Annotated in this window: 104 protein-coding genes, 1 tRNA gene and 1 riboswitch (2 of these 106 running past the window's edge); of the genes, 55 read left to right on the top strand and 50 right to left on the bottom strand. The window is 44.3% G+C overall.

Features of this window, described 5'->3' with window-relative positions:
* Together LEP1GSC050_RS07765 and LEP1GSC050_RS07760 are read left to right on the top strand one after the other, a co-directional pair.
* A protein-coding gene (locus LEP1GSC050_RS07765) for an LIC_13076 family protein (protein WP_010570671.1) crosses the window boundary here: on the top strand, positions 1–510 show its 3' portion. It extends 264 nt beyond the left edge of the window; only the last 510 of its 774 coding nucleotides appear in the window; its start codon lies beyond the left edge, outside the window; its stop codon occupies positions 508–510.
* Positions 511–778: 268 nt separating this feature from the next.
* Positions 779–1,942 carry an acyl-CoA dehydrogenase family protein gene (locus LEP1GSC050_RS07760; RefSeq protein ID WP_010414100.1) on the top strand — a complete coding sequence of 388 codons (1,164 nt, stop codon included), beginning with the start codon at positions 779–781 and terminating at the stop codon, positions 1,940–1,942.
* 63 nt (positions 1,943–2,005) lie between these two features.
* On the opposite strand, the gene LEP1GSC050_RS07755 is transcribed toward LEP1GSC050_RS07760, so the two are convergent.
* The 4 genes from LEP1GSC050_RS07755 to LEP1GSC050_RS07740 all read right to left on the bottom strand — a co-directional run bounded on the left by LEP1GSC050_RS07755 (position 2,006) and on the right by LEP1GSC050_RS07740 (position 5,924).
* The gene (locus LEP1GSC050_RS07755; protein WP_010570670.1) at positions 2,006–2,626 is read right to left on the bottom strand and encodes a Crp/Fnr family transcriptional regulator; all 621 of its coding nucleotides are present in this window, start codon (positions 2,624–2,626) and stop codon (positions 2,006–2,008) included.
* A gap of 65 nt (positions 2,627–2,691) precedes the next feature.
* Positions 2,692–3,612, bottom strand: a complete 921-nt coding sequence (locus LEP1GSC050_RS07750; protein ID WP_010570669.1) for an alpha/beta fold hydrolase — start codon at positions 3,610–3,612, stop codon at positions 2,692–2,694.
* A 134-nt stretch (positions 3,613–3,746) separates the two neighbouring features.
* A complete protein-coding gene (locus tag LEP1GSC050_RS07745; RefSeq protein ID WP_010570668.1) occupies positions 3,747–4,736 on the bottom strand; it encodes a sigma-70 family RNA polymerase sigma factor in 990 nt (329 codons plus the stop codon).
* Positions 4,737–5,924 (bottom strand): NAD(P)/FAD-dependent oxidoreductase, encoded by a 1,188-nt coding sequence (locus tag LEP1GSC050_RS07740; RefSeq protein ID WP_010570667.1) that lies wholly within the window; start codon positions 5,922–5,924, stop codon positions 4,737–4,739.
* 159 nt (positions 5,925–6,083) lie between these two features.
* Between LEP1GSC050_RS07740 and LEP1GSC050_RS07735 the strand changes: the two genes are divergently transcribed.
* Complete coding sequence (locus tag LEP1GSC050_RS07735; protein ID WP_010570666.1) at positions 6,084–7,025, top strand: cytochrome-c peroxidase; 942 nt, start codon at positions 6,084–6,086, stop codon at positions 7,023–7,025.
* Between the two features lie 56 nt (positions 7,026–7,081).
* Here the strand turns inward: LEP1GSC050_RS07735 and LEP1GSC050_RS07730 are convergent, their stop codons facing one another.
* On the bottom strand, positions 7,082–8,707 hold the full coding sequence (locus LEP1GSC050_RS07730) for a TolC family protein (RefSeq protein ID WP_040911524.1): 1,626 nt from the start codon (positions 8,705–8,707) through the stop codon (positions 7,082–7,084).
* A gap of 95 nt (positions 8,708–8,802) precedes the next feature.
* Between LEP1GSC050_RS07730 and LEP1GSC050_RS07725 the strand changes: the two genes are divergently transcribed.
* Entirely contained in the window at positions 8,803–10,881 is a 2,079-nt protein-coding gene (locus tag LEP1GSC050_RS07725; RefSeq protein ID WP_020987258.1) for a thioredoxin domain-containing protein, read from the top strand.
* 41 nt (positions 10,882–10,922) lie between these two features.
* Here LEP1GSC050_RS07725 and rsfS read toward each other — a convergent pair whose 3' ends face one another.
* The 11 genes from rsfS to LEP1GSC050_RS07670 all read right to left on the bottom strand — a co-directional run bounded on the left by rsfS (position 10,923) and on the right by LEP1GSC050_RS07670 (position 20,622).
* Positions 10,923–11,300, bottom strand: coding sequence for a ribosome silencing factor (gene rsfS, locus LEP1GSC050_RS07720; protein WP_010414085.1), 378 nt, complete (start codon positions 11,298–11,300; stop codon positions 10,923–10,925).
* Between the two features lie 3 nt (positions 11,301–11,303).
* Complete coding sequence (locus LEP1GSC050_RS07715) at positions 11,304–12,452, bottom strand: LCP family protein (RefSeq protein ID WP_010570663.1); 1,149 nt, start codon at positions 12,450–12,452, stop codon at positions 11,304–11,306.
* Positions 12,453–12,494: 42 nt separating this feature from the next.
* On the bottom strand, positions 12,495–13,088 hold the full coding sequence (yqeK, locus tag LEP1GSC050_RS07710) for a bis(5'-nucleosyl)-tetraphosphatase (symmetrical) YqeK (RefSeq protein WP_010570662.1): 594 nt from the start codon (positions 13,086–13,088) through the stop codon (positions 12,495–12,497).
* On the bottom strand, positions 13,089–13,715 hold the full coding sequence (gene nadD / locus LEP1GSC050_RS07705; RefSeq protein WP_010570661.1) for a nicotinate (nicotinamide) nucleotide adenylyltransferase: 627 nt from the start codon (positions 13,713–13,715) through the stop codon (positions 13,089–13,091). It abuts the gene before it with no gap.
* A gap of 21 nt (positions 13,716–13,736) precedes the next feature.
* Positions 13,737–14,999 carry a glutamate-5-semialdehyde dehydrogenase gene (locus LEP1GSC050_RS07700; RefSeq protein ID WP_010570660.1) on the bottom strand — a complete coding sequence of 421 codons (1,263 nt, stop codon included), beginning with the start codon at positions 14,997–14,999 and terminating at the stop codon, positions 13,737–13,739.
* Positions 14,996–15,865 carry a glutamate 5-kinase gene (gene proB, locus LEP1GSC050_RS07695; RefSeq protein WP_408605399.1) on the bottom strand — a complete coding sequence of 290 codons (870 nt, stop codon included), beginning with the start codon at positions 15,863–15,865 and terminating at the stop codon, positions 14,996–14,998. Before proB ends, LEP1GSC050_RS07700 begins: the two co-directional genes overlap by 4 nt.
* Complete coding sequence (gene obgE / locus LEP1GSC050_RS07690; RefSeq protein WP_010570658.1) at positions 15,852–16,907, bottom strand: GTPase ObgE; 1,056 nt, start codon at positions 16,905–16,907, stop codon at positions 15,852–15,854. Before obgE ends, proB begins: the two co-directional genes overlap by 14 nt.
* 95 nt (positions 16,908–17,002) lie before the next feature.
* A complete protein-coding gene (rpmA, locus tag LEP1GSC050_RS07685) occupies positions 17,003–17,260 on the bottom strand; it encodes a 50S ribosomal protein L27 (RefSeq protein WP_010570657.1) in 258 nt (85 codons plus the stop codon).
* 3 nt (positions 17,261–17,263) lie between these two features.
* Complete coding sequence (locus LEP1GSC050_RS07680) at positions 17,264–17,584, bottom strand: ribosomal-processing cysteine protease Prp (RefSeq protein ID WP_010570656.1); 321 nt, start codon at positions 17,582–17,584, stop codon at positions 17,264–17,266.
* Entirely contained in the window at positions 17,581–17,892 is a 312-nt protein-coding gene (rplU, locus tag LEP1GSC050_RS07675; protein WP_010414064.1) for a 50S ribosomal protein L21, read from the bottom strand. The genes LEP1GSC050_RS07680 and rplU overlap by 4 nt, the downstream gene beginning before the upstream one ends.
* Before the next feature lie 324 nt (positions 17,893–18,216).
* The gene (locus tag LEP1GSC050_RS07670) at positions 18,217–20,622 is read right to left on the bottom strand and encodes a hybrid sensor histidine kinase/response regulator (protein WP_020987449.1); all 2,406 of its coding nucleotides are present in this window, start codon (positions 20,620–20,622) and stop codon (positions 18,217–18,219) included.
* Between the two features lie 140 nt (positions 20,623–20,762).
* On the opposite strand from LEP1GSC050_RS07670, the gene LEP1GSC050_RS07665 reads away from it, so the two are divergent.
* Positions 20,763–21,620, top strand: coding sequence for a pirin family protein (locus LEP1GSC050_RS07665; protein ID WP_010570654.1), 858 nt, complete (start codon positions 20,763–20,765; stop codon positions 21,618–21,620).
* Positions 21,621–21,726: 106 nt separating this feature from the next.
* Positions 21,727–23,541 (top strand): translational GTPase TypA, encoded by a 1,815-nt coding sequence (gene typA, locus LEP1GSC050_RS07660; protein WP_010570653.1) that lies wholly within the window; start codon positions 21,727–21,729, stop codon positions 23,539–23,541.
* A 363-nt stretch (positions 23,542–23,904) separates the two neighbouring features.
* Here the strand turns inward: typA and LEP1GSC050_RS07655 are convergent, their stop codons facing one another.
* The gene (locus LEP1GSC050_RS07655; RefSeq protein WP_010570652.1) at positions 23,905–24,207 is read right to left on the bottom strand and encodes a hypothetical protein; all 303 of its coding nucleotides are present in this window, start codon (positions 24,205–24,207) and stop codon (positions 23,905–23,907) included.
* A gap of 399 nt (positions 24,208–24,606) precedes the next feature.
* Here LEP1GSC050_RS07655 and LEP1GSC050_RS07650 point away from each other — a divergent pair, with 399 nt between their 5' ends.
* The 5 genes from LEP1GSC050_RS07650 (at position 24,607) to LEP1GSC050_RS07625 (ending at position 27,945) form a co-directional block, all read left to right on the top strand.
* Positions 24,607–25,077 carry a DUF2059 domain-containing protein gene (locus LEP1GSC050_RS07650; protein WP_010570651.1) on the top strand — a complete coding sequence of 157 codons (471 nt, stop codon included), beginning with the start codon at positions 24,607–24,609 and terminating at the stop codon, positions 25,075–25,077.
* A gap of 476 nt (positions 25,078–25,553) precedes the next feature.
* Entirely contained in the window at positions 25,554–26,474 is a 921-nt protein-coding gene (locus LEP1GSC050_RS07640; RefSeq protein WP_040911523.1) for an esterase/lipase family protein, read from the top strand.
* Positions 26,475–26,658: 184 nt separating this feature from the next.
* Positions 26,659–27,084, top strand: a complete 426-nt coding sequence (locus LEP1GSC050_RS07635; RefSeq protein ID WP_010570648.1) for an SRPBCC family protein — start codon at positions 26,659–26,661, stop codon at positions 27,082–27,084.
* Entirely contained in the window at positions 27,081–27,509 is a 429-nt protein-coding gene (locus tag LEP1GSC050_RS07630; RefSeq protein WP_010570647.1) for an EVE domain-containing protein, read from the top strand. Before LEP1GSC050_RS07635 ends, LEP1GSC050_RS07630 begins: the two co-directional genes overlap by 4 nt.
* Positions 27,496–27,945 (top strand): MarR family winged helix-turn-helix transcriptional regulator, encoded by a 450-nt coding sequence (locus LEP1GSC050_RS07625; RefSeq protein ID WP_010570646.1) that lies wholly within the window; start codon positions 27,496–27,498, stop codon positions 27,943–27,945. Before LEP1GSC050_RS07630 ends, LEP1GSC050_RS07625 begins: the two co-directional genes overlap by 14 nt.
* A gap of 4 nt (positions 27,946–27,949) precedes the next feature.
* On the opposite strand, the gene LEP1GSC050_RS07620 is transcribed toward LEP1GSC050_RS07625, so the two are convergent.
* Positions 27,950–28,921: an LIC12353 family lipoprotein gene (locus LEP1GSC050_RS07620; protein WP_010570645.1), complete on the bottom strand. Its 972-nt coding sequence runs from the start codon at positions 28,919–28,921 to the stop codon at positions 27,950–27,952.
* A gap of 216 nt (positions 28,922–29,137) precedes the next feature.
* Between LEP1GSC050_RS07620 and LEP1GSC050_RS07615 the strand changes: the two genes are divergently transcribed.
* Positions 29,138–31,246 (top strand): adenylate/guanylate cyclase domain-containing protein, encoded by a 2,109-nt coding sequence (locus LEP1GSC050_RS07615; protein ID WP_232225678.1) that lies wholly within the window; start codon positions 29,138–29,140, stop codon positions 31,244–31,246.
* A gap of 6 nt (positions 31,247–31,252) precedes the next feature.
* On the opposite strand, the gene rmuC is transcribed toward LEP1GSC050_RS07615, so the two are convergent.
* Together rmuC and LEP1GSC050_RS07605 are read right to left on the bottom strand one after the other, a co-directional pair.
* Positions 31,253–32,656 carry a DNA recombination protein RmuC gene (gene rmuC, locus LEP1GSC050_RS07610; RefSeq protein ID WP_010570643.1) on the bottom strand — a complete coding sequence of 468 codons (1,404 nt, stop codon included), beginning with the start codon at positions 32,654–32,656 and terminating at the stop codon, positions 31,253–31,255.
* Positions 32,657–32,793: 137 nt separating this feature from the next.
* Positions 32,794–33,555, bottom strand: coding sequence for a DNA alkylation repair protein (locus tag LEP1GSC050_RS07605; RefSeq protein ID WP_051184860.1), 762 nt, complete (start codon positions 33,553–33,555; stop codon positions 32,794–32,796).
* 107 nt (positions 33,556–33,662) lie between these two features.
* Between LEP1GSC050_RS07605 and trhO the strand changes: the two genes are divergently transcribed.
* Complete coding sequence (gene trhO, locus LEP1GSC050_RS07600) at positions 33,663–34,709, top strand: oxygen-dependent tRNA uridine(34) hydroxylase TrhO (RefSeq protein WP_010570641.1); 1,047 nt, start codon at positions 33,663–33,665, stop codon at positions 34,707–34,709.
* Between the two features lie 210 nt (positions 34,710–34,919).
* Complete coding sequence (gene ygiD, locus LEP1GSC050_RS07595) at positions 34,920–35,690, top strand: 4,5-DOPA-extradiol-dioxygenase (RefSeq protein WP_232225675.1); 771 nt, start codon at positions 34,920–34,922, stop codon at positions 35,688–35,690.
* Here ygiD and LEP1GSC050_RS07590 read toward each other — a convergent pair.
* Genes LEP1GSC050_RS07590 through LEP1GSC050_RS07580 form a run of 3 tightly spaced genes read right to left on the bottom strand, consistent with a single transcriptional unit; the run spans position 35,677 to position 38,343 of the window.
* The gene (locus tag LEP1GSC050_RS07590) at positions 35,677–36,279 is read right to left on the bottom strand and encodes a 2-hydroxychromene-2-carboxylate isomerase (RefSeq protein WP_010570639.1); all 603 of its coding nucleotides are present in this window, start codon (positions 36,277–36,279) and stop codon (positions 35,677–35,679) included. The genes ygiD and LEP1GSC050_RS07590 overlap by 14 nt on opposite strands.
* Positions 36,280–36,290: 11 nt before the next feature.
* Positions 36,291–37,202, bottom strand: coding sequence for a bile acid:sodium symporter family protein (locus tag LEP1GSC050_RS07585; protein WP_010570638.1), 912 nt, complete (start codon positions 37,200–37,202; stop codon positions 36,291–36,293).
* Positions 37,203–37,215: 13 nt separating this feature from the next.
* Entirely contained in the window at positions 37,216–38,343 is a 1,128-nt protein-coding gene (locus tag LEP1GSC050_RS07580; RefSeq protein ID WP_010570637.1) for a TauD/TfdA family dioxygenase, read from the bottom strand.
* Between the two features lie 213 nt (positions 38,344–38,556).
* Between LEP1GSC050_RS07580 and LEP1GSC050_RS07575 the strand changes: the two genes are divergently transcribed.
* Positions 38,557–39,468 carry an aldo/keto reductase gene (locus LEP1GSC050_RS07575; RefSeq protein ID WP_010570636.1) on the top strand — a complete coding sequence of 304 codons (912 nt, stop codon included), beginning with the start codon at positions 38,557–38,559 and terminating at the stop codon, positions 39,466–39,468.
* Between the two features lie 157 nt (positions 39,469–39,625).
* Here LEP1GSC050_RS07575 and LEP1GSC050_RS07570 read toward each other — a convergent pair whose 3' ends face one another.
* A complete protein-coding gene (locus LEP1GSC050_RS07570; protein WP_010570635.1) occupies positions 39,626–40,639 on the bottom strand; it encodes a zinc-dependent alcohol dehydrogenase family protein in 1,014 nt (337 codons plus the stop codon).
* Positions 40,640–40,789: 150 nt separating this feature from the next.
* Between LEP1GSC050_RS07570 and LEP1GSC050_RS07565 the strand changes: the two genes are divergently transcribed.
* The 3 genes from LEP1GSC050_RS07565 to LEP1GSC050_RS07555 all read left to right on the top strand — a co-directional run bounded on the left by LEP1GSC050_RS07565 (position 40,790) and on the right by LEP1GSC050_RS07555 (position 42,620).
* Positions 40,790–41,188, top strand: a complete 399-nt coding sequence (locus LEP1GSC050_RS07565) for a SufE family protein (RefSeq protein WP_020987480.1) — start codon at positions 40,790–40,792, stop codon at positions 41,186–41,188.
* Positions 41,189–41,236: 48 nt separating this feature from the next.
* Positions 41,237–41,581 carry an MmcQ/YjbR family DNA-binding protein gene (locus tag LEP1GSC050_RS07560; protein WP_010570634.1) on the top strand — a complete coding sequence of 115 codons (345 nt, stop codon included), beginning with the start codon at positions 41,237–41,239 and terminating at the stop codon, positions 41,579–41,581.
* Positions 41,582–41,741: 160 nt separating this feature from the next.
* Complete coding sequence (locus tag LEP1GSC050_RS07555; RefSeq protein WP_010570633.1) at positions 41,742–42,620, top strand: alpha/beta hydrolase; 879 nt, start codon at positions 41,742–41,744, stop codon at positions 42,618–42,620.
* Positions 42,621–42,690: 70 nt separating this feature from the next.
* Here LEP1GSC050_RS07555 and LEP1GSC050_RS07550 read toward each other — a convergent pair whose 3' ends face one another.
* The 4 genes from LEP1GSC050_RS07550 to LEP1GSC050_RS20950 all read right to left on the bottom strand — a co-directional run bounded on the left by LEP1GSC050_RS07550 (position 42,691) and on the right by LEP1GSC050_RS20950 (position 44,945).
* Positions 42,691–43,236, bottom strand: a complete 546-nt coding sequence (locus LEP1GSC050_RS07550; protein ID WP_010570632.1) for a TPM domain-containing protein — start codon at positions 43,234–43,236, stop codon at positions 42,691–42,693.
* 6 nt (positions 43,237–43,242) lie between these two features.
* Positions 43,243–44,121: a TPM domain-containing protein gene (locus LEP1GSC050_RS07545; protein ID WP_010570631.1), complete on the bottom strand. Its 879-nt coding sequence runs from the start codon at positions 44,119–44,121 to the stop codon at positions 43,243–43,245.
* Between the two features lie 12 nt (positions 44,122–44,133).
* Positions 44,134–44,700, bottom strand: coding sequence for a LemA family protein (locus LEP1GSC050_RS07540; protein ID WP_010570630.1), 567 nt, complete (start codon positions 44,698–44,700; stop codon positions 44,134–44,136).
* A gap of 107 nt (positions 44,701–44,807) precedes the next feature.
* Positions 44,808–44,945, bottom strand: coding sequence for a hypothetical protein (locus LEP1GSC050_RS20950; protein ID WP_020987452.1), 138 nt, complete (start codon positions 44,943–44,945; stop codon positions 44,808–44,810).
* Positions 44,946–44,962: 17 nt separating this feature from the next.
* Between LEP1GSC050_RS20950 and LEP1GSC050_RS07535 the strand changes: the two genes are divergently transcribed.
* Complete coding sequence (locus LEP1GSC050_RS07535) at positions 44,963–46,822, top strand: SpoIIE family protein phosphatase (protein ID WP_010570629.1); 1,860 nt, start codon at positions 44,963–44,965, stop codon at positions 46,820–46,822.
* Positions 46,823–46,977: 155 nt separating this feature from the next.
* Entirely contained in the window at positions 46,978–48,090 is a 1,113-nt protein-coding gene (locus tag LEP1GSC050_RS07530; RefSeq protein ID WP_010570628.1) for a sensor histidine kinase, read from the top strand.
* A gap of 33 nt (positions 48,091–48,123) precedes the next feature.
* On the opposite strand, the gene LEP1GSC050_RS07525 is transcribed toward LEP1GSC050_RS07530, so the two are convergent.
* On the bottom strand, positions 48,124–49,068 hold the full coding sequence (locus LEP1GSC050_RS07525; RefSeq protein ID WP_010570627.1) for a DMT family transporter: 945 nt from the start codon (positions 49,066–49,068) through the stop codon (positions 48,124–48,126).
* Between the two features lie 47 nt (positions 49,069–49,115).
* Positions 49,116–49,823, bottom strand: coding sequence for a hypothetical protein (locus LEP1GSC050_RS07520; protein WP_010570626.1), 708 nt, complete (start codon positions 49,821–49,823; stop codon positions 49,116–49,118).
* Positions 49,824–49,953: 130 nt separating this feature from the next.
* Here LEP1GSC050_RS07520 and LEP1GSC050_RS07515 point away from each other — a divergent pair, with 130 nt between their 5' ends.
* The 4 genes from LEP1GSC050_RS07515 to LEP1GSC050_RS07500 all read left to right on the top strand — a co-directional run bounded on the left by LEP1GSC050_RS07515 (position 49,954) and on the right by LEP1GSC050_RS07500 (position 52,093).
* Positions 49,954–50,370: a hypothetical protein gene (locus LEP1GSC050_RS07515; RefSeq protein ID WP_010570625.1), complete on the top strand. Its 417-nt coding sequence runs from the start codon at positions 49,954–49,956 to the stop codon at positions 50,368–50,370.
* Between the two features lie 50 nt (positions 50,371–50,420).
* The gene (locus LEP1GSC050_RS07510; RefSeq protein ID WP_010570624.1) at positions 50,421–50,810 is read left to right on the top strand and encodes a hypothetical protein; all 390 of its coding nucleotides are present in this window, start codon (positions 50,421–50,423) and stop codon (positions 50,808–50,810) included.
* An 82-nt stretch (positions 50,811–50,892) separates the two neighbouring features.
* A complete protein-coding gene (locus LEP1GSC050_RS07505) occupies positions 50,893–51,348 on the top strand; it encodes a hypothetical protein (protein WP_010570623.1) in 456 nt (151 codons plus the stop codon).
* A gap of 46 nt (positions 51,349–51,394) precedes the next feature.
* Entirely contained in the window at positions 51,395–52,093 is a 699-nt protein-coding gene (locus LEP1GSC050_RS07500) for an LIC_13076 family protein (protein WP_020987745.1), read from the top strand.
* Between the two features lie 135 nt (positions 52,094–52,228).
* Here LEP1GSC050_RS07500 and LEP1GSC050_RS07495 read toward each other — a convergent pair whose 3' ends face one another.
* On the bottom strand, positions 52,229–53,101 hold the full coding sequence (locus LEP1GSC050_RS07495) for a class I SAM-dependent methyltransferase (protein WP_040911219.1): 873 nt from the start codon (positions 53,099–53,101) through the stop codon (positions 52,229–52,231).
* A 183-nt stretch (positions 53,102–53,284) separates the two neighbouring features.
* Between LEP1GSC050_RS07495 and LEP1GSC050_RS07490 the strand changes: the two genes are divergently transcribed.
* On the top strand, positions 53,285–54,331 hold the full coding sequence (locus LEP1GSC050_RS07490; protein ID WP_020987422.1) for a CapA family protein: 1,047 nt from the start codon (positions 53,285–53,287) through the stop codon (positions 54,329–54,331).
* Positions 54,332–54,449: 118 nt separating this feature from the next.
* On the opposite strand, the gene lsa26 is transcribed toward LEP1GSC050_RS07490, so the two are convergent.
* Positions 54,450–55,187, bottom strand: a complete 738-nt coding sequence (gene lsa26, locus LEP1GSC050_RS07485; RefSeq protein WP_010570619.1) for a surface adhesion protein Lsa26 — start codon at positions 55,185–55,187, stop codon at positions 54,450–54,452.
* Positions 55,188–55,541: 354 nt separating this feature from the next.
* A riboswitch (cobalamin riboswitch) is annotated at positions 55,542–55,728 on the top strand.
* 171 nt (positions 55,729–55,899) lie between these two features.
* Between lsa26 and LEP1GSC050_RS07475 the strand changes: the two genes are divergently transcribed.
* The 3 genes from LEP1GSC050_RS07475 (at position 55,900) to LEP1GSC050_RS07465 (ending at position 59,878) form a co-directional block, all read left to right on the top strand.
* Entirely contained in the window at positions 55,900–57,960 is a 2,061-nt protein-coding gene (locus LEP1GSC050_RS07475; protein ID WP_020987501.1) for a TonB-dependent receptor plug domain-containing protein, read from the top strand.
* Positions 57,961–57,964: 4 nt separating this feature from the next.
* Positions 57,965–59,140 carry a YncE family protein gene (locus LEP1GSC050_RS07470; protein ID WP_010570616.1) on the top strand — a complete coding sequence of 392 codons (1,176 nt, stop codon included), beginning with the start codon at positions 57,965–57,967 and terminating at the stop codon, positions 59,138–59,140.
* Positions 59,141–59,224: 84 nt separating this feature from the next.
* Positions 59,225–59,878 carry an ankyrin repeat domain-containing protein gene (locus tag LEP1GSC050_RS07465; RefSeq protein ID WP_010570615.1) on the top strand — a complete coding sequence of 218 codons (654 nt, stop codon included), beginning with the start codon at positions 59,225–59,227 and terminating at the stop codon, positions 59,876–59,878.
* Positions 59,879–60,138: 260 nt separating this feature from the next.
* On the opposite strand, the gene LEP1GSC050_RS07455 is transcribed toward LEP1GSC050_RS07465, so the two are convergent.
* The 4 genes from LEP1GSC050_RS07455 to LEP1GSC050_RS07435 form a co-directional block, all read right to left on the bottom strand.
* Positions 60,139–61,077, bottom strand: a complete 939-nt coding sequence (locus LEP1GSC050_RS07455) for an Rpn family recombination-promoting nuclease/putative transposase (protein WP_010570613.1) — start codon at positions 61,075–61,077, stop codon at positions 60,139–60,141.
* Positions 61,078–61,575: 498 nt separating this feature from the next.
* Positions 61,576–61,878: a HigA family addiction module antitoxin gene (locus LEP1GSC050_RS07450; RefSeq protein ID WP_010570612.1), complete on the bottom strand. Its 303-nt coding sequence runs from the start codon at positions 61,876–61,878 to the stop codon at positions 61,576–61,578.
* An 8-nt stretch (positions 61,879–61,886) separates the two neighbouring features.
* A complete protein-coding gene (locus LEP1GSC050_RS07445; protein ID WP_010570611.1) occupies positions 61,887–62,168 on the bottom strand; it encodes a type II toxin-antitoxin system RelE/ParE family toxin in 282 nt (93 codons plus the stop codon).
* A 1,419-nt stretch (positions 62,169–63,587) separates the two neighbouring features.
* Positions 63,588–63,659 (bottom strand) — tRNA-Arg (locus LEP1GSC050_RS07435).
* 183 nt (positions 63,660–63,842) lie between these two features.
* On the opposite strand from LEP1GSC050_RS07435, the gene LEP1GSC050_RS07430 reads away from it, so the two are divergent.
* Positions 63,843–64,196, top strand: coding sequence for an LIC10421/LIC12816 family protein (locus LEP1GSC050_RS07430; RefSeq protein WP_010570609.1), 354 nt, complete (start codon positions 63,843–63,845; stop codon positions 64,194–64,196).
* On the opposite strand, the gene tmk is transcribed toward LEP1GSC050_RS07430, so the two are convergent.
* Entirely contained in the window at positions 64,173–64,784 is a 612-nt protein-coding gene (tmk, locus tag LEP1GSC050_RS07425; RefSeq protein WP_020987612.1) for a dTMP kinase, read from the bottom strand. The genes LEP1GSC050_RS07430 and tmk overlap by 24 nt on opposite strands.
* An 89-nt stretch (positions 64,785–64,873) precedes the next feature.
* On the opposite strand from tmk, the gene LEP1GSC050_RS07420 reads away from it, so the two are divergent.
* The 3 genes from LEP1GSC050_RS07420 to LEP1GSC050_RS07410 are packed head-to-tail and all read left to right on the top strand — an operon-like array spanning position 64,874 to position 67,963.
* Positions 64,874–66,007 (top strand): trypsin-like peptidase domain-containing protein, encoded by a 1,134-nt coding sequence (locus tag LEP1GSC050_RS07420; RefSeq protein ID WP_010570608.1) that lies wholly within the window; start codon positions 64,874–64,876, stop codon positions 66,005–66,007.
* Positions 66,008–66,018: 11 nt separating this feature from the next.
* Positions 66,019–67,050 (top strand): Holliday junction branch migration DNA helicase RuvB, encoded by a 1,032-nt coding sequence (gene ruvB, locus LEP1GSC050_RS07415; protein WP_010570607.1) that lies wholly within the window; start codon positions 66,019–66,021, stop codon positions 67,048–67,050.
* Positions 67,028–67,963 (top strand): TonB family protein, encoded by a 936-nt coding sequence (locus tag LEP1GSC050_RS07410; RefSeq protein WP_010570606.1) that lies wholly within the window; start codon positions 67,028–67,030, stop codon positions 67,961–67,963. Before ruvB ends, LEP1GSC050_RS07410 begins: the two co-directional genes overlap by 23 nt.
* Positions 67,964–67,978: 15 nt before the next feature.
* On the opposite strand, the gene LEP1GSC050_RS07405 is transcribed toward LEP1GSC050_RS07410, so the two are convergent.
* Complete coding sequence (locus tag LEP1GSC050_RS07405) at positions 67,979–68,350, bottom strand: LIC12806 family lipoprotein (protein ID WP_010570605.1); 372 nt, start codon at positions 68,348–68,350, stop codon at positions 67,979–67,981.
* 1 nt (position 68,351) lies between these two features.
* The gene (locus LEP1GSC050_RS07400; RefSeq protein WP_010570604.1) at positions 68,352–69,344 is read right to left on the bottom strand and encodes a hypothetical protein; all 993 of its coding nucleotides are present in this window, start codon (positions 69,342–69,344) and stop codon (positions 68,352–68,354) included.
* Between the two features lie 105 nt (positions 69,345–69,449).
* Between LEP1GSC050_RS07400 and LEP1GSC050_RS07395 the strand changes: the two genes are divergently transcribed.
* The 5 genes from LEP1GSC050_RS07395 to carB are packed head-to-tail and all read left to right on the top strand — an operon-like array spanning position 69,450 to position 76,416.
* Complete coding sequence (locus LEP1GSC050_RS07395; protein WP_010570603.1) at positions 69,450–69,641, top strand: hypothetical protein; 192 nt, start codon at positions 69,450–69,452, stop codon at positions 69,639–69,641.
* Between the two features lie 26 nt (positions 69,642–69,667).
* Complete coding sequence (locus LEP1GSC050_RS07390) at positions 69,668–70,216, top strand: hypothetical protein (RefSeq protein WP_040911514.1); 549 nt, start codon at positions 69,668–69,670, stop codon at positions 70,214–70,216.
* Entirely contained in the window at positions 70,213–70,797 is a 585-nt protein-coding gene (locus LEP1GSC050_RS07385) for an RsmD family RNA methyltransferase (RefSeq protein WP_010570601.1), read from the top strand. Before LEP1GSC050_RS07390 ends, LEP1GSC050_RS07385 begins: the two co-directional genes overlap by 4 nt.
* Positions 70,778–73,069, top strand: a complete 2,292-nt coding sequence (locus tag LEP1GSC050_RS07380) for a sulfatase family protein (protein ID WP_020987689.1) — start codon at positions 70,778–70,780, stop codon at positions 73,067–73,069. Before LEP1GSC050_RS07385 ends, LEP1GSC050_RS07380 begins: the two co-directional genes overlap by 20 nt.
* 41 nt (positions 73,070–73,110) lie before the next feature.
* The gene (gene carB / locus LEP1GSC050_RS07375) at positions 73,111–76,416 is read left to right on the top strand and encodes a carbamoyl-phosphate synthase large subunit (RefSeq protein WP_010570598.1); all 3,306 of its coding nucleotides are present in this window, start codon (positions 73,111–73,113) and stop codon (positions 76,414–76,416) included.
* A 56-nt stretch (positions 76,417–76,472) separates the two neighbouring features.
* Here the strand turns inward: carB and LEP1GSC050_RS07370 are convergent, their stop codons facing one another.
* Positions 76,473–76,925, bottom strand: a complete 453-nt coding sequence (locus LEP1GSC050_RS07370; protein WP_010570597.1) for a DUF1499 domain-containing protein — start codon at positions 76,923–76,925, stop codon at positions 76,473–76,475.
* Between the two features lie 199 nt (positions 76,926–77,124).
* Between LEP1GSC050_RS07370 and LEP1GSC050_RS07365 the strand changes: the two genes are divergently transcribed.
* From LEP1GSC050_RS07365 to LEP1GSC050_RS07350, 4 genes are all read left to right on the top strand, one after another.
* The gene (locus tag LEP1GSC050_RS07365) at positions 77,125–78,705 is read left to right on the top strand and encodes a flagellar hook-length control protein FliK (RefSeq protein WP_010570596.1); all 1,581 of its coding nucleotides are present in this window, start codon (positions 77,125–77,127) and stop codon (positions 78,703–78,705) included.
* Positions 78,706–78,715: 10 nt separating this feature from the next.
* Positions 78,716–79,396, top strand: a complete 681-nt coding sequence (locus tag LEP1GSC050_RS07360; protein WP_010570595.1) for a flagellar hook capping FlgD N-terminal domain-containing protein — start codon at positions 78,716–78,718, stop codon at positions 79,394–79,396.
* A gap of 27 nt (positions 79,397–79,423) precedes the next feature.
* Positions 79,424–80,818 carry a flagellar hook protein FlgE gene (gene flgE, locus LEP1GSC050_RS07355; RefSeq protein WP_010413935.1) on the top strand — a complete coding sequence of 465 codons (1,395 nt, stop codon included), beginning with the start codon at positions 79,424–79,426 and terminating at the stop codon, positions 80,816–80,818.
* 267 nt (positions 80,819–81,085) lie between these two features.
* Entirely contained in the window at positions 81,086–83,068 is a 1,983-nt protein-coding gene (locus LEP1GSC050_RS07350; protein WP_010570594.1) for an HD domain-containing phosphohydrolase, read from the top strand.
* A 36-nt stretch (positions 83,069–83,104) separates the two neighbouring features.
* Here the strand turns inward: LEP1GSC050_RS07350 and murD are convergent, their stop codons facing one another.
* Positions 83,105–84,454 carry a UDP-N-acetylmuramoyl-L-alanine--D-glutamate ligase gene (murD, locus tag LEP1GSC050_RS07345; protein ID WP_010570593.1) on the bottom strand — a complete coding sequence of 450 codons (1,350 nt, stop codon included), beginning with the start codon at positions 84,452–84,454 and terminating at the stop codon, positions 83,105–83,107.
* A 74-nt stretch (positions 84,455–84,528) separates the two neighbouring features.
* Here murD and LEP1GSC050_RS07340 point away from each other — a divergent pair, with 74 nt between their 5' ends.
* The 5 genes from LEP1GSC050_RS07340 (at position 84,529) to LEP1GSC050_RS07320 (ending at position 94,222) form a co-directional block, all read left to right on the top strand.
* Entirely contained in the window at positions 84,529–84,867 is a 339-nt protein-coding gene (locus tag LEP1GSC050_RS07340) for an STAS domain-containing protein (protein ID WP_010570592.1), read from the top strand.
* 4 nt (positions 84,868–84,871) lie between these two features.
* Positions 84,872–85,621, top strand: a complete 750-nt coding sequence (locus tag LEP1GSC050_RS07335) for a beta/alpha barrel domain-containing protein (protein ID WP_020987542.1) — start codon at positions 84,872–84,874, stop codon at positions 85,619–85,621.
* Positions 85,622–85,757: 136 nt separating this feature from the next.
* Complete coding sequence (locus LEP1GSC050_RS07330) at positions 85,758–86,852, top strand: TMEM43 family protein (protein ID WP_010570590.1); 1,095 nt, start codon at positions 85,758–85,760, stop codon at positions 86,850–86,852.
* A 483-nt stretch (positions 86,853–87,335) separates the two neighbouring features.
* Positions 87,336–91,124 (top strand): hypothetical protein, encoded by a 3,789-nt coding sequence (locus tag LEP1GSC050_RS07325; protein WP_232225672.1) that lies wholly within the window; start codon positions 87,336–87,338, stop codon positions 91,122–91,124.
* A gap of 20 nt (positions 91,125–91,144) precedes the next feature.
* Positions 91,145–94,222 (top strand): Ig-like domain-containing protein, encoded by a 3,078-nt coding sequence (locus tag LEP1GSC050_RS07320; protein WP_010570589.1) that lies wholly within the window; start codon positions 91,145–91,147, stop codon positions 94,220–94,222.
* A 111-nt stretch (positions 94,223–94,333) separates the two neighbouring features.
* On the opposite strand, the gene LEP1GSC050_RS07315 is transcribed toward LEP1GSC050_RS07320, so the two are convergent.
* Together LEP1GSC050_RS07315 and LEP1GSC050_RS07310 are read right to left on the bottom strand one after the other, a co-directional pair.
* A complete protein-coding gene (locus LEP1GSC050_RS07315; RefSeq protein WP_010570588.1) occupies positions 94,334–95,065 on the bottom strand; it encodes a FecR family protein in 732 nt (243 codons plus the stop codon).
* Between the two features lie 16 nt (positions 95,066–95,081).
* The gene (locus tag LEP1GSC050_RS07310) at positions 95,082–96,521 is read right to left on the bottom strand and encodes a hypothetical protein (RefSeq protein WP_010570587.1); all 1,440 of its coding nucleotides are present in this window, start codon (positions 96,519–96,521) and stop codon (positions 95,082–95,084) included.
* 224 nt (positions 96,522–96,745) lie between these two features.
* On the opposite strand from LEP1GSC050_RS07310, the gene LEP1GSC050_RS07305 reads away from it, so the two are divergent.
* The gene (locus tag LEP1GSC050_RS07305; RefSeq protein WP_010570586.1) at positions 96,746–97,789 is read left to right on the top strand and encodes a sensor histidine kinase; all 1,044 of its coding nucleotides are present in this window, start codon (positions 96,746–96,748) and stop codon (positions 97,787–97,789) included.
* Positions 97,786–98,526 carry a LytR/AlgR family response regulator transcription factor gene (locus LEP1GSC050_RS07300; RefSeq protein WP_020987608.1) on the top strand — a complete coding sequence of 247 codons (741 nt, stop codon included), beginning with the start codon at positions 97,786–97,788 and terminating at the stop codon, positions 98,524–98,526. Before LEP1GSC050_RS07305 ends, LEP1GSC050_RS07300 begins: the two co-directional genes overlap by 4 nt.
* A 46-nt stretch (positions 98,527–98,572) precedes the next feature.
* On the opposite strand, the gene LEP1GSC050_RS07295 is transcribed toward LEP1GSC050_RS07300, so the two are convergent.
* Entirely contained in the window at positions 98,573–99,271 is a 699-nt protein-coding gene (locus LEP1GSC050_RS07295) for an SDR family oxidoreductase (RefSeq protein ID WP_010570584.1), read from the bottom strand.
* A gap of 473 nt (positions 99,272–99,744) precedes the next feature.
* Here LEP1GSC050_RS07295 and LEP1GSC050_RS20945 point away from each other — a divergent pair, with 473 nt between their 5' ends.
* The gene (locus LEP1GSC050_RS20945) at positions 99,745–99,912 is read left to right on the top strand and encodes a hypothetical protein (protein WP_020987294.1); all 168 of its coding nucleotides are present in this window, start codon (positions 99,745–99,747) and stop codon (positions 99,910–99,912) included.
* A gap of 380 nt (positions 99,913–100,292) precedes the next feature.
* Here the strand turns inward: LEP1GSC050_RS20945 and LEP1GSC050_RS07290 are convergent, their stop codons facing one another.
* The 5 genes from LEP1GSC050_RS07290 to LEP1GSC050_RS07270 all read right to left on the bottom strand — a co-directional run bounded on the left by LEP1GSC050_RS07290 (position 100,293) and on the right by LEP1GSC050_RS07270 (position 104,218).
* Positions 100,293–100,691, bottom strand: coding sequence for a type II toxin-antitoxin system VapC family toxin (locus tag LEP1GSC050_RS07290; RefSeq protein WP_010570583.1), 399 nt, complete (start codon positions 100,689–100,691; stop codon positions 100,293–100,295).
* Positions 100,688–100,927 carry a type II toxin-antitoxin system Phd/YefM family antitoxin gene (locus tag LEP1GSC050_RS07285; protein ID WP_010570582.1) on the bottom strand — a complete coding sequence of 80 codons (240 nt, stop codon included), beginning with the start codon at positions 100,925–100,927 and terminating at the stop codon, positions 100,688–100,690. The genes LEP1GSC050_RS07290 and LEP1GSC050_RS07285 overlap by 4 nt, the downstream gene beginning before the upstream one ends.
* 93 nt (positions 100,928–101,020) lie before the next feature.
* Positions 101,021–102,268 (bottom strand): serine hydroxymethyltransferase, encoded by a 1,248-nt coding sequence (glyA, locus tag LEP1GSC050_RS07280; RefSeq protein ID WP_010570581.1) that lies wholly within the window; start codon positions 102,266–102,268, stop codon positions 101,021–101,023.
* Positions 102,269–102,302: 34 nt separating this feature from the next.
* Positions 102,303–103,139 carry a lipoate--protein ligase family protein gene (locus LEP1GSC050_RS07275; protein WP_010570580.1) on the bottom strand — a complete coding sequence of 279 codons (837 nt, stop codon included), beginning with the start codon at positions 103,137–103,139 and terminating at the stop codon, positions 102,303–102,305.
* A 239-nt stretch (positions 103,140–103,378) separates the two neighbouring features.
* Positions 103,379–104,218: a rhomboid family intramembrane serine protease gene (locus LEP1GSC050_RS07270; RefSeq protein ID WP_010570579.1), complete on the bottom strand. Its 840-nt coding sequence runs from the start codon at positions 104,216–104,218 to the stop codon at positions 103,379–103,381.
* Positions 104,219–104,319: 101 nt separating this feature from the next.
* On the opposite strand from LEP1GSC050_RS07270, the gene LEP1GSC050_RS07265 reads away from it, so the two are divergent.
* The 6 genes from LEP1GSC050_RS07265 (at position 104,320) to LEP1GSC050_RS07240 (ending at position 114,028) form a co-directional block, all read left to right on the top strand.
* The gene (locus tag LEP1GSC050_RS07265) at positions 104,320–105,273 is read left to right on the top strand and encodes an MBL fold metallo-hydrolase (RefSeq protein ID WP_010570578.1); all 954 of its coding nucleotides are present in this window, start codon (positions 104,320–104,322) and stop codon (positions 105,271–105,273) included.
* A complete protein-coding gene (locus LEP1GSC050_RS07260) occupies positions 105,270–107,729 on the top strand; it encodes a penicillin-binding protein 1A (protein ID WP_010570577.1) in 2,460 nt (819 codons plus the stop codon). Before LEP1GSC050_RS07265 ends, LEP1GSC050_RS07260 begins: the two co-directional genes overlap by 4 nt.
* Positions 107,730–108,021: 292 nt before the next feature.
* Complete coding sequence (gene odhB, locus LEP1GSC050_RS07255) at positions 108,022–109,269, top strand: 2-oxoglutarate dehydrogenase complex dihydrolipoyllysine-residue succinyltransferase (protein ID WP_010570576.1); 1,248 nt, start codon at positions 108,022–108,024, stop codon at positions 109,267–109,269.
* Between the two features lie 13 nt (positions 109,270–109,282).
* Positions 109,283–110,686, top strand: a complete 1,404-nt coding sequence (lpdA, locus tag LEP1GSC050_RS07250) for a dihydrolipoyl dehydrogenase (protein WP_010570575.1) — start codon at positions 109,283–109,285, stop codon at positions 110,684–110,686.
* A gap of 12 nt (positions 110,687–110,698) precedes the next feature.
* Complete coding sequence (locus LEP1GSC050_RS07245; RefSeq protein WP_010570574.1) at positions 110,699–113,482, top strand: 2-oxoglutarate dehydrogenase E1 component; 2,784 nt, start codon at positions 110,699–110,701, stop codon at positions 113,480–113,482.
* Positions 113,483–113,611: 129 nt separating this feature from the next.
* A complete protein-coding gene (locus tag LEP1GSC050_RS07240) occupies positions 113,612–114,028 on the top strand; it encodes a DUF6941 family protein (RefSeq protein ID WP_010570573.1) in 417 nt (138 codons plus the stop codon).
* Positions 114,029–114,101: 73 nt separating this feature from the next.
* Here LEP1GSC050_RS07240 and LEP1GSC050_RS07235 read toward each other — a convergent pair whose 3' ends face one another.
* Positions 114,102–115,343, bottom strand: partial view of a Ppx/GppA phosphatase family protein gene (locus LEP1GSC050_RS07235; protein ID WP_010570572.1) — the 3' portion only. 312 nt of this gene lie beyond the right edge of the window; only the last 1,242 of its 1,554 coding nucleotides appear in the window; its start codon lies beyond the right edge, outside the window; the stop codon is at positions 114,102–114,104.

The raw sequence follows: 115,343 nt of genomic DNA, 5'->3' as shown, positions 1-115,343 counted from the left end.
CGGGTAACTGAAGCTGCACGTTGGCATGATTATACCGTAACGGTTCTGTTAGGCTGGTTGACCTCCCTTACGAAACGAACGATCATCGTGGAATTTTGCGAAGAGAATTTATTTGCGAACCATTGGAATGATCGAGAGGAAAGCATAGATCAAAAGATACACCGAATGGCTATGACCGGTAAGGTCACGATTCAGCCGAGAAATGGAGAGACATTTCTCGCAAAGGTGATCGGTTTTGACTCGGAAACTATTTTCTTGGAGATTTCCGCACCGGATCCTTCGGGAACCGTTATCGATAAGGCTCATTTTAAAGACGGTTCTATCGTGGAGGGTAGAGCGGTTACGCAGAACGATTTGGAAATAGTCATGGAGTTGAAAGATAATTCTCGTCAGAGCTATTCAAAATCTAGACTCAAAAAATTAGAGTTACGCGTTCCGGTTACCATACTGGAAAAAAAGGCCCTCCCCAAGTCGGATATTTTCAAGATCATGTTCGAGGAAGTCGAGTAAATCGAATATTACCGATACGTCGATGGGTCGGATCCAGCTTGAGTCTATACTTTCCCATCGATAGATTTGTAGAAGGTAAATGATGGAACAGAACGAACGTTCTGTATAAAATCATTGAATCCTAGGCCCCTATACGATAAAAATTTGCGTTTTAGTCGAATTCTGTCCCATTCTAGACGATTTGAGCGGTTGTTCACAAAGGTTTTAGTTGATCTAATCGCCTATCCTCAAAAATTAGGAATAGAAACTCTCTTAAGAAGGGAACCGAATGTACCAGGAACTGACTGAGCAACAGATCGAAATTAGAGATACGATCCGCAATTTCGTAAAAAAAGAGATTACCCACGAAGTAGCGATCCACTGGGACGAAGAGAATAAACACCCCGAAGAACTTATCAACAGAATGAGAACCGAGCTTGGTGTGAACGGTCTTACCATCCCCGAAGAATACGGCGGCTGGGGACTCGGATCCGTAGAACAATGCCTTGTAACCGAAGAACTTTCCCGGGGATGCCTCGGTATTAGCCTTTGTTTCGGTTATACCGGTTTGGGGATACTTCCGATTCTAAAAGGCGCAAGCCACGAACAAAAGAAAAAATGGCTTCAGCCTGTCATCGACGGAGAATACGGAGTATCTTTCTGTCTCTCGGAGCCGGGCGCAGGTTCGGATGTTCCGGGAATGAGCACAACTGCCGTTAAGAAAGGCGATAAATGGGTCATTAACGGAACTAAGCAATGGATTACCGGTGGCGGTAGTGCAGGCGCTTACACGGTATTCGCTTATACCGATAAAGGTCGCGGAACCCGCGGTGTTTCCTGTTTTTATGTGAAACGCGAAACTCCCGGTCTGATAGTAGGTAAGAAAGAAGATAAACTCGGAATTCGCGCATCGGATACCCGCCAAATTATCTTCGAAGATTGCGCTGTAGAAGAAGCTAATATGATCGGAAAAGAAAACCTAGGATTTATTTACGCTCTTCAAACATTGAACGCGTCACGTCCGTACGTCGCTGCAATGGGTGTAGGTGTTGCGCAGGCTGCTTTGGATCACGCATCCAAATATGCGCGCCAACGCGAACAATTTGGATCCAAGATTTCTAGTTTCCAGGCAGTTCAACACATGTTGGCCGATATGTCGATCGGAGTCGAAACCGCTCGCCAAATTTGCTACCTGTCGGCCCGTATGTCTGATGCGGAGGACCCTCGTCTTCCAAAATATTCGGCGATTGCAAAAGCATACTGCTCGGAAACTGCAATGAAGGCTGCAATTGATGCGGTCCAAATCTACGGCGGTTACGGATACACGAAAGAATATCCCGTTGAAAAGCTTATGCGCGACGCTAAAATTCTCTGCATCTTCGAAGGAACCACTCAGATCCAGAAGAACGAGATTGCAGCATATGTGATTCGCGAGGCTGCTTCCGCAAAATAATTCGTAGCAAAATAAAATCTACGAAACGAAGAACGCCGGAGGAAAAATCTTCCGGCGTTTTTTTTATTCGTTTCGTGATTTAGATAGTTTGGATCGGATTCGACTCAGGCTTACGGGGGTGATTCCCAAATACGAAGCGATATGATATTGAGGTACTAGCTCCTCGATTCCCGGATAAGCCTTTTTTAGAGATTCGTATCTTTCCTCGGCGGAAAGGGCCAATAGTTCGTATTCCCGCCTCGCTTTTTTTATAAAGAGTAATTCCGCGGTCCTTCTTCCTAATCTTTCCCAGGCTATGTTCTTTTCATAGAGTTCGGTGTAATCGGAAAATTTAGCCACACCCAACACGCAATCGGATATCGCTCGGATATTACAAGTGGACGGATGGCCGGACAGTAGATCGAAATAGGATCCGGTAAATTCTCCGGGAAAACAGAAACTCTTAATATACTCGTCGCCTTTGTCGGTTACGTAATACTCGCGAAGCTGTCCGGAAAATACGAAGGCAAATTCCGTCGGGATCTTTCCCTGTTTGATAAAAAAATCGCCGTATCCGATCTTTCTTAAAGTATAAAGCCGACCGGCCTCGTTCCAAATTGTCTTGGAAATTCCGGAAAGCCTATTGACCGCCTCGAAGATTCGATCCCATTCGGGAGTATCCTGATTAATTTTATCAGCTTCCATGATAGGATGACTCTTTGCTAAAGGTCATCCTATCTACTTATTTTGTAATCTCAAAAAGTTTCGGATTAATACTTGATGGAATCCAAGAACGGAATCGCCGCCCGTAAAAAAGCGTCCGGATCTTCCGCAAAGGGAACGTGCCCGGTTTTTAAGAAAACGGCTTGGGAATTTTTTATCTCACCGTGCAGGGTTTTGCCTAAGCTCGGTTCTAAAACAGGATCCTCGGCTCCCCAAACGATTAAAGTAGGCTGTTTTATTTCCCGGACTTTTTCCCGGAGGTCATGTCCCGGTGCAAGAAAGCTTCGCCAGATTGCAGCGTTTACTTCTTTTGCACCTTCTTGGGTTCCTTTTTCCCGAATTCTTTCCACGATTTGATTCGTGTATTCATTCCGAATTTTCAGATAATATTTCGGAAATGCGGTCCAGGAAAGTCCGGTAAACCAAAGAGTGCCTTTTAGATTAGTGAAGGTTCTCGTTTTAAAATCGGGAGCATTCATGCCTCCCGTATCCACCAAAATCAAACCCTTTACTAATTTCGGTTTTTCCAAGGCCATTTTTAGGGAGGCAAAACCTCCGACCGAGTTTCCTAGGAAGACTGCTCCGTCGGGGGCCAGCTGAACCGCAACTTCTTGTAGAACTTCGGCAATCGATAATGCGGATGCGGAAGAGGGAGGAGTCGGGTTGGAGGAGATCCCATGTCCCGGCCAATCCAAACAAATTACCCTATACTTCGAAGTAAGCGCGGGAACGATTGCATCGAAATCCCTATGGTCGTGACCGGCAGAATGCAAAAGAAAGACCGTCCTGCCTTTTCCCTTGATCCAATAGGCCACTTTACCGTATTTCGATTCGAAAAAGCCGCTCGGTTTGTCTTCCTTCGAATCTTGAGCATTAGAGTTGGCATTCATTACGGTTTCGTTCACTCCGCAAAAAACGCTAAATAGAGTAAATCCTGTCATAAAAATAATCATCAACCTTTGTTTCATTCATTTATTCTAAAGCAGTTTACCGCTGATAGTCCAACGTTTTCGATCTCCGGAGGTATAAACACGGTTATCCTATGTTAACGATAATTTGGAAGAAGTAAGAAATTAAATTCCGATCGGGTAAATAAGAAAAGTTAGGAAATAGCCCATCGAACTAATTTAGCGATAGGGGAAATCCATTTAGGAAGTAAAGATTTAGGCGAATTCGGAAACAATAAAAACGATTCGATCGGAATCAGAGAACCTTGCTTCAGTAGCTTTTCCTTATCCTTAAAGACGCCCAGTTTGTCAGGATTCAACACGCTATAGATCCGCCATATTCCGTCCGATTCAATGAGAAAGTTTTGTAGAAAGACCGGTTTGCCGTTGACATAGCCGACTATCGTCTCTGCCCCGTTTACGAAAGAGAAATAGAAGTGCAGATTTTTACGTAACCGATTGCTGCGAACTCGATTTAAGAAGGATGCGACCCGCGCCCGCCCTATGATCGGTATTCGAGCCGCATTGACTTTTCCACCTCCGTCCGACCACATTACGATTTCTTCCTTTAAGAATGGAATGAGTTGATTCGGGTCGTTTTTGGAAGAAGCTAATAGAAAATTCCTCAAATGCAGTCTTCTAGTTTCCTGATCGGTCGAGAAACGTTTGCGATCCGACTTTAGGGCTTCCTTAGCTCTCTTGAAAATCTGACGGCAATTTTCGGGGGTTTTGCCTACGGCCTCGGCGATAATCGAATAATCTAAATCGAACGATTCCCGCAATAAAAATGTTGCGCGCTCTATCGGATTCAGTTTTTCTAATATATGTAGAAACGCCAAATCCAACGTTTCCTCATCCATCTGAATTTCTTGATCCAACGGAGTAGGGGATAAAGGCTCCGGCAGCCACGGGCCTATGTATGTTTCTCTTTTTCGTTTGGACTTACGAAGGCTATCTAAAGATAGCCTAGTCGCGATGGTGGAAAGAAAAGCTTTCGGAGATTTTACGTTCGTTTTACTGGATTTTTCCCAACGAAGAAACGTTTCCTGGACTATGTCTTCGGCTTCGACAACGCTTCCCGTCATTCGATATGCGATGCCGAAGACCAGTTTTTTGTTTTCGAGAAATTGTCCCAGTCGATCCATTTAACTTTCCGTAGCCGTCTTCATTTTGCCGGTGTCTAGGGTTTCGATTTTCTTTGCCGTTGGCCAAGCATAAAAGTCGAAGTATTTCTCAGCTTTTAAGGATAGAATCGTGAATCTGCAAATCAATTCTTTGATTATTGCGCCGATTCTTCCCGTCCGAATTTTTTTGCTTGGGGAGTCGTCCCGATTTAAGGTCTGGATCAATCCTGCTCTTCTGCCTAGACTCACACAGCGGATCACATATCCCATTGAAAAGGGATTTTGACCGATCTCGCTCGGATTTCCAGTCAAATAGGAAATCCTTTCCGCTAAGTAGATTCCCATCGGCAAGGCGGTCGCACAAGACATTCTTAATGGAGAATATTCTTCTTCCATTATTTTGATACCGTCACCCGCTCCCAATATCGAAGGATAATTTCCGCATTGAAGCGTACTATCGACTATGACCTGATCGACGGAATTTACCTTGAGTCCCGAATTTTTGCCTAGGTCGGAAGCGATTAATCCCGCTGAAAGTAGGCAATAATCGTGGGGAATTTTATCCCCGTCTTCGGTCAAAATCGAATCCGCCGAAATATTTGAGGCTCGTTTGTTTTGCAAAACGGTCACTCCGAGCCGCTTTAAGACTTGGAGCATGTATTCGATCGCTTCCGAATTGAAATTTTTACCGATCGCTCCCGAATCCAATAGAGTAATTTTTGAATTCGGAAACCGTTCCGCCAGTTCGGTTGCGGTTTCGATTCCGGTTAATCCTCCTCCTAAGACCGTGATCTTTCGGCGGGAAGATTGCATAAGAGCAGAGTTAATTTTTAGACAATCGTTTGAGTTTGCGACCGATAAAATCGTCTCGGGCATCCCTTTGATTTGTGCAGGCTTCATTCCGACAGTGTATCCGAGAAAATCATAAGAGAGTTCCTCTTTATCTTGAAAACGGATTTGCTTTTCCGAGGGCAATATGCGATCTACGATACCGACTTTAAGTTCCACTTTTTTATGAAGAAGATTTCGAATCTGATAGGACTTGGATTTTGTTCCTGCAATTACTTGATGATTTCTTATTTTTTCTATAAAGAAATCATTTGCAGTAGCAAGAATGATTCGTAACGAAGAATTTTTTCTCGCTAAACGATTTGCCGCTATGATACCTGCATATCCACCGCCGACGATAACGACTGTTTTCTTTTCCATTATAAAGCTCCTTATAAGGAAGGACGACGTTTCATTCATTTTGTGACAAAGAGGAGTCGCTTAATAAGATTTTCCCTTTAAGTAATGATGTTAGAATTATTCTAAATAGGAGATTGACATTCGCCGAATTTTCCGAAAGCTGGATATAGGGGGCCCGACATGAATCGATTTTTAATAATTTTCTCCCTTTTACTTGCGACGCTTTTTATCGGGTCCTGCAAAGAGCGTAAGCCGATTTCCGAACTAGAAGCATTCGTGGTAAAAAACGTAATTCATCCCAGTAATAATCCTTATAATAAAGATAAGGTCGAGTTGGGCAAAATGCTTTATTTCGATAAGAGATTGTCTTTAAAGCAAGATTATAGTTGTGCAACATTTCGAAACTTCGAATTTCAAACAAGCGGTGCCCCGAGAAATAAGATTCATAATAATATCGGTAAAACTCTGACTAACGTAGCCTTATACAAGGACGTGTTCAAAGACCCGGAGACAAGGGATTTGGAAAACGTGGTCAAGGAAAGGGTTTACTTCGATATAATGTCGAAAAACGAAAAGACGATCCTACAAAGGCTTTCTGCCGTTCCAGAATATAAAGAGATGTTTAATAAGGCTTTTGGAAGTTCCGAGATTACGGTCGATAAGATCGTTTTTGCACTCTCCGCGTTTCAGCGGACTATCCTGAGTAGAAATTCAAATTTTGATCGATTTGTAATGGGGGAGGAAGCCGCATTGACTCCCGCACAAAAACGAGGATGGGACGTTTTTCAAAATAAAGCAAAATGCGTGCAGTGTCACCAAGGTCCGAACTTTTCGGATTCGGAAATGCATACGACGGGGTTGCCCGGTGTTAAGGATAAAGTTCGTACTCCCTCGTTGCGAGACGTGACTCGTAGAAAGACATTTATGCATAACGGTCAATTCGATTCTATCGAGGAAACCGTGAATCATTTTGCGGACGGTGGACACGCAAATGCTTTATTCGATCCACTCTTAAAACCCTCTCGTCTTTCGGAAGAAGAAAAAAGGGATCTCATAGAATTTCTAAGATCCTTGGAAGGGGAACCGATTCCTCTCGAGATTCCGAATATTCCTAAAGCTTAATATATAAAAACGTTTTGTAAGAAGATTTTCCGAAGGCAAGAGCGTTGTTTCGGATTTTACTTGGTTTTGTCGTTTTCTAGGTCGAGTTTGGAAAGTTCGTCGATTAACTTGGCTACATCCACGCCGAATTTTTCGAAAACGTAATTTTTGGCTAAATCGTAGCGAATGAGATCCACGTTGAAATTAATCTTTGCCTGGGCCACTAAAAGCTCGGATTGAATCAGGTTATCCAACGCTAATTTTACCACTACCGCAGTAAATCGTCCTTGGCTATAGCGTTGTTGAACGCCCTTATAATATTTTTCGGCTTCGTCTCTTCGCCGAGTCGCCGAGTCCAATAATTCCCGGCCGGCCATGATCGAAGCGTATCGATTATCCAGATCCTCTCGAATTTGCTTCTTTAATTCCTCTTCCTGTTTTACAAGTATCTCGATTTGGGCTTTCGCATCTCGAATATCCGTTTTAACCCCCACATCGAATAGAGGATAGGAAAGAGTGAATCCTGCGTTCATTTCAGGGTATTTAAAGGACATGATTCCGGTTTCAGGGTTTACGAAGTTCGTCTGCGGATTTAAAAAAGTTTGCCCTTTCGTGGAATAACTTCCGCTAATTTTCAAGGAAGGCATATCCTCCGCTTCTTTGATCCGAAGCTGAATGTCCGCAACTTCCTTCTGTCTTCTTAAATTCTTAAGATCGATCCGGTTTTTAAGTGCGTACTGATAATCTTTTTCCGGATCCATATTATCGGGAATTTGTTCATGCAAATCCGTAATTCCCGCAATTTTAGAAGAAGGGTCGGCATTGAGGACACGAACTAGGTTCCTTTCGGCATCGTTTCTCGCTAGTCTGGCACTCTCTAAGCTATTTTGGGTCTGGGATAGCGCAGAATTCCATTGGTTTAACTCAAATGATTCGGAAAGTCCCAAACCCGCTTTCCGGGCAGTAATATCGCGAATGGTTCTCGTATTTTTCTCTAGTCTCTCGAATGTAGACACTTGGGAATCGTAAACGCTTAAGCTCCAATAATCGACTAGAGTTTTAACCACAAGCTGAGCCAAAGTGTCAATGAGACTGTCTCGTTGGATGATGACATTTTGTTTTAAAACCTTTTGACGATCTTTCTCGGTTCTTCCGAAACTATATTTTAAAAGTTCCTGGCTGAGGGTTGCAGTCAGTGCGCTCGTATATTGGGGAGGCGCTGCGAGTAAAGGACCCAAGGCTCCTAACGGAGCCGCCGAAGCTGGAGATTCCAAGGCGTTAGTATCGAAGCGAGTATTGCTGACTTCGAGAGTAAAATATGTTTGGGTCTCGAATTGCTTTTGAATCCCGATCGCCATTCTATCGTTCGAGATTTTCGTTCCAGAAATAATGTTGTTTCGGTTGGAAGGCAATCCGGTTTTAGTTGTAGCGAAAGAACCTACAAGTGTCCAAGCAAACTGAGACTGATTTTTTAAGTCCGCGGAGTCCGCTTTAATATATTCCATTTTAGCGTTTTTAACGGTAATATTATTTGCAAGGACGTAATTGACCGCGTCTTTTAACGATAAATGGAATACGGGTTTATTCTCAACAAGTGATTCCGATTGTTGTGCAAAAATAGAACTAGGCAAAGTCAGTGCTCCAGCCAAAAATAGCCGGAGATAGATTTTCCTTAAAAAAGGAACGACTAAGGGCCTTTGCATAAGTTCGGTAATCTTCCTACGGAGCATGGTTTTAGGCTCGGAAGAATTTGCCAAATCGAAAACATTGAGAGAAAAGTCTAATACAGCGGAAATAAATGGACACAACTCCAAAGAAACAAAACCGACTCGCGTCCGAAAAGAGTCCGTATCTACTTCAGCATGCAATGAACCCGGTCGACTGGTTTCCTTGGGGGAAGGACGCTTTTCTTAAAGCAAAAGAGGAAGATAAAATGATTTTCCTCTCGATAGGATACGCAACGTGTCATTGGTGTCACGTAATGGAGAAGGAATCGTTTGAAGACGAGGCCACCGCGGCGGTCTTAAATCAATATTTCGTTTCCATTAAGGTCGATCGAGAAGAAAGACCGGACGTGGACCGCATTTACATGGATGCTTTGCATGCGATGAATCAGCAAGGCGGCTGGCCCTTGAATATGTTTTTGACTTCGGAAGGGAAGCCGATTACCGGAGGGACTTATTTCCCGCCGGTCGCTAAATACGGTCGCAAAAGCTTCGTGGAAGTTTTGAATATTTTAGCAAATCTTTGGAAAGAGAAAAAAGGAGAGCTAATAGATGCTTCAGAAGAGCTTACCCAATATCTAAAAGAATCCGAAGAATCTAAAGCGTTAAACGAACAAAGCGCCTTTCAGTTGCCTTCCAAAAAGGTTTTTGAAAACGCATTCGGAATGTATGATCGATTTTATGATCCCGAATTCGCAGGCTTCAAATCGAATGTTACGAATAAATTTCCTCCTAGCATGGGGCTATTTTTTCTATTACGATTTTATAAATCCACTGGAGAACCTAAGGCTTTAGAAATGGTGGAAGAAACTCTTGTCGCAATGAGGAAAGGCGGAATTTACGATCAAATCGGGGGCGGAATTAGTAGATATTCCACCGATCATAAATGGCTGGTTCCGCACTTCGAGAAAATGCTCTACGATAATTCCTTATTTTTGGAAGCGTTGGTCGAATGTTTTCAAACTACAGGCCACGTAAAATATAAGGAAGCGGCTTACGACGTACTGGAATATCTTTCCCGAGATATGAGATTGCAGGGCGGCGGAATTGCCAGCGCCGAAGATGCGGATTCGGAAGGCGAAGAGGGTTTGTTTTATCTCTGGAAAAGAAATGAATTTCACGAGGTATGCGGTTCCGATGCGATTCTCTTAGAGGAATTTTGGAACGTTACGGAGATCGGAAATTTCGAAGGAAGTAATATTTTACACGAGAGCTTTCGGACGAATTTTGCAAGATTGCACGGATTAGAACAGGAAGAACTGATCGAAATCGTAGATCGAAATCGGAAAAAATTGTTAGCACGCAGATCGGATCGAATTCGGCCGTTACGCGACGATAAGGTTTTACTTTCTTGGAATTGTTTATACGTAAAGGCTGCGACGAAAGCCGCAATGGCATTCGGCGACGGGGAATTATTACGGCTGGCCGAAGAGACGTTTCGATTTATTGAAAATAATTTAGTTCGGGAAGACGGACGATTATTGAGACGATTTAGGGACGGGGAGGCTAGGTTTCTCGCTTACAGCGGAGATTATGCCGAATTTATTTTAGCGTCTCTTTGGTTATTCCAGGCGGGAAAAGGAATTCGCTATTTGACTCTCGCTATTCGATATGCCGAAGACGCAGTGAGATTATTTCGCTCTCCTGCCGGAGTATTTTTCGATACCGGCTCGGACGCGGACGATCTGTTACGAAGAAATGTGGACGGTTACGACGGAGTGGAACCTTCGGCAAATAGTTCGTTTGCCTTCGCGTTTACGATTCTCTCTAGATTGGGAGTCGAATCGGATAAATACTCCGATTTTGCGGATGCTATATTCTCTTATTTTAAAGTGGAATTGGAAACGCATCCGATGAATTATCCCTATATGCTTTCCGCGTATTGGCTTAAAAATTCCGCCTCAAAAGAATTGGCGGTCGTGTACTCGACCCAGGAGGATTTATTTCCCGTATGGCAAGGAATCGGAGCTATGTTTTTACCCGAAACGGTATTCGCTTGGGCTACCGATAAGGAAGCGGAAGAAGTCGGAGAAAAAATCCTTTTATTAAGAAATCGTGTTTCCGGCGGAAGCGTAAAGGCGTACTACTGCCAAGGATTCCAATGCGATTTGCCTGTGTCGGACTGGATTTCTCTGCGGGAAAAATTGAATTAGATCTTGCGAGTCCGAAAAATCGGATCGGATCGAAGAAATTTCTATTCTAATTCGATCCGTTCGGCGTCTCGCCAGAGTCGATCCAAGTTATAGAATTCCCTTTTTTCCGGAGTCATAATATGGACGATAAATTCACCGTAGTCGATGAGCGTCCAGCCGGAGGAAGATGAGGCTCCGGTTTTGTCGGTTTCTTTGTGAGGAAGTTTAAAACTTTTTAATGCTTTTTTAATTTCTCTCGCTACTGCATTGGCTTGAACGGAGGAGTTTACCGTGCAAATCAAAAAATAACTTAAATACGAATTAACGGATTCTAAATTTAGTACCGCGATCTCTTCGCATTTTTTGTCTTTCATTATTTTATAAACGGTTTTGAGGATCTCTAAAGTTTCTTTTGGGGCGTTTTTTGAAGCGGGGGTCATATATTATTTCTTTGGCTCTATGTCGGAGCCTAACAGGACTGTGGCGTCAAGACCGAGATCTTTACGTAAAACGTGATATACTTTGGCTTTTTCAAGGACAGTCGAAATCTTGTCCGATACCGCAGTGTTTCCGGAGCGATCTAAGATGACGGTTTTTTCTACGTCCTTACTCCATGCGTTGTCCGCCGCAAGCACCTTGATTCTCTTATCCGCTAAGATTCCACGAACATCTTTCGCGAGTCCGGCGACGTCAGTTCCGTTCAGGACCTCAGTTCTGGCGAATTCTCCGTCGGTAAAAATTTCGGAAGAAACGTCTTTCTGAAATTTCCGGAACGCCGCCGTACATCTTCCTAGGTCGGCTTTCAAATACAGCCGTTTCGATTTCGGATCCAGAGACGGTTCTCCGGGAAGTTCCGTAACGCCGAAGGAAATTCTATGGGATATTAGAAATTTTAAAAGAGAATAGAAGTCGTCCTTGGAAAAGTCGGTATCCAGAAGCGAATACGCGTATTCCGACCAGCCTGCGTTTAGGAATTCCCGATTTTCATAAAGAGTTTCGTAAAGGGTAAGAACCGCACTCTCTTGACGACTAATCCTATCTAAATAATCCAGAGTCTCCTTTTTCTTCATAAAAGAAACGTAATCATACGAATCTTCCCCGGAATAAGTGTATACCCCGGGTGTTCTTATATAAGTGGGCGAACTTTCCGCCGTCCGATTATCGGTGTAAATCGACAATCCTCCGAGCATATCTACGAGACGAATGAATGCGGAAGCTTTTACGGTAATTTTATACTGAGGTTTGGATCCTAAAATTTCCTCTACGGCATTCGCCACGGCCGAAGGCGCTTTTGATTTTAATTGTTCCAAACTATCTTCCGGATCGTCGAAGGTAGTAATGGGGTGAATGAAAAAAAGAGCCGTTCTTTCTTGAGAGGGAAATAACGTCGCCAACACGCCGAATTCGTAAGTATCATCTTCGCCGACCGCATGGACTAAAATATGAATCGGTTTACCCGAACTTATTTTTTCATCCAGCCCGGTTCTGCGTATATTTTTGAATATAAAGAATAGAACGACGATAGAAAGAATACCGACACCAATCCAAATAGGAAGAAAAAAAAGCGGTTTCGACGATTTAGACGGACCCAAACACTCAGCCTCGGTTCCATTTCGATCTTAAAAACTCGGATGTCAATTGGTTAATTTTCTTAAAGCGGCGTGATACATGCCGATCGTTCGAGGATGAATCTCTCGCCTGTTTTCCAGCAGATCGGAAATCGTGTGAAAGGCTTTGTTTAAAACTCCTGTGTAAAGGTTCTTCCGGGCTTCTTCGCGCCAATCTGCATATTCTTTCTGGCGTTCCGCAAACTCGGATCCCAAAAAGTCGGCAGCGTAAAGGATGCATTCCAGAACGCTTAGAGCTTCCCCGCCTAATGTATGATGTTTTACGGCGCCTAAAACGGATTCGTTTAATAAGCCGTACTTTCTTTTCAGATAATGATAGGCGGAGCGGGAGTGCCATGCAGCCTCGGGTAAACCGGCCGATTCGAGATCGTTCGCTTCCTTAAAAATCGAAAGATGAAATTCCTTGGTTTTCTGCTTGGTGATATCATGCACGACTCCGGCTAAGAACGCCTGGGCAGTTTGATCGGGCGCATGATAGCTTGCCAGCTCTTTGGCAATCTCGGCCACGCGCAAGCTATGTTCCCAACGAGTAACGGTAATTTCTTCCGGAACGATTCTCGTGAAATATTTGATCTGCTCATTGGTCGTTTCCGGAATCATTCATCCCTCCGAATATGCTTTCAATTCTAGTATTTTATCCCACACTGCTTGACTGAGCGCAATCGGTTTCCGGTTTTTTGCAACTGCGGCCGGAAGTACATTTCGTAAATCGGTTGAGGCAGCCGGGATAATGGGATTATTTAGGAAAAGAATTTTCTCTTCGAAAGAATTCAGATGAGGATTTTTAGGGATATATTCGGATACTCTGCGAAATACCAAGAGGGAACGAATCAGGCCCAAAATATTCTCCCAATTTCTCCATTTTTGAAACTCGCAATAATTATCCTCGCCGACGAGTAGTAGAAAGTTTCGCTCCGGGTACAATTCTTTCAATTCAAGAAGAGTCTCGTAAGTATAGCTAGTGCCTTTTTTTCTCAATTCGATATCTAAGATTTTCGTTTTAGGTATTTTTGAAAATTGAGCATCTAGCATTTGTAATATATTTTCGCTAGATGCATGCTTTCCGTTTTTTAAAGGCGATACGCAGTTAGGGATAACCAGCAATTCTTCCGCTTGAGGAATCGTATTCCAGAAAGAGGTGACGATTCCCGAATGTCCGATATGGGGAGGATCGAAACTTCCTCCGAAAATTCCGGTGAGACGAGGTTCGGAGAGTCGGAAAGTCATATTCCAAGGCGAACGAGGGATCTACCCTCTCACCTGTCCTTCTCCTTCACCGTATGTAGTTGTGGTCGTGAGATGCACTAACCCCATCGGTCCTCTAACATGAAGTTTTCCGGTCGAGATTCCGACTTCCGCTCCGAGTCCGAATTCCCCCCCATCGTGAAAGCGAGTCGATATGTTCACGAACAGAGCCGCCGAATCCAGAGACTCTAAAAATAAATTAGAAGAGCTTAAATCTTCGGTTACGATCGCTTCAGTATGTCCTGAAGAAGTATTTTCGATAAAAGAAATCGCTTCCTCGATCGAGTTTACCGTTTTTACCGACAGTCGTAGATCTAAAAATTCTTCCCAATAGTCTTCCGGCTTTACGGGTGTTCCGTTCGGGAAAAGAGAAAGCGCGGGAGGATCCAAAAGTAGTTGTACGCCTTTCGCATTTAATTCGCTTAGCAATTCTTTAGAGTGAGGATATTCGGCATGTATCACTAAATTTTCAACCGCGTTGCAGACTCCCGGGCGCTGCACTTTCGAATTCAGTACGATCGGCAGAACTTTTTCCGGATCCGCCGACTTATCTATATAGATATTCACGACGCCCTTATCGTGCTTTACGACTGGGATGATGGAATTTTCCGAAACGAAGTTTATAAGTCCTTCTCCGCCCCGAGGTACTACCAAATCGATATATCCAGTCTGTTTAAGGAATGGAATCATAATCTCGCGCTCGGTTTTATCGACTAAAGTCACAGCGTTCGGAGAAAGTCCGGCCTGGGCAAGACAATCCCGGAAGATGTTCGAAAGTATATTATTGGAATGAAGCGCCTCACTCCCTCCTCGAAGGATGCAGGCGTTACCCGATTTAAAGGATAAAGCTCCCACATCGATCGTTACGTTAGGACGGGATTCATAGATGACCATTACGACGCCAAGAGGAACTCTTTTCGTTATCAGTCGGATGCCGTTAGGTAACGTTAGACCTCGCACGACTTCACCCACCGGATCGGGCAGAGACTTGATTTCAAGAACCGCCTTTGCTAAATTATGAATCCGTTTTTCATCCAGCGTTAAGCGATCCAGCATTGCCGTGGATAATCCCTTCTCTTTTCCCGCGGTCACATCTTTTTCGTTTTCCGCGATAATTTCGGATTTCCGGGTTACTATCGCTTCGGCTAATTTTTCAAGAACGGCATTCTTTTTAGAAGAGTTCAGTTTTCGTAATTCTCGAGAAGCTTTCTGAGCATTTTTGCACAAAATTTCCACGTATTCTAGTTCTGTAGGCCGTTGGATCATTGCGAATGTCCTCCGTTTCGTTTGGTTTGGAGGATCGCTTTAATTTCCTCCTCGGAATAGGATTTATGTTTTCCGTTTCCGGCAACTAGTGTCCCCAGCTTATTCTCTTCCAGAAAACGACGCACGCAGTTTTTCTCCGTTCCGTCAATGATACCGCTAGGAATTCCTGCCTCGTTTAAAATCCCGGCCGCTTTCAATTTGGTATACATACCGCCGGTTCCGGGCCCGCTCGGTCCTCCCGCAATAGAGAGTTCCCCCCCGCCGATATCCTTAAGATGGGATACTACCTTACCGTCCCTTAAAAAGCCGGCGACTCCCGTTAGAATAATTAACAAGTCTGCTTCCACGAGCAAACTGACGATCGCCGAAAGGATATCGTTATCGCCGAACTTCAATTCTTCCGTTGCTACGGAATCGTTTTCGTTAACGATGGGTAGGATTCCCCAATCTAATAATTGTTGAAAAGTGCTTCTAAGGTTTTTGAATCCTTCGCCGGTTTCCAAATCCAAGACGCCAAACAAGATCTGTGCGATCGGGAGATTCACTTTCGAAAAAAAACTATCGTATAAGTTGATAAGCCGATTCTGTCCCATCGCAGCTAAGGCTTGTTTTTCAGATAGCTTGTCCTCCGCATTCACGCTAAGGGGGAGGCTATCCAATAATTTGCGACCCCTAGCGATGGCTCCAGACGATACTACGATGACTTGCTTACCTTGATCGCGAAGATGTCTAATGTCGGAAACTAAACTGAAAAGAAAATCATTCACTTCCTCTTCGGAACCGGAGAGTCTAGCTGATCCGATTTTAACGACTATAGTTTTTGCCGTTTGGATTTTAGAGTCGAAGTCCGATCTATTCATCCGAATCTTCCCGTTGCTCCCGGTTTTTTTCGGCAAGTCGCAGCTTTTCCAATTCTTGCTGAAAGAAAGTTTCATCCATAATTTCAAGTAATTCTTCCAAGTTAGTCGATTCTTTGGCGGAGATAGGTATAACTCGACCCAATGACGATACGGATTCCAAAAGTTCTTTCGTAAAACTTTGGTCCTCCCAGACGTCTATCTTATTCAAAACGATTAGATGCGGCCGATTCAATAATTCTTTATTATATGTTTCTAATTCGGATCTAAGCATTTTGAAATCCGATTCTATATCCAATGCGCTTGCATCGAACACATAAAGGATTCCTTTTACTCTTTCTATATGTCTAAGAAAGGATAATCCGAGACCGATACCTTTACTGGCGCCTTCGACTATGCCAGGAATGTCGGCTAATGTATATCGATAGATATCCCCTTTCCGTTTAACTACTCCTAAGTTGGGAGAAAGGGTTGTGAACGCGTAACCGGCGATCTTGGGATGCGCTTCGGTAATCTGGGAAAGTAAGGTCGATTTCCCAGCATTCGGAAGACCTACGATTCCGACGTCGGCCAAAAGCTTTAAACTAAGTCGAAGATGTTTGTATTCTCCCGCTTCTCCCGGCTGCGAAAATTTGGGGGCTTGGTGAGTGGATGATTTAAAATGAGCGTTTCCTTTTCCGCCTCGTCCGCCTTTCGCGACGGAAAATTCCATTTCGTCCTCCACAAAATCATAAAGAAGTTCACCGCTATCTTCGTCATAGATTTGGGTGCCTAAGGGTACGAAAAGGACGAGGTCGTCGCCTTTTTTTCCGGAGCGATTGTTTCCTTCTCCCGGAAATCCCACCGAAGCTTTAAATTTCCTTTTTGTGAGATAGCGATCGAGCGTGACCATAGAAAGATTCGTACGGATGAGTACATCCCCGCCGACGCCTCCGTCTCCGCCGTCCGGACCGCCGAACTCGACGTATTTTTCGTGACGAAAATGCATGGAGCCGGCTCCGCCATGCCCTGCGGTAACCTCGATGACTACTTCGTCTACGAACTTTTCCATTTTAAATAATTGCCTTTAAACAGAAAAAGAAAGGCTCGAGGAAAATTTCCCCCGGAGGCCTTTCTTTTTCCCGACTTTGACTGTTTAGGATAAAATTATGATTCCGGATAAACCGAAACTTGCATTTTGGTCTTCGTGACCTGCTCGAACTTCACTCTTCCGTGTACGAGAGAGAAAAGTGTATGATCTTTTCCTAAACCTACATTCCGTCCTGCATGAAGTCTGGTCCCTCTTTGACGAACCAGAATATTTCCAGCCAAAACGAGTTCGCCTCCGAAACGTTTGACTCCGAGACGTTTAGAGTGGGAATCCCGTCCGTTCTTCGAAGAACCGCCACCTTTCTTATGTGCCATCGTCTATTCTCCTATGAGTTCAATTTCCGAGGGATATTGTTCCCTCAAATTTTCCAAACCGTTTCGAACCAACGCAAAGCTCGTTCGAACTACTGGATCATTTTCAAGACCGGTCAGAATCTTGAATTTCAAGAATCCATCCAGGACTTCTGCGGGGCCTGCTTTTCCTTCTTTCCTTAAATGGAGATAGAGGGACTGAATCAGAACTCCGACCGCCGCACAAAGGAGATTGGATCCTTTGGGGCCCTGTTCTGCGGAGGCGTGCCCCACGGATTCAAAGCCAAGAATCTGCTCTCCTTTACGGAGGATTTTTACTCGGATCAAACCGCCGAGAGGGAAACTACCTTGAGTTTCTGGAGTTGTTGTCTATGACCCCAGGTTCTTTGGGAGTTCTTACGTTTCTTATAAACGTAACCGCGAATCTTTTCACCCTTAACGTCGTCTACGACTTTCAGGGAGACTTTTGCCGACTTCAGATCGGGTGCGCCGATATGAACCTTATTGTTTTCCGCGAACAGTAAAACTTTCGCATCAAAGGTATCACCTGGTTTTTTGCCGGTCTTTTCCGTCAGGAATTCTGAATCCTGGGTTACTTTAAATTGTCGATTTCCGACAGATATGATCGCAAACATCGTATATAGGCCTAGTTGTCTCGATTTTTGACCAGTTTGGAGCGGTGCGCGAGGGTGTCAAGTGGCTTCGAAGCTAGGAAGTAGAATCGGCGTTATCCACCGGCCGATTTCGCTTCCTGCTCGGGAAGGGTAGCGGCTTTTTTTTGGGTATCCCCGCCCTTCCTGGGCGGGGGCCGGTGCGGTGGTACCCCCCGCAAGGAATTGCCTTATTTCATAGAATTGACAATTCTTCAATTCTTTTTCATTTCAGTGAGTTGTGGGAGCTCCTACCAGCTTCATTACTTCTGGACGAGATAGAATGGACTAGGAACCGGTTGCGGTTCTCTATGCGCGAGGGTTTTTTCCCGCCCAGTAGGAGATTTTCTCTCTTAGAATTGTCGGATCTATCGGCTTAGCTAAGAAATCGTTCATTCCTACGTCGTAACTCATTTGCTCGAATTCCTTCATCGCGTGAGCCGTAAGAGCGATTATGATCGGATTGGCTCGATCTCCATGCATCTTCCGAATCTGTCTCGTAGTTTCAAATCCGTCCAGCTCGGGCATTTCAATATCCATTAGGATCAGGTCAAAGGATCTTTCATTCAGTAAATGTAATGCTTCTCGTCCGCTTGAAGCGATAGTGGCGGAGTGTCCGAATTTTGAAAGTAATCGCTGAATCACGAATTGGTTGGACGCATTATCGTCAACGACTAGGATTTCCATTTTTCTGCCTTCCGATTTTGGAAGAACCGGTTGCGGTGGAGAGTCGACGGCATCGGCTTCCTGAGCTCTGATCGTAAAAGTAAATTCGGTCCAGCTTCCTTCTAGGCTTTGAACGGAAATATTTCCTTGAAGCAATTCGCAGAGTCGTTTCGAGATGATTAAGCCGAGACCTGTTCCTCCGTAGGTTCGAGTGATCGAACTATCGAGCTGCGTAAAGGGTTGGAAGAGGGAAGAAATTTTTTCCGGAGAAATTCCGATCCCGGTATCTCGAACGGAGAATTCCAAATCTATATCCTCTTGACGTTTATTTCTTACGCGAACGGACAATTGAATTTTCCCATGACCGGTGAATTTCGCCGAATTCCCGAGCAAGTTTAGAAGAATTTGCGTTAGTCGGGTTCTGTCGGTACGTATGAATTCAGGCACTTCGGGAGTTGAATCGAATTGCAGATCGATGCCCTTCGAATTCGTTTGTAATCGGATGATTCCGGTTATTTGGGCAAGGAGATCGGAGAGACGAAAACTCTCGTAAATTAAATCTAATTTACCCGATTCTATTTTAGATAAATCTAAAATATCGTTGATAATCACTAACAGATTATTTGCGCTGGCGGTTATGATTCCGATGGTTTCCTTTTTCTCTCCCGGCGGCTCGGAATCGAAAAGAAATTTAGACATCGCTAAAATTCCGTTCATGGGAGTCCTGATTTCGTGACTCATATGAGCGAGAAATTTCGACTTTTGTCGGTTGGCAGTCTCGGCTTGAATTTTCGCGATTTCCAAGTCTTTGGTTTTTGCGGCAATCCTCGCGGCTAAAGTTTCATTTTGAGCGAGAATAATTTTCTCCTTCTCCTCTTTCAGAGTGTTGATGCTATCCGCTAACCCGAAAGAGAGGAAGGTCACTTCCAAGGTCGCGCCCAGATGAATCGAATATTCACCGACTATGATAGAATCGTAAACTCCTAGTCTTTGTAGAGAAGTGACGAAAATCGCGATTTCCATTACTGCCCAGGCTAAAAGGAAGAAACGAGCAGGTTTAAAGTTTTGAAAAAGCCTGATCGATCCAATGCCTATCAAGACGATCGGATGGATCAATCCGTAGATTACCGTTAATATTGAAGAAAAACGTAATGGAGCAAATATGGAAACGATTGCTGCAAGTAAAGTCGCGACTGCAAAAGATTTTAAGAATAAATCGATCCAGCTTCCTTTCGAAATCCTGAGATACTGCAAACTAAAAATCGCGGAAATAAAAAATGCCGAAAGTGAAAGGACGTTCGTGCTTTTATTTCCCCAAGCCGGATATTCCCCCCATAAATATTGATTTGCTAGTCCGTTAAAGCTTACCTGAGTCACTATTAAAAAAAGAAGATAGATTACGTAATACAGATAATCGGCTTCTTTAAGAGAAGTATATAGAAAGAAATTATAAAGAATCATGACGAACATACAGCCGTAACACAGTCCGAGCAAAAGCGTTTCGGTAGTGGATTTCTCCAGATAGACTCTCGTCGGAGCCGCGATTAGCGGGATGTTCATCGGACCTTCGTTGGTAAATCGGAGAAAGTATTCTTTCGTTTCTCCGGCAGTTAAAAAAGTTTTAAAAACGAAATACCGATGTTTCAGGTCTCTTGTGTGAAAAGGAAAAGTGTCGCCGGTGCGCACGGAGCGGATTTCCTTTCCGTTTTTTGTTTCATAAAAATCGATTTCGTCGGTATAAGGGAATTCGGAAACGATTACATATTCCTCAGCCCGGTCGGAGACATTTTGCAACGAAAATCGCACCCAATAGGCGGAGTGAGTGTATCCCGGATGTAGGTTTTTTCTTTGGTTTTTCAGAAATTCGAAATCATGGTGTCCGGAAAGCAAATCGGATAGCCTTAGATTCCGATTACGATCTTCCAAATATTCCATTCTCTCCGAGACTCCCACGATTTTGAGCTCGTCCAGAGGTATGGAATTGGAAAAGAGAGAACTTGGAGATATCCAGAAAAGTAGAAGAGCGATAAGAAGAAAAAAATTCTGCATTATAAAGGAGCCATAGTAATTGACTCCTAAATTAAGCAATCTAGAACAGGGCGACGAATAAAGGAATATCGATCCGAGCCCCAAAAGAATCTTTTGCAGTCAACACGTCGACAGGGTTTGCATCGCGTCTAAATAACGGTATGAAATACATTTCGGGTAAACTTAGGGGCCTAGGTGACGGATTTACAGTTCGTCGGATTCTTCCGCATATTGACGTGAGGGCAGTAGGACCTTTCGTATTTTTAGATCATATGGGTCCCGTTTCATTGATAAATGGCGACGAGCTTGTCGTTCGATCCCACCCGCATATTGGCCTCGCCACAGTTACGTATTTGTATGACGGCGTTATTCTACATCGGGATACATTGGGAACCGAACAGATGATTCGCCCATATGAAGTGAACTGGATGACGGCAGGTTCCGGTATCGCACATAGCGAGAGGTCGCAGCCTGATCCCCAGTATTCTATAATAGAAGGGATTCAAACTTGGGTGGCTTTGCCGCAGCAATACGAAGAGACTCCACCGGAGTTCTTTCATTATGGAAGGGAGGAATTCCCCGAATTAAGCGGCGGGGGCTGGGAGTTGCGTTTAATTGCAGGATCTCTTTTGGGTGAAATTTCTCCCGTAAAAGTATATTCCCCATTGTTTTATGCGGACCTTGAGATCGAGCCCGGCGCCGAAATAGAACTTTCCATCCCTGCAAAACAAGAGGGGGCAGTCTATGTGGCTCGAGGTAGTTTGGATGCCGAGGGTCGGATCGTCGGTGTGGGAGAAATGGCGGTCTATCCGATGGGTGGAGCAATCAAGTTTCGTGCGGAACAAGCGACTCGAGCGATTCTCCTTGGTGGAGAGCCTTTGCCGGAACGTCGACACCTATGGTGGAACTTCGTATCCAGTTCTTTGGAGAGAATCGATCGAGCAAAAGGCGATTGGAAGAATGATCGATTCGGAAAAATTTCGGGAGAGACGGATAGAATTCCCTTACCTGAAACCTGAATTCTTTCGAATTCGATGCATTTGTCTCGAAAACGTAATTTAGAAAGCGTTGATGGCCTAAATCGACCTTGCCACCCTGTCCCCTCGGGAAATTTTGGTTTTTAGCATGGAAATCCGCAACATCGCCATTATCGCACACGTAGACCACGGGAAGACAACCCTATTGGATGGTATTCTCCGACAAACAGGAGCCGTCACCGCCAAGGAAGACGGGGATCGGATCATGGATAGCAATGATCTGGAAAAAGAGAAAGGAATTACGATCAAGGCCAAGAATACGGCTGTCGTTTATAAAGGGACAAGAATCAATGTAGTGGATACCCCAGGGCATGCGGACTTCGGCGGAGAAGTTGAGCGCGTCCTTTCCACCGCGGATTCATGTCTTCTGCTTGTGGATGCATTTGACGGTCCCATGCCGCAAACTAGATTCGTATTGGGAAAATCGCTACAGCTTGGCCATAAACCGATTTTGGTAATTAACAAAATCGATCGGGATGGAGCGAGACCGTCTGCAGTCGTCGATATGGTATTCGACCTATTCAGCGATTTAGGTGCGACCGACGAACAACTGGATTTTCCGATCATTTACGCTTCGGCTAAACAAGGATGGGCGGTCCGCAAATTGGAAGACGCTCCCGGAAAAAACTTGGATCCGTTATTAGATATGGTTCTTGAGCACGTTCCTCCTGTTAAAGCGAGCATTAATGCTCCTCTGCAATTTCAAGTCACTTCCTTGGACTATAATGATTACGTAGGAAGGATTGCGATCGGCAAGATCTACAACGGAAAATTGCAAAAAGGGATGAATGTGATTCAACTTTCTCCCAAAACGAACGGAAGAGACGAGACTCAAATATTAAAAGTTACGAAATTATATAACTTTGAAGGTTTAAAACGAAACGAGATCGAATTCGCGGAAGCGGGAGATATCGTTTCGATCGCAGGTTTACCCGATGTGTTCATCGGGGATACTGTCTGTGAACCGGGAAAACCAGCTCCGATGCCCGCAATCGAAGTGGAAGAACCGACCGTTTCCATGTATTTCATGGTTAATAATTCTCCCTTTGCGAGTAAGGAAGGGAAGTTCGTAACGACTCGAAATATCCGTGAAAGATTGGATCGAGAACTCGAAACTAACGTTGCGATGCGCTTGGAAGAAACGGAAGATAAGGATCGATTTAAAGTTTTAGGTCGGGGAGAACTTCACCTATCCATATTAATCGAGACCATGCGTCGGGAAGGATTTGAATTGCAGGTTTCCCGTCCCGAAGTTATCATTAAGAAGGGCGAAAACGGCGAGAAGCTCGAACCATATGAGTATCTTGTAATGGATCTTCCCGATCAATTTACCGGAAGCATCATCGCCGAGCTGAACCGTAGAAAAGGCGAACTTCAGCTAATGGACGCTCATACCTCCGGTATGACTCGCGTCGAATTCGTAATCCCGACTCGGGGAATTATCGGATTCCGGGGATATTTCGTTACGGAAACGAAGGGAGAGGGGGTTATGTCCAGCCGCTTCCTACGTTTTGATCTTTATAAAGGAGAGATTCCAGGACGTAAAAACGGAGCTTTGATTTCCATGGACTCGGGAGATACGACCGGTTACGCTCTTTGGAAGATTCAAGAAAGAGGGGAGTTATTAATCGATCCCCAAACTTCCGTTTATCCCGGGATGATCATCGGAATTCACTCTCGTGAAAACGACTTGGAAGTGAATCCGGTGCGCGAGAAGAAACTTACTAACGTTCGTTCCTCGGGCGCGGACGAAGCGATTCGTCTAGTGCCTCCTCGCCGTTTTAGCTTGGAGCAAAATATCGAATTTCTAGACGATGACGAGCTATTGGAAGTGACTCCGCTCAGCATGAGATTACGGAAAAAGATTTTAGATCCCAATATGCGTAAACGCGCCGGACGTTGAACTGAATCGAACGTCGAAAGTCCCCTAAAATTTTACTCGGCTTAAAATTCCATAAAAAAGATCCCCGCGAAGAACGCGGGGGAAAAATGGAAGTCCACCGATGAAGCAATCGAATCGGAGAAGGTTCATTCAAGGCGTACTTGACTGAACCTTTCTTTTTGGAAAAGCTCTTGGCTTGTCGTGTGTCAATGGGCTGAAATGAGAAGACATTGTCGAAAACGATTTCGTTTGTACGACTGCCGGAAACCATTCATTAGAGGTTTCTGAACTTCAGCCCCTTTACACCCTTCGAAAATATCTCCGAAGCATAGGAAAACCGAGCGCCATATTCTACCGGGCCACATGGGCATAAGAGGGTTGTTATTAAGATTGAGGAGGGGGAAGGTCTAAAAATTGAAACTGAATCGTAGGAAGTTCATAAGAAAGCGTATCGTTGCAGAACGCAGTAGATAAGAAGATTAATTGCGGTTTATCAGATAGAAAAACCTCGGAGCCGAATCCTACTTTCGGAAAAGCAGATAAATTAGACTCAAAACTTTTTTCCGGAATGGAGGCAACCGTCTGATTTTTTTCGTTTATCAGAACGTTCAGATTGCGATTGAATTTCGCATTCATTAAGAAAACGGGGATGTAAAGAGCGAAAAGTAAGATAAAGAACTTTTTCATCTGAACCCGGATACTCGTTAGCGCTCGGATTCTATCCGCACGATGTGATTTTGTAAATAAAAATTTCCATTTATTTAGTTTTATTGCCTAGAGAGTCGGAAGTAATTCATGAATAGAATTTTCATATTTCCTAATTTGTAACCTGTAAAAGGAGCGTATTAAAATTTCGCTTATCAATAAACTTGATTCGATTTTGAATTCTGCTTGTGTTCATAAACGGAGCGCAGTATCTTCCCGATCGCGCTCGGGCCTTACTGGAAGGAATTTCTTTTAATTTCCGCCATCGAAATCCGATAGTCGTAAACGAATGGAAGTGGGACGACTTGTGAAGTTTAAACCTACAAACCGCTTTACATTCTCTTTATTTGGGTCCAAAATGAATTTAAGCCTGGGGGACATATGAGTCGCTTATTATTCGCAATTTTTCTTTTCTTGTTCTCCTTTTTCCCTCTGCTTGCCGCCGATGAAAAGAAGGAAGAAATACGCCAACTTCTCATCTCTTCAGGTTCGGAAAAAATGGGAGTGCTTGTCGTAGGGCAAATGATTTCCAGATTTAAACAATTAATGCCTCAAATTCCGGAAGAGTTTTGGGAAGACTTTCGGAAAGAATTAAAGAGCGAAGATATGGTTGAATTGATTATACCGATCTACGATAAGTATTTTACTCTCGAGGAAATCAAAGGGATTACCGCGTTCTATAATTCACCCGTAGGTAAGAAGCTATTGGAAAAAAACCCGCAAATTACTCAAGAATCGATGCAAGTCGGAGAAATGTGGGGAAAGAAAATAGCGGAAAGGGTCTTAGAGCGCCTGAAAGCAAAGGGCTTACTCTCCCCCGATGCAAAACCTCCCACCCGCCAAGAAATTTGATAAGAGTTATCGCTTTTCGCTCATTGCTTTCGTTCTATTTCATTTTCAGCTCCAATATTATCGACTTGAATTAAGAAAGTCCGTCGAACATCGAATGAATTCGCTCCGGAGTTAGGAATATTAGAAAAATAAAATATTCTTTTCCGGCTTTGATTCTTTCTAACAAGCATACCAATCGTTATAGAAAAACTTTTTTCTTCAAAATAATCCCTTCTATATAACATTCTTTAGTTGACGATTTCCTAACTAACTATAAAGAACTACCTACTTAATAATAACCGAGCGGCTGTTTGTAAATATTCGGTTCTTATTAAGTATTAATAACGAACGTTTGGGATAATACTTTATATATTTCATAACGGTAGTTTGAAATTAAAAATAGAAACTAGGAAGATCTCGAATGCTTTTCTCCTATGCGGAAAGCCCAGAGGAATCTTCCGCAAATAGTGATGAATAGTAAAGAGAAGAGGTTAAAAATGTCTAGAGTATTGAGGATTTGGATTATAGGACTTACGCTTCTGGTGTCTGGAGCAATTCATGCATCAGGCGGAGGTTCTTCGAGTAAACCGCTGGCAGGATCGTATCCGATTGTATTAGCTCATGGATTGTTCGGTTGGGGGAAATCAACCGGTATTATCGACTATTGGGGCGGCAATGCAGCTTATCTTCAGTCTCAAGGTGCGACTGTATTGACTCCAACGGTAACGGCCACTAGCTCCTCCGCTGCGAGGGCGGCTCAGCTAAAAACGGCAATTCAAACTGCGATGGCTGCAAATAATTACACCGGTAAAGTTCACATTATCGGGCATTCACAGGGTGGATTAGATGCGAGATATCTAGTATCCAATCTCGGATTCGCTAGTAAAGTCGCGACTCTAACGACCTTAAACACTCCGCACTATGGAAGTCCGGTCGCGAACGTAGTTCTGACCGTAATCCCAAGTTGGGCGTTGCCATATGTCGCGACTGTTCTGAATACAGTGGTAGGCTTTGTTTACGGAGAATCGAACCAGAATGCAGTAGCGGCCTTAAAACTACTTACGACTGCAGGGGCGACGGCGTTCAACAGCTCGACTCCGAACGCTTCCGGCGTAAAGTATTTTTCGTTCGGATCGACGATCACGGTTCCGGATTTAATCGAGCATCCTGCAATGGGGCTTATTTATCCGATTTGCGCAATCGGCGCTCCTTTTTACGGACAAAGTATCAGCAATGACGGTGTGGTTCCAGCCTCGTCTCAGCAATGGGGAACGTGGAAAGGTGGACCGTCCTATCCGATTACGACGACCGGGATCGACCATTTAGAGGCAACCAACGCTCTCTATTTGGGTCAGACCTGGTATGATACAAACGGCTATTTTTTGAAAATGGCGTCTAATTCAAAAAGCAACCAATAGGTTAATTAAATCCACCGACAGTGGGCGTCCTCCCGTTTTGGGAGGGCGCCTTTTTTGTTCCCTCTGACTGAATTCCGAAATTATCGAAAATAATATGTGTGCATATTAAAAATAGCTTGATAATAAGTATACTTATTATCAGTGTTGTTTGTATATTGTAAGCACGCTTAGTAAGGAGAAACATATGTGGGAATATAAGTATAGAATGGAAGTTCAAGGAGTTAGCGCTAAAGAGCTTTGGGAGGCAAGGGCCGATATTTCGAATTGGCCTAAATGGGACTCGGGTCTTCTTTGGACAAAAATCGAAGGTTCCGCGGCAGTCGATAAGGAATTCGAATTAAAACCGAAAGGCGGTCCAAAAGTTAAGGTTAAAATCATAGAGGCGCAATCCCCTCGGAGCTTCGGTGACGAAACGTATTTACTCGGAGCCAGAATGAAATTTCTGCACTTCTTTGAGGATACTAAAAATGGCACGGAAGTTCGGGTCGAGCTTAGCATTCACGGTCCACTTTCGTTTCTCTGGAAAAAAATCATCGGAGAAGAGCAGGTAAAGAATATGCGCGAAGAAATAATTACGTTTGCGGATTTCGTGAGAGAGGCAAAAAAATGAATCGATTTTGGATCGTCGTAGCCTCGAAAGACCACGCGAACGCCGGAAAGGAAAACGGGATCATTCAGGCTTGTCACGGTAAAAAGGCCCCCCTGCGAAGGATGCGCGAGGGGGATTGGGTTCTGATCTATTCTTCAAAAGAAACGTTTGCGGAAAAAACGGCGTGCAGGAAGTTTACTGCCATCGGAAGGGTTTCGGACGAACAGATCTTTTCATTTCAGATGAGTCCGGATTTTATTCCGTTTCGAAGGAGAGTTTCTTTTTGTCAGGCTCGGGAGGTCGAGATTCTTCCGATGATTAACGAACTCGATTTTATTCCGAATAAAAAATCCTGGGGATTTCCTTTTCGTTTCGGGATTTTGGAAATAGGTGAAACTGATTTTCGGAAAATTGCGAACCGGATGGGTGTAGATGTCGAAGGATGAAGTTTTTGGATTCGAAAAAGCCGAGGAAAGTCCCGGCTTTTTGCTTTGGCAGGTTTCCAATCTTTGGCAAAGGGAAATTCGAAAAATACTCGAGCCTCTGGATCTTACGCACGCACAATTCGTATTGCTTGCGGTGACCTATTGGTTGCAATGTTCTAAGGAAGAAACGACTCAAATTCGAATTTCCGACCAAGCAAAAACGGACCCGATGACGACTTCGACCGTCTTACGCACGTTAGAAAGAAAAAAACTTGTTCGCAGATTTGCGCATGACTCAGATACGAGGGCGAAGCTCGTAGAAGTTACGAATGAAGGCCAAAAAATACTGCAAGATGCGGTGCATCAAGTCGAGGCCTTTGACGAACGATTCTTTTTCTCCCTTGGTAAAGGGAGAAAAGAGTTTCTCAAGAGGTTGCAAGGCCTCTGCGATGTTTAATCGCTTATTTTGCCTTGAGCCGTTCCAACTCCCGAATTAACTCTTCCTTAGAAACGGTCGGATCCTGCTTTAGTCGGCGTATCAGCTCTTCGGTCCCTTCTTTCTGGGAAATCGCTTTTTTATCCACGGTTCCCATCAGCAGAATCGGGCTCAATGCAGGTGGTACGGAAATTTCCTTAGAGCCGGGTTTGGGACGCAGCTCGATAATAGCTACGTATTCGAAGACTTCGGCGATCGATCCGGATACGTCTCCTACGAGAACAGGCATCTCATTTGATAGATTATCCGTGGAAGAAAAAAAAGCCGTAATATACTCTTTGCCGTCTTTACTCGGATAAGTACTTGGGGGCAAATGATAGTAAACGACGCCGGCAACATCGTTATCGATTACTTTCTTGTATTTCGGAGTCGAAATACTGATTCTTCCCAGAAGTGGCATTCCAATTCTATTATATACCTCCCCGTTGGAGAATCGGATCGAGTTCATATTTTCGGAGATTTCAGCGCTTCTTCCGGATCCTTCCGTTAATAGATGTCCGACTTCCTTGACTTTTATAAAGGGACCGAAAGATTTTACGTCCCAATTTTTGGGATCGCTCGTGTTCTTACCGGAGTAGAGTCTTTGAAGTTCCTTGTACATCGATTCAAAAAATAAAAGTTCATGTCCGCTTGTGATTATTTTCCCCGAACGAAGTTTCATTTCTTCACGATTTTCGCTCATGCTGAATTGAAGCCGAGTTAACGTTTCGTTAACGAACTCCAGCTCCCCCTGCGCCGTTCTTCTAATCCAGAGCATCTGTATTTTTAATTTGTTATCTTTGGCCCAAGCCGCCGATTTCTCGTTCAAATATAGGCCCGCGATTTCGGGAATGGCGGGAGTGGGCTTTCCTCTTAGTTGATCGCTGCAGGAGGAGAGAAAGATAAAAGAGCCGAGTAAAACTCCGCAGTAAATAGATGCTAAAGATCGTTCTTGCATGTGAGAAAGCTTCCGATAGAGGAAACGCCGGTAAAGGAAAAAACCGATCCGATTCTTGGGGAACCGGACAATTATCTTGACAGTATAACTTTCCGAGTATGCTTATAATCGCGACGCGGATCGGACGGGAAATCATAGATTTGAAATAAAATTTCGCTCTTTATCGACATGAGCATTTTTATGGATTGTTCCCGAAAAACTGCAGGGAACTTAACGTTGAATACACTCGGTGCAATCGATAGTCGGAACGGTAAAATCTTTCGACCGCTTCAATTCGTCCTTTTGTCTTTGTTACTTTGGGCGAGCGTTGTTTCCTGCCGCAATAATCTTTCCTACCATCCTAAGGCCGTCTCCGGAATTTTAGATCTTCGGGATTGGAATGTCGCCGAACATCCACTGATCGATCTGGACGGTGAATGGGAATACTATCCTGGACTTTTATCCTCTTCCGACAAGGCATCGGGCAGTAAGAAGCCGTTTACCGTCCCCGGGACATGGAACGGTTCAGGTTACGGCACGTTGAAATTGAAGCTTCTTCTTCCCGAGCATTCCAACGCGTTCGCCTTTTATTCCAAGGGCCAGGCTACCGCATTTACTTTATACGCTAACGGTGAGAAGATTCTAAATTCGGGAACTCCCGGTGCGGATCGGCAATCGAGTATACCCGATAGTCGGCCTTCCTTTCACGAATTGAACCGAAGCTCTTCCGAAATATTAATTACATTAGAAATTTCTAATTTTTATCACCGGTTCGGGGGTCTTTGGCACGGAATTCGATTCGGCGACTCGGAGGAACTTAGGAAGGAAGTATCGCAATTTCGAGATATGGATTTATTTTTTGGAGGAATCTTTTTTCTTACGTTTTTATATCATATAGGCTTGTTTTTGATACGGAGAAAAGATAGATCGCCTCTTCCGTTCGGTCTATTTTGTCTCGTCCTATTCGTAAGATTATTAGTCACCGAAGATAAGATTCTTTTGTCGTATTTCCCTTTTTGGGGATACGAGACATCCATGCGGTTGGAATATTTGACGTTTTATCTTTCGTTACCGCTTGGTCTTCATTATTTACGGCATACGTTTCCCGAATTCTTTCCGAAAGTTTGGATAAGAGGATTTTATATTTTAGCTTGCGGCTTTACTTTAAGCTCTCTTCTACCTTTTCCCGAAGCCTCGAAGGTTATTCCTTATTATCAAGCAGTCATGTTTGCCGCGATTATTCTCGCCGTTTACGTGCTTTGTCGCGCGGTCCTGAATAAAAAACCGTACGCGGCTCCGTTATTATTCGGCTTTTTTACACTATCTGTGACGGGAGTCTTGGACGTTCTTTCCGCTCATCAAATTTTGGGGATTCGCTTTTTAATGCCTTTCGGTCTTTTAACTCTAGTACTTATCGAGACTTTCGTATTGTCTTCTCGATACGGAGATCTTTATAGGGAAAAGGAGTTACTAACCGAAGAGATGCTACGGCTTAACATGACTTATAGCCGTTTCGTTCCTAGGCGTTTTCTGGGTCTTTTAGAAAAAGTGAATATTGCAGATATGCTTCCCGGCGATCAAGTCAGAAAGGAGATGACGATTCTTTTCTCCGATATTCGATCTTTTACCGAAATTTCCGAAAGCATGAACGGCAAAGAAAGTTTCGAATTTCTAAATAATTATTTAAGTAAAATGGAGCCGTTAATTAGGACAAATCACGGTTTCGTGGATAAATATTTCGGCGACGGTATCATGGCGTTATTTTCGGAACGGCCGGACGATGCGGTGTATGCTGCAATTCAAATGCAAACCGAAATTCTTTCTTATAACCGACATAGGGTAGGCGATAGGGCTATTCGAGTCGGAATCGGAATCCATACAGGATCGCTAATTTTAGGTTTGATCGGGGCCGAAGGGAGAATGGAGAGCACGGTGATTTCCGAAGCCGTTCATGTGGCTTCCCGCTTGGAGTACCTTACGAAATATTACGGTGCGAATATTCTAATCAGCAACGATTCTTTTTTGCTTCTAGAAAAGCCCGATCGTTTTCTAATTCGAAAATTGGATAAAATTCGAGTTAAAGGAAAAGCGGGTGAGATTTTTATCCATGAAATCGGCGATTATTTAAGTGCAACCGAAAAAGAGGCATTTAAAAATTCAAAGCAATATTATGAAAAAGGATTGGATGCCTTTTTTGCCGGACGATATATGGACGCCGGCGAAACATTCCGGGAAGCCTTACGCATCTATCCAGGAGACAAGGCAGCCAGCCTTTATTTAAAGCGTTGCACGGAGCAATTGCCGACTCGGATAAAGCGGTACGCGCCCGGGCCCGATCTTGCTTAAGATTCTTTAATCGGCCGACAAAAGGCTAGGCTCGTCGCCGTCTTCGTCATTTAGAAATGTGGCTAATCGTTTCTTGGTTTCGTCTTTGGAAACGATAGCTCCCAGTTCCATGATCTCTCCCGCCTTTTTAAGTACGTTTCCTTTTCCGGTTTTCAGTTTTTTCATCGCATTATCGTAATGTCCCTGGGTCGCCGTTAAAGATCCGCCGACTTTTTCCAGATCGCCTACGAAATTACCGAGCTTTTCGAGAAGTAGACCGGATTGACGCGCGATTTCTTTGGCATTTCGATCCTGATCCTCCAATCTCCATATATTCGACACCATCTTAAGCGAAATCATTAATGAGGAAGGAGTCACGATCAGAATATTTTGTTGATATGCTTCTAGAGCCAAGGATGGATCCTTTTGCAAAGCCCAGAATAAGGCAGGTTCGTTATGTAGGAACATTAATACGAAGTCGGGAGAATTCAAACCTTCCAGATATTGATAATTCTTTCTGGATAAATCTTTAACATGTTTTCTTAATGCGCCTGCATGCTGTTCGAGAAAGATATCCTTTTCCTTTTCGTCTTCGGTGCTATAAAAAGAAACGTAGGCGTTCAGTGACACTTTTGAATCTAAAATTACGCAACGATTGCCGGGTAAGCGAACTATAACGTCCGGACGTTTTTCCCCTTCTTCGTCCTTAAAACTGTTTTGTCTAAAGAATTCTTCGCCTTCCCGAAGGCCGCTCCGTTCCAAAATTCCTTCCAAAATTTCTTCGCCCCAATCTCCCTGCGCTTTCTTGTCTCCACGAAGTGCTTCGGCTAAATTTTTGGCTTCGGCTTGGAGGCTTTCGTTCAGTTTTGCCAAGGACGAGATTTGTTCTTTGAGAGTCGCGGCGCTGATCTTCGTTTCCTGAGTGGAAGATTCCACTTTTTTCCCGAAAATCTCGATATTCTCCTTTAAGGGCTTTAAAAGATCTCCTAGCTTTTCGTGAGTTTGCTGATTGAATTTTTGGGAATTATCCAGCAGGACTTGATTTGCAAGATTCTTAAATTCATCCTTTAATCTGAAAATCATCTCCTCGAATTCCTTCTTTTGGTTTTCGAGCCGCTCCTTCAAAAGGTCGGATTCCTTTTTCATGGATTGCCAGGCCCCGATCGCCTGCGTATTTTTTTCGGACAGGCATTTTAGGTCCGTTTCCAATTGCGCGGTTCTTTCTTTCGAGCGAAGTTCGGTGGCTCGAATCCCGGCTAGTTCCATTTTTAATTTTTCATGTTCGGTGGGAGATACCTTCGATTCTCCACCGTATAATCTCTTCGCTAAGAAAAACGCCAGACTAAATCCGACAAGTATGCCCACCAATAAAACGATCGCGTATTCCATCTTTCCTCCTTTATGAATCGACCGGTTTTTCGGGAAATCCATTTCCCGATCCGAAAGTATCCTATTTTAGCGAAACCCCGGACAAATTCCGATCCGAGAAACGGGTTTTAGAAGAAAAGAGAGGTTTGGACTTTTTTTCGGAGGTATTTTATCCCGTGAGGAAGGTTCGGAACGACTTTCTATTTTCCGAACTCCAAATATTTTTTTCGAAGAGGTTCCGGAAATTTTTCGATCGCATAGCGAAGCATTGTTCTAGGCATTTTTCCCGCGTTTTTATCTAAAAATTTTATTTCGGTTTGTAGGTTCCGATTTCCGACTTCTCGGAGCATCCAGCCTACCGCTTTGTGAATCAAATCTTCCGAATCATTCCGTAGGATTCGAGAAATCCGAATCGTATCGGAAAAATCACTTTCGCGGATAAATGCATAGGTGGATATAATGGAAATTCGCCTTTCCCAAAGACTCTTCGATTTTGCGAGTTCGTACAAAAAACTCCTATCCTTATCCAGTAGATATTCACCGATCATTATCCTGGAGCTCAAGTCCACTAGGTCCCAATTATTAACATATCTTAGATTCTTTAGATAAAAATCATGTAATTGCTTTCGATAAATTTCTTCCGTTTTGGAGAAGGTTTCGCAAAGAATAAAAAAACCGGTTAGTCTCTCTTCATGAAGTTTGGATCGAACTAGAACCTGCATTTCTTTGAGCGGCAAGCCTCGATATTTTTTAGAGATCTTTCGCAGCGAAGGGACTTGTATGCCTAAAAAAATGTCCCCTTCTCCGTATTGTCCCGGGCCGGTTTTAAAGAAGCCGGCCAGAATTTTTGCCTTGGCCGGATCGGCTAAGTTTTGAAGTTCTTGTGATATCTCGGAAGCTTTCGTGTCGGCACCCGTTGGAATTTTGTCCAGATCTCTGACTCGTTTTTTCTTAGTAGACATGGAAATGGAAATACAAGTTCGCTTACCGGAAGAAAAGCCTTTTTCGACTTGCAATCGAAAGCGAACTGCAAAACCTATTTTTAGGAAGGTGTGATCGGCGTTTGAATATGAATAAAAAACCTCTGCATAATATTTATAGCAAAGATATACTTAAGCAGAAATTGGAAAGCGAATCGTTTCGAAGAAAGACGATTTCGTTTTATCGATACGTGATTCTATCCGATCCGAATTCTCTACGCGATCGATTGTACTACGATTGGGAAGAGCTTGGAGTCCTCGGAAGAATTTATCTAGCGAAAGAGGGTATCAACGCGCAGCTTTCGGTTCCCGAGCATAATTTTCAGGCCCTTCGAGACTATTTGGACGGAACGGAAGAATTTAAGAACGTCCCGTTCAAGATTGCAGTCGAGGATGACGGACATTCTTTTCTAAAATTGGAAATCAGGGTAAGACATAAGATAGTTGCCGACGGATTAGAGGACGAAAGCTTCGATGTCACAGACGTAGGCGTTCATTTATCGGCCGAAGAATTCAATCGAAAACTCGAATCGTCCGACACGATCGTCGTCGATGTTAGAAATCATTACGAATCGGAGATCGGCCATTTCGAGGGAGCGTTGCTTCCTCAGGCCGACACTTTCCGCGAAGAACTTCCGATGATCGTCGAATTGTTAAAAGACCAAAAGGAAAAAGAGGTTTTAATGTATTGTACCGGAGGAATCCGGTGCGAGAAGGCTTCGGCGTATTTGAGACACCACGGATTTAGATATGTGTATCAACTGCACGGAGGAATCATATCTTACGCTTCTGAAATAAAGGAAAAGGGCTTAGAATCGAAATTTAGGGGCAAGAATTTCGTTTTTGATAAACGACTACAAGAAACGATCGGTAGCGAAATTATCAGCGAGTGTCATCAATGCGGCTCAACCTCCGCGCGTCATATAAACTGCGCCAACCCTGCCTGCCATATTTTGTTTATTCAGTGCGAAGCCTGCGCGGAAAAATTCGACGATTGCTGTTCGAAGGAATGTCAAAAGATTCATTTACTACCGGAAGAAGAGCAACGTAAATTAAGAAAGGGTAAAGTCGCTTCCAATCAACATTTTTCAAAGTCCCGGATTCGCCCGAAAGTTTTCGAATTGTACCGAAAATAGTTAAGATTATCTTTTCATATCCGCAAGAAAAATAGTTTACGTTTAAATCAATTCAGAACTATCAAAGTCTAATAAATAAAGTATGAATAGAATCGGCTCCGATAAAAGAGACGGGTTTTCCCGCCGTACGCTTCTCGTAGCGCCTTAAGTTCTTTCATGGTTGCTTTAGGTATCGGGAAACTATTCAGCGGAAAAAAAGGAGACACTGAAATGAGTAAAACCCCCGTTTTTTTTGTCGGCCACGGCAGTCCGATGAACGCTATCGGCGAAAACGAATTTACGAAGGGATGGGCCGCAAGCGTCCAAAATCTTCCGCAACCGAAAGCGATTCTATGTGTTTCGGCTCATTGGGTCACTCGAGGAAGTCATATTACGGCGATGGAATTTCCCAAAACGATCCATGATTTTTACGGGTTTCCTCAGGAACTTTTCGACGTTCAGTATCCTGCCCCAGGAGATCCTAAGTTAGCAAAGGAAATCTCCGCTGACTCCAAAACTCATCAATTAGGTTTAGATTATGAATGGGGACTTGATCATGGTACCTGGAGTGTTCTTCGCCATATGTATCCGAGGGCGGACATTCCCGTTTTGCAACTTAGTATAGATGCGACGAAGCCCGCCGCTTGGCATTATGAATTTGCCAAAGAGCTCGGGTCTTTACGCGATCAAAACGTGCTGATAGTAGGTAGCGGAGATTTGGTTCACAATCTTAGATTGTACAATTGGCGTAACGAGGATGAAATTCCGGATTGGTCCAGGGAAGCGAACGAGACTTTTAAGGCTTTGATTCTCAAGCGAGATAGCAAGGCGCTTTCGCAATACCAAAACTTAGGTACAGCGGCACAACTAGCAGTTCCGACACCGGAACATTACATTCCTATGTTGTATTCATTGGCTCTGGCAGGAAAGGACGAAGAGATTTCGTTCTATAATGATAAAATCCAAAGCACCGTGTCTATGACAAGCTTTAGGATCGGATGAGAAATTCAATCGCATCCTCTAAGCGGTCGTCTCCCCAAAAGAGTTCACCCTTGACGATAAAACTAGGCGCACCGAAAATCCCGAGCGACTTTGCAGTTTCCGTATTTTCCCTCAAAAGAGATTTTGAGACGGGCGATTCGGAACTTGAAAAGATTTCATTTCCTGGCTGACCCAGATCGTTTAAAATTTCCTTTAAAACGCTCGGCTGGGAGATATCCTTCCCTAAAGCAAACTCAGCCTTATATACTAGTTTTACGAATTCATGAATCCAGTCCTCTTCGCAATAAGCCGTAGCGATTCTTGCCGCCATTAATCCGTTTTGTGGAAAGATCGCCGGTCTTAGAAACGGCAACTCGTATTTTCCGCATCTTCGTTCCAAATCTTTCCACATGTATCGACCTTTCATCGGAAAGAGATTAAAGGGTGAATCTGCCAATCCCTGCTCCCGAAAAATCGGTCCTAATAAAAACGGTTTCCAGACGGGCAGAACTCCCTTCTGCTGAGAAAGTTTTTCGATCCTTCCAGCAGTTAGATACGAGTACGTGCTCGCAAACTCGAACCAAAAATCGAAGGTCGGTAAATCGCTCATGAACTGCCTCTTTATGCCGTCTCTTTGTCTAATTTTTTACGACTCCAAATTCCCGCGAGGACTAAGCCGCTAACGATGTGCCAAACTCCCCACCATGCCGCGACTAAGGCCATGGACCCGAGACCTTGAAATAAAGTGAAGATGAGAACTAATCCCAAGCCGGAATTTTGAAGTCCGGTTTCGAGGGAGATCGTTCTTCGCTCTCTTGGGGCCAGGCCAGCTATCCATGCGGCAATATATCCGCAGATCAGAGCCAGTCCATTATGCAAAAATACGAGCCAAAAGAGCCAAGTTATATGATCGAGAAAGGAATTCCAATTTCCGATCAAAGCGACTAAAATAAACAACCCTAGCATCAACGTCGAGCCCGTGCGAAAAGGCCTCCGAAGTTTTGCGGAAAAATGCGGAGCGTATCGATTCGTTAACGATCCGAGTATTAAAGGTAAAACTAATATTACTAAAATTGAAAATAGTAAATCCAAAGGATCTAATTGGATTTCCTTTAAACGATCCGCTGCAGGAGCATAAAACTTCCCCCAAAAAAAGAAATTAAACGGAGTGAAAAACCAGGCAAAAAGAGTCGTAGTAGCCGTTAAGGAAATGGAAAGCGGAACGTTTCCCCTCGCTAATAACGTGATGAAGTTTGACATATTTCCGCCGGGACATGCCGCAACTAAAAGCATTCCGAGAGCTATACCCGGATGCGGCCGAATCAAGAATAATAATCCGAGCGTTACCGCCGGTAATAAAACAAGCTGAGAAAACAATCCCACGATCGCCGCCTTAGGATGCCTTTTTAGATTGGAAAAGTCCGCAAGCGTGAGCTCCAAAGATACGCCGTACATAACGAATCCGAGACAAACGTTCAATATTACGAGACTGGTCGGGCTGAAGTTCAGCCGAATCAGATCTAGATCGGTCATTAAATTTCTTCCTTTAGTCAGTCCAAGTGACTAGGATTTCTCTCGGTCCGGAAAAGGGAAGTCTCCCATGGGAAACGGAATAGTTATCGATTAAAAGGACGTCGCCTTTTTGCCATCCGAAAACGGATAGATGATTCCAGAAAGTATCGCTCACTTCTCTAATTTCCTTGGACGAGATCGGAGTTCCGTCGCCGAATTCGATATTCGTTTCGAATTTTTCGGGATTTCTCAGCAATTTCTTGAGACTAGTTAGAACGAATATGGCTCCATAAAGGAAGGCGCTTGCTATACTTTTTTGGTACTTCGCAATTTTTTGATATTCTAATAAAGCCGCATCCACATGAAAAACTTGGCTATGATTGTGCCAGGCTTTCGTTTTGGTCGTCGGATGCGTTCTCACCGAGACTTGAATGTTCGTCAGTTTCAATTCGTCTTGGGGAAGCCAGTCTACTTGGAATGTCTGTCTCGCCGCTATTTTCTCCACCTCCTCTTTATGAACGGTGGAAAACATCTCGTCCCAACGTTTTGTTTTCCACATACTTACTCTCGGAGCATTCGGTCCGTCATATCGACGAATATATTTGACACCCTTCGTTTCGAATTTTTTTAAAATACCGGGATTCATATCTTCGTATACTTTACGTAGATCAGTTATGGGAGTTTCGCCGTTTTTAATCGGCGGAACTTCGCAATAAAACATAAGCTTTCGAGGAGGTTTATTTAAGAAACTCATCTCGGCATGTTGCATGATAGGATAGTATGGAGGTAATTCGCTGGCAGTATGAACGAATTTTGTTACGCGGTTCCTTGGAGAAGTTCCCAAATAGTCGGTTTTCAAATTCTTATCCAGAGCTAAGGCAACGGCTTCGAATTCTAACGGATTAGAAACGGAAAATCCTCGGAATAGGATGGCGCCGTACTCCAATAAATCTTGATCTACCGTCTTTTTATTTTTTGTAATCCACGCAGGAAGAAATCCTGACTCTAACGAATTGGGATCTCCAGGATTATAGATCCTAGGTAACTCTTTTCCCGGAAAAAAGGATTTTTCAACTCTACCTAATCCTTTGGAGGTATTTTTACGAGGGGAGATTTTCTTGATTCCACTCGCCTTATTTAAAGATGACGGACCGGTTTTCAAAGAAAATCTCCTAACTTAAGGTGAACCGTTTATATTCGAATCGGGACGGGTTGGCAATTCGTTTTTACAGGATTAGGTTCTCATTAAAACTGATTTGTTGATTTTAGCCGTCGATTCTTCTCGGCTCATAGGAGAGAAAAGTCATCCAGATTCGAACTAAAAATATCTTGATGCGAGGGTGATTAGAGACTCAGATTAAGCGGGAGAAAAAAAATGATTCCATCTATTTCGCTTACAGCGGGAGGCCCTGCCTTATCAAGGCTTGTGTTCGGTTGCTGGAGATTACATTCCGATCCGCAAGGATTTGGAGCGCAGAGAATCTTGGAAAAAATCGAATTTTCTTTGGAACTAGGGATTTATACTTTCGATCACGCCGACATCTACGGCGAATATCAGAACGAGGAACATTTTGGAAAAGCGCTTCGCTTGAAACCCGGTCTTAAAGATTCGATAACGATCGTGACAAAATGCGGAATTCAGGTCCCGAGCGTAAAACATCCTGGAATTCATTTAAAACATTATAATACTAGCGAGGAGCATATTCTAGAATCGGTCGATTCCTCTTTGGAAAAATTAGGAGTCGAAAAGATCGATCTTTTGTTGATTCATCGTCCTGATTTTCTAATGGATGCCGATTCTGTCGCGTCGGCCTTCTTTAAATTGCGTGCTGCGGGAAAGGTAATGCATTTCGGAGTTTCTAATTTTACTCCCTCGCAATTTCAGCTTTTGCAAAGTCGTTTGAATTTTCCGCTAGTAACAAACCAGGTGGAATTTCATCCGTTACATCTTTCTCCGTTAACTGACGGGACCTTTGATCAGGCGCAAGAATTACGATTTCGTCCGATGGCATGGTCTCCAACTGCGGGCGGACGCATCTTCTCGCATAAGGGGGAGCGCGAAGTAGCCGTGCGAGATGCTCTCGAGCAATTGGCTAAAGACAAAGGAGTATCATCGGATGCAATTCTGTACGCCTGGTTTCTAGTTCATCCGGCCGGCATTTTGCCGATCGTAGGAACAAATCAAACTAGTCGTCTGCGGTCGGCAGCGGAAGCGTTTCGCATCCATTTGACGCGAGAGGAATGGTATCGAATTTGGGCCGCCGGTGCGGGTCATTCGATTCCATAATCGAAGGATTTCTTGCCAGAACTAGGCGCTTGATAAAAATTTAATTAAATCTTTTCGCATCTTCTGATTGTTTGCGTTTTTGCGAACAAAAGTGGACGCTATCATGTCGAGCCGAAGCGGCTCAAAGGACGAAGCTAACGAAAGAGAAAATTAATAATCAAATTTCTATAACTACCTTGCCGAAATGTTTCCCATCTCTTAAATACTCCAATGCTTTTGGAAATTCCGAAAACGGAAAGATTTTATCGACGATCGGTTTACTCTTACGAAACGAGATAGCTTGATTCATTCTGATAAAATCGCTTTTACTGCCTACGATGACTCCTTGGATTCGGATCCCTTGCATTAAAACAGGAAATAACGATAGAGTCGCTTCGCCTCCGCCTGCGACTACACCGATTAATGCGATCGTTCCGCCCGGGCGAGTCGAATTGATCGATTTTGGCAAAGTTCCCGCACCTCCGATTTCTATAACCAGATCCGCTCCTTTCATAGAGGTTTTCTTTCTGACTTCCCGATCCCAGTTCGTTTTGGAATTATAATTAATGACTTCGTCCGCCCCGAGGCTTTTGGCTCGTTCCAGCTTTTCGTCACTGGAGGAAGTTACGATTACTCTGCATCCGAGCATTTTCGCGAATTGTAATGCGAATAGAGAGACGCCTCCGGTTCCAAGGACAAGGACGGTCTTTCCGGGTTCTAATCCTCCGAAGGTTACCACCGCATTATAGGCAGTTAAACCCGCGCAGGGTAGAGTGGAAGCCTCAGCATAGGAAAGGTGGTCCGGAAAGGGGATGATACCGGCTTCCGGAAAAACCCTGTATTCGCTTATTAATCCATCTAACGGACCACCCAAGGTTTCCTTTAGATTTTCCAATTCAGGTTCCCCGGCTTGCCAACCCTGAGAGAATACTCCACAGACCCGATCACCCACTTTAGCTTTCGTAACTCCTGCGCCGATTTCCACAACTTCTCCGGCTCCGTCCGATAACGGGATCAATGGAAGTTTTTGGCGTGGATTGTATTTTCCCGTAATCATTAGAAAATCTCTATAATTCAAAGAACAGGCTTTTACTTTAATTAGGACTTCACCGAAACCCGGTTGGAGGTCGGGGCGAGAATTGACTTTTAGGTTTTCAATACCGAATTGATTTTGAATTTCGAATACTTTCATAGCGTTTGTAGCAACGAATCCTCGACAAAATATCGCAAGAGTCCAGCTTAAAAATGCGGAAGAGCGTGAACGATCGTAACTAAAGTAATTTTGTTTTGCCACTAAACCTGTCAGTTTTATGATAGATTGAGAAGGTCATAAGGATTCGCAATGTCGAACTTGGAAGAAACCCAGCAAGAAATTATAAAGGAATTTTCCGAATGTTTAGATTGGGAGGAACGGTATCAGCTCTTGATCGAAATCGGAGATACGCTTGCACCTTTACCTCAGGAACAGCATACCGAAGATAAATTAGTTCCAGGTTGCCAGTCGCGAGTTTGGATCGTTTCGCAGGAGAAAGACAATAAACTCTTTTTTTCTGCGGATAGCGATTCGGCCATTACGAAAGGAATGATAGCGCTTTTGTTGAGAGTCTTTTCGGGTAGAACGAGGGAGGAAATTCGATCTGCCTCCCTGGATTTTTTAAAAGAAATAGGTTTGGATAAGCATCTTTCGATGAGTCGCCGAAACGGACTGTATTCGATGGTAAATCGAATCAAGAATTTATAATATATTGAGATTGATTTTTTTGATAATCCTATAGCTTACATAAATAAAATGAAATCGATCGAGCAATTACAGGAATTTTGTAAGAGCCTAAAGGCTACGACCGTGGACGTAAAGTGGGAATCGAATTTGGTTTTTTCCGTTTTCAATAAAATGTACTGCATGTACGGTCTCGAAAACGGTACGATCTCCTTTAAAGTTCCGCCGGAGGAATGGAGCGAATACGTTTCGACGACAGGCATTATTCCCGCCCCGTATTTGGCAAAAAACGGATGGGTCAGATGTAATCGTCTTGATTTACTGAAGAAGCAGGATTTGGAAAGGTCGATTCGTACTTCGTACCGTATGGTCGTCGAGCGTTTGCCTAAAAAGATTCAAAATCAACTTTTTACCTGATTATACTTTACGGGAAGAAAACTCCATCCGGGACTTTATTACCCGCGAATGATAAACGTTAAAGAGTAGTAAAATTTGTTTGATTTATGCCGATTTCCGGATTTTGTAATTTCCATCAGATGGACAAAAACGTCCACTTCGTTATGAAGACCGAATAAATATGAAAGAAGTACCTAAAGAATTTTTAAGCAACGGGACGATTTGCCGGGGAACGCTATATCTGCCCGATATTAAGAAACCTCCTGTCATTGTCATGGGTCATGGAATCGGGGCCGAGCGGAGGTTTCGCTTACCCGACTACGCTAAAAAGTTTTGCGAAACAGGGTTTGCCGTTTTTCTATTCGATTATCGAAATTTCGGCGAAAGTGAAGGACTTCCCAGGAATCTTATAAACCCGTATCGACATGTGCACGATTTTTTAGAAGCGATCCGATTCGTAAAATCGTTGCAGGAAGTGGATGGAGAAAAATTGGGGATTTGGGGAACTTCCTTTGGTGGAGGTCACGTGTTAGTGGTCGGGGCAAAGAGTTCGGACGTGAAGGCGGTCGTTTCTCAGGTTCCTTTCGTCGATGGAATCTCAACAACCAACTCTTTTCCGATTTCCTATCAAATATTAGGATTATTGCATGGATTATCCGATGTAATTAAGTCTTTATTATTCCTTTCTCCGCATACGGTTCCCATCGTCGCGCATCCGGGAACGTTTGCATTAATGAATACGGATGATTCCTATTTTGGCTATACTCGTTTAATAGAGAAGGGTGCAAATTGGGTAAATGAAGCTCCGGCAAGGATCTGTCTACTTTTACCGACGTATCGTCCGACTGCCTACGCGAAGAAAATCAAAGCTCCCGTTTTGATGCAGATTGCCCAAAAAGATTCGCTGATACCCTATCAGGCCGCTATCAAGACGAGCCGGAAAATCGCCCGATGCAAAATGACTCTCTTGGATATGGGCCATTTTGAACCGTATTTCGGGAATTTGTTCGAGCAAACGATTCGCGAACAAATCGAATTCTTTAAGGAAACTCTAATATAAAAGTTTCGATTTTACGCTTCTTTCCGGATAAATTATAGTATATTTCGAAAAAACGATATTTTTTAAAGTTTTAGACAATATACGGTTCATCGGGAAGTTCGTTCGGATTTTCTCCCTGGGCCGGGAAATGCTTCTTAAGAATCTCCGTAAGTTTTTGAATACCATTAGCCAGGCTTTTCTTATATTTCGATTCTTTAAAGCCTTCGCTTATTTCATTTGCGATGGAATCCAGATTGTCTTGCCCAATTTTCTTATAGATACCCCTATCGGCTAACAAAACGATTTTTTTCTCGGCCAAAAGTAAATAGATTAAAATACCCGTATTTTCTTCGGTATCCCAGACTCGCAGAAAAGAAAACATTTCTACCGCTCTGATTCGAGCCGTTTTTCCCGACCAGACTTGTAATAGGGGAAGTTTAGTCTCGATCGCCAATCTTAATTCCCCTCTGTGTTGTGATTCCGAGTATGCGATCATCGACTTCAATTCTTTTAGATCCTCTTTGCTAAGATATTTTCTTAATAAAGTAAATCTTAATGAATCATGAGAGCCGATTCCGAAGGAATCTAAGATTCCTGCTCTAGCATGTGAAAGAAAACGAGACGTATTTTTAGTCATATTGTATCACCAATCCGAGGAGGATCCGCCCCCGCCGAAATCTCCGCCGCCTCCGCCCCAGCTTGAACCGCCGGAAGAGGAACCCCAAGACGAGCCGCCTCCGCCCCAGGAACTCCAGGAAGACCCGCCTCCGCCACCACCACTTTTAATCGCGGAGTATAAAACCCAAAGTATAATGAAAAATACTACAAGAATCGGTAATAGTGCGGATAAGGAAATGCCGAATACTCCGCCTGCCCAGTACGCGATAGCTGTAGCCGCTACGGCCTGGATCGGTGAAAACAATCGCCGAAAAGCAAAACCGACGAGCAATGCGATGATTCCTAAAACGATGAAATACATCGTCATATCCGACGAACCTATTTCCGAACCGTGAAACGAAGTATGGGTATCCGGTTCAGGGAGAGGCTCTCCGTCGATCAATCCTATTACTTTATCGATTCCTGCATCGATTCCTTCGAAATATTTCCCTTCCTTGAATAGAGGACGAACATACTCTATTTGGATTCTTTTACAGGTTGCGTCAGGAACGGCGCCTTCCAATCCTCTACCGACTTCGAAACGCATCTTTCGATCGTCTTTTGCGACTATGAAAATGATACCGTCCGCGACGGATTTTCTACCGATCTTCCAAGCATCAGCGACACGAATGGAATACTGTTCAATCGTCTCTTCTCCGGTAGAAGGAAGGATCAGAATGGCGATCTGACTTCCTTTTCTTTCCTCTAATTTTTCTAATTTATTTTCTAAAGAAGAAACTTCTTCCGAATTTAACGTTCCCGTTAGATCCGTAACCCTACGAGTGAGAGACGGAATCGAGATCGGTTCTGAAAAAATCGGAATCGATATCATTAGTAAAAGAAAAAAGACGCCGAATCGTTTCAAAGGAATTGCCGCTTAAAACTTAACTTGAGGAGGTTTGGAAACTTCCGCTTCGTTTTCCACAGTAAAATTCGGCTTCGGAGTATAACCGAACATTTTGGCCGTAATTACATTCGGAAAGGTCCTTACGGTTACGTTATATTCCTGAACCGACTGGATGTATCGATTACGCGCTACCGTAATCCTGTTCTCAGTTCCTTCCAACTGCGCTTGAAGCTCGAGAAAGTTCTGATTGGATTTTAAATCGGGATATTTTTCGACTACGACCATCAATCTCGAAAGTGCGGAAGTCATTTGACCTTGCGCTTTATTAAATTTTGCGAATAGATCCGGATTATTTAAAATTTCCGGAGTCGCCTGAATGGATCCTACGCTGGCTCTCGCCCTCGTTACTTCCGTAAGTACGTCTTTTTCCTGAGCGGCATATCCCTTAACCGTGTTGACTAAGTTCGGGATTAAATCCGTTCTTCTTTGGTATTGGTTCAATACTTCGGACCAAGCCGCGGTAACCTTTTCGTCCTGGACTTGAATCGTATTGTATCCGCAGCCGAAAGAAAAATACGTACCGATAAATAAAAGCATCCACGTGGAAACCTTGCGTGAAAAAAAAACTTGGGACATTCCCACCTCCGAACATCCGAAGTTTAGGGTGGGAAACGTCCGTTGCAACCGGTTTTTTCCAAATTCTATTACGCAGCTTCCTTGGGAGATGTTTGGCTCTTCTCTAAGGCCTTTTTTCTAATCTCCTCGATTAACTTATCCGCCAGAATTTCCGCCAATGCGGAGATTTTATCGTGATTGATCGAGATTTTGTGTGTTGTTTTCATAGGGAACTCCTCCTGGGGTGTTACGGATAGTTTACGGGATATCCCGGACAAATTGCTTCGACCTGGCAAAAAACATTCCGAATTACTGCCTTCGAGAAGCCGATATTAAGAAGAAAAATCTCACCGGGCAAGGGTTCGGAGCGAGGATTGAATTGGATTACAGAAAACGACTCGATGAAATCGAGCGAATCGAGGGGTATTTTACTCGAGCTCCGGAAGGAATTTGGTGCTATGAATTGGAAGATCCGGTGGATACTCGACTCCCAGTCGAAGAGCAATACAGAGTCATTTTTGAGACCGCGAGGTTAACCCATTGTAATGATACTTTGGCCCGGATGTACGGATATCGTACAGCCGAAGAGCTAAAAGGAACCCTTCTAAAAAATATCCATTCTTTCGAAAATCGCTTCAGCCGCATCGGGCTGATGGAATTTATCCGCTCGGGATATAAAATCCACGATGTGGAATCCGAAGAAGTCGATCCTAAAGGATTAAAAAAGTTTTTTTTAAATACTGCGCTTGGAGTTGTAGAGGACGGGAAATTACTTCGAGCCTGGGGAGTGCAAAAGGACGTCACACTAATTCGCGGTGCGGAATTAAGATTAAAGAGGACTCTTAAATTAGAAAGTTTGTTAAGCGAAATCTCTAGAAACTTTTTAAGCACGGATCCGGGAAATACCAACCAAGCGATCAATGTTGCGCTGGCTCAATTAGGAAAGTTCTGCAATGCCGATCGCGCCTACGTTTTTTTATATACCCATGCAGGTTTGACTATTTCCAACACTCATGAATGGTGCGACGAGGGAATCGAACCTAAGATGCATCGGCTCCAAAATCTATCTTTGGAAGAGTTTCAAAATGACAGCCTGGAAATTATCGGTAACCGAGGATACATGCTTTATAATTCGTTGGATGAGATACCCGCGTCTAACGAATCGTTACGAAAATTCTTATCGAAACTTTCCATTCAATCCGTAGTCGTAGTGGGATTGACGTCGCAGGAAGCCGAATTAGGCTTTATCGGCTTCGACTCCGTTAAAGGCGGGAAATTGTGGACGGAAGAGGATATTTACGTTTTAAAACTAGTATCCGACCTGGTTGTGTTGGCCTTTGACCGTAAAAAGAAGGAGTCGGATCTAAACGATTTTTACGAAAGAATGAATCATGATCTGGAGTTAGCCAGACTAACTCAGCGATCCTTAGTTGCCCGCGATTTTCCTTCTTCCCCTTTTTATCAATTCGAAAGTTACTTTCGTCCATTCGAGAAGGTCGGCGGAGATATTATCACGTACATCCAGCATGAAACCGGCGTGCTAGATATTCTTTTCGGCGATGTTTCCGGTCACGGGATTTCGTCGGCGATGGTATCAGGAATGGCCGTATTATCTTTTCGTCATAATGCTAAAACCGGTATTTCTCCGGCGGAGGGAATTCAACAGTTTGTAAGCGATCTCAAGCCGATGGTCGTGGAGCATCATATCGCTGCGGTTTGGGCAAGATTCTTTCCGCTTGAGAAGAAATTAGTTTATTCTTATGCGGGACATCCTCCGATTTTGCTTTTCCGCGGGGAAGAGATGATCGAGCTAAAAGGAATGAATCTACCTTTGCTTATCTTCGATTCGATCGAATACTTTAACGAGTCCATCGATTTAAAGTCGGGAGATCGAATCGTGTTCTATTCGGACGGAATGTATGAAATTTTTAACGCACAGGGCCGGATTCTAGATCTTCCGGGCTTTCAGGCCATTCTTTCGGAATATAGGAATGTTGCATCTCTTGAAGAATACATCGAGCAGGTGATTTCGGACGTTTTTAAGTTTTCCGAAGGTATTTTTGGCGATGATATGGCAATGTTGATTCTGGACCTAAAGGGCTAAATTCGAAACCGTGAGTTGGAATCCACTTTCGAAGTTTTTATCGTTTCCTTTGCTATTGAAAAAACCCTTGGCATAATGTGTTATCGTTTATATAACTTGTTTCCTTTTATTAAAGAAAGAGAAATTTCTGACAAATAAATAAGTCGGTTTCTGAAATGTTTCTTGATTCGTTTAACAAAATATATGCCGATCGGGATTATTTGACCCGGAATAGGGCATTACATCTCTTGATTTTCAACGGCTTCGTAATTGCTCTTGGAGTCATCGCAAATATTATAGCGTTCAAAAACGGATCTTTTCGTCCCGGATTTCTCACGGTAGCGATTTCCGGGATTTTTTCGATCTGGCTCCTCTTTCGTAAGAAGTACCAATATGCATTAAATTTAACGCTAATTTTCAGCCTACTCGGAGTTACTATCGGTTGGTTCTTCGGAGCTAGAGGGATTAACCAGGGATTTAGTATTCCGACTATCATTATTCTTTTCTTATATTTTTCGGACATAACAAAGACCATTTTGGTTTCCGTTTATTGTCTCGGGTTGCTATTGATTCGTTCGTTTTGGTTGACATATCAAGCTCCTCTTCCGGAAGCAAGCTTTACGGATACCTTATTCCTTTTTTTCCTTTTTACCACCATTTCGATCATGACCGTTAGGATCTTGCAAGGTTACGCACAGGAAAAGGACGAGTTAATAAAAGAAATACATCATCGGGTGAGAAATAATCTTCAGGTTCTTTCCGGATTAGCGGATATCCATCGAGACTCCAAAGCGGCTCTTTCCGACCATCAACCGTATTTGGACTTTCAGAATCGAATTATTGCAATATCGGAAGTTCATAATTGTCTCTATAAGGCCGAAAATTATCGGGAAATCGATTTCTCTAAAATCATCCGGGAAATTTCATCGAACCTTTCCAAAAAATACGGTAAAGGAATTGTGGAGGTCGTGGAACCGCAAAGAAAAGTCTTTTTACCGATCGAAAGTGCGGTACCCTGCGCTATGATCGTAAACGAACTAATCTCTAATGCGATTAGGCACGGCTCCGATGGATCTAACGACGCGCGTGTAAGCGTAGAAATTCAACAGGATGGGGCGTTTTACCGATTGAGCGTTTCGGATCAGGGTGCGGGGTTGTCCGATAACCGTCTTTGGCAAAATCCTAGGACGACCGGATTTACCCTAGTGCAAATTCTAACGAAACAGCTTAAGGCCAGATTAAAAATCTTTCAAGACAACGGAACGAAGGCGATTTTAGAATTCTCTTAATATAAACCGATCATCCAAATAGTCTGGAATGATTTAAACTACGATCTTTTTCTTTCTGCTTAAGAGCAGTACTCCGGATAAAACAAGAGTCGTTCCACCTAAATTTTCCCAAGTTATCTTTTCGTTTAATAAAATTGCCGAAAGAAATAGGGTAAAAATCGGACCTGCACTTCCTGCGATCGACGCTTTGTTTGATCCGATTCTTTGAATCCCCGCAGTGGTCAAGAAGGCGGGTAGTACGGTTGTTAAGAATCCGAGCGCAAAGCCGTACGCATATACCGGCAACGGTTGCAAAAATATGGATGAGACTTCCTTTCTCAAAAAGAAATGTAAAAGGACAAATCCGCCGGACCAAAGCATCAATAAGGCTGTAAATCTCCGGGAACCCAATTTAGGAATCATTTGACCGCTACCGATCAGATAGACGGAATAAGCCAGGGCAGATAAGAAGACTAAGGCGGCGCCCACGAGCGATTTTTGACCGTTTGCCTCCGCATCCGGAAGAAACGCCAACAAGATTCCGGAATATGTTAACGCGACTGCGTATAGTTCCACCGAATGAGCCTTTTTCCCCAAGAATAAAAAGCTTAATAGTAAAACTAACGCAGGGTAGGTAAACAGAACAAGTCGTTCCATCGAAGCGGAGAGATATTCTAAACCCCAAAAATCGAAAAAACTTGCCAAATAATATCCGATAAAAGCAAGAGCAACTACATTAAGGTAATCCTTGGAAGCAATGGGAGCAGCGTCGCTTCTACTCGATTCGCGATAGAGAACGACTGCAAAAAAAGGAATCGCGAATAGCATTCGAAACGCTAGAACCGTAACGGAATCTACTCCGTAATTATATACTAGTTTTACAAGAACGCCTTTCGAGGAAAAAAGGACGGTACCTAGTAGGGCGTATATAAATCCTTTCGTTTCTTCGCTGGCTCCCATCGATAGCCGAGTCAAAAGAGTTTCCTGTTTGGAGTCCATACTTCCAGCTTTCTAAGAGAGCTTGTGGGTAAAAGTAAGAATCCGACTTATTCTCCCAAAAAGAAAAAATTCACATCCTTTCTTTCCAGAAAGTAACCTCCTTTCGGATTTACTGCCGGAAAGAAATGATCCGTTTGCGCGGCTCCCGAAAGATTAGAATCTTTGAGTTCCTTAATTCGCGTATAACATTTGGATAGAAACAATGCATGACCGCAGCCGAGTAAATGATAACCTTCATGAACGATCGTGTCGGAAGGACTGGCCCAGAATAGCTGGTTGATAGAGAATGTATGTGCAAGAATATATCCTCTCGTACCGGTGTATCCGTCGACTGCCCCCAAAACTTCCGGAACCGGAATAAAAAAGAATGCTAGGATAATTTGAGCGATTTGGTAGAAAAAGTCGGTCATTCTCACTCCTGCAAACGCTATAATTCGGTCGCAATTTTCCGGAAGTTCAGCCTTGTATAATTCCTCTAATATCGCAAAGCCGGTCCATCCGGGCCGATTCCAGACTTTAACCTGCGAGACATCGGCCTTTAGTTTATACAATGCTAATTCGTCGTTCCATGCCTCGATGAGGGAACTCACCCGTTCCTTCGAAACGTTTTCGTCCTTCCAAACACAAACACGAATCGTTTGGAGTTTTCCGAAATCCTCGCGGGTGCGAATCGATTCTCTATGAAACCCAACCGTCGTACAGTCCTCTAATAAGACGTAAAACAAAAGGAAAAAAAGGATTCGGATTCGAAACATACTCGTTCTTTCCTAAAAGGATGGGCCCTCGATTCAAAATAAATGGGCGGAAGCCTTTAGGAAGTATAGCCATCAAAAAGCGGGAAAAAAATTCTTGCTATAATCTTTTTGAACCTTACTTTCCTTTCGCATGCAACAAATTCTATTTAGTCTTCAATTCGTTCATGCAGCAATAGTTGCAGGTCCGATTTTCTTTTTGGCCGTCAGTTTTTTTATCGGAGGGGCTAAGGAGCCGTCCGAGTCTTCGATATCGGGAATATTACTCGCTATTTCCGTTTTTTGTATACCATTAGCCTTCTTTCTAAAGAAGGTTCTCTCAAAAACTTCGAAAGAAAAAAGTCTAGAGGAAAATCTAGGAAATTACAGAACCTTGAAAATCATTACTGCGGCAATCGTCGAGGGCGGGACTTTATTGAATTGCGTAATGTTCTTTATTACCGGTTCTTTTCTATCTCTTGGAGGAGCTATTCTACTAACGATCGTTAATTTGTTTCAATTTCCTCGATTATCCGAGTTTACCGAATTGTACGGAATCGATAAGAAATAAAAAAATCGGCTTTTCGGACAGACATTTTCAGGATACCTTTTGATCGACCGATGAAGACCGCAAAACTTAAAACCCCTTTAACTCCTTTTCAAATTTTGTTTTTAATACCCTTGGCTTTGTTTTTGTTAAGCGTATTCATCGGCGAGATTGTTCGTCTTTATAGGTTGCATGACGAGAGAAGCTCGTATTCGCAATTAACGGAGATCGACGCATTGTTCGAAGAATTATCGATGAGTCGAATGTTTCAAAAATACGGTTATGATTTTAGAAACAAAATGGGGGCGGACGAAAGGCTTTCCACCGGTTTAGAGCGGGAATATCCGATCGAAAGGAAAATTCCCAAATTCTTTTTCTTTATATTAATCCTTTTATATCCGGGTTACGTTGTCCTTAGACTTATCGGGGATTTAATTTCACGCGAGGAGGGGCGGCACCTATAGAAAGAGACCTTTAGTCCGAAAAAATAGGGTCTAACAGGAACTAGGAACTCATGAGGCGGATGGAATAATCCGAAGAAATAGTATGGCCGGAAATTCGGGACGGAATCTAAAAAAGGGAAAACTCCATACTCCTTTTATATTGTTTTTGCTGGTTCCACTGTGCCTATTCATACTAACGGCCTTTCTAGGAAGTTTTTTAAAATTAAATAGAGTTCAATCGGAGACTGCTTTCGAAAATCGCTTAAATCCGCTGGAGAAAATTTGGCGAGGGATTCAGTTGAAGTCCTATGCCAGGCAGTACGGTTACGACTATCGAAACAAAATCTCCGAAAACCAACGCCGCGTTTTAGGAATCGTACGCGAATCCTTTCTGGAGACGCAGCTTCCTAAGTATCTCTTTTTAGCATTAGTAATTATTGTGCCTTGTTATTTTTTTACGAAGTTAATCAAAGAAAAAGCTACTCGAACAAGGGATAAGATAGTTAAGATCTCTACGAAACCGATTCGAAACTCGAATCCCAAAATTGGGCGAAAATAAATAAATAGATTGCTCACGTAAACTTAATGTATGGAACTACATCTATATGAAAAGTACTATGCATCACCTGTTTACTGCCGCGGGATTGATTCTTTCCATATTATTATATCCTGCATGCAGTTTTGATAAACGAATCGAATTTTCCCAACCGGAAAAACTTGCGATAGAGGCGGATGGTAAATCTTGCGCTTCTCTCGGGCAGTACAATCGCTGGTACGCGTTCTATGGATTATGGAAATTCTCTTCGGCTGAACCTGCTCTTCCTAAGCAAGAAGGAAAAATATATATTTTAGAGAATCGAGCCGATTGGCAGCACATTGCCCTTTCTCTCTTATTAGGGGTGATGACCTCGATCTCAGTTCATCCGGTTAAAATTTCGGAATGCGATACCGCGACTCGTTTCGTGCATAAGGACGAATACGATACTTTCTTCGAAACCGAGCGAGAAAAGGCTCGTTCCGATTTCTTTGCGGAAAGCGAAAGGCTATTCGAAGATTCATTGCGAAAATATTTAGATCGAAGCAACCCGGCCGATTCCGCCGGAAAGAATTATAGTACGATTATATATAGAAACGGTAGGATTCAAGAAGCCAGAGTCTTAGGACAGGATATCGATTCGATAAAAATCGAATGGGATGAAGCCAACCAGATTAAAGAAGCTTCCGTACTAAAAAAGGAAATATACAAAGTCATTTTCGCTACGAAAGTGATTCGGGTTAAGGATAAGCCGTCCGAAAAGCCTTAAGTAATTCTTAATATACTCCCGAGCCGATGAAACATCACGGCTTAGGCGGAAAAAATCCGATCGAATTCCTATCCGGATAAAATTCCAGAATTCGATGCCGTAGAAAAGATCCCTTTATTTGGATAGAATCCGATTTTAGTATTTCGGTTTTCCAAAACAAAGGGCCATCATATCTCCCTGGTCGAATTTTTTGACGGCCCAATCCGCGAATCTTTTGGAAGTTTTGAAGAATGGCCCGGCACTTTTTCGACCGGTTAACCCGCTTCCGTAGGTGATATGAGATAGAGGTAGATAGCCGATATCTATGCAAAGTCGACGGATTCCGGATAAACTATAATAATAAAGATGTTCGGGAACGTTCAAGTATCTCCATTTTACGCCTAAAATATTCGCAAGCAAACCGTGACGACAGGTGGAAAGAATCATTCGTCCGCCTGGCTTTAGATGAAGCATGATTTTTTCAAGAGTTTCCTTGGGGCGATGCAAATGTTCGAGGCTTGCCCAGAGCGTCACTAGATCGAATTGCTGGGAACATTCTAAATCCCAATTTAGAAAATCCGTTTGTTCGACATCTAACTTTAGCGTTTCTTTAGCGAAGGTTATGGGTCCGGAAGCGATGTCTAAACCTTTCACATTCCAATCCCGATCTTTCAAATAATCTAAGAAGTATCCGGCGGCACAGCCCACGTCCAGAGCGGATCTATCGGCGTATAATTTACTTTCCCATGTAAAGAAGCCTAAGTCTTTCAGGTTGAGACCGTAGACTCTTGATATTTCCCGTTTTGTCGCGTCCGAATAATAATTGTCATACCCGCGATCCGTTCGTTGGGTAAAGTAAGTGTCCTCATAATACTTCTCCACTTCCATTGGAGAAGGCTGCGGGTTTACTTGTACCAAGCCGCATTGTGTACATTTCACTATTTTGAATATTTCACCCTTTGAACTCGCTTTGGAGAAGAGAGAGCGGAACGTCAAGGATCCGCATGTATTGCAAGGAATTTGCTCCATATATTGATCTCATCGGCGGTAATGATGTACAGGGGCAGGAAATTTTGGGCGAATTTCATTCCCGTAGTTTTAGAAAAAAATAGGGAGCCATATCAACCAATCCCGCTACATCAGCGGCACTTTAGTCACTCTCTTTTGTGAAAACCGCTTTCCTAGAAAGCGTGGTTGCAAAAATCTCCCTCTATGCAGAGATTCCTAACTCTATTTTACATCAGCGTTTTATTTTTGGTTTTAAACGCCCCTGTTTCTCTTAGATCGGCGGAAACCGAAACGATCAAAATCAAAGCGGTCGGCGATTTAGTCATGGGGACGAATTATCCGGACAACCGGCTCCCAAGCGATCCGAGAAATACCCTTTTTTCCGAAGTCGTGCCTGCGTTAAGGGGGGCGGATTTGCTCTTCGCAAATTTCGAAAGTACCCTAACGGATTATCCGACCTCTTCTAAGAATATCAATCGTCCCTTAATCTTCGCGTTCAGAACTCCGCCTTCGTATGCAAAAATTCTAAAGGACGTGGGATTCGATATTCTATCCATCGCCAATAATCATAGTTTGGATTTTCATCAGCAAGGTTTTGACGATACCGCAAAAAACATTTCCTCTGCGGGAATGCGATTTACCGGAAAGAAAGGCGCTATCACGTATATGACCGTAAAAGGTGTAACCGTCGCCTGGATCGGTTTCAGTCATATGAAAGCTGCTCATAATAACGTGAATGAAATTTCGGATGGAGTAGCCTTAGTTAAGGAGGCGAAGAAAAAAGCTCAGCTAGTTTTCATTTCCGTACATGGGGGTGCAGAAGGCGGTCCCGCTCTCCACGTAAAAAACGAACAGGAACGTTTTTACGGGGAGTATCGCGGAAATCTAGTCGCATTATCTCACGCGTTAATCGATGCAGGCGCCGACTTATTCATCGGACACGGTCCGCATCTTCCTCGGGCTCTAGAGCTTTATAGGGGACGTTTGGTTGCTTATTCTCTCGGTAACTTTTTGGGGTATAGGGTTTTTTCCACGAAAGGATACGGAGGTTATTCGTTGGTGCTGGAAGCGGATTTGGATAAACAAGGAAATTTTGTGAAGGGTAAGATACATCCTTTACAGCTGAGTCAGAACGGAGTGCCTTCTCCCGATCCGGAAAATAAAACGACCGAGCTAATGCAATCTTTGACTAAAGCTGATTTTCCGGGGAAAGGTCCAAAAATTCAAAATGACGGAACAATATTACCGTAAGAATAGCAAGGAAAAGCCTCGCATTCGCTTGAAAGGCTACTCTTAAAAAAAGAACGCTCGAATCGGAATCGATTTCCGGAGACGAGCGTTCCCTTTAGATTTTAGGAATCCGATTAGATCAGTTCGGTTTAGGCGGAGCTTCGAGTGCTCCTGCCGGACTCTTAAAGTTTATTTCGAATAAATCGTAATGCGATTCCCGTACTCCGGTGGCAAAGGCCACTGAGATTCCAAGATAGTATTTAAGATTATATTTAAGAGCCGACCAGGCGAAGGTAGCCACCTCTTCGTTAGTAACGGAGAACGGATGTACTTTGCCTCTTGCTTCATCCAAATAAATGCCTTCGTAAGTGCCTATCGCAGTTCCTCTATATTCTAGACTCAGTATCCTTCCGGTGACCGAGAAATTTCTTTTGGATCCGGTTTTTGGGCCAATAAATTTATCGGCTATATCTTTTCCAAGTACGGTTTCCTGCTTTTGTGCGACCAGGACTTCGAAATCGGTCGAGAGAGCGATAGGTTCGATCCTATGAATTCTATATTGAATTAGGACTTCCTGATTTAAGCTTTTACTTAAAAAATTGACTACTTCTGTCATTTCCGGGCGAACGCTGAACGCTACCTTTTGTTTGGTCGGGGTAAAGCATTCGTCCTTGTTTTCGTCGCATTTTTCATTTTTGTCGAAAGTCGTTACTTCCAAGAATCCTTCGTACGAATCAAAGATGAGTCCTCTGCTTTCAAATTGAATCAGTTTCGCTACGGTCCAGCCTTCTGAATAGGTACCAAGTGCGGACACGGAAGACGAGGACAAGAGGAATATTCCTGTCAAAAGCCATACTGATAGTTCTTTAAGTTTCATTCGAGTTCTATACTCCGAGGTGGCGTGGATTTAAGATGCGAACATTCTGGCTTTCGATTCGACGACTTCAAGAAAATATTTATCGGTTTTCGAAAAAGCGTAGGCGACGTTTTACGGCCGGCAGTCAGCCGGTTGGCAGGAATGTGCGTAACAAGTGCAGTCACAAATCAGAATGCGGCGAAGCCAGAAGGGAGGGTCGCGAAGCGAGCCCGAACGGAGTGCCTGACGAGTACTTATACGACAGTATTCGTTGAGAAGGCTGGATCGAGGAGCCGGATCGCCGCTTCAAATCGATTACATATGGAGGATTCGAATTAGGTCCGAGGGGAAGACCCGGCGTTTTACGATTGCCGTAACGTTTCCCGCCGTAAAGCTGGCGTGGCAAGCCAAGAGGAAAAGGGAATTCGGTGAAAGTCCGAAGCTGAACCCGCAGCTGTAAGCGTCGTCTTACGGGATGGTAACAAGGCCACTGTCTATAATGGATGGGAAGGCGCTAATCCCGGACGCGAGCCAGAAAATCTATCCTTTCGCTTATCATTTGTCAGACTTTCGGGAGTTAAAGTCGGGCGGGAAGTCTTTTTGCGGTAACCCCTCTTGCCCTCCCACCCGGTCTCCCGTACGGGAGCTTTCTTTGTCGTCCAACCGAGCTCGTGCCTCCGAAAATAAGAACCTTGCTTTCAATTGCAAAGCGAATCGGATCATAGTGTTTGGCTTGGCCTTTCTTTCCCACGCGGTTTTTCCCCAAGAACAACCTAAAAAGGAATCCGCACCGCTCAAAGTCTTAGGAAAGGTTTCAGATTCGAATCAACCCGAAAATTTTCGGAAAAATCCCACCGGGTTTCAATCTTCCATCAATTTAGATCAATATAATGCGCGTTATACGAATCTTCCCGATGTGTTAGAAAGGGAAGCCGGGATTCGAGTTAGACGATACGGCGGATTGGGTTCTTATTCGACTCTATCTCTTCGAGGAACGAACCCGAATCAATCCAGAATTTTTATAGACGGAGTGCCGTTTAATAACACGCAAGGTGGGGAAGTGAATTTAGCCGACCTTCCTTTCGATAATTTGCAGAGCGTGGAAGTATACAGATCCGGAGCTCCCGTAGGATTTTCCGGGTCGGCAATTGGCGGAAGCGTGAACCTAGTAACTCGAAAATCGACAGGTCCCGCAAAGACGAGAGTGAATATCGGTGGCGGAAGTTATAATACGGGGAAAGGGACCGTCACTCACACCGGAACCTACGGAGGTATCGGAGCAAGTTTGTTTTTCTTAGGGGAAAAATCCGATCAAAACTTTCCATACTTAAATCCTCATGGAACTATAATAGTAAATCCGTACGACGATACGATCGATCGCAGGAGAAACGCGCAATACGAACGATCATCGGGAATGATCGGATTGGACGGTGATATCGGAAAAACGAAAATTCGATTTTGGAATGATCTAAATTATAGGTATCAGGGAATTCCAGGGCCGGCATCCAACCAAACCCGACAGGTCCATCGAAAATATTTACGGAATACGTCGTCTGTTACTACCGATACGAAAGGCTTGTTTGACGGAGTATTAAGATTAGAAACGCGAGGCTTTACTACATTTGCTAACGACGATCTATACGATCCTAAATCGGAATTTTCCTCAGGGACCCCCAACTCCGCAGCTCGCATTCATCAATCCGGCATTCAAGTTACTCCCACCTTCTATTTATTGAATTATTTGCAAATCATTCGGTTGCATTTCGGATTGGAAAAGGAGACATTCTCGAGGACTAGAAGTAATATCGATAATATAGATTTAAATTATGAGCCGGGAAAATCCAGAACGTATATAACCTCGCAAATAGAGGATGAAATCCGGTTGATGGACGGTAAACTTGTTTTAACTCCCGGGGTTTCGTGGGATACATACAAGGACCGCTTTCAGAGCAATCAGCCTTGGTACCAGAGACAGGACCCGTTGGCTTCTTCGGACAAGACGACTTCGTTTTCCAATCCTAAAACGGGACTTTTGTATAAATTATTCGAATACGAGTCGTTTAACCTGGATTTAAAAGCGAACGTGGCTAAACAAAATCGAATTCCAAGCTTTCTAGAGTTGTTCGGCGAAGTAGGAACTATTCTTCCGAATGACAGTTTAAAACCCGAAAAAAGTACGAACGTGGACGCGGGTTTTTCCGCAAAATACGTAAATGGAAATTTAAAAGCCCAAGGTTCCGTTTCCTATTTTAGAAAACGAATTTCGGATATGATTTTGTTTATCCCGAATTCTCAGTTTACCTTAAGACCGGAAAATGTGGATTCGGCGAAGATAGACGGGGCGGAAATTTCTCATAAATCGGAATACAAGGGTTGGAAATTATTGATCGATTATACGTATCAGCAGGCGATCAACACTTCGGACGCTCCTTATTTAAAGGGAAAATATCTGCCGTTACGACCCAAGTATGAAATCTCTTCGACTGTCGGATATCGCGCTAAGAGATGGGAAGGAGGCGTAGAGTTGGTTTACGTCGGCGCCGTTTTTAAAGATAGGACAAACGAATATATAAATTATCAACCTTCAAGACAGATATGGAATTTGTATTTAACGATAGTGCTCTATTCATCTCCGATAGAGGAGATTACCTCGGATCCTAAAACGGAAAAGGCTCCTCAGGAACTCCTTCTTAGTTTCGATTTACGGAACGCGGGTGACAAGAGGGTCGAAGATATAGTAGGGTATCCTCTACCAGGTAGAAATTGGTTCGTCACCTTGAGCGGTAGGTTTTAAGGATATGAAACGGATTTTATCTTATTCTGCAATTCTTCTCTTCTGGCTCTTGGGCGTGAACTGCGAGGACATTCATCGTCCTCCTCTTTACACTTTGTTTTTAACGCCTAATGTCTCCGGAAATATCGGAGTCGTAACCACCGATTTTAGCAGCTCCGGACGATTCAAAGTTCTAAATCCGGAATTGAAAATTTCTTATCCGGGCTTGACTCCGATTCACTCCGATGCAGTCGGAAGATATTACAATTCCAAAGTGTATATTATAAATAGATTAAATAGAGACAGTATACAGATTCTGGACCCCAACTTAGCGTTTCAGACGATTGCGGAATGGTCGATGGGCGCAGGCACGAATCCGGCAGATATCGAATTTGCCGGTCCGAATAAGGCATATGTGTCGCTTTACAATTCTCGATTCCTGAAAATTATCAATCCAAGTAACGGCTCAGTTCTAGGAGCTTTGGACCTAGGAGGATACTCCGAACCAACGTCCACTTCGGGACATCCGGACGGACTACCGGAAATGTCGGGGATGAAAATAATCGGGAATAGCCTCTTTGTTTGTTTGCAACGTCTGGATCGTAACGATGCAAGCGGGTACTGGCCGCCGAGTGGACTTTCTCTTTTGCTGGAAATCGATATCAACTCCGATCAGGTAGTTGCAGTATACAATTTCCCGACACCGAATCCGTTAGGAAAACCTCAATTAGTGAATCTTTTCGGCGAACCTCATTTGGTAATTCCGACGCCGAATTACATAGGGTATATCAGTCGGATCGACGGCGGTATCGTCGCATTCCGTCTTTCCACGAGGACTTTCTTATCGAATTACCTATACGCCGAAACGACTTCGGGCGGAGATTTAATGGTCGTGCAAATCGCGAACGATCATCTCGGATATGCAAGCGTTCTGGATGCCGGTTTTAATAAGACTTTGCAGGTTTTTGATCCGAGTACGGGGGCGAGACTTTCCACTTTGTTGTTCATTCCATCTTCATTTGACGCAAGCTTATCTTCGATATTCCTTGCTTCCAGCGGAATATTATATGTCGCGAATACGGAGTTCACCAGGCCTGGAGTTTCGATGTTCGATACGAAGAACGGGAATTCGTTACTCACTCCGCTCCCGATTTCGGTAGATTTGCAGCCTTTTGATCTTTTTGAATTAATCGATAATTAGAATTTTGTAAGGGTATTAATCCGAATTGACAAAGAAAGTAAACGGGACAGTATCCCTTTTACGCTTCGGGGGTTAGGTTTGCCAATGTCCGATATATTTCACCTGATCGCCTCCGGCCAAAAAGCCCAGGTAATCTACGCCTTGCGCGAAAACCCGTCTTTAGGTTCTCTGGCCAATCCGGAAGGTATTACTCCCTTATTGTTTGCCCTCTATTACGGTAAGGAAGACATCATCCAGGCTTACCTGACCCTGGAAATTCCCCTGAATTTATTCGAGGCTGCCGCCCTCGGTAATCAGGAGAGGGTTCAAGAATTACTGAAAAAAGATCCTGCGGCAGTGCATTCTTACAGTCCGGACGGTTGGACTCCTCTTCATTTGGCGGCACATTTCGGTCGAACTTCTTTGGTGACATTCCTGTTAGATCATGGGGCCGAATTGCAGGCAAAATCCAAAAGCAAATTTTCCTTCGGAAACACTCCGCTTCATTCCGCAGTAGCTTCCGGAAAAGACGAAACGGTAAAACTTTTAATCGAACGAGGCGCGGATCCTAATTACGGCCAAGAAGAAGGGGGTTATACTCCGCTACATATTGCCGCCTCTCGTCAGGGAAACGGACATATCGTAGCTCTTCTTCTAAAACACGGTGCAAACCCCGAACTAAAAACTAAGGACGGGCAGACCGCTCGCGAAATCGCGATGCAACGTGGGAATTGGAAAGAAGCGGAAATTCTAGAGTAAAAAGAAATCTGGGAAAGGCAGTAAGAGGACAGACGACAGAAGCTGATAGACATTGGAAAGGTTACAGAGGTAGAGGAGAAACCGGTGTTACCGTAAGAATCTTTCTCCGGAACGTGGACGCTCTGCTCATCAATGTTCCGTCTTCCGTCCTCTGCACGGAAAAGAATCATTCTTTTATATGAGAGTTACTTAATGCTGATCGAATCTAAGGTATGCCGAATTGATTTCCACCGATAGATCGTTCTATCTTTTCATGAATTTCAAATGATCGAATTATTTCTGAGATCTCTTTCAGTCAGTTCGGTAATTTCCAAAACTGTCTTAAGATCAATGCCTTTCGCAAGCATCTTGCGAGCGTCTTCCAGTTTACCTTCAAACTTACCCTCTAACTTGCCTTCCAGCCTGCCTTTTTGTATCCCTTCTTGAATCAGTCTCTCAGCTGTGGTCATTGCTACCTCCTCGTACCTCTCCAATTTCCTGCGATGAAGCATCTCCTTCAATTCTGAAGGTTGGAAATCCTTTACCCAGAATATATATAAAAGTAATTTGTGTAAGATTGCAACTCTTTTCGATTCGTCCCCAATCTCGTCTAAGAGAGTAAGTAAGCCGGGTAAATGATTCACAAAAACCGCTTCTCCTTCCCGGATCCTCTGTACTATTCCGAGGATTACTTGAAGCGCTATACTTTCTAATCTCTCTTGTAACTCCACTCCAGATAGATCGAAAAGATTTATTTTAAAGTTCGGAATAAATTCGGATAAGACCCTTGTTTCTTCTTCAAGAAGTTTAAATTGACTTAGTAAAGTTTCGCCTAACGTCCACTGCCTTTCTCCATGATAAAAAACGAATGGAATCACAGTCGAATATTTACCTTCCGTTCTTACTTGATTCCGGTAGATCTCCGAAAGATAACCTAGCAGTTGGACATAAATGCCCGGATCCAGATAGGATTTATGCTCGAATAAAAGGTAAATCTGAGCGGACGTACCGGATCTTAAAGGAATCGTATAAAGTAAATCTGTTTGCTCTTCCTTTAAATCGTCGGATACAAAACTAGATTCGCTTAACTCCAGCAGGTCCAAATTCAAAAGCCTCACTACCCCCGTCGGTAGGGTATTTTTGAAGAAAGAAATCGCTTCCGCCTTGTCCTGGAATGTTTCTCGAATCAGTCGATCGTGGGGATTATTGATTTCGGACATGCATAAAATCCGGTTCCGAAATCGAATTCGATGCGTGATATTTTAGGAAAGCTGAACCGGACGTTTCTTGTTTGCATAACCCCTCTCGATAAGAGATCACCTCGGAGTGAAAATGTCAAAGTTTCACAACGTTTTCAGAAAGTCCGATGGAGGTTCAGCTATGCGTTAGGCGTTAGGTATTGGGTTTAAATGCAGGCGGAGAGGAACTCCAGTCTCTATCGTATTTAAACAGTGATAGGTGATTTAGTATTTTACTGGCATCGATTAAATTTCCTGGGCGCAGCGCATCACCGCCAATCTCCGAGCCTCGGGATACGCATCGGTCCCTAATATTTCGGTATTATTATGATATTTTAATTGGATAGTATCCGAAGCTCTCGGTGTGGACTTGCTTTTGCCAGACGAGCGACAGCGCTGAATGTTGCGAAACCCGGAGCGAGAGTTACGAAGTAAGCTCGAGCGCAGCGACAATTTTTACTTATTCGACGTTTTGAAAGATTAAGCGTTAATCAGCTCTTTATAGTTTTTGATCTCTTTCAATTCGCTCGAGATTCTCTCTCTTTCCTCACGAATCTCATATTCATCCTGGATCCCCATCCAGAATTCGACAGAATTGCCAAAAAACTTCGAGAACCTCAGAGCAGTATCAGCCGATATGCCTCTTTTGCCGTGAATTATCTCGCTAATTCTCGTCGGATTTAGTTTAGTCTCTTTAGCTAAACGATATGCGGTAATATTCATTGGTAAAAGAAACTCTTCATATAGAATTTCGCCAGGATGGACATTCGGAATTTTTTTCATAACTACCCCTAATGATAATCAACAATCTCTACATCAAAGGCATTGCCATCTTTCCATTTAAAACAAATACGCCATTGATCATCAACTCTGATGCTATATTGACCTATTCTATTTCCTGAAAGCCTTTCCAGGCGATTTGAAGGAGGAATTTTAAGATCTTCAATTTGCTTTGATCGAGCTATCATTACTAATTTACGATAAGCAATCGATTGAATTTGATTCGGAAGCTTCTTAGAAAATTCCTGATTCCAGACTTTTTCCGTTTCCTTCGACTTAAAGGAATTAATCACACCCGATATTCCTGGATTTCGATAATACTGTCAAGCAAGAATACCGGCGTGATTATCGGATCACTTATTTCTTGAACATTTCCGTTATACTAGTATTTTTAAGGAATTTCGATCGAAAATAGCCTTTTTAAAAATTGCGGATAACAAAGTATGTAAGAAAGTATAGATCAAAAGAGATGAGACTAAAGCCCTAAAAGCGATCACACGTATGCAATTGGGCAGGGCCCCGATATTGATCCTCGTCGAAAAGCGTAACAAAGATCAAAAAATCCGATCACTGAAACCGAAATTTTGGCAACAGATCGTCAATATAAAGCTAACGAATGGACTCAAGGAGAAGGCTTTTACTAAACTCGACGGTGTTCAGCCGCCTCCAGGTTCACAGAGGATTGAAGACAGACGGGGGACGTCTCCCCCGCGCTGCAGCCGCGTTAAACGCGTCTTCCGCTACCCAATCGAGCGACCCTTAGGGAGCGAGATTCCCGAAGGGTGACTGAACGAAGTGAAGTCAAATTTTCAATCAAACAAACTGCATTCGAATTAACTCCGTCTCTCCGGGGAATTGTCTATTCCAAACCCCCGGACCCGAGGTATCAAAGGACAGACGCGTTCGCTTTGCTCACGCTAGACAGAAGCTGCTATTAGTTCAAAAGGCGAGAGGTAGGAGAAAATCCGCTGTTATCACAAAAATCTTTCTCTAGAACGTGGAAACTCTGCTCATCAGTGTTCTCTCCTCCGTCCTCTGCACGGGACTTGTGGGAGAAACTTGGAAGCCAGGATTCCTCCTTTAGGTCGGAACCCTATGCAGTTTGCCATCGTGGCAAACTTGGCTCCACGGCGTCTCGAACTTGCCTCGCCGCATCGTGCAGCTCGGTCGCAAGCATTCCGCTCCCTAAGGTTGTTTTGATTTTTACTTATGACGCAATTGACGATTTGGCTTCGCCACACTCAGCCACCCGCTGGGTATTTTGCTTCCTACGGGTCGCAAAATAGGTCGCTATGCTTGCTCTTAAGTTCTCGCTTCGAGTCCTTGATTTTAGATTAGTTGAAAATTCTGCACCTACCGGGACTCGCCGTTACGCAGTTTGCCATCGTGGCAAACTTGGCTCCACGGCGTCTCGAACTTGCCTCGCCGCATCGTGCAGCTCGGTCGCAAGCATTTACGCTCCCTAAGGGTCGCTATGCTTGCTCTTAAGTTCTCGCTTCGAGTCCTTGATTTTAGATTAGTTGAAAATTCTGCACCTACCGGGACTCGCCGTTACGCAGTTTGCCATCGTGGCAAACTTGGCTCCACGGCGTCTCGAACTTGCCTCGCCGCATCGTGCAGCTCGGTCGCAAGCATTTACGCTCCCTAAGGGTCGCTATGCTTGCTCTCAAGTTCTCGCTTCGAGTCCTTGATTTTAGATTAGTTGAAAACTCTGCACCTACCGGGACTCGAACCCGAACCCCAGGCTCCGGAGGCCTGTACTCTATCCGTTGAGCTATAGGTGCGATGTGTAAGGAGAGTTTTTTAGGAGAAGGCTCACCGTCAACAGCAATCCAAGGCTTTTGTCGGCGTGTTTTGATCGTACATGAAAATAAGCGGATCGTATTTTTTTTCGTGTGCAGAATTTTGGGGATTCGTAGTCTGCATCTTAGAGCGGGATTCGACGCGAGCACCCGAGGAATAAGAGAATGAAATCGAATCGCTTTTTAAGTTTTTACGGAATTGTTTTTTTCTTATTTTTGTCCCCCTTTTCCTTGGCTTCCTTTTCCGCCGAAGAGGAAGCTAGATTAACCGAAAAGGCCTTGGTTGAAAGTCTTTCCACCCCCGAGCAAAAAGACCTCGTCCGACGATACCTTCAGAATTTGGCTAAAAAGAAGAGAAACGAAGCCTCACATTTACGGGAACTCGCATCTGCCGAGCCGAAATTATCTCCTGAATCCGTTCGCAAAAAAAAGCTATTAGATATGGCCGAGCAACTTGATAGGGAAGCATCGATTCACGAAGAAACCCTACGCAATTTAGCGGCCATTTCGGCTAGCTGAAAGAATTTTCTCTAATACTATATCCGCAAGTTCGACGCTAGTCTTTCGTGCATCGAGTCGAATCGTGGAAGAGGGAAGGATACTCTCGTAAGAATTGCGAATTTTGCGAAGAACTTCCAGAGATTCAAATCTCTCTTTAGCGTTCTCTCTTCCTTCCATTCTCGCTAATGCAAGTTCCGGATCCAGATCTAAGTAAAAGAGAAGATCCGGTTGAGGAAAGCCCTGCTCCAAATTTCGTTTTAAAATTTCCTGTGCGGTAAGGTCGGGTCCCGATTGATATGCGGCAGTAGAATACATATACCGATCCAAAAGCACGATCTTTCCTTCGGCCAAGGATGGGAGAATATTTTTTTTCAAAGACACTTCCCTGTCCTTTAGGAAGGCTTGAATTTGATCTTCTTCCGAAAGTTCGATTTCTCCGCGTAAGAACTTTCTTAAAAATTGTCCGGTTTCGTATTTAGTGGGTTCCGCAAAACAAATTGCGGGAACACTCTGCTGAGAAAGTCGGTCAAATACTTGGTGGCTGAGGGTACTTTTCCCGCTGCCGTCCAAACCTTCAAAAACAAAAAATCCCGGATGTGATTCCATTAACGTTTCCGAAACCAACTTGACAGAGCCGGTTTCCGACAAATCCTGAAGCGTACCAACCGGAATCCCATTCCCGAGGAAAGGAATCCATGAAAAAAACCGACAGATTCAAAAATTTCCTGGTGATCGGAGTATCAGTGATGGCAGGCACACTTTTGTCGCCAGTCTTGTATTGCGGTTCCACCGGTAATAGTTCTTTGTTTCTCAATGCAAAGGCCGATCGAGAAGCGACACCTGCGGCAAAGGCTGCAATTTCCATTCAACAAGCCTTTGAGGAAGTTTATACGAACGTTTCTCCGAGTGTGGTTTCCGTTGCTACCGAGAGAACTATCACTCAACAAGGCATTGATCCGTTTTTCGATTTTTATTACGGCCGCAGAGGTAGAGTCCGCCCCCAAAAAGAAAAACAGAGCGGGTTAGGTTCCGGAATTGTCCTAAGTAAAGACGGTTACATTCTTACGAACGAACACGTAGTAGGCGGTTGGGATAAATTCACCGTCAGTACAAAAGATGGTAAGAAATTTTCCGCGCAATTAGTCGGTTCCGATCAGACGATCGATGTCGCATTACTAAAAATCCAAGCGGATACAAATCTAACTCCGATCGAGTTAGGTGATTCATCTGCGGTTAAGGTGGGAGATTGGTCGATTGCGATCGGTGCGCCCTGGGGTCTGGAACAATCCATGACGGTCGGAATCGTCTCCGCAGTTGGTCGGGGCGGAATCGATAATTCAGGAGTGCATTATATTCAAACTGACGCCGCCATCAATCAGGGAAACTCGGGTGGTCCATTATTGGATATAAACGGCCGCGTCATCGGAATCAATCGTATGATCGTTTCACCAAGCGGAGGCTCCATCGGACTCGGGTTTGCAATTCCGATTAACGAAGCTAAGTCCATTGTAGAGGAATTAAAATCCGGCGGAAAGGTTAAACGCCCGCGCCTCGGTGTGGGACTGGATGATGTTACGGAAGAGATTGCGAAAGAATTAAAATTGCCTTCCGTATCCGGCGCATTCGTGAGACAAGTCGTGAACGGTAGTGCAGCCGCCGACGCCGGAATTGAAATTGAGGATGTGATTTTGGAGATAGACGGAGCCAAGGTTAAAAACGCTTCGGAGATCGTCACTAAAATACGCGGATCTAAAATCGGACAACGATTAACGATCACCGTCTTCCGAAAAGGACAAACTCTTAAGATTTCGGTTAAACTTAAGGAATAACGGACTTTTCTTTGGCCCGTCATACTTTGAATCCGGATGAAAAATTCGAGGAGGAGGTAACTTTACGTCCATCCTTCTTTTCGGAGTTTATAGGCCAAAAGGAAATTCTTTCCAACCTTTCCGTTTTCGTAGGAGCCGCTAAGAAGCGAGGGCAGGCATTAGATCATGTCCTGCTCTCCGGACCCCCCGGCTTGGGTAAAACTACTTTAGCGGGAATTATCGCTCAGGAATTGGGCGCCAGACTTATAGTTACCTCGGCACCGGTTCTGACTCGCGGCGCCGACTTGGCAAAGCTGCTTACAGATCTAGAAGAACGGGATATTCTCTTCATCGACGAAGTGCATTCGCTCGGGCGCAAAGTGGAAGAAATTCTATATCCAGCGATGGAAAATTATATGATCGATCTTCTCGTAGGAGAAGGGATTACGGCGCAAACCATTCAGATAAAGCTAAAACCGTTTACGCTGATCGGAGCCACGACTCGCAGCGGCTTAATTTCCGATCCTTTAAAAAGTCGGTTCGGAATTCACAGTCGACTGGAATACTATGACGACGAGGAAATGAAACGGATTGTCCTCCGATCCGCGAAAATCCTAGGTTATGAAATCGAGCAAGAAGCCGCTTTGGAAATAGGCCGTCGATCGAGGAAAACGCCTAGGATCGCGAACCATCTTTTAAAGAGAGTCCGAGATTTCTCCGAAGTCCAGGACGAGCGCAAAATTCGAATTCCGGCCTGCGAGGAGGCCTTTCGACGACTCGGAATCGACGAGCACGGCCTGGATAGAATGGATCGCCAAATATTGGAATGTATGATAGACAGGTATAAAGGTGGGCCGGTAGGGTTGAAGCCGATCGCCGCGGTTGTCGGCGAAGAGGAACGAACCCTAGAAGACCATTACGAATCCTATATGGTAAGAGTCGGCTTGATTAATCGAACACCTTCCGGTAGGGTTGCCACGGAAAAAGCGTACAGAATATTGGAAAAATCTTATCCCCCAAAGGGAATTAGAACGGACGAAGATGCAGCTCCCGGCCTTTTTTAATTTAGAAATCGATAAGCCGACCAATATAGATGAGGACGACCGCCGCCTTCTCTTTGCCTCTTTTTTGGTGTTTGCATTCGCTTCGTTTTTGGTCGCGCATCTATTTACCCGAAACGTCCTGTGGAAAATTCTCGGGGAAGACCCGATGGTGAAAGTCACCGATCGAGACGAGCGCGAAAAGATTTATGAAGTTCTCTTGGAACAAGATTTTGTGGATAGTCGGGTTAAGGACGAATACAAGGCATTATCAAATGTGGATGCGGCAGGATCGGGCGGATTAACTAAGAAAGAAGGATTTCATACCGATTCTCCCCATCGTGAATTTATCTGGGGAAACCTGATTAAACGTCCTTCTCAACAAGCTAATCCTAAATCCTCGCAAACAAAAACCGAGGAAGAAAAAGTTTACGATGTAGCCATTTTAAAAAATGATCCGGTCCAAGAACCGACAAAAAGCCAGGAGCAGTCTACCCAATCTTCCGCCAGCGGAAGAATGACGAAGATCCCTTTCAATTATCGATTTGAACAAGACTTTCTGTTTCGTTGGGACGGCGGCCAATCTCTCTCGATTCCGCGTAAGAAACTTGCCGGATACGATTACTTTAAACGAATGCTCCGCCAAATCGAAGGTAGCTTTGCTCCTCCGGGTGGAGGAAACTTCGGATACCGTGACGGAGCTGGTACGGTAGTTAGAGAGGCGATTATTCCCGGAGAAGTCAGAGTTCAATTTATGTTAAACGACGTCGGACAGGTGATCGATACTAAATTGGTATCGTCCCAAGGCCAGGGTATGGTGGACCGAGCCTGTATCGACACTTTGCGTGGCCAAAATTTCGGACCCGTTCCGGAAGATGTCAAATCGCAAGGAATGATTTTCGGAATTCGATTTATCTTTCCCGGATTTAGGCGATAAGAATTTCTCCCTCGTTTATTTTAAACCTAAGCCTTCTTTGATCACTTGCCAGAGTCTAGCCCATTCTCGTTTGCGTTCCCCCTTATCTTTTAAGCGAAGGAATAATTTTTGAGATCCGTCCGTTCCGATTATCTTCACTCGGTTCTCGTTTAAAACTTCGATTTCGTAAGTGATGTCAACGGCGGTGAACGAATAGTTGAGAATGCTTGAGGATTTGAGGGAATATTCCTTCTCTCCGAAAACGGTTTTTCCGTTTCTGAAATTCAGTATGATGCATTCCCTCTCTTTCTTTAGCGGATCGCAAAATGTTCCTGTCGGAGGAGGAACGGGTTTTACTCCGCAAGAAAAAGCGAAGATACAAAGTAAAACGAGAAGGTTATATTTCATATTATTCCTCGATCGGAAGGTTTGTCTTTAGAGTCGGGTTCTTTCCTAAAATTTCCTTCGCTAAATTCAGAACTTCTTCTTTGCGATCTCCGGCAGCCGGGTAATATTCTTCGAGTAAGGTCAACGCTTTAGGCGGAAGATTTTGGTAATAGAAAATTCTTGCTTCCAAAATTTTCGAACTTCCGGTTAAGAAATCTTCGTTCGTATTTCTTACTTTGCGCAGTAAGGCCAAGGAAGAAACATACTGGCCGGCTCTAAATTCCGAAAGTGCAGTCAGAAAGTCCGCTTCCCTTGCGGAAAGAAGTAACGGACCGGAAACCTCCGGTTGAGTGAGAGTCGCTTTTAAAAATTCGGTGTTTCCCGAAAGCGAACTTCCTAGGAGACAAGTCCAAGCATATCCTATGCGTAATTCCGGACTAAGCTTTGCAGGTTCGATGGAAACTAATAATTTATTCAAGGCCACGCGGCTTAGTTTTTGCCGAACCGCTTCCCCGAATGCAATTAGGTAATGATTGTCGGTGGATTCCTTGAATTCAGGATCGATTGCTTGAGCTCGCAAAGCATTACGGTAAGAGTCCTCTACAAGAGGAAGGTAGGAAGCGTCTTCCGAAAGAAATTGATCGAATCCCGTATATGCGATTTTAGACAGTGTTCCCGAATCGAAACGAAATCCTAATAGCAAGAATTCATAATATCCCGAAAGCGCTAGGTAATGATAAGAAATTCCGTCTTTTGGGTTGGTCGAGGCAAAATCTTTCGCTAAAGAACGAAACTCTTTGATTTCATTTTCTTTTGGTTCGGCCTTCAAGATTCCATCCTGCAGAATTTTTCTTTCCTTTTCGAGTAGCAGTCTTCGATCGCCGGCGAACAAATTTCGAATATCCTGACGAAAGAAAAAAGCGGTCGCTGCAAGTGCGAGTATAAGCAAGAAGAATACCAGCGGTCTATAATTTGCTTTTTTCTTGTAACTTCTATGACGGGGTTGATATAGCATCCTTCGGACAGCTTCTCCCGGCAGCCTAGTCCTTTCACGTATTTTTTGAGTCGTTGATCATTAGTCTGGCTTGACTCCAGGACCCCCCCTGGTTTCCGTGTAAATATGCCCTATGACTACGAATTTGACGAGGATTATGACACGGACGGGGAGGAGGACCTCCTTGACGATGAGGCCGTAACCTACGTCTGCGAGGACTGCGACCACCGTTGGGAGAGCGATTCAGAGAGTGCGATCGACACTCCTGAAAGTTATATCTGCGCGATGTGCGGATCCTCGAACGTAATCGAACTTTGAATCTTTCCGTTTCGCCGCGTTCTAAAATGAATCGCAGCGGAACAGTGTTTTTATTTATTTATTTATTCCTTTGTCAGTTTACGTTGCCGGCATTAGCCGTTGATTTCGATCAAGTATACGAATATTATAAAAAAGGAAATTATGACGTTTTGGTCCGCGTCTCCCGTCCACTTTTGAGGCGAGGAGAAGTGGACTATAAAATTCTTCTTTTATACGTCGCCTCGGAACCGAATCTCGAGGAAATCGACAAGACCCTCACAAGTATCTATTCTCGACATAAAGATCATCCCGGAATTTTCTATAACGCGGTATATCTTTTTCTCGAACGCGCCCTGGTATTGGAAGCCTACGAATCCGGAATTCGTTGGGGTAAAATTTTCTTAGAAAAGGGAGAATCCTCCGTTCGGTATATGGAAGGGATTTATACATACGCTTGCATTCTTTATTCTTCTAAGGATTATCAGTCTGCCGATTCCGTTTTGGAAAAGGCGAAGGGAATCGCAAAAGACTCCAAGTTGGGCAAACGAATTCGAATTCTTGAACTCGGCCTGGAAAAGACCAAGGAAGAAAAATGAAACCTCCAAAAAAAGGAAAAGGCCTCCGGATTCAAACCGGCGATTTGAAAGGAAGAGTAATTCCTTCTCCCGTTTCTCCGGAAGGAAAAAGTAATTTTACGCCGGCTATTTTTAAGAAATCCCTATTTGACATATTGGAATCTTTACAACTCCAAGGACGATTGAATCTGAGCGATTCGGCCTTTCTGGATCTTTTTGCAGGTTCCGGACAAATTGGAATCGAAGCGTTAAGTCGCGGTTTTGCAAAGGCGGTTTTTTTAGAATTAGCCTGGGATCGATACGAGAGCTTAAAAGGAGTTCTTAGTCGACTCGATAGGGAACATCTCGTGTTACGCAAGGATGCTTTTCGGTTCCATAAAGATTTTGATCTGACTCAAACGCATAAAGTATATTTTATAGATCCTCCGTATTCATTCTGGGAAAAAAAGGAACCGAAAATCAAGGCGATGGTGGAGGATATTATAGCGGAAGAGTCGGGTGCGGCCGTAATCGCGATTCAATCTCCGACAGCTTTAAATTGGGACGGCTTCGAACCTCGTCCGTTCGGTAGGAACGTGCTGAATGTCCGCGTTCTGGTTTAAATTTAAAAAATTTATAAAGTACCAATTTAAGTCCGGGAATCCCTGGCTTCACACTTTTCTCTTCGTAGCTTCTCTTTCCGTTTTTTTCGGAGCCGTCAACACCTCCTTTCACGTAATGGGAGTGGATATCAGCGAATTCCGATCGCTGATTTACGGATTGATTCCTTTGATCTTGAAAGATTTGAGCGGAGTTTTATTCGTATCTTACGCTTTTTTTTCCGCTTTTTCCATCTTACTTCTCGGGCCGGACTGGGATAGATACTCCGACGGACGGACGATCCGCGCCAGATATCAGTATGCGCTTTTGGGAACGGGCTTGTTTTTATTGTTTTGTTCCTCCGTTTCAAAATATCCTCAAGTCTACGGAGAATTCTTTTATTATCGCCAATCCTGGGCGCTTGGGTTTTTGTATTTTCTGACGGATCATATTCCCCCCTGGTTTCCTTTAAGTTTATTGGTAATTTTGATTCTAATACAGATAGGCAGGAAGATCCTAAATTCATTAGAAAAAAATAATATACTATCCGTAGCGCGCTTTCTTTTATTTTTACTTTTCTTTTACGGATTCCATTCGATCGGATCCGCCACCGGGGTATTGGCTTCGAGTTTGGCCTATTCTTGGGCTCCGTCGTTGAAGAAAAGAAGATATGAATTCCTACTATCCTCTATTTTGGCGGTCGGATTTTTTTTAGGATACTGCGTTAAGATTTCTCCGCGCTTTGTGAATAAATCTTCGGATGTTACCCGCGCATCTTCACCTATAACAAAATCCACTAATATGAATATTCTCGTGCTGGCCGCCGACAGTATTCGTCAGGATCAATTGGGTTACGCTTCCGGGAAGAAAGGACTCACGCCTAATATCGATGCTTTAGCGAAAGAATCGAGGATCTTCCTTGATCACCATACTACCATTCCTAGAACCTTCCCTGCCTGGGCGGATTTACTTAGCGGATGCTATTCCTTCAATCACGGCATACAGGATATGTTTCCGGATAAAAAAGATCGATCTTCCCTCGGGGTCAAGATCCCGACTCTCGGAAGTATTCTTTCCCAGGAGGCGGGATATCGGACGGTCGTCGTTTCTTCCTTTGCGGGCGATATTTTTCCGCGAGCAAATTGGGGTTTCGACGAGATTTACGCTCCTAACTTCAATGCGGGAACTCTTACTCAGGAAAGAACTCTCGAATCCCAGGTCTACCTACTTCCTTTATTAACAGGCGCGTTCTTCGGAGGAGGCGAGTATTTATCATCGGTAAGATCCTTACCTACATTAGGCGATGATAATAGAATCTTACCGGATTTATTCCGAGTTTTTGAGGATAAAAAATCCCCTTTTTTTGCAGTGTATTTTTCTTCAGTGACTCATTTTCCTTACAGTCCTCCTTACCCTTTTTATAAGGAAGAAGGAAACTCAAATTATTACGGACCGTCCAAATATTTCCGATTCGTGGATCCGAGCGATTCTAAGAAGCCTGGCCCCGAGGAGCAGGAGCAAATTCGTGCGATCTATCGAGCTTCTCTTAGGGCCTTTGACGATGCAGTCGGAAAAATACTTCATGAATTGAAGAAGAAAAATTTGTATGATAATACTCTAATTCTCTTAACGAGCGATCACGGTGAATCACTATTCGAAGACGTGCATAGTCATGGGCACGGCGAACATTTGCGGGGTGAAGGAGTTACTAAAGTTCCATTGCTCTTAAAATTTCCGAAATACTTCGAAACGGAAACTAAGACCGGAATATTTCAAGGCATCACAAGTTCTCTGGATGTATTTCCGACGGTACTGTCCATAGTGGGAATCCATCAGCCTGCAGAAATTGTTTATCCGGGAAGAGATCTATCAAAGGCGCCGGCTCGTGGAGACTGGTCGGATCCCCGCAAGATTTATTCCGAAACCGGAATATGGTTTTCGGATAGAGGAGATCATTTCTTTCAAAAAAATCGAATCCGCTATCCGAATATCCTGGAACTTCATTCGATAGATCCGGAAGACGGCGACAGCGTTACGATTTCCGACCCGTATGCAAAGGAAACGATCGCATTTGCGAAACATAGGATGATCCAGGATAAACATCGCAAACTCGTTTATATCCCAAGACCTGAAGGCGTGGACTATGAATGCTACGATAGAATTGCGGATCCATGGAGCCAAAAACCGATTTCGGCAATTTACTGCGAAGATCTCAAGCGCGAATTGGAGAAAATTTTAGTAGGTTCCGGGAAGTGGAAGAAAGCGGGGGACTATTTCCTTCCTATTACGAATTGATGCTTGAAGTACAAGTGAGAGCGAAAAATCTGTAAAATAATATGCCAAAAAGGGAAGATATCCGATCCGTATTGATCCTAGGATCCGGGCCGATCGTTATAGGCCAGGCTTGTGAATTCGATTATTCAGGAACTCAAGCAGCAAAAGCTCTGAAAGAAAAGGGAATTCGAGTCATTCTTCTCAATTCAAATCCCGCGACAATCATGACGGATCCGGATCTTGCGGATGCGACGTACGTGGAACCGATGACGGTTTCCGTTGTTCAAAAAATTCTAGAGAAAGAAAAACCGGACGCGATTCTTCCGACGGTTGGCGGCCAGACCGCTTTGAACTTGGCTATCGCCTGTCATAACGCCGGCATCCTTGAAAAATACAAAGTAGAGCTTATCGGTGCGAAAGTCGACGCCATCAAGAAAGCGGAAGATCGCGAACTGTTTAAAATAGCGATGGAAAAGATCGGGGTAAGTGTTCCCCGTTCCGGGTTGGTCAATAATTTAAAGGAAGCTTTCGAGATCAAAGCAAGAATCGGTCTCCCTCTTATCGTTCGCCCTGCCTTTACTTTGGGCGGGACCGGAGGAGGAATCGCGTATGACGAAGAAACCTTCGAGGAGGTAGTCGGTAAGGGACTGAAAGCTTCGCCGATCAGTCAGGTTCTTTTGGAAGAATCGGTACTAGGCTGGAAAGAATTCGAGTTGGAGGTCATGCGAGATTTGGCCGACAACGTAGTCATTATCTGCTCGATAGAAAACATAGACCCGATGGGAGTTCACACAGGCGACTCGATCACAGTAGCGCCCCAACAAACTCTCTCCGATACGGAATACCAAAATCTGCGGGATATGTCGATAAAGATCATCCGGGAAATCGGCGTGGAAACCGGCGGTTCGAATATTCAGTTTGCGGTTAACCCCGCTAATGGCGACGTGATCGTCATCGAAATGAATCCTCGTGTTTCCAGGTCTTCCGCTTTAGCTTCCAAGGCTACCGGATTTCCGATCGCAAAGATTGCGGCTCTACTTTCGATAGGCTACACTCTGGACGAAATCAAAAACGATATCACCAGGGTCACTCCCGCCTCTTTCGAACCTTCAATCGATTACGTAGTCACTAAGATTCCTCGTTTTGCTTTCGAGAAGTTTCCCGGAACGGACGACACGTTAGGCGTTCAGATGAAGGCCGTCGGAGAAGCGATGGCGATCGGAAGGACTTTCAAGGAAAGTTTTCAGAAAGCGATCCGATCCTTGGAAACGGATCGTTACGGTTTCGGATCGGACGGAAATTTTGCGGAGCTGATCGAATTTCATTCCCTCTCTTCCGCGGCAAAGCAGGAAAAAATCGACGCCTTCTTAAGACGGCCGAATGATAAACGAATCTTCTATTTAAAGAAAGCATTGGAAGAAGGTTATTCGGTCGAGAGAATCCATGAACTTTGTAAAATCGATCCTTGGTTCTTGTATCAATTCGAAGATTTGCAAATTGCGGAGAAAGAGTTTCTTGAGAAAGGATATTCGATTCTCACAAAAATGAAGCGCTTAGGATTCTCCAATCGTCAATTGGCATATCTAAAGAAAAAGAACGAAATAAACTCGATTCTCGGATCTAGTATTACTCCGGATAAAAAGAAGGGAGAAATCAGCGCGCTTCTCAAATCCGAGGAAGTAATTTTAGAACGTTCGCTTACTTCTTCCAAAATCGAACCAGTCTATAAACGAATCGATACTTGCGCGGGAGAATTCGAGGCATACACTCCTTATTTTTATTCCTCGTACGATCAAGAAGACGAAACTGAAGTCACCGATAAAAAATCCGTGATTATTTTGGGCGGCGGCCCGAACCGTATCGGACAGGGAATCGAGTTCGACTACTGCTGTTGTCACGCCTCCTTTGCGCTTCAGGATCTAGGCGTAGAATCCATAATGGTGAATTCCAATCCTGAAACGGTCTCCACCGACTATGACACTTCCGATCGATTGTATTTCGAACCTCTGACTTTGGAAGATGTGACTCATATTTATAAAAAGGAAAAACCGATAGGCGTTATCATCCAGTTCGGAGGACAGACTCCGCTCAAGCTCGCAAAGGATTTGGAGCGGAAGGGTATTCCGATTCTGGGAACGAGTCCGGATTCGATAGACAGAGCGGAAGATAGAAAGAGATTCGCAGAAGTATTAGATAAATTAAAACTTGTTTCCCCGAAGAACGGCATCGCGACTTCGATGGAAGAAGCACGTAAAATTGCGAAGTCGATCACGTACCCGATTTTAGTGCGCCCTAGCTACGTATTGGGCGGTAGGGCTATGTTGATCATCAGCGAAGAAAGAGAGTTGGATCGTTACATGGAAAAGGCGGAAGAAATTTCTGAAGACCGACCTCTACTGATCGATAGCTTCCTGGAAGACGCAGTAGAGGTCGATGTAGATGCGCTCTGCGACGGAAAAGAAGTCTTCATTGCTGGGATCATGGAGCATATCGAGGAGGCGGGGATTCATTCCGGCGATTCGGCCTGCATCCTTCCTCCACAATCGCTTTCCGTACATGTAATGGAAGAGATTCGTAAATCGACTAGAGCGCTTGCCCTCGAGCTTCAAGTAAAGGGTCTGATCAACATACAATTTGCGGTCAAAGACGAACAACTCTATGTGATTGAAGTAAATCCGAGAGCGTCCAGGACGGTCCCGTTCGTATCGAAGGCATTGGGTCACGCGATCGTCAAATACGCGACTCGAATCATGATGGGAGAATCCTTATCAAGTTTGCCTTTGCCGAAAGAAATGAGCTTTCCTATGGTGAACGTAAAAGAAGCGGTTCTTCCGTTTAATAAGTTTCCGGGTGTGGACACGATTTTAGGTCCGGAAATGAGATCCACCGGAGAAGTTATGGGAATTGCGGAGACTGCAGGAGAAGCGTTTCTCAAATCCCAATACATGGCAGGAGAGGAACTTCCTTCTCAGGGAACCGTGTTCGTTTCCGTCAACGATAAAGATAAAAAAGAATTATTAAAGTATATTAAGGAACTTTCAAATTTAGGTTTTAATTTAATCGCGACCGAAGGAACGCATAAATATCTCTCGGATAACGGGGTTCTTTCGTCAAAGATCAATAAAGTGTACGATAACCAATTCCCTACGGCACTGGATTATATTCGCGAAAATAAAATTCATCTGATACTGAATACTCCTTTGAGTCGCGTGACTAGGGACGACAGCTTTGCCATTCGTCAGGCGGCAATCCGCTATAAGATTCCTTGTCTTACGACTGCGAGCGCGGCAAAAGCTTTGATTCGAGGAATGGTTGAAATGCGGGATAAGGGATTTACGATCCGCTCCCTGCAATCGCTCCACTCCTGAGTCGATAAAATTCCATTAGAGAATCATTTATAATTCTCTAATGGAATAACGAAAAACTATTTTGCGAACAATTCCCGGATCGTTTCGATTCGCTTTCTATTTACCCCCATATCCGAATAACCGAGTCGCGACGCGGAACGTACGTGAACGGTCTTTTGATCGGGCGCAAAAAAGAATTCCACATCGTCCACATAACGCATCGTAAACGAAGTAAATTCGGCATAAATGTAGTCGTTCTTTTCGGTAACGATTTCCGTTCTAGGCAGAGAGCGAATGACCTCTACTAATTTCTTTTTAGCTTCTTCAGGTTTGCTTTGATACACCAAAGGAGCGATCGAATGTTTTTCGTCCGTCGCAGGAATTTGGCTGGAAACGCAATTCGGGCTATTCGGGCAGGCAGCAAGCTTTCCGTCCTTTACTCCGATGTTTGTCGGGCGGGTACCGCTACAGCCAAGGGTAAGGATCGTAAGACAAGAGCCGATTAAAATCGCTGAAATAAATCGTGTCATGTCCGCTATGAAGCCCCTTAGCGATAAGGAATTCCATTCTTTTCCAAAAACTTCCAATCAGAACTTTAGCGATTTTTCGCGAATCGAAGATTGTTCGTCCTTTGTTAGCCGACATAATCATAAAAGGGAAGAAGATAATTAGATAAATAGATCAAGGAATTCGGCGAAATTTCGATCCTTATACTGCAAGGGGCAAAGTATGCAGATACGAACCGATCAATCTCCTCGGGAAGAAGTTAAGATAGCAAATTCGGAATCGAAGTCCGTGGCTACCGCTTCCGAAAAATCGCCCCAAGCCGGTCTTAATTTTATGGACTTAATGAAATCGATCCAACTACGGTCGCAACAAGCGTTGGAAGAAGGCCAAAAACCGGAAGGCGAAATTAAATCGAATCAACCTGAGATGAAGCCGTCGGAGGCGAGTCTTTTTGACGAGATAGAAGAAGAGCAAAAAGAAGATTCCGAAGTAGAACACGAAGATTCGGAAGAAGTCAGTTCCACGGAGGAACAAAAAGAATTCGCGGAAATCTATTCCATCCTAAATTCGTTTTCAGAATCCATCCAGGCTAAGGATACGCAACTTTCAAAGACGGCTAAGAATTTGGAAAATTCGGAAAAATCCGAAAAGATAAAGGAAGAGGATTCCGAACTGGACTGGGAATCCGAAACCGAGGAAGAACCTCCGTTTATCGTTCGAATGACGGCGTTCCTACAAAGCTTAGAGCCTAAAAAAGTAATTTCCTTCGACAAAGATGAAGAGATTCCTGCTGCTCAGCTCCAAGCGGCTCGTAAGGCGATTAAACCGCAAGTGAAAGAAGAGGCTCATGCAAAAGAATCGAAACAGGAACAGACAGATATTATAAGTTTAGCAAAGAGCGACGACAAAAAGAACTTAAAAGAAGTTCGTGCTCAAAGACCGACCGAAAAGGAAAGTCTGGAAGATGGGCTTAGAAATTTGGACGAGGTTCGTAAATTTTCCAAACCTGCCAACGAAGAAAAATCGCTTTCTCCATTGAGAGAGGTCAGTAAAGAAAATCCTACGTTAGATTCCGAAAACGTAAAAATCACCAGAGATAAGAAATCAGAATCTCTGTCTCAGATATCCAAGTCATTATCGATGAAAGTTCCGGCATCCGAAGATTCGTCCTCTAAAGGAGATTCTACGGGAAAAGATCGGCAAAATTCCGAATCTTCCTACCGCCAAGGAAACGAGACCACGTTTTCCTTATTAAAAGCGGGAATGGGAATGATGGAAAAGGAAGCTGCGGGCGTATCGGCTTCGTTTGACAAAGCTCGTTCAACGAATTCATCTTCCCTAGATAGAGGAGTCGTTCGGGAAAATTTTCAGAGGCTCGTGCAGAGTGCAAAGTTACATATCGTCGAGAACGGAAAATCGGAAGCGACCCTCAGATTGAATCCGCAGGAGCTCGGTCGAGTTTCATTGCGCATCAGCGTGGAAGATGATCGAGTTCAAGGACGCATATTCGTGGAATCGGAAGAAGTAAAAAGGATGTTTACGGGCGATCTGGAACAATTGAAGAAAGATTTTAAAGATCAAGGACTTGTCCTGGAGTCCTTACTAGTCGAAGTGGAGGAGTCAGGATTATTTTCTTTCTTCGATGGCGATTCCTCCGGTGCACGGGATCGGGAGACCGAAGGGTTATCGTTAGGTTCCAATCAAAAGAATCGAGATTCCGAATCACTTTCCCAACTTGACTCTACAGAAATTTCGCAAACCGCCGAAAAGAATACGGAGAGACGTTTAAACGTCTTAGTTTGAGGAAACTATAATGCCGGATACAAACGCTGTAAGCAGCGAAGCCTCACGTAGTCGTTATCTCGAAGGAGACAGAAGCTTCAATTTGAAGAACCACTTCGAGAAATTGGAGAAGGAAGAAAAGAGCGGACTCAAAGGTATCGAGATTCGTTCCACCGCAAAGGCATTAGGAAAAGATGATTTTCTTAAATTATTAATCACGCAATTATCATCACAGGACCCTACAAATCCGGTTAAGGATCAGGATTTCATCGCCCAGATGGCGCAATTCTCCTCGCTGGAACAGATGAATAATATTTCCCAAGGAATCGGGAAAATGACCAATCGTCAAAGCTTCTCCCTGGTCGGAAAAGTCGTCTCCGGGCCCGATTTTGTAACGGGAGAGAACGTAGTCGGATTGGCCGGGGCCCTCTTCTTTGACGGAGAAGGTAAGTCGTTCGTAAGAGTGAACGGTAGAACTGTCGAGATCGATGCGATCACTCTTATAACCGATCCGAGTGTGCTGAATCAGGCGGAATCGAGCTCAAAAGGCACACCGTCTTCCGCTCCTAACGGAAGCCAGACAACCTCGACCGTTCCCGCATCAAACGCTCCCTCCACCAATCAAGCGGTAGAAGAGGCTAAAGAAGAATGGAATTCCGGAGCTCCAGGCTGGAGCTTTCCTGGAAAGCCGAGTGAACGTAATTATGAATAAGATAGAAAGTATCGAGGTACAAACGCTATGATGAGATCTCTGTATTCGGGAGTTTCCGGTTTAAAAAACCACCAAGTCAGGATGGACGTGATCGGAAACAACATTTCCAACGTGAACACCCACGGTTTCAAAACGGAACGGGTAACGTTTCAGGATATGATTTCCCAGGAATTGCGAGGTGCCTCCGAACCGAAGGAAAATATCGGCGGGGTGAACCCGCAACAAGTGGGCCTCGGGGCTTTGATCGCTGCGATAGATAAGATTATGACGCAAGGCGCCTTGCAAACGACGGGAAAGAATACGGACGTGGCGATTTCCGGAGAAGGATTCTTTATCGTAAAGGACGGAGATAAGCAGTTCTATACGAGAGCCGGTGCGTTTAACCTGGATAAAAACGGATACTACGTAAATCCTGCCAACGGTTTGAAAGTTCAGGGATGGAATTCCCGTTTGGACGAAAAAGGGAATAAGTTCATCAATTCCTCCGGTTCGGTGGAAGATATTATCATTCCAGTATATTCTAAAGAACCTGCAAGAGCTACTTCAAAGATAGATTTTAAATCCAACTTGAACTCTTCGGTACCTGCCGTGCCGCCGGACGCGACTCCGGAGGAAATTTCCGCTTTTATCAACGATCCCGATCCGAAACAGAGACGCGGTCATGTGACTACGATCAAAGTGTTCGATGATCAGGGGGAACAGCGCGAACTGAAAATGGAATTCTACAAAGTCAGGGAAAATACTTGGAAAGGACGCGTGTCTTTAACTGACGCAACTCAGCTTTCCGTCGACGTAGCCGGAACCGGTGGACAGAACACGCAACTCCCGGGCAGTACCGAACTCGAATTCGGATTCACTCCGGACGGTAAAATCGTATATGTCTCCGACGGCGCCGATATGATGAATACCGGAAAATTAAACGCAAAAGTATCCTTTCGCCTTCCAGGAAATCCGCAGGTCCAAAGTTTCGATTTAGCGTTGGGTGAATCGGGCATGGTGGATGGAATTACCCAATTCTCTTCGGATTTTACGACCAAGGCCGTAAAACAAGACGGGTATACGATGGGTTACCTTGAATCTTTCTCCATAGATAATTCCGGAACGATTACCGGAGTTTATTCCAACGGCATCAAACAACCGCTAGCTAGAATTGCAACAGCGGTGTTTAATAACCCTGCCGGTCTGGATAAAGCGGGAGATACTATGTTTGCTTTTTCGAACAACTCCGGCGAACCATTGATCGGAGAGGCCGGAATCGCGGGGCGCGGGAAGATTAACGCCGGATTACTGGAAATGTCCAACGTGGACTTATCCGACCAATTTACCGATATGATAGTAACCCAAAGAGGATTCCAAGCGAATTCAAGAACGATCACTACAACGGATCAGATGTTGCAGGAAGTTTTAGGATTGAAACGTTAATTCGCCTAAACAACGATTAGACGAAGATTGCTAAGCGCTTCTTGCAAATTTTGCGGAAGCGCTTTTTATTTTGTTAAGTCTTTGCGGTTTTTTTCCCGTTTTTTCGATCTAATTTCTTAATGAGGAATGGAATGTGATCTAAGCCGCTCTTTTAGAGTATACTCAATCTCATGGATGTTCTTCTTTCCCTACGGAGTACGCCGAGTGAAGCGTAGAAAATTCTCCTTTTCATGAATATAGAAGCCTCGTAGGATGGGCCGTTAAGGAATGGAGTCCAAGTTTAAGCAATACATCGTAACGGATTATCGGCTCTTAGACCGTAGACTAAATATTCTCCGGAACAAACTGAATCCGGATATTATCTTTCTTCGGGACTTTTACGATTCTCCCGAAATTAGAGACGCGGAGCAATTCGTAAATATCGTCTTTTACATCTCTGCGCCTACGTTGGAAGAAGAACATCGACGCATTCGAGAACAGCTCCGTTTAAATCCTCTTATTCTCGCCCGTTTTATTCTGAATGCGGACCTCACTTACGAGGGTCATAAACAAACAGAAATCGAAGACGACCTTATTTTCGGAATTCTTCCGGACACTGCAACCGATCTTCATCTATGTAAGAATTTGGCGAATGCGTTCGTGCACTTACAAATGGTGACGGATCAATTCGATTTGCTGCACAGAATCAATACGGCAAAATACGAAATCAATCGACTCACTCGGATCGGAATCAGTCTTGCGAACGAGAAAGATTTCGATAAATTGCTAGGTGAAATTCTTTTCAGCGCCAGGGAGATTTGCAATGCGGATTCCGGTTCTTTGTATTTGGTGGAAAGAGACGAGATCAGCTATGTTAGGAGTTTACGCTTTAAAATTTCCGCTCTGAACGTAGGAGAGGAATTCCTGCTTCCGATCAATAAGGCTAGCATTGCGGGTTACGTTGCAGAAACCGGAAAAGTATTAAATCTTCCCGATGTTTATAATTTGCCGGAAGGAACCGAATTTACGTTTAACGGGAACTTCGACGTATTAACGAACTATCATACGAAATCGATGCTTGTCGTCCCGATGAAAGACCATCGAGGAGAAGTGGTCGGAGTCCTGCAACTAATCAATCGGAAACGCAATTTCAATCAAAAACTTACGGCAGAGCAAATGAAAGGGGAGGATGTCCAACCTTTCGATGATTATTCTTCACAGTTGGTTCTAGGCGTGGCCGGGCAGGCTGCCGTCGCGATTCAGAATAATTATCTTTTAAGGGAGATCGAAACCTTATTCGAGGGTTTTGTGACTGCTTCGGTGAATGCGATCGAGGCGAGGGACCCGACAACTAGCGGCCATTCTTTTCGAGTCGCCTTATTAACGGTCGGTCTAGCGGAGACAGTAGATCGTGCCAACTCCGGCAAGTATAAGGATATTAAATTCAGCAAAGAGCAGTTAAAAGAAATTCGATATGCTTCTCTTCTTCACGATTTCGGAAAGGTCGGAGTCCGGGAAAAAGTGCTCGTAAAAGCCAAAAAGCTGGAAGATTTGGAATTGCACGTAATCGATTGGCGTTTCCGTTTTTTGATCAAGGATTTGGAATCCAGATTTAATTTAAAGAAAGTTGAATATTTGAAACGACATGGGACCGTCGGGTTTGCGGATTTTGAGAAGTCCCTGGAATTCGAAAAGGCCGAAGAATTTAAGCGGCTTAATTCCATGCTTCAGATCATACGCCAATCTAACGAACCTTCCATATTAGAAGAAACGAATTCGCATTTCTTGGAAGAAATAGCTAAAATACAGTATACTACGACCGATGGGGAATCCATGGATTTACTTTCCCCCTATGAATTCGGATTTTTAACCATCAAGAAAGGATCGTTGGATTTCGACGAAAGAAAGGAAATTGAATCTCATGTGGAACACACGTTTCAATTCTTAAGTAAAATTCCTTGGACAAGCGATTTGAAGATGGTTCCGGCAATAGCTCACGCACACCACGAAAAACTGAACGGAAGCGGCTACCCGCGAGGCCTGTCGGGAGAAGATATTCCGGTGCAATCCAGGATTATGACCATTTCCGATATATTCGACGCGCTGACGGATAAGGATCGTCCGTATAAAAAAGCGGTACCTCTCGATAGAGCTTTAGATATTCTTGAAATGGAATCTAAGGACAACCACTTAGATAACGATTTGCTAAAGATGTTCATAGAGGCGAAAGTCTGGGAAAGGCTTTCCCATCATCCTCATCTGACTAAATAGTTTTCAAACTCTTCGAACGGGATTTTGAAAGAAGCTTTAGGGTTCCTCTTGCGCCCACTGCTGCACTAGGCTTAGGAAATGTTCTCCTCTCTCTTCAAAATTCTTATACTGATCGAAGCTGGCGCAGGCCGGGGAAAAAACGACTGATTGCAATCGTGCTCTTCCCGAGCGAATCGCAGTCTTGAGCCAGGAGAATGCCTCTCCTAAATCTTCCACCGTAACAAGGTGATCCCCTATAAGAGGAGAAATTTCGGCGGCCCAGGCCGCTCTCGCTTCTCCGAAAAGAATCACCCATCCGATACCTGATTTCAGGAATTGCTTCAAAGGTTCGAAAGATTCCGATTTCGGTCTTCCACCTAGAATTAGACAGGTCGTTTTCTTCTCCTTCCAGGTGCTCATACCGGCAAGCATACTATGAAGGTTTGTCGATTTAGAATCGTTTATAAAAGTTACGCCGGCGGCACGTCCCGCCTGCTGGAAGCGGTGCGGTAAACCCATAAAACCGGAAATCGCCTGCTGAATATTGACGGGATTTCCTCCTGCTGCTTCCGCAGCAAGAATGGAAGCGCTCAAATTTTCCAAATTATGGCCGCCGGGCAGAGGGAAGTTTTTTGCATCGTATTCGGCTTTCGCAGTCTGAATGATCCGTTCTTCGTCTAAAATTCTCGCATCATTTCCTTCTTCTCGACCGAACGTTCCGATCTTGCAAAGACAATTCATTTGTTGAATTCGTTCTCTGAATAGTTTGGAACTGACAATAAGAGTATGCTTCGAACTATTTTTATCGATGATTCTTGCTTTAGCTGCAAAATAGTTATCCAAAGTCCCGTGGCGTTCCAAATGATCCGGAGCCAGATTGAGAATTACGGAAACATCAAGCGATAGAGGTCCCGAATCTTCCAGCTGGTAACTCGAAAGCTCCAAAACCGATAGTGGAATCGGACCTAGGCAAAAATCGCTGAACGCGTGTCCGATATTTCCACCGGCCTGGGCTCCCGGAAAATCTTTCGATAGAAGATGGCATATCAACGCTGTCGTAGTGGACTTTCCGTCCGTTCCAGTTACTCCTATCAATTTGCCGAAAAAGAAAGCTCGAGCGAATTCCACTTCGGAGACAACAGGAATATAAAGAGAATGAGCCTGTTGAATAATCGGATGCTCCGGCGATAACCCGGGACTTTTGACAATTAAGGTCAACGGAAGTAGGGAAGTTAATGCAACGTCTTCACCTACGTACATCTCAGTGACGGAAGGTACAGGTTGGGAATTGCAGAGGATGGGAACGGCCTGCCTTTCTCGAAGGAGACGGAGTGCAGCCATTCCGGAAACACCTCCGCCCAGAACGAGGACTCTCTGGCCCATTAGGGAGGTAGGAAAATTTGCCATATGGGGGAACTTGGTTGACAGGCTATTTTTCGGACCTAGAATTGTCTCTAATTTATCGCTTAGGGTAGGTTCCCTTGCTGGATCATAAGGTACAGGACGGAGTTCTCATTGTTTACCTCAAGGGGCGTTTAGACGTCTCCATCGCCAACGAGGTCGAAGAAAATCTCAACGATCTCATCGACAACCAAGGACACACAAGAGTCATCTTGAATATGCAAGACGTCGACTATATGTCGTCTTCCGGATTTAGGGCTTGTATCTCGACTCTTAGGAAGTTGAATGCAAAGGAAGGCGCCCTAAAAATTTGCGGAATCAAACCCGCAGTAAAAAGAATTTTTGATGTAATTGAACTTACTTCTCTCTTCGATATTCGGGAGACGGAGGATGAAGCTCTAAAGTCGTTCCGCAGCTAATTGGATGGGGTTACATAGAGTTTTACGAGATATCCTCGAGACAAAAAAAAAGGAATTGGAGTCGATTCCCGAATACTCTCCGGCAAATTACGCCGGGCCCGGTCTATGGCAGTCCCTCCGCTCGCGAAAATTTTCCATCATCGCCGAATGTAAACGGAAAAGCCCGTCTGCGGGAACGATTCGGGATGCTTATGAGCCGGTCCAAATTGCGAAAACCTACGAAGAATGCGGAGCCTCGGGAATTTCTGTACTGACCGATGCCGATTACTTCGGCGGTTCTTTGGAGAATCTACGGCAGGTATCTGAAAAAGTAAATGTACCGGTTTTACGTAAAGATTTTATAATAGATGAGAGACAAGTAGTCGAAGCGAGAGAATACGGAGCCGGTGCGATACTTTTAATCGTAAGAATTTTGACTCCTGAGAAGCTCAAAAACCTTATTCTGGCTGCGCGAAGGTTTGGAATGGATGTCCTTACGGAAATTCATACGGAAGAAGAGGCGGAAATCGCGAGAGATGCAGGTGCGAATATCGTAGGAATCAATACCAGGGATTTGGATGATTTTTCGATTCATCAAGATCTAGTTCCTAATATTGCGAATAAACTTTCTCCTAATATAGTAAAAGTTGGAGAATCGGGAATAAAAAGTAAGCAGGATTTGGATGCATTTAGGCCGTACGTGGATGCCGCTCTGATCGGAACCTATTTTATGGAAAGGCCCGATATTCGAACCGCGTGGTTGGAACTATTTTAAATCGTTTTTACACGATTGTTTTAATTAGAAAAATAATATTTTTCTATTTCTCTTTGGAAAAAATAAATTGCCTAAGTTCTTTAGAAAGTATTAAGATGCGATTTCGCTTTTTAGCCCTTTTTTAGGAGAAAGTATTATGGCACTTGAAAGTTCGGACGGGATGTCCTCTTCGGAAGATATCGGCATATTCGGCCAACTCGGAGATTCGTTCAAAGGGATTCTCACCGGGATCGTATTGTTTCCCGCTTCTCTATTTCTCATCTACCAAATTGAGACTTGCGAACAGGCGAGTGCAGCACTCAAAGGCGCGGTACCTGCCGCCCAGGCACAGGCAGGATTACCTTCCTATGTTACCGGAACTTTGACGGCGGATTCTCTCGGCGGAGAATTCGTTAGATCGGGTCATTATATCTCTTATTCGCAGACTCCAGAAGTTTTTGCATGGACGGAAGAAGTGAAAGAAGAAGGAAGCGGTACAAGCAAAAAGAAAGTGCGCACTTGTAAATTAGAATGGACTTCCTCGCCTAAAAACCCCAGAAATTTCGAACTTGCAGGATGTAAATCAAAACCGTTCTATCAAGCGAGTCATGCTACAGTGGAAACTTTCGCTACCGGCGGAAAGGTAAAGGGAGAAGACGGGAAAGCATATTCAGTAAATTTAAAGGAAGTCGATTACACTAGTGAAGTACCTTCCGTCGTGCCGGAAGCCTCGCACCTTACCAAGGGAATTCTAAAAGACGAATATGTATATCTGAATGAGAAATGCTCGAAGGATGAACTGGAGGGTTGTGAACGGGTGAGCGTCGAAGTTCGTTCCGTTCCGACGGAAAGCATGACGTTTGTCGGCGCGGTGTCCGGCCATTCTATCGGAAAGTTTAAGAGTAAAGAAGATAATCTATTCTTAAATGCATCCGTGGGTGACTTTCAAAAAACGATGAAAGACATAGCGAACGACGATAAGATGATGAGATGGATCGGACGAGGAGTCAGTTTCGTACTTATTTGGGTGAGTTTGAATCTGCTTGTCGGGCCTTTGACGGCTTTATTAAGTTTCATTCCTCTCATCGGGGAATTCGGAAAGATGGCAATTTCTTTCGTACTCGGGATCGTTGCGTTCGTAGTCACTGCCATAACGATTCTACTCGTAAAGTTTTGGTATATTTGGTTGTTACTAGGACTTGTGGCGATCGGATACGGATTCTATAAGAAGAGGCAGGCAAAGCCGGCCTAATCTTTGTTAGATTAAGGCTTTGCTCAAGAAAACCGCTCTTTAAAATAGGGCGGTTTTTTTATATCGAGCGCTATTTAAAATTAGTAAACCTTCGTTTCCAAGACTGTTTTATAGGAAATCATAAACAGTACTTAAGGGCCACATTTGGAAATAAATTATTACATTTATATTTTCATTAAGACGAAAGAAAGTCCCTCATAAGTAAGAAAATGCGAAAATAATTGGGATATTTGAAACCTTAAAAAACTAATAAAAAAACGTTCGTTCGATAAAAAATTCGTGAAAATGATGAAAAAAATCGTTGTGTAGACAGTTGTAATGTGTACCAGTATAGCGACTGATACACGATTCGAACGATTGATATAAAAAAAAGATTTGAATAATTTCGATCTAAGTTGTATAAGCAGTAACGATCGGAGTTTTTTCAATAACGATTGTTCGATAAAGCGAATTGGTTTCTAATTGGAGACTATGGGGATGAAAATGCGAAGAAGTTTACTAGGATACCGCAGGAACGCCCAGGCGATTTCGACGAAATTATCCGGCTTTCTCCTTATTTTTTCGCTTATATTCGCCTTATTCGGAGCATGTTCGCATTCCGGTACTGAGAAGAACGGGATCGCAAAGTTTTATGATAACACCACCGCGTATACCGGTGTATCCCTCTTTACTTTCCTAAATCCTTTCCCTGTCGTTAAAAGTTTTTTTACAAATTTAGATCCTGTCGGATTCAATAAGGCGTTAGGCGATTCGCTTGCAAAAGCTCCTCAACCCGATAATTTGGGGACGTTACGCGCTGCTGAAGCGATGATGATACAAAGTCGTCCGGCAATGCAGACATTAGCATCCGGAGGAGCTGATTTAATCAATAAAATTCAAACGAATAATCCTGCTGCGTACAATGCCGTTCAACCGATTATCGAAAAAATTCGCCATTACCCTTCCCCGGTTGTTCGTAATTTGATTCCGATTAGCGCTCAGGCTCTACTGGACGAATACAATTCCAACTCGAATCTTCAGATCCAGCAGTCCATTACAACTACGGCAAACGATCTAAAAAAACAAACCACGGTAAACTTTCTGCAGAAAGCGGAGGATTTTCTTTACAAGGCCTTGACTGCGAACGCGAATTTTCGTTCCGGAGTTCAAGGATTGATGAACGGATTTTTTGCCCCGTCTGCAATCAATGATCCAACTCACGGCTTAAAGAACGGATTTATCAATATCGTATACGGCCTCGGTGATATGATGAATTTCCAAGCCGGATTCATGAATCAGACTTCACCTGCAACGACTCTTAAACAATTGATTCTAAATTTAGTGAAGTATTTCACGGTAGCGGTTCCGGGACAATCGACCACTTACAGTACGAACGCGGCGTATAACGCTCCGGGGGGAACATTGCATTCTTCCGAGTTGGGCGTTTTGTTTACCGATTTTTTCCAAGTCGTAAGGGATTTAGTCGTCCCATCTAAAAATCCCGCTCTAGGCGCGGGATATAGCGGCATCGATTTCTTAAAAGATTCCGCCACAAATTTAAATGCCCTGGGATTTCCGACTAGTCTTTTGTCTTCTTCCCCGTCAGGAGCGGGACCCATCGAGCAGTCCTTGGGTAATTTAATTCGGGTGGATGGTAACGGATTCGACCGGGCTTATAATGCGAATAGCGGGACAGTTTCCGCATTAGAGACGCTCTTTCTCATCCTATATCTGGCGGATAATTACGGATATACATGGAATCCGTCGGTTACGACCAATGACTGGATTACGGGTATGACCGGCGGGGAGATCACACTTGGGGACGGATTGTTCGCGATGATGTCCGTCATATCTTCGTCGGATTCATTCAACTTTAAGAATATTTCCGAGCAAAGCCGGACGAGCAATAACGTTTATCGGGACGGAGTCGTTTATCAAATCGGAATGAATTCGCGGGTTCTATCCTTAATGGAAGACGCGTCCCGCGGAGCTACCCAAGTTCCGAGCACCAATCCAATCGATTTATCCGCCAGCGCCGGCCCTTACGATAAAGTTTTTAACAAAACTTTGCCCTGGATGCTCGACTGGCTAGTCAAGGTAACTTATAAAGGATACGGTCCTTATTATAACGTGAATCGTAGGGACGGGGCCGGAAATTACCTTTCTCCCGACGGATCCATCGCGAGAAATTCCGATTTAAGCGAGAACAATTATAAACCCACTTGGAAGACGCATAGGTACGATATCCAACTTAATCCGAATTCCACCAATAAATGTATTTCTCTCGGAGGATACAACTCTGCGACAACATGTGCGACTCCTAACGGGACGGCCGGAGCAGGTCAATATACGATACCTGAAATCGCGAAGACGGACGTGCAGAGAGGAGTTTCTTCGGATGAAGAAGCATTTTACAAAAATCTACAATGGCTTTTATACGAAAAACGATTTGTCGTAGTTCTTCCGGTTCGCGCTAAACTTGCCGCTACCGTAGCGTTTGCAGAAGCCTTATTCGTGACCGCCGTAGGAAACGGTCTAGTCGGAATGTTGAATCTAAACGCAAATTGCGGTCCGCTTGCGACTGCATCTTCAGGTACATGCGGAAATTATAATGGTCAATGGAGAAGCACGACCGGGAATTCGCCTGATACGACTAAAATGCTGAAAGTTTACAGCGCAGTTCATCAAGATTTGCAATATTTTTCATCCGTTCCGGGCGACTCCGCGATGTTGGTAGAAGGGTGGGGATACGGAGCCGATGGCACAGGAGTTCCTGCGAGCAGCGGTAATATGGGACCCACCGTCGTTTATTCCGCTTTATGGTCTCTTTTGGTTCCTCAACCTACGATTAGCTACGGTTTGATCCCGCCGGTCATTTCCCAAAACGGTTATGTTCTACAGCTATTAGGCTTTTTACCTGCCGCTAGCACGGACACGAGTTCTTCCATTAACACGGCGACTACTTCGCCTGCGCCAGTGACTCCCGATTTATTCAATGCGAACGACACGGTATATTGGCCGTATAGAAATCGATTTACTCCGTTTGTGGCAGCATTAGCAAAATCAGTGTTAGATAGAGTTAGCGGTCAAACTACCGCAACTCCTCAGAATCCGGTCTCGATTTTATCCAGATTAGCGGAGCTTCTTTCCCGTCCGTACGCATTTTACGGGCCGGATACGACTGGCGGAGCCGTGACCAATCCGACTCCTCCCTCAATCTATCAAATTCGTATGAACGGTATCGCATACGGATTGAGAAACCCGAGCGGCGGAGTATCCGATTATCAACCGGACGATACATTCCGTTCTTTTCTAAGTATTCTGACCGAGAATACGAGACGCTTTCAGGACGGGATGCTGAACTTAATTAGCAAAACTAGATTGGTTTCGGGTTTAGCGCAATTCTTGGCTCAACTGGGCGACGCTTCGCATGCCGATTCCTTTGCTTTAATCGCTCCCGCATTAGAGAATATTATGGGAGAGACGCTTTTGATTTCCGAGTGCGCAGGTGCCACCGACGATACATCGTTCCAAACTCTCTGCCCGACAAAATTCGATATACAAGGCGGAGTAATTTATTGGTTCCGCGATCATATCGTGGAATATCCGAACCCACAATTATTCTGTAATCCGGATCCGACATTTGTTTGCGGAGGAGGCTCCACATACTTCGCTCCGAGATCGGCTAATATTTACGATTCCACATGGGACGATGTGAGTAATTTTGCGAGCAATATCAGAGACTATATGTCGAGCTCGTCCGGCTGGTCGGTCGTTAAATCCCTGGATTTTCTTCTGGATATGCTCATCAATATACAACCATCGTACGCTGATATCCAGAATACTTTGGATCTTTTAGCGTCCCTAGTTAACCATCCGAATCATACCGGAACCTATACTATCACAAACTTATTGACTCAAAGTTTGCCGCCGGTTTTGACCGCAATCGCACCGTACGGTAAAAATTTGTACGGAACCGGATACTATTTGGCCGTCCCAGGAGCGTTTTTCTCGTATCTTGAAACCAACGCATTTATGAATCCGAATTTTGCGGTCACGGATCTGTTTCAAGACTTTGAAAATTTATTAAATTCGCAATTGATTCAGACCCAGGCATACGACAATACGTCGTTCTTATTTTCCGCAGGGACCTTGATCGGCGAGCTTGCGGACATATACCAAAACGGAAGAAAGTTCAGTCCTGAAGGTTATTACTTTTATGATAACTGGAATACCGGTCAACCTACGTCGACTTATTTCGACGATTTGAATGTAATGTTTTCTTTGAGATGATGGATTAAAGAGGGAAGAGTATGGAACGCTTCAATATAAAAAAAGTCGGCTTCAAAAACCTCGGAATGTTCTTGTTCCTTATAGGGACTTTAACAATATCCTGTTCCGATTCCAAAAAGGGCTCGGGCGGTATGTTTGCATCTCTGCTATCTTCGTTCGGTATAGTTACCGATCAGGGAGGAAGTCTTCCGCAGGGAGTCAGCGGAAGTGTGTATTCGCCTTTGGATACTCCCGCTTCTTTACCCGCAAATTTCGGAGCCAACGGACCAAGCGCTATTTTGTTCGTGAGTTCTTTTCAAGGCGTAAACCGCTACAAAAGCTTGGAAATTCGATTTTCAAAATCTATGAGCCAAGCTGCCGTTCAATCGGACTTTTCGTTGGTGGATTCGCTTAACAATCCGCTGCCTGGTCCGGGTAAAGGCGGAGTCTTTCACTGGGCTTCGGGAACCAGACTGATCTTCGATCCGTACAGAGAATTAGCCCCTAACATGACTTATACATTTACTTTGACCGTAAATTCCCTTACTTCCAGCGGATTGGCGCTGATTCCATACCAAGTCCAATTTACTACCGAACCGGATTATTTTATCAATACGGCGGCGACTATCGGAGCTTATTCTAATGTTGCGTTAGGCTGGGGAAACACCAGCGGAAAAGATATTACATTTCCGACGAATGCCCATCTTTATGTAACCAGCAATTTTGCGAATCCCATCAGCGGCGCTAATCCGATCCAGTCGATCACTCTGAACCATATGGGTTCGACGGATCAGTATACGATATGTACCGGCACTTGCTCGATGTCTAGTCCTGTTGCGTCCAATTTGGACCTGATTGCAGATGCAAGGTTAAGTTCCACTCCAGGGCTATACGCATTTATTGGCGGGAATTCCTACTATTATCAAATCACCACTGCTACGGGAGAGATATTTAACAGATATTTTTCTTTTAACTACGGTCCGATAAACCCAAATCCGTATGGATTGCTTACCGGCGTCTCGACTACCGTAATGGATCAGGCACAATCGATGGCTTTGTTTGGTCAGATTCTGCAGAAGTTTGCCCATGCCGATTTCAAGGTAGCCAACCAAAGCTTTAACGATTTTGCGTCAACTCCTTCCACGAATAGTACTGCTACTTTATCGTCTCGTTGTATCAACTACTACTTAGGTTCCATCACTTATATCCGCAACTATGGCGATAATTCAGGTCAGTATGGGGACGGGTATTGCGGAGGAGATCCGAATGGCGGAGCGTTCAACGTGGTTGCGAGCGTTTTGGGTCTTGGAAATCTGCCAATGTATTTGGACGTCTTTATTCCAGGAATTAGTATCCCTCCGACTGCGCCGGATGGAACCACCAATATTACGGATTCCTTTTATGTTTTAGGTAATGGATCGATCGGTATCGATATTTACGGAGAGTATTCCGTCATCGATTTGGCGGTAATCGGGTTAACCCATGATTGCACGGTTTTAGCATGCTTAATCGGAAACGGACAGGATTTCTATTTTACCACTAATTCGACTGTAAACGGAAGCGGTCCTTATACTCCGAGACTTGCGAGAGCAAAGGCGACGACTTGGTTCGATTCGAGCGGAAACATCAACGTTCAAATCAATCGGTATACTAGTTCGAATAAATCTCCGAACGGAGTCTATCCTCTCGATCCGAACGATCCGATTACGGGTAACTTTTATGTTTCTCCTTGGTGGCAGAATTTGAATACGGCTTCGATGAGTCTCCAGGCTTCCACTAGCGGTCTCGGATCTTTCCTCGGGCCGATCACGAACATGATTGCTACAAATGCGGTTCCCCAAGTTACTCCGGCGATCACTCAATCGCTTTTATTGGATATCGTAGAGCGCGTGTCCGTCAATGCTTTGAATGCGGTTCTTCAATCTTTGAACAACCCGGGGTTGGAATTGGATCTTCCCAATTATCTTCCTGCACCCTTGGCTAATTTCCCCTTAGTTCTTTCGCTGCAAGTTTCTTCAGATGCGGCCGTGCAACAATCGGGTTCCAATAAAGGAATTGTCGCTTCGGCGAACATCGCTTTAGTCGCAAAACCGAGTAGCCGACTACTATCTTCGAATCCGAATTATCACGGCCAATACGCTGCGACCGGATTTGTAAGTACGGCGCCCACCGGAGCGGCGGGAGTTACTGCGATTCAGAACGCGAAGACGTACCTTTTTTCCCAGAGCAATGCAACTCCTGGATTGTTACTGGGCTTGAGCGCGGATACCGTGACGCAAGCGGCTTATAGTCTCTGGCAGAACGGAGCGTTTAACTTAGCGTTGAATGCTGCGTTTATCAACCAAATTCAAACCTATGCGGGAAACGGGGCGTTATTTCAGTTAACGAAAACGTTATTACAGGCATCGGCCATCATCAATATCCTGGCTCCGGGCTTCCCCAGTTTGACCGGCTTGAATCCTTCCAATTCAAGCCAAACGATCACGGTAAACGGTAATGACGGGGTGGAAATCGATCTTTGGGCGATCCATGCGCCGAACGGCAGTCTTAAACAAGTGCCTTCAGGATCCGCGATCCCTCAGCTTGAAGTGAATTTTACGGATCTTGAATTGAGAATTTACGGAGTTCCTGCAAGCGGGCCTAAATATTTGATCAATACTGCAAGAGCGAGTTTTAAGGCGCTTGGAACCATTAAGTTTACGCCCTTTATTCAACCGTCCGGTATTACAGGTTATAGCAATCTGAACGCTCTCAGCTTGATTATCGATCCTTCTACTATGTCTTACACTCTGGATATTTTGGAAGGAACTCAGTATAATCCGTTCGGAATCGATCCTCAGGGAGTTCTGACAGTTGTTAGCCCGCTGATTCCATCTTTGATTATTCCTCTTGTGAATAATATTTTAGGTCAGATCCCTCTTCCTTCTAAGGCAAGTTTAGCTACGTTGACAAATCCTTCGAATGCTACCCAGGTCTGTAATCTTAACACGACCACGGATAAGATTAAACTTTTGACTCAACCGATTCCGAGCACGCAGACGTATCCGTTCCTGTTCGCCGGCTTGCAATTTCAAGGAGCATACGCCGCTAATCCGGGAAATACCATCAGTTGTCCTTAATAAACGAAATCAGGCGGCTCCGCCGCCCGATTTTAAAAGAAGATTATAAAAAACTTAAGAAGCTATATATATTATGTTAGGGAGTAAAGTCCCTAACATTTTGCGTCTTTGTCACTTCGAAGCTCCATAGGTTTCGTCCATCGGGACCATTTGTTCATGAGTCCAACCTTGAGGAGTATGGCAGGAAAGACAGTTTTTGAGCGATATATTCTTTTTCATTAATTCTTTGAAAGGCGGAAATGCTTTGAATTTCACGATTATCCCTTCGTAAGAAGTTCTCTTGGGTCCGCCGCCCTCTCCCGGATAATATCCTCCGTTTCCTTTTTCCTGAATTCTTCCTTCCTCTTTTTCACCGTTTCCAGTCAGCGCGACTTTTCCTTCGCAAGTACAGAATCCCGAATCCTTGGATTTTGTTTCATAGAAAGCGGAAAAAGACGTTCCTCTAACACCTGCTGTGTTTGTAGGAGTCGAAACTTCGAATTTCTTTCCGTTCAACTTTACGACATGAAACCATGCGAATCCGTTTTGAACTTCAAGGTTCCCGTCCTTGGTATCGTTATGAAGTTTGGTCAGTTTCAATCTTGAATTCGGAAGAACGCGAAATTCGGAGCCTCGATATAATAAGGTGGCTTTCGAAGCGTTACCGGTGGAAAGAATGTCCCCTTCGTTAACCGCATCCCCTAATTTTAGCTGAGTCCAAGGACCGCTTCCGGACTTCTGAACTTGCACTTTACCTACGAGAAACGATGCTCTCGCATCCTTATCGCTTGTTCCTTGACTAAGGACGACTAAAGCTCCAAACGTCAACCCGAACGATATCGCTAAAAAGATTTTCCGTTTCATGTTCTATTATTCTCCATTAAAATTCCACGGTTGTCCAGAACGCCCACTCTTTACCAAGTTGTCCGTATGATGCGATCGGATTTCCAGTATTCGCAGAGAATTGTCCTAGGTAATCCGCCGAGGTTCGGACTGTTCCTGTTTGATCCACATATGTTTTTTCGCGCCCTCCGTTTACATCTCTGTTTCTCGTCTCGGAGTATCCAAAGGATAGTTTGATCGTCTCTGCAACGATCCATTCGATAAATACCGAACCTTTTCGATAAGATGCATGAGAGGAATATCCCGACGAGCCGCGGACAGGGCTGCCTGGAACTTGAGACCAGCCTACGGATTCGGGAACTCCAGGAAGTATTTCCGTGATCTTCGCACGATCAGCCGCTAAAACTCCGTCATGCCCGGAACCGCCCTCCATCCTTCCTATGATTCGAACGGATTCCCAACCGACGGCTAACCACGCATAGGCGGCCGTGCCGGTGGAGTCGACGCCCGGTGAAAGCGGCGGGGATAGCGGTTTGGCTCTGTCTACGATCGCTCCGCCGTATTGCTTCCGCCAAACCCAACCGAGTCCGAAATTGATTAATTTTCTCTTATCAAAATCCGTTTCTACCGCGTAAGAAGTGCTCTGCAGGGCGCGGATATCTTTTTGCAATATAGTGGCCGGATTATTATCGGTAGGTAAACAGGTTGTTCCTTTTCTACAATCGGTCCCCGCCGCACCGGCAAAATTAGCCTGTCTCGCAAAGAAGTGTATTCCGAACCGGGTATTTTCATCTATCTTAGGTTCATAAGATATTCTTGATGCAACGTCGATTGCGGAAGAGTCCGTATTTTGGCTCTGTCTGTATCCTTCTCCATTGGAGAATATTATCTGCGCCGAAATGGAATCCCATTTTCCGTTCGCTCCGACACCGATATCGGCAGGTGCCTGAGCAAATCCTAAACTTTCCAACGGCCCCTTATCCACATATCGCCATTGCCAATAGTTCTTCCATTGGGTATAAGTGTGAGGGAGTTCCTGCATTCCGAAAGTAAGGGAATAGGTCCCTAGATTCGTTTCCCATGTCTTTCTTATAAGTGCATGCCGGATGCCGAGAGTATAAGGATTCGATTTCGTTCCGCCATCGACTTTGGTATCAGCCGAAAACTGGCTGGCTCGAAGTAATTCCCCCCATAGCTCTAATCCAATTCCGGTTTCCTTCCATTCCTTATTAATCATCAATAAGGTCCAGGGTGTGGAAAAGCCGGTTTCGTCGTTCGGATATGCATTGGAAATCCCGGAAGCTTTATCTCTGAGTCGTTGTCCGTACGATCCCGAAACGACGCCGTTTACTTTTAGGCCGTAAAATCCGTCGGGTTCGTCTTTTTTGGTTGTTACAATTTCTTCAGCGCTCATCATAATCGGGATCGAGAAGGAGACGGCGATAAGAGTTAGCTTTGTAATGTTTCGAATTTTCAAGGAAGGCCCCCTGAGATTTCCCCACGCAATGCATAGGAGAGAGAAATTATTTCCTGCTAACGTAATCGAAATTTCCTTCTGCTGTCTACTAGACTTTCTAGAAAACCGCCTAGTCTACATGATTTCCCGTTAAAAATCCATTTCCGGAATAAACGCTACTTTCGATGGAATGATGGACAAAAAAGCGAATCGACTAGGGGAAAGATTTGTTAAGATATTGAGCAATGGGGAAGGGAATGGATTTCAGAATACGAGTATTCAAAGTTGTGTTCTGGTTTACGATCAATACCATCCTAGGGACGATGAATTCGCTGTTAGTCGCTCACAATTCTCCATCCCCTTTTTGGAAAGTATTTTTGGCGACCCAAGTTACTACTCATTCGGTTTGTTCCATCGTGGAATTTGCCGCGGAATTCATTAACGGCAAAAAATGGGGGCCTTTTAGCACCGGAGCTTTCTTAGTAATCGCATCCGGTTTTGCCGCCGTATTCGGCGTAGCTGCGGGAGGAATACTCCACGTCATTTTACTTGCAGGGGACGGCTTGGAAAGGCCGCACGGCGGTTCTTATAATATTCTTTTAGGAAGTTTAATCTTAGCGATATTTATTTCATTTCTTGAAAAGTCCATGCAACTGCTGATAGAGAGAAAGAAGAAGACCGAATCCGAATTAAAGGACATTCAATATCGAACCTTACAGAATCGGATGGATCCTCATTACCTGTTTAATACGTTGAATACGGTTCATGCCCTTCTCGTTACCGATCCTAAAAAAGCGGACGATGCCCTGATTATCCTGGCAGACACGTATCGTTTTTTATCAGATAGAATTTACGATCGCTTAATCCCTTTTGAGGAAGAATGGAAATTTACCGTTAATTACTTGGAATTACAGCGTCTTCGGTTTTCGGATTCGCTCATGGTTCAGACTCGGCTGACCGGGGATTTTTCTAGACTCCGCATCCCGCCGTTAACTTTACAACCGCTCGTAGAAAACAGCTTTAAGCACGGACTGGAATCCTTATCGGAACCGGGTAAGCTGGAATTATTCGCGGAGACAGCCGACGGAAGAGTGCGGATAACGATCGTCGATAATGGAAAAGGAAAACCGGCAGTAACCGGGGTTCCGATAGAGAGAAAAAAATCGGAATTCTCTAGAACTTTGGAGAATATTCAATCTAGGCTAGAATATAATTTCGGAAAAGCAGAGCTAAATTTGGAAAAAAGATTGGGAAAGAATACTCTATTATTGGAATACGAGGCTCTATGATGGGCGAACTTTATAAAGTTCTTGTCGTCGAAGACGAGGTCCCTGCGAGAGATTTACTTAGAAACTATTTGCAGCATTGGAAAAATTGCGAAGTTTCCGGAATTGCGCGGACAGGAGTTCAGGCAGTCGACCTGCTTTCCAAAGGCGAGTTTGATCTTGTTTTTCTGGATATTAACCTTCCGGAAAAAACCGGGCTCCAGGTTTTGGAAGAATCGGGATCTTCGATGCCGGTCGTGATTTTTACTACAGCTTATAGAGAGCACACTTTAACGGCCTTCGAAGTCGGAGCCTGCGATTATCTTTTAAAGCCGTATTCAAAAGAGAGATTCGACGTTTGCATGACAAGGGCCATTGAACAATTAAGACTACGGGCAATTTCAAAGCAAAGGCCGGAAGGAGAATCCGATCCGGTACTGATTTTCAGAGAGAAGGGCTTGATTCATCGAGTGCTTTCGTCCGACGTTTTTTATTTAACTGCAAACGGGAAACATTCGATATTACATACGAAAAACGGAGATTTCGAAACTCCTCGATTATTGGGCGATTTCGAAAAACAACTTTCTAAAGACGATTTCCTTAGAGTCCATAGGAAATACATCGTCAATAAGACCTTTATCGCCGCCACAAAATCCCAACCGGGAGGTTCATATTCACTTTTTCTAAAGAACGAAGACGAAACAAATCTCCCTGTAGGACGCGAGTTCGTGGAAAGAATCAAGCAGTTATTTAAGAAATAATCGCTTCGATCAGAGTTTGTTATTTTAGAACTTTATCCGATTACTTTCACCAAGGAATTTCCTTCTTATCGCGTAAGAATTTTCCTCGAGGGCCGTCGTCTGCTAGGAGCGCCGCCCAGACTATCGTTTCCGCACCCTGTTCAATGGATCGGGTTGCGCCGGCTCCTCCCATATCGGTTCGAACCCAACCCGGACAAATCGAGTTTACCTTAATATTCCCGCTTCCGGCTTCGGAATCCAGAATTTTAGTAAGAGCATTCAATCCCGCCTTAGAGATTCGATATGCAGCGTAGCCGGGTCCCATATCGGACAATTGCCCCAATCCGGAACTTACATTAACGATTCGACCGAATTTATTCCTCTTCATAACAGGAAGAATTTCTTTCGCTAATAAGTAAGGTCCGATAAGATTCGTTTCTAAGGTCTTATTTAAGTTTTGGAGGGAAGAGGTCTCGATGTTTCCGCTATCCAAATAAATTCCGGCATTATTCACCAATATATCGATTTTGGAATGTTTCTTTAATACTTCTTTCAGAAATTTCTGGATCGAGTTCGGATCGGCCACATCCAACTCCCAAGCTTCACCAGAACCGCCTTTCTCTTCAATTTCATTAACCGTTTTTGCCGAGTCGGAACTCTTTCTTGAGCAACAAAGCACATGAACGCCGGATGCCGCGAGCTCCTTCGATACCTGCTTTCCGATTCCTCTGCTTGCTCCGGTTACAATCGCGATTTGCTTGCTCATAGAGTATTCCTCACTTTAAGATTAAATTGATGGAATATCCGAGATATGAAACAATTATTTTGGACGAATCTATAAGCTTTTCGAATTCGCGAAAGGGTCCCGGGTGATTGCGGACTTCACAGAAAATAAGAAATTTAAGGCCGGATTTAGATCCGGTTTGTCAATAAATTAATGCAGATGGCGATTCGAAGTAAAAAACCTCGTAATCCTTTTTATCTAGATGGAGTATGCCGAAAAATTTATTTTAGGTGATCGTTTTATTAATTCATTTAATAAAAATCTTTATCGGTAAAAAATTATTCAAACTTTAGTAATGCGGATTTGCTACACTCCGTCGTATTATTATAAATTACCGATTCGAGTTTGTTAAAACAGATGTCCAAAATTAGGACGCTCAAGGTTCTAAACCTGGCTGGTGCGAAAAGGAATTTGACCTAACTTAAGAAAAGATTGTTGTTCGGAGGACAATTCACATGAAGAAGTTAATGTTGATATTGAGTGTTTGGGTTCTTTGGTTGTATGCCACAAGAGGTTATTCGACTATAGGAAATTTCAGTTCACTCGAAGAATGCCAAGCCGCAACCAAGGCGGATGTCGCAGGAGTTCTCAAATGGAGAACTGAATGCAAGGAAACAAAATAAGATAGGTCGAAAAATTCCTTAGAGGCGCCATGAGTTTCAAGACAACGCCGACTAAGATCAGATTTTATCAAAAAGACCACTAAGTTCCATATCAAGATTGCCTGAACGAATTCCGCTTTGGGCCTCTTCTTTTCTAAAATTCTCTTACATACAAGGATCTAGTCCCGTTTGCTCGGAATTCTTTTTTTGAAATCGTTTCCGAAATGGAATCGCGATGAGTAATTTAGGCGATCCCGTCCGACCTGTGGTTCGGATAAGCTCGCTGCGGCCGTATTGGCTTGTCGAGGAGTAGCAACTCACGAGGCTTGCAGAAGTTAACCGCGGTTGAGCGATTTTAAACCAGCTCTTAAGAGTAGGTAGTTATACGCTATGGGTAAATTTCACCAGATAGCCTTTAATCCGGAGACTTTATACTTTTTCATCATGGAATCTTTTGAAATCAAAGTATATTTTTTGGAAATACATTGCCATATAATCATTCTGTCAAAGGGATCCTTGTGAAAACTCTCCTTCAATTTATGGTATAATAAAGCTTCTTCAGGGCTAAGTTCAATGGAATTAATATTTAATTTTTCAAGATAGCTTAAGATATCTTCTGGCTTTATACCGGAGAGGCTAAGTTTTCCTAACCTAAACTTTAAGGATATTTCCCACAAAGAAATTGAACTAACAAAAATTCGATTATCTTGATTTTCGATAATCTCAATAACTTTCTTGCTTAATTGCTTTGAATCTCCAATAACCCACAACAAAGCATGAGTATCTAATAAATAAGTCATCGGAGATTAAGGAATTCTTCTTCGGATATACTAAAATCCTTAGAAAAAGAAATCTTAACTTTTCCATCAAGAATGCCAACTTTTCTTTTTAAGCCTGTTCTTTTCTCTATGGGAACAATCATTGCGACGGGCTTCTTATCTTTACCGAAAAGAATGCCTACTTTTTCCCCATTTTTAACATACTCCAAAACCTCGGAAAAATGAGATTTAAGTTCACCAACGGGAAAGGATTTCATACTTTAAGCCTTGACGTAAGTTAACAACTTGTCAAGATAAAATGAAGGAAATTTTCTCCGGTTTTTAGGCTATTTTTACCTTTGCCGGTTAACTTACTCTAGACGAAAGCGGTCCATCGGGAATTGCTGAGTCAACTCCCGGACTCCGCCTTTTACTTTTTCTATCGTCTTGTGATCGTTCGGATTTTCCAAGAAGTCGCTTATCAAATGTCCGACTTTTTCGATATCGGAAGGTTTAAGCCCGCGTGTGGTGAGGGCAGGTGTTCCGAGTCGAATTCCGGAGGCGACTGCCGGAGGATTCTTGTCGAAAGGAATTGCGTTCTTATTTACCGTAACACCGATCTCGTCCAATCCGTCCGCTGCCTGGGCTCCGGTAAGGCCTTTCACGGAAACATCCAGCAAAACCAAATGGTTGTCGGTTCCGCCGCTAACGACTCTAAAGCCGCGTTTCACGAAAACTTCGGCAAGCATTTTCGCGTTAGCAAGAACGGTTTCGATATAAGTCTTATATTCGGGCGCTAAAGCTTCTCCGAAAGAAACGGCTTTTGCCGCAATTACGTGCATGAGAGGTCCGCCTTGGATTCCCGGAAACACTCTAGAATTCAGAATTTTTTCATTCTCGCTAGTCGAAAGGATCAAGCCTCCTCTCGGGCCTCGCAAAGTTTTATGAGTCGTAGTGGTTACATAATCGAAGATACCGATCGGCGAGGGGTGATAGCCGGTGGCCACTAATCCGGAAATATGCGCGATGTCGGCCATCAATTTGGCGCCAACGCTTTTTGCGATTTCTCCGAATTTAGCGAAATCGATCGTACGAGAGTAAGCGGAAGCTCCGGCGACGATCAGCTTCGGTTTATGTTCTTTTGCTAATGAAGCGATCGAATCGTAATCTATAGTTTCAGTTTTTGGATCCACTCCGTATGGAATGGGCTTATAATATCGACCGCTTATGTTCACGGGTGATCCGTGAGTTAAATGCCCGCCATGCGCCAAATTCATTCCAAGGAAGGAATCACCGGGTTCTAGTGCGGCTAGAAAGACGGCCATATTCGCTTGTGCCCCGGAATGAGGCTGGACGTTTGCATATTCGGCACCGAATAGCTTTTTAGCTCGATCGATTGCAATGGACTCGACGGCGTCGGCGTTCGCACAGCCGTTATAGTATCTTTTTCCGGGATAACCTTCCGCGTATTTGTTCGTAAGAGTGGAGGTATATGCCTCTAGAACCGCCCGGGATACGAAGTTCTCCGAAGCAATCATTTCCAGGTTTTCTTCCTGGCGCTTATCTTCCGCCTGGATGGCTTTAAAGATTTCAGGGTCCTGTTGTGGAAGGTATTTCATCGGTTCCTCGGTGATATTTCTTTACGCGCCGATCTTAACGTTCGCCGGTGATGAACTCCAACGAGACGTACTTTTCTTGAAATAGCTTATTAGCTTCAAGAATCACGCTTTTACGAAAGGATCGGCTTATCCTAGTACCCATATTTTTTACCCCCAGATAATCCGCAAATAAAAGGGTGAGGTCCTGTTTGAATTTTGCCTCGGAGAAACGTTTAGGAAGGGACGTGACGAATTCTTTGTGCGCTCTGCCGCTTCGATATTCAGGTTCCTCGGGAGGATGGGGGAGCAAATCGGAAACGAGCTGGATCAACCTGGAATCTAAAATAAGCGTGCCGTGTTGGACGATGCAATCTTTCTTTCTGAATTGAGCGTTCCCGGAGATTTTCCTCCAGGCTAAATCGCTTTCCTCCAGGGCAAGATCCGATTTTCCCATCGATTTACTTTCAATTCCTTGCAATGATAATGCATGAGATGCGATTCCAAGAAGGATTTTATAAGAATTCCCGACGGGAAAGAGTTCCGGCTTCTCTTTGATGGAGACGAACAAACTAAAATTTAAATTCCAACCGGGTTCGTGTACGACTGTGCCTCCACCGCTCGCTCTTCTTGCTAGATACGGCATCGCATCCTTGCTAGGTTTTTTCGGTAAACCGCGAGTCGAAGCGAATCTAAGAAAAGATTCAACCATGTCTTTCCCGACGGTGACACGCGGATCTTCGGATAAACCGATTATGACAGAACGAGGACTTTCCCAAAATCGGATTCCGCCTCTATAACCCTCCGCTATGAGTCGCAACGCCAAAGCTTCTTCCAATGCGAGATTATAATACGGGGTACGGAGCGACCGTTGATCCAGGAGAAAGGTTTGCATTTGCAGAATAGAACCAAGTTAGAAGTAAAAAGTCAAAATAGCAAGCATTGCTTTTTTTCCATCGACGCCGACTATAAACAAGAATCGAATTTCTATCCGGATAATCTTCTATTCGTACTTTTTTGATTCGTTCTTCAGTAGAACTATGCGCAATTTTCCGGAGAGCGAGAATGTAAGACCGTCGATAACCTTTCCGTTCGAGTTAAAATCCTGACGGATAGGAGATAAGAATTTATGGATCATTCCTTGGAATCGTAATATTTGGTAGAGGCTTCTTTTAGGAATTTCTTTTCCTTCCTACTTAAAGAATGCATTCCGTCTCTGGAAATTTTTTCCAAAAGACGGTCAACTTCGTCCTTCGCTTTTTCCCGACTGTGCATTTCCTCCTGCCAGCGCTTCATTTTCCTTTTTTGAAACCAGCGAGAAAGGGAGAAGGAAGGTAAGCTAAATCCCAACTTGTATTTTAATTTATTATTATAAAAGAAATACAAGGCTCCGAAAAGGGCACCTCCGGCATGAGCCGTTACTGCAACGCCGCTGGACGAAGAGGTGAACCCGATTAAAAGCAGTAGAATCAGGACGAAATATTTGGCTTTAATCGGAAAGATCGCGAAGTAGTATAATTCTCTGTTAGGCCAGATCAATGCGAACGCGATTAGGAGTCCGTATAAGCCTCCCGAAGCTCCGACGATTGTTCCTTGTGGAAAGCCCAAAAGATGGGCAAACAAAGGAAGGATTCCTCCTCCGATACAGGAAACCAAATAGAATTTTAGAAAATTCTTACTTCCCCAATATGCCTCCAAGGTCGAGCCGAACATCCAGAGCGAAAGCATATTAAAAAGTATATGAAAGATAGAATTCGGATCATGGAGAAAGGCGTAGGTAAGGACCTGCCATACGAAAAATTTATGGAGTACGAAATCGGGTACTAACCCGAATATTCCCAGAAAAAGACCTAGAATTTGCGGAGAGGCTAATTTTAGTATAAATTCTAAAACGAAAACTCCCAGGTTCAAAAAAAGAAGCCTGCGAACTACAGGAGTAACTTCAATGCCGAATCCACCGGAGTAGTATGCCATACCCCTCCTAGTTTTCTCAAATCCGTTCGGTAGACAACCTAAATCCCGATTTTTGTTTCCTTTGACAGTCAACAGCCGGTTTGGTACCTGTTCCTATTAGAGTGGAAATTCAGCTGTACGGCGTCCGTGGATCGATCCCTTCCCCCTTGCGGACCCCCGAATATAGGGAAAAGATTTTAACGATTCTTAAGATGGCGGAAGCCTCAGGGGGTAAAGCGTTTTCTTCCCCAGAAACTTGGCTGGAAACCTTACCCGATTACCTGACTTTCGTAACGGGCGGGAATACGACTTGCATTAAGGTCCGCTCTTCCTCGGGCGATTCGGTTTTAATAGATATGGGCACCGGTGTAAGGGTATTGGGGGATGAGTTCATTCAAGGCGAATTCGGAAAAGGAAACGGAGAATTATCCATTTTCTTCACTCATACTCATTGGGACCATATTCAAGGAATACCTTTCTTTAAACCTCTTTACATTCCGGGAAATAAATTCACGCTTTATTCTCCGAGTGAAGATTTAGAGGACCGGCTTTATTATCAGCAAGAACCTAGATTTTTTCCGGTATCTTTCGAGCGATTTGCGGATCAATGTAGCTTCCGTCATCTTAAAACCGAGGAAACCGTCCTGATCGGCGGAATGAAGATCGAATGGCTTCCGCTCAAACATCCGGGCGGGTCGGCCGCCTACAAGTTTACTGAAAATGGGAAAAGCTTCATTTTTGCTACGGACGCGGAATATACCGGAGAAGATTTGCCGCTGGTGGCGCGGCAGAAACCCTTTTTCTTAGGAGCCGATTTGCTGCTTTTGGATTCGCAATACACCTTGGATGATTCATTTCAGAAATTCGATTGGGGACATACTTCCTATACGATGGCGGTTAATTGTGCGTCGAACTGGGAAGTTAAGACACTTGCTTTGACCCACCATGAACCTGCGTATTCGGACGAAATTTTGGCCATCATCTTGGATGACGCCAAAACCCATGCTGAAAATCTTGGTACCAAGGACCTATCCATTATCCTAGCTCGGGAAGGAATGAAATTCGAACTCGTATGACTCTTTTTAGCGACGGAATCCATCGGACGACCAAAATCCTGCTCGGGATCGCCTTGGCAGGCGGATTGTTTTTCGGCTATATACTTTCGGAGGTGGACGAAGGGGGGGAGCTTGCAATGCTTGCTTCTTATCAACCTACGACTCCGACCCGTCTCTATGATAATAACGGAATCGTATTCGCCGAACTGTATCGTCATAAACAACAGCTGCTCAAATACCAAGATATTCCTCCCCATGTAGTACAGGCGTTCTTGTCCGTAGAAGATAATAATTTCTTTAATCACTTCGGAATCGACTTCATGGCGATCAGTCGCGCGGCCATCGTGAACGTACTTTCAGGAAGGATCAAGCAAGGCGGTTCGACATTAACCCAGCAGCTGGCCAAAACGGTCTTACAGAATAGAAAGAGATCGTTTATCCGTAAGTTCGTGGAAGCCCTCTTTACGCTGCAGATCGAGCAGGAATATTCTAAGGAAGAAATCCTCGAAATTTACTTTAACTTAATATATTTAGGGCATGGAACTACCGGTTTGGCATCGGCAGCGGACGTGTATTTCCATAAGGACGTAACGGATTTGGATGTTGCCGAGGCCGCTTTACTCGCTCGCTTGCCTAAGGCTCCCGTGGACTATTCTCCGTACAAAAATCCGGCCGCCGCCAAGCGCGCTCATTTGGAAGTTTTGAAATTAATGGCAGGGCAGGGATTCATTCCCGCGGATAAGGTTCAATTCATTCACGACGAATTTTGGGAAAAATATTGGCCTGTCGTAATTACTCAATCACCCTCACAGTCGACTTGGGGAACCAAGTTGAATCGAGCTCCGCATTTTACGGAATTCGTAAGACAGAAATTATTAAAAGTATTGGGCGAAGATCGGCTTTATAACGGCGGACTGAAAATTTACACGACCCTCGACGTCCGAAAACAGGAAATCGCTCAGGAAGAACTTCGTAAGGCGCTTAAAAAACACGATGATCTCGTTTCAGGTGTAACGGTTAATTACGCCGGCGGGGCCGATCGAGGGCTTGTGGGCTTATATGGACTTTTAGGTTCAGTTTTTCCCGTGGGAGTTCCTTTCGTAAGTAAACTGGACGACAAGGCGAACTTCCGAGTTGCGCTTGAAAAAGAGCTGATCGATGCCGCCGATTTACTGACGCTACTTACACCCGAGGCCGACAACGAATCAGCCTCGTTTACCGAATTTCAAAAACGATCCGCAATATTCGGAAAGAACCTTCACGTGGAAGGCGCCGCGATTACGATCGATCATACGAACGGCTATATTCAAACGATGGTCGGCGGATACGAATTCACTCCTAAGAATCAATTTAACAGGGCCGTGCAAGCTCGACGACAAACCGGCTCTTCGTTTAAACCATTCGTTTATGGCGCTGCAATTGCCGAGAGAGTGGTGGGCTCCGGAACCGGTATTATGGACGCCCCGCTTACTACTTTGACGGAAGAGGGAGAAGGCTGGTCTCCTCAGGATTTCGACGGAGATTTTCAAGGGATGGTCCCTCTTTCGAGAGCTCTATCCCTTTCGCTTAATATCGTGTCCGTGCAGGTTTTCCTGAGAACGGGCGCCGATGCGGTCATAGATTTCGCATCTCGTTTAACAAAGGCTGATAAGAGTCGTTTTCCTTCCAGTCCGGCGCTTGCGCTCGGAATCGCGGAGTTGACTCCTTACGAGATGGCGGTCGGGTATTCGATTATCGCAAACAAAGGCAGGAACGTGATTCCTTTTGCCGTCCGGTACGTGATAGACCAATCCGGAAACGTAATTTATAACGAAGAAGAGAAAGTTCGACAGGAGTTGGAAAGGGAGAGGGAAGACGGATCCATACAAGTGATCAGCGAGGGGACTTCCTATATTCTCCGTCGAATGCTGATGATGGTTGCGATGGCAGGAACTGCGACCGACGGATTAAGAAATCCTGAAAAAGGAAATTATAAAGGCTTTGCCGCAGGTAAAACCGGTTCGACTTCCTCGTTTACCAACGCTTGGTATTGCGGATTCGATCCTAAGCTGACGACGGTGATTTGGATGGGCTTCGATAAAAGTTCGATTTCGTTAGGAAGAGGACAAGCAGCATCGGTCCTCGCAGTTCCCATCTGGGGAAGAATGTACAATAGATTCTACGGTGGGCAAGGATATCCTAATTTTGGAAACGAACACGGCGAGGACCTCCCACCGGACGAGGTCCAGGGGGGTGGAACCTGCGCTTATAACGGGCTGACTCCAAAACCGGGAGTTTGTCCGATGACGCAAAATTTAACCTTAAAACCTATTACAGTCGCCGGAGTAACGAAGTCCGTTCAAGGAAATCGACAATGTGACGGCGACCGCGATCATCATCGATCGATCGATTTCCGCGAATTCTTACAGCAAGAATATCAAATTAGCGATGAAGAAATCGGGAAAACCGAGAGGAAGTTTAAACCTAAAACGGATTAAGGGGACTCAAGCGATCTATTTTCGGTAGTTTAAGCTCGGTCGAGATTGAGTTCGCTTATCCTTTGTCATAGTTCAATCATCTTTCGGTTGGAATTTTTTTTCCGATGAAGGCCGGGAGTTGATGGAAATCCTCTTTGCCGGTCGATATTTTACCGTCGAATTGAATAGGAAGAGGTTATTTTCATCAAAACACGGTTTTGCCAAGAACCGCTTTACAGAATTTTTCGGCTTACGGAAAGTGAAATGGAGGCGGTCTCGGAATGGGACGGATAACTGCCTCCGCAGGATCAAGATGTCGATAGAGATCAAGGTTCCCGAAATGGGCGAATCCATTACGGAAGCTACCATAGCAAATTGGGTTAAAAAAGAAGGCGAACGAGTAGAACAGGATGAAGTCCTCGTAGAACTGGAAACCGATAAGGTGACCATGGAAGTCCCGGCCCCGTCGGCGGGAGTCCTCCAGAAGATAAATAAAAAGCCCGGGGAAACGGTTAAAATCAAGGAAGTCATCGGACTTATCGATCCAGCCGCCTCCGCCTCAAGCTCTCCTTCCCCATCCTCCTCTTCTCCAGAAACAGCCAAAACCACCTCAGCACCGATAACAAATAACGCAGGCGCCGCTAACGAAACTCTTCCACCGGCCGTTAGAAAGTTGATCGATGATAACGGTTTAAATCCGGCTTCAATCCGTGGTACCGGAAAGAACGGGCAAATTACGAAAGAAGACGTATTAACGTCAGTCGCCAACAAGGCGACTAATGTGACGGCAATTTCTTCTACCCAGTCACAACCGGTAAAAGAAATTCCTAAGGCGATTCCGGTCGCAAGCAGAGGAAATCTACCTCGCGAGAACGTCGTTCCTATGACCAAGCTTCGCCAGACTATCGCAAATCGTCTGGTTTCCGCGCAACACAACGCGGCGCATCTAACGACGTTTAACGAAGTGGATATGAGCGCCGTGATGGATCTTAGAAATAAATATAAGGATAAGTTCAAAGACGCTCATAATATCGGATTGGGATTTATGAGCTTCTTCACGAAGGCTGCGATCGGCGCGTTGAAAATTATTCCGGCCATCAACGCCGAAATTCGCGGAACGGATACGGTTTACAAGAATTATTATGATATCGGAGTCGCCGTGGGAGGACCGAAAGGCCTCGTAGTTCCCATCGTTAGAGACGCGGATCTGCTAAGTTTTGCACAGATAGAATCCGAGATAGCCAGACTCGCCAATAAGGTAAAAGACGGCAAAATCGAACTTTCCGAAATGGAAGGGGGAACTTTTACGATTTCAAACGGAGGAATTTACGGATCGATGATGTCGACTCCTATCTTGAATCCGCCTCAAAGTGGAATATTGGGACTTCATAATATAGTAAAGCGTGCCGTCGTCGTTAATGATCAGATAGTTATTCGTCCGATGATGTATTTAGCTCTTTCCTACGATCATAGGATCGTGGATGGAAAAGAGGCGGTAACTTTCTTGGTTAAAGTAAAAGAAGCGATCGAGGATCCGACTCGGCTTCTTTTGGAAGTATAGGGAATCGATAGAAATGGCGGAAGAATTCGACGTATTAGTTATCGGTTCGGGCCCAGGTGGATACGTAAATGCGATCCGGGCCGCTCAGTTGGGATTAAAAACCGGAATCATCGAAAAACGAAAAACGCTAGGAGGAACCTGCCTAAACGTAGGATGTATACCTTCCAAAGCGTTATTGGACTCTTCGGAAGAATACCATAAGGTTCTTCATAAAACCCAGGACCACGGGATCGGAGTCGGCAAGGTGACGCTCGATCTCAATAAGTTGATGGAACGTAAAAATGTGATCGTTAAGGAAGTCACCGACGGCGTCGACTACTTGATGAAAAAGAATAAGATTACTCGTTACGAAGGCTTCGGAAAATTATTAGGCGGGGGAAAAGTAGAGGTTTCTCTTGCCGATGGAAAAAAAGAAACTCTATCCGCGAAGCATATCGTATTGGCGACCGGATCCGTTCCGATCGATATTCCTAGTCTTCCGGTGGACGGAAAAACAATCATTACTTCGGATCATGCGATCGATCTCCGAGTAATCCCGAAAAAACTCGTTATCATAGGCGCCGGCGTAATCGGACTCGAATTAGGATCGGTTTGGCAACGTTTGGGGGCCCAAGTTACTGTCGTTGAGTTACTACCCGGTTTATTAACCAATGTGGATAAATCCTTCGGGAATTTACTTCAGAGAAGTTTGGAAGGCCAGGGGTTCAATTTCTTATTCGAGCATAAAGTCTTAGGTGCAAGTTCAAGTAAAAACGGTGTGAAAGTTAAAATTGCCGCACCCGGCGGCAAGGAATCCGAACTGGATGCCGATGTCGTTTTAGTGGCGATCGGACGCAGGCCATTCATCGAGGGGATCGGATTGGAGGACGCAGGGGTCCAATTAACCGAAAGGAAACGCATTAAAGTGGATTCCCACTTTCGGACGAATATTCCGGGCATCTATGCAATCGGCGACGTGATCGACGGTCCGATGCTAGCTCATAAGGCCGAAGAAGAAGGAGTCGCTCTAGCTGAATTAATCGCGGGTCAATCCGGTCATGTGAATTATTTAGCGGTTCCCTCCATAATGTATACTTGGCCGGAATTGGCTTGGGTCGGGAAGGGAGAAGAGGAACTTAAAGCCGCAGGTGTCGAATACAAAACCGGAAAGTCTTTATTTAAGCCAAATGCAAGAGCAAAAGCGATGAACGAGGCCGAAGGCCAAGTCAAGATATTGGCGGATAAAAAGACGGATAAGATTTTGGGAGCCTTTGTCTTCGGGCCTAGGGCCTCGGACATGATCGCCGAATTGGCGGTTGCGGTGGAATTCGGCGCTTCTGCCGAAGATATTGCAAGATCGTTTCATGCACACCCTACCTTATCCGAAGTTGTAAAAGAGGCGGCAATGGCTGTCGATAAGTGGGCGATTCACGCATAGGGAGTTTTCATTATGAAAATCGAACAATTAATGGCATTATACGGAGAGAACGGAGTTCTCCTGGAAGAACTTTACGAAAAGTTTAAGAAAGATCCGCAGTCTTTGGACAAGGAATGGGCTCTCTTTTTCCAAGAAGTGGAGACCAACGGAGTCTATTCGGGTAACGGGACGAATGGCGCGTCGAACGGTAATGGAAACGGGAAAGGGGCCGTGGCGACTTCATTTACGGACGCCCAGGCGGGTACTTTTCGTGAAATGGGTATCATCAACCTTCTTAACGCGTATAGAAGGCAGGGTCACCTTGCAGCCGATTTGGATCCATTAGGAATTTCCAAACCGAATCGTAAGTTCATAGACGCTAAACTGGGAAACTTGACCCAGGCGGACTTGGACACGGTGGTCGATACCAATAATGCCAGTCTAGGAAGAGCCAAGCTTAAAGATGTCATCGACTGGTTTGAAAAGACTTACTGTAGTACCATCGGGTACGAACAATATTATCTCGTAAACGACGAGGAGCGAGAATGGTTGCAAAAACAAGTCGAATCCGTCGATTTCCATGCTCCCTTATCCAAAAGTATCCGGCTCCGCCTCTTTGAAAAACTTTTCCAAGCCGATCACTTCGAAACCTTTCTCGCCAAAAAATACGTAGGTAAAAAGCGCTTCTCCCTGGAAGGGGGAGAAAGCATGATTCCCATGCTAGATACGATCGTCGAAGAAGCCGGTCATTTTAAAATGGACGGACTCGTTATCGGCATGGCTCATAGAGGTCGCTTAAACGTACTTGTTAATGTTATCGAAAAGCCGGCTTCCCTAGTATTCGCCGAGTTCGAGGAAAAGGCGGAAAAAGGCGCCGTCAGTTACGCCGACGTAAAATACCATTTAGGCTATTCCAACAGTAAGATGACGACTGCCGGTAAGGAAGTAAAGTTATCTTTGGCTTTTAATCCTAGCCATTTAGAAGCGGTAAATCCTGTTGTAACCGGATCCGTTCGCGCTCGTCAAGAGCAGTATGACGATACCGATCGTTCTAAGTATATGCCCGTAACCATTCACGGAGACGCCGCGTTTGCCGGACAGGGAGTGGTTGCAGAAACCATTAACTTGATGAATTTAGAAGGTTATACGACGGGTGGAACGTTTCATATCGTAATCAATAACCAGATCGGCTTCACAACTTTACCGAACGAATCTAGATCGACTTTATACGCGACCGACTTGGCAAAAGGTTATCAGATCCCAATCGTACACGTTAACGGTGACGATCCGGAGGCGGTTTATCGAGTCACTAAGCTCGGGATGGAATACCGTCAGAAGTTTAAAAAAGATTTTATCATCGATTTGATCTGCTATCGCCGACTCGGACACAACGAAACCGACGAGCCCGCATTCACTCAGCCGAAAATGTATGCAGTAATCAAAGGTCATCTTCCGACCGCTCAGCTCTACGAAAAGAAATTATTGGCCGACGGAGATATTACTAAAGACGAAGTCGATTTTATCAAAAACGGCTCTCAGCAAGGTTTGGAAGATTCTTTCCAAAGAGCTAAAGAGCAGGACATCAAGATGAAGGTCGATACGATGCGGGGTGTTTGGGCTCGTTACTCCAAGGATCCCCTGGACAGCGGTACTGCGACTTCCGTACTTGCGGAGCAGAGGGATCGAATCGTTCATGCGATCACGACCGTTCCGGAAGGATTTACTCCGAATCCGAAATTAGTTAAGCTCCTACAAAGTAGAAAGGAAATGGCGGAAGGAAAAATTCCTTTAGATTGGGGGATGGCCGAGGCGCTATCCTTCGGTTCGATTCTGGAAAACGGTTTTAGAATCCGACTTTCAGGACAGGACAGTCAAAGGGGTACTTTCTCTCATCGCCATGCGGTTCTTGTGGATATTAATTCCGGCGAAAAATACGTAGGATTGAATCATATTTCCGACAAGCAAGCTAAGGCTGAGATCGTAAATTCATCGCTTTCGGAATTTTCCGTTTTGGGTTTTGAATACGGCTACTCGCTTTCGGATCCGAATGCTTTGGTTATTTGGGAGGCGCAGTTCGGAGACTTTGCTAATAATACTCAGGTGATCTTCGACCAATTTCTTTCCAGTTCGGAAGTAAAATGGCAAAGGTTATCGGGTTTAACCATATTGCTGCCTCACGGATACGAAGGCCAAGGACCCGAACATAGCTCGGGTCGTATAGAGAGATTCCTCCAGCTTTCCGCCGATAATAATATGCAGGTCGCGAATTGTACGAATGCGGCACAATACTTCCATTTGCTCAGACGGCAGATGCTTAGAAATTTCCGCAAACCGTTGATTATCTTTACGCCGAAATCGCTTTTGCGTTTTCCGGGAGCCTTGTCTCCGATCGAAGATCTGTTGAAAGGGGCTTTCAAAGAAGTTCTGCCCGATTCGGGCGATTTAAAGGCGGATAAAGTCGAAAAAATCGTATTCAGTTTCGGAAAAGTATATTACGATTTATTAAAATATCGCGAAGAAAATAAGGTTCAAAATACCGCATTAATCCGCGTGGAACAAATGTATCCGTTCCCGAACAAGGAAATCGAAGCGATATTAAGAACTTACAAGAACGCGAAAACGTTCGTATGGTGCCAAGAAGAGCCGAAGAATCAAGGTGCATGGTTTTTTGTGAGGGATCGTTTGGAAGAACTTCTTCCTTCCTCCTCTCGACTGAAATACGCAGGCCGAAAAGAATCTCCAAGTCCGGCCGCGGGTCATATGAAAGTCCATCTTCAGGAGCAAGACCAACTCGTGCAGGATGCGTTTCTTTACTAACTAGAAATAAGGTCTCCGGCTTTCTCGGAGACCTTCGGTTCTTTTAATAAAATTCCGTCTTCAAGACTTCGTCTATCGAATAATAGGATCAGTTCGTCGATAGACCCGGCGTTAGGTAACCGTTGTAATATGAATGCAAATGCAAGCGAACCCGTACTTCTCGCTCTACTCTTCGCGGACCGAGTGATAACCGAAGATAATGGCAAGCGCGGAATTATCGGAACGTTTACCAAATTCTTTGCTCAGCAATTTCCGGTCGTTTTCCCTCCTTGGGGAATTTATATCTGTGTTACGAATCTTACTCCGGGCGATCATGAATTTACGCTTGAACTCGAATTTGCGGATACGAGCGAAAAAATAATGGGAGTCGGCGGAACGATTCGAGTGAATAACGGCGCGGAGCCTGTCGAAATCGGGATTCCAATCCCGCACGCGGTTTTTCCGAGAGAAGGTCGCTATATTTTACTTTTACGTATCGGTGGAGATATTGTCGGTAGTAGACCTCTTTGGGTCGATCAGGTTCCCGCAGTCCCTCCATCCGCTTAAGCCCCTTTCTTGATTTATTTCCGATTTTTAATCGGAAGGTTTTGCTCCGAGTGATTCGAAAAGGATATTACCTTTATTGAAACAACGGAACTAACCCGTATGCAGACTCGAAAGGCTCGGCTTGTTCTTCGCAGGCCCAAAGTTCTAGACTTTTGTCATATCCTGCTTTTGCATGTAAGGTAAATATGACCTGATTTTTACGAGTCTGGCATTTGATGGATTCGATCAAGCCTTGACGATTTCGATTGCAAGCGCTTGCGATTCGTAAAATGCCTGAAAGCTTTAAGACGATCTCTTGCTCTCTATAGCCCAAACGTTGGAACTCCCGATGCTTCACTTTCGGGCCGCTTTTCCGATGATATCTTGCGGTCAAGGCGATGATTTCGATTTCTCTCCAAGTAAATCCTAACATTGCCTCGGAGTTTCGAATCAGATAATAGCTATGTTTATGATACGCGGAATGGGAGATGAACAATCCGACCTCGTGTAGCAATGCCGCGGCCTCTAACAATTCTCTTTCCTCGTTTCCTAAGTTATGAACGTTCTTTAACTGATCGAATAGATCGAGAGCGAGCTTTGCGACATGCCTGGCGTATACCTCGTCTCGAGTGAAGGAAACCAGCAAATTATGGACGGATTTTTGTCGAATATCGTCCAAATGCCGGGAATGTTCATCGTCCTGGAAATGTTCCCATTTTCGAATCGTATCGTAAATGATCCCTTCCCTAAGAGCTAATTCCGAGACGATCAAATTGGGAAGATCAAGTTGTTGGAACAACTCTTCCAAGATCAGTATCCCGCCTACGATAATATCCGAACGCTTGGAATCGAGTCCCGGAAGTTTTGCCCTTTTTTTGGAAGTATCCGTCTCTAACACTAGATTCTTGGCTTTTCGAAATTCTCCGGCCGAAAATCTGAAATGATTTAGAGGGCGTTCTTCATGTTCTCCATCAAAGGACCGAATGATTCCGGCGACTGCCTGAACGGTTCCTGAAGAACCGATGATCAATTCGGGATGGAGGTCCCTCAATACTTTGCGAAATGGAAGGATCATTTCCTCGATGTATAGTTTGCACTTTTTTATTTCGGAAGAGGAAAGAGGGTCCGATTTCAGGAATTTTTCGGTAAGCCGGATTGCCCCCAATTTGAAGCTCTTCGAAAAAAGGATGTCACCTCGGAAACCGACTAGAACCTCGGTGCTTCCTCCGCCTATGTCGATCATCAGTATCTTTTTGTCGAAAACCGGCAGGCCTTGAAGAACTCCGAAGTAAATTAAGCGGGCTTCTTCGTAGCCGCTAATCACGTCGATTCGTAT

Source organism: Leptospira broomii serovar Hurstbridge str. 5399, assembly GCF_000243715.2.
Classification (GTDB): domain Bacteria; phylum Spirochaetota; class Leptospiria; order Leptospirales; family Leptospiraceae; genus Leptospira_B; species Leptospira_B broomii.
This window is presented reverse-complemented; position numbering and strand designations above follow the sequence as displayed.

Coding starts and splice junctions, on each gene's coding strand:
- LEP1GSC050_RS07760 (WP_010414100.1), top strand. CDS start 779: ATGTACCAGGAACTGACTGAGCAACAGATCGAAATTAGAGATACGATC.
- LEP1GSC050_RS07755 (WP_010570670.1), bottom strand. CDS start 2,626: ATGGAAGCTGATAAAATTAATCAGGATACTCCCGAATGGGATCGAATC.
- LEP1GSC050_RS07750 (WP_010570669.1), bottom strand. CDS start 3,612: ATGAAACAAAGGTTGATGATTATTTTTATGACAGGATTTACTCTATTT.
- LEP1GSC050_RS07745 (WP_010570668.1), bottom strand. CDS start 4,736: ATGGATCGACTGGGACAATTTCTCGAAAACAAAAAACTGGTCTTCGGC.
- LEP1GSC050_RS07740 (WP_010570667.1), bottom strand. CDS start 5,924: ATGGAAAAGAAAACAGTCGTTATCGTCGGCGGTGGATATGCAGGTATC.
- LEP1GSC050_RS07735 (WP_010570666.1), top strand. CDS start 6,084: ATGAATCGATTTTTAATAATTTTCTCCCTTTTACTTGCGACGCTTTTT.
- LEP1GSC050_RS07730 (WP_040911524.1), bottom strand. CDS start 8,707: ATGCAAAGGCCCTTAGTCGTTCCTTTTTTAAGGAAAATCTATCTCCGG.
- LEP1GSC050_RS07725 (WP_020987258.1), top strand. CDS start 8,803: ATGGACACAACTCCAAAGAAACAAAACCGACTCGCGTCCGAAAAGAGT.
- rsfS (WP_010414085.1), bottom strand. CDS start 11,300: ATGACCCCCGCTTCAAAAAACGCCCCAAAAGAAACTTTAGAGATCCTC.
- yqeK (WP_010570662.1), bottom strand. CDS start 13,088: ATGATTCCGGAAACGACCAATGAGCAGATCAAATATTTCACGAGAATC.
- nadD (WP_010570661.1), bottom strand. CDS start 13,715: ATGACTTTCCGACTCTCCGAACCTCGTCTCACCGGAATTTTCGGAGGA.
- LEP1GSC050_RS07700 (WP_010570660.1), bottom strand. CDS start 14,999: ATGATCCAACGGCCTACAGAACTAGAATACGTGGAAATTTTGTGCAAA.
- obgE (WP_010570658.1), bottom strand. CDS start 16,907: ATGGAAAAGTTCGTAGACGAAGTAGTCATCGAGGTTACCGCAGGGCAT.
- rpmA (WP_010570657.1), bottom strand. CDS start 17,260: ATGGCACATAAGAAAGGTGGCGGTTCTTCGAAGAACGGACGGGATTCC.
- rplU (WP_010414064.1), bottom strand. CDS start 17,892: ATGTTTGCGATCATATCTGTCGGAAATCGACAATTTAAAGTAACCCAG.
- LEP1GSC050_RS07670 (WP_020987449.1), bottom strand. CDS start 20,622: ATGCAGAATTTTTTTCTTCTTATCGCTCTTCTACTTTTCTGGATATCT.
- LEP1GSC050_RS07665 (WP_010570654.1), top strand. CDS start 20,763: ATGAAATACATTTCGGGTAAACTTAGGGGCCTAGGTGACGGATTTACA.
- typA (WP_010570653.1), top strand. CDS start 21,727: ATGGAAATCCGCAACATCGCCATTATCGCACACGTAGACCACGGGAAG.
- LEP1GSC050_RS07655 (WP_010570652.1), bottom strand. CDS start 24,207: ATGAAAAAGTTCTTTATCTTACTTTTCGCTCTTTACATCCCCGTTTTC.
- LEP1GSC050_RS07650 (WP_010570651.1), top strand. CDS start 24,607: ATGAGTCGCTTATTATTCGCAATTTTTCTTTTCTTGTTCTCCTTTTTC.
- LEP1GSC050_RS07640 (WP_040911523.1), top strand. CDS start 25,554: ATGTCTAGAGTATTGAGGATTTGGATTATAGGACTTACGCTTCTGGTG.
- LEP1GSC050_RS07635 (WP_010570648.1), top strand. CDS start 26,659: ATGTGGGAATATAAGTATAGAATGGAAGTTCAAGGAGTTAGCGCTAAA.
- LEP1GSC050_RS07630 (WP_010570647.1), top strand. CDS start 27,081: ATGAATCGATTTTGGATCGTCGTAGCCTCGAAAGACCACGCGAACGCC.
- LEP1GSC050_RS07625 (WP_010570646.1), top strand. CDS start 27,496: ATGTCGAAGGATGAAGTTTTTGGATTCGAAAAAGCCGAGGAAAGTCCC.
- LEP1GSC050_RS07620 (WP_010570645.1), bottom strand. CDS start 28,921: ATGCAAGAACGATCTTTAGCATCTATTTACTGCGGAGTTTTACTCGGC.
- rmuC (WP_010570643.1), bottom strand. CDS start 32,656: ATGGATTTCCCGAAAAACCGGTCGATTCATAAAGGAGGAAAGATGGAA.
- LEP1GSC050_RS07605 (WP_051184860.1), bottom strand. CDS start 33,555: ATGTCTACTAAGAAAAAACGAGTCAGAGATCTGGACAAAATTCCAACG.
- trhO (WP_010570641.1), top strand. CDS start 33,663: ATGAATAAAAAACCTCTGCATAATATTTATAGCAAAGATATACTTAAG.
- ygiD (WP_232225675.1), top strand. CDS start 34,920: ATGAGTAAAACCCCCGTTTTTTTTGTCGGCCACGGCAGTCCGATGAAC.
- LEP1GSC050_RS07590 (WP_010570639.1), bottom strand. CDS start 36,279: ATGAGCGATTTACCGACCTTCGATTTTTGGTTCGAGTTTGCGAGCACG.
- LEP1GSC050_RS07585 (WP_010570638.1), bottom strand. CDS start 37,202: ATGACCGATCTAGATCTGATTCGGCTGAACTTCAGCCCGACCAGTCTC.
- LEP1GSC050_RS07575 (WP_010570636.1), top strand. CDS start 38,557: ATGATTCCATCTATTTCGCTTACAGCGGGAGGCCCTGCCTTATCAAGG.
- LEP1GSC050_RS07570 (WP_010570635.1), bottom strand. CDS start 40,639: ATGAAAGTATTCGAAATTCAAAATCAATTCGGTATTGAAAACCTAAAA.
- LEP1GSC050_RS07565 (WP_020987480.1), top strand. CDS start 40,790: ATGTCGAACTTGGAAGAAACCCAGCAAGAAATTATAAAGGAATTTTCC.
- LEP1GSC050_RS07560 (WP_010570634.1), top strand. CDS start 41,237: ATGAAATCGATCGAGCAATTACAGGAATTTTGTAAGAGCCTAAAGGCT.
- LEP1GSC050_RS07555 (WP_010570633.1), top strand. CDS start 41,742: ATGAAAGAAGTACCTAAAGAATTTTTAAGCAACGGGACGATTTGCCGG.
- LEP1GSC050_RS07550 (WP_010570632.1), bottom strand. CDS start 43,236: ATGACTAAAAATACGTCTCGTTTTCTTTCACATGCTAGAGCAGGAATC.
- LEP1GSC050_RS07540 (WP_010570630.1), bottom strand. CDS start 44,700: ATGCTTTTATTTATCGGTACGTATTTTTCTTTCGGCTGCGGATACAAT.
- LEP1GSC050_RS20950 (WP_020987452.1), bottom strand. CDS start 44,945: ATGAAAACAACACACAAAATCTCGATCAATCACGATAAAATCTCCGCA.
- LEP1GSC050_RS07530 (WP_010570628.1), top strand. CDS start 46,978: ATGTTTCTTGATTCGTTTAACAAAATATATGCCGATCGGGATTATTTG.
- LEP1GSC050_RS07525 (WP_010570627.1), bottom strand. CDS start 49,068: ATGGACTCCAAACAGGAAACTCTTTTGACTCGGCTATCGATGGGAGCC.
- LEP1GSC050_RS07520 (WP_010570626.1), bottom strand. CDS start 49,823: ATGTTTCGAATCCGAATCCTTTTTTTCCTTTTGTTTTACGTCTTATTA.
- LEP1GSC050_RS07515 (WP_010570625.1), top strand. CDS start 49,954: ATGCAACAAATTCTATTTAGTCTTCAATTCGTTCATGCAGCAATAGTT.
- LEP1GSC050_RS07510 (WP_010570624.1), top strand. CDS start 50,421: ATGAAGACCGCAAAACTTAAAACCCCTTTAACTCCTTTTCAAATTTTG.
- LEP1GSC050_RS07505 (WP_010570623.1), top strand. CDS start 50,893: ATGGCCGGAAATTCGGGACGGAATCTAAAAAAGGGAAAACTCCATACT.
- LEP1GSC050_RS07500 (WP_020987745.1), top strand. CDS start 51,395: ATGAAAAGTACTATGCATCACCTGTTTACTGCCGCGGGATTGATTCTT.
- LEP1GSC050_RS07495 (WP_040911219.1), bottom strand. CDS start 53,101: ATGGAGCAAATTCCTTGCAATACATGCGGATCCTTGACGTTCCGCTCT.
- LEP1GSC050_RS07490 (WP_020987422.1), top strand. CDS start 53,285: ATGCAGAGATTCCTAACTCTATTTTACATCAGCGTTTTATTTTTGGTT.
- lsa26 (WP_010570619.1), bottom strand. CDS start 55,187: ATGAAACTTAAAGAACTATCAGTATGGCTTTTGACAGGAATATTCCTC.
- LEP1GSC050_RS07470 (WP_010570616.1), top strand. CDS start 57,965: ATGAAACGGATTTTATCTTATTCTGCAATTCTTCTCTTCTGGCTCTTG.
- LEP1GSC050_RS07465 (WP_010570615.1), top strand. CDS start 59,225: ATGTCCGATATATTTCACCTGATCGCCTCCGGCCAAAAAGCCCAGGTA.
- LEP1GSC050_RS07455 (WP_010570613.1), bottom strand. CDS start 61,077: ATGTCCGAAATCAATAATCCCCACGATCGACTGATTCGAGAAACATTC.
- LEP1GSC050_RS07450 (WP_010570612.1), bottom strand. CDS start 61,878: ATGAAAAAAATTCCGAATGTCCATCCTGGCGAAATTCTATATGAAGAG.
- LEP1GSC050_RS07430 (WP_010570609.1), top strand. CDS start 63,843: ATGAAATCGAATCGCTTTTTAAGTTTTTACGGAATTGTTTTTTTCTTA.
- tmk (WP_020987612.1), bottom strand. CDS start 64,784: ATGGAATCACATCCGGGATTTTTTGTTTTTGAAGGTTTGGACGGCAGC.
- LEP1GSC050_RS07420 (WP_010570608.1), top strand. CDS start 64,874: ATGAAAAAAACCGACAGATTCAAAAATTTCCTGGTGATCGGAGTATCA.
- LEP1GSC050_RS07410 (WP_010570606.1), top strand. CDS start 67,028: ATGCAGCTCCCGGCCTTTTTTAATTTAGAAATCGATAAGCCGACCAAT.
- LEP1GSC050_RS07405 (WP_010570605.1), bottom strand. CDS start 68,350: ATGAAATATAACCTTCTCGTTTTACTTTGTATCTTCGCTTTTTCTTGC.
- LEP1GSC050_RS07400 (WP_010570604.1), bottom strand. CDS start 69,344: ATGCTATATCAACCCCGTCATAGAAGTTACAAGAAAAAAGCAAATTAT.
- LEP1GSC050_RS07395 (WP_010570603.1), top strand. CDS start 69,450: ATGCCCTATGACTACGAATTTGACGAGGATTATGACACGGACGGGGAG.
- LEP1GSC050_RS07390 (WP_040911514.1), top strand. CDS start 69,668: ATGAATCGCAGCGGAACAGTGTTTTTATTTATTTATTTATTCCTTTGT.
- LEP1GSC050_RS07385 (WP_010570601.1), top strand. CDS start 70,213: ATGAAACCTCCAAAAAAAGGAAAAGGCCTCCGGATTCAAACCGGCGAT.
- LEP1GSC050_RS07380 (WP_020987689.1), top strand. CDS start 70,778: ATGTCCGCGTTCTGGTTTAAATTTAAAAAATTTATAAAGTACCAATTT.
- carB (WP_010570598.1), top strand. CDS start 73,111: ATGCCAAAAAGGGAAGATATCCGATCCGTATTGATCCTAGGATCCGGG.
- LEP1GSC050_RS07370 (WP_010570597.1), bottom strand. CDS start 76,925: ATGACACGATTTATTTCAGCGATTTTAATCGGCTCTTGTCTTACGATC.
- LEP1GSC050_RS07365 (WP_010570596.1), top strand. CDS start 77,125: ATGCAGATACGAACCGATCAATCTCCTCGGGAAGAAGTTAAGATAGCA.
- LEP1GSC050_RS07360 (WP_010570595.1), top strand. CDS start 78,716: ATGCCGGATACAAACGCTGTAAGCAGCGAAGCCTCACGTAGTCGTTAT.
- flgE (WP_010413935.1), top strand. CDS start 79,424: ATGATGAGATCTCTGTATTCGGGAGTTTCCGGTTTAAAAAACCACCAA.
- LEP1GSC050_RS07350 (WP_010570594.1), top strand. CDS start 81,086: ATGGAGTCCAAGTTTAAGCAATACATCGTAACGGATTATCGGCTCTTA.
- murD (WP_010570593.1), bottom strand. CDS start 84,454: ATGGCAAATTTTCCTACCTCCCTAATGGGCCAGAGAGTCCTCGTTCTG.
- LEP1GSC050_RS07335 (WP_020987542.1), top strand. CDS start 84,872: ATGGGGTTACATAGAGTTTTACGAGATATCCTCGAGACAAAAAAAAAG.
- LEP1GSC050_RS07330 (WP_010570590.1), top strand. CDS start 85,758: ATGGCACTTGAAAGTTCGGACGGGATGTCCTCTTCGGAAGATATCGGC.
- LEP1GSC050_RS07325 (WP_232225672.1), top strand. CDS start 87,336: ATGCGAAGAAGTTTACTAGGATACCGCAGGAACGCCCAGGCGATTTCG.
- LEP1GSC050_RS07320 (WP_010570589.1), top strand. CDS start 91,145: ATGGAACGCTTCAATATAAAAAAAGTCGGCTTCAAAAACCTCGGAATG.
- LEP1GSC050_RS07315 (WP_010570588.1), bottom strand. CDS start 95,065: ATGAAACGGAAAATCTTTTTAGCGATATCGTTCGGGTTGACGTTTGGA.
- LEP1GSC050_RS07305 (WP_010570586.1), top strand. CDS start 96,746: ATGGGGAAGGGAATGGATTTCAGAATACGAGTATTCAAAGTTGTGTTC.
- LEP1GSC050_RS07300 (WP_020987608.1), top strand. CDS start 97,786: ATGATGGGCGAACTTTATAAAGTTCTTGTCGTCGAAGACGAGGTCCCT.
- LEP1GSC050_RS07295 (WP_010570584.1), bottom strand. CDS start 99,271: ATGAGCAAGCAAATCGCGATTGTAACCGGAGCAAGCAGAGGAATCGGA.
- LEP1GSC050_RS20945 (WP_020987294.1), top strand. CDS start 99,745: ATGAAGAAGTTAATGTTGATATTGAGTGTTTGGGTTCTTTGGTTGTAT.
- LEP1GSC050_RS07290 (WP_010570583.1), bottom strand. CDS start 100,691: ATGACTTATTTATTAGATACTCATGCTTTGTTGTGGGTTATTGGAGAT.
- LEP1GSC050_RS07285 (WP_010570582.1), bottom strand. CDS start 100,927: ATGAAATCCTTTCCCGTTGGTGAACTTAAATCTCATTTTTCCGAGGTT.
- glyA (WP_010570581.1), bottom strand. CDS start 102,268: ATGAAATACCTTCCACAACAGGACCCTGAAATCTTTAAAGCCATCCAG.
- LEP1GSC050_RS07275 (WP_010570580.1), bottom strand. CDS start 103,139: ATGCAAACCTTTCTCCTGGATCAACGGTCGCTCCGTACCCCGTATTAT.
- LEP1GSC050_RS07270 (WP_010570579.1), bottom strand. CDS start 104,218: ATGGCATACTACTCCGGTGGATTCGGCATTGAAGTTACTCCTGTAGTT.
- LEP1GSC050_RS07260 (WP_010570577.1), top strand. CDS start 105,270: ATGACTCTTTTTAGCGACGGAATCCATCGGACGACCAAAATCCTGCTC.
- odhB (WP_010570576.1), top strand. CDS start 108,022: ATGTCGATAGAGATCAAGGTTCCCGAAATGGGCGAATCCATTACGGAA.
- lpdA (WP_010570575.1), top strand. CDS start 109,283: ATGGCGGAAGAATTCGACGTATTAGTTATCGGTTCGGGCCCAGGTGGA.
- LEP1GSC050_RS07245 (WP_010570574.1), top strand. CDS start 110,699: ATGAAAATCGAACAATTAATGGCATTATACGGAGAGAACGGAGTTCTC.
- LEP1GSC050_RS07240 (WP_010570573.1), top strand. CDS start 113,612: ATGAATGCAAATGCAAGCGAACCCGTACTTCTCGCTCTACTCTTCGCG.